Origin of the sequence: Confluentibacter sediminis (assembly GCF_003258355.1) — a bacterium.
In the GTDB taxonomy this organism is placed as follows: Bacteria; Bacteroidota; Bacteroidia; order Flavobacteriales; family Flavobacteriaceae; genus Confluentibacter; species Confluentibacter sediminis.
Map to the genome: position 1 here is coordinate 1 of NZ_QKPO01000007.1, position 115,343 is coordinate 115,343.

Sequence of the window (115,343 nt, forward strand, 5' to 3'; positions counted from 1 at the left end):
AACATTGGTGGTATAAAGATTATGGAAATGTACGTATTATTGGCTTAGATTCTAACGATCACTATCGAGATGTCCCAGAGCAGTATGCTTGGCTAGAAAGGGTGTTAAATGAAACGGCTAAAAATGACGATATAGACTTTGTGTTTGCACAATTACACCATCCTTATAAATCAGAACTTTGGATTCCAGGAGAAGAAGATACAACAGGGAAAATAGTAAGCATGCTTGAGGCTTTTTCGGATAAAACAGGAAAGCCTAGTATTCACTTTTTTGGACATACACATGGGTATTCCCGCGGACAGTCCAAAGAGCACAGTCATCTTTGGGTCAATGTTGCATCTGCTGGAGGAGCCATTGATGGTTGGGGCGAATATGATGGTACGGACTATGACGAGTTTACGGTTACTCAAGCCGAATATGGTTTTGTCATGGTTTCTGTAGATGCCAATCCTGCTGATCCTAAGATCACTCTAAAACGTATCAGTAGAGGGAATACAAAAGAAACGCGTGACAATGAAGTAACAGATAGTATTACGGTTTATAAAATTTCAGAAAAACCAGAACAACCTAAATGTGTAACCCCTATAAATGAAACGATTGCTATTACAGGAATCGTTTTAAAAGCATCTCCTTTTGTTGGTGGCAGAAAAACAAGCATGCATGGTGCTTCTCAATGGCAAATAGCAACGACTGTTGATTTTGAAAAACCTGTTTTTGATACTTGGAAACAATATGAGAACTGGTATTATAAAGAAAATCGTCAAAAAAATGATGATTTAACAGATGAAGAGGTTAAACGATTAGAACCAAAAACCACCTATTATTGGCATGTACGTTACCGCGATCAAAATTTAAATTGGAGCGATTGGTCTGAAACAGCATCCTTCAAAACAAAATAGCTTGAAAATCTGACAAAGTTTTACAATACTTAATTAAAAGAGGCTGTCTTAAAAGGATGTTATGTTTTATTTGTCAGGTTGAGCTTGTCGAAACCGATGTTGATTATCTGTCCGTAAATTGAAATATTTCGACAAGCTCAATATGTGATAGAACTATACTTTTAAGACAGCTCTTTTCAAAATAAAATTGAGGTTATTAAGGTTTTAATTCATTAATAACATCAATAAGACTTTTGTAAATCATTGGGGCGGTTTCAGGCCCTAAAGAGTTCCCTTCTCCGTAAGTGTGACGGTCATCATTATACAAGTATGGTTTTTCTACATCCCATTCACTTTTAGGAATAATATAACCTATTTCGTCATTTGAAAGTCCTAAGTAAAACGTGTGTTTGTGTTTTATAAAGTTTTGTATTGCAGGTATTTCAATAGGTTGTATGTTGAAATCTTGTCCTTCAGGAGCTTCTATACCACCAAAAACAATCTCAGGATAAATTTCTCCAGGAATGCTTAAAAACAGGGCAGGGCCAATAGTGATGGCGGCTACTTCTGTTCTTGTTTTAAAATATTCTGGCATGCCCATTTTAATGAGACCGATACCACTGGCGATTTTAAAGGTGTTGTTTTGAAGAGGGAGACGTATTGTTTTTGCAGTCAGATTAATACTAGATGTATTAATAGTATCACCATTATTTTGTAATGCTTTCAATGTCATTAAGGCTATTTGATCGCCTAGAGCTTTTGTTTTTTGATACGTAGGTTCGGCGTATAAAGAATCTGTAAATGGATCTGGGATTGCTATGGATGGATGTGGTGCCATTAAACCACCAATAACTCCTGTAAAATAGATGGCTACACCACCTAATCCTTCTTGCATGAGTTTGCCATCGCTATAAACACCGTTTTCAACAGCTTCTCGAATGTAATGTGGAAAATCGGAACTGATTAATAAATTCTGACTCCATAAGGTTTCTGGGTGATTGGACCAATTGATTAATGTTCCTAACGTTTTATTGGTTTCAATATCTAAAACTTGCATCACATGGACACCGGTAGCTTTTACGATTGGTTTTCTGGTATCTTTGATTAAAAGAGAATCTTTACCTGAAAGGTCTTCAGCAAAAACTAATCTTGCAGGCTTTGTTTTTTTAGAAGCTTCAATAATAGCAGCTATTGTTTGCTTTTTTACATAGTCTAACATGTCAGTGTTAACTCCTGAATGTAGCATGTCTTTTCCCCAAATCCCCACAAGATCATTGCTTTCATGGGTATGTGTAGAGGCTATAAGCACGTAATCAATATGTAATTCTTTGGGTATTTGACTTCTAATATCTATCACATTTCCATTCAGAAAACCAATGGCATCTATGGATACCATAGCAATTCTGCTCTTACCATCGTCCACAACCATCGCTCTCGCCCATACATCGTCATGCACGCCTTGTGCTGGTTTGGCATTGCTCATTCCTGCAATCCAAAAGGCATCAAACTTGCCATTGTTGTTATTGTCGTTATAGGTATCACCATCCTCTTCATGGTATTCAAAATCGTTGTTAGTGTCGTTCCATGTATCTACAATGGTTGGTGTTATCTTTCTTTTAGAAAAGCCAACGTTTAAAATGGCAGGTGTTTTGTTTTCTATTTTTATATTGACCGTGTAGTTTGGGTGTCTATCACGCCAGTTGTACATAAATATGCAGATAATTGAAACAAGTATAAGGATTACTAGGATTCCTAATCCTTTAAGAAATTTTTTCATCGTTTTGTTTTTATAATTTTGTGTTGGTAAGTGTATTGGCTATTTTGTAATTTAATTCCATGAGATAATCTCCCATACTTGGGCCATACCATCCCATTAATCGAGCTTCGTAAGTATCGTAATAATAATATTTTGAAGGAACAATATAGCCCAGATATTGCCCGTTAAAACTAGTTAATGCAGAATTATAGCCTTCTAGCTCCAAGGCGTTTTTTAAATCGATACCGTATTCACCACTAAGTTCATAAGGCATTGTTAACCAAACTAAGTTATTGATTTTAACCCCTTGTAAAGGAATTGATTTTACTTCGGGAAATAGCATGTGATCTATGAAAGGGGATAGCCTTCTGTTATCTGAAATATAAAATGCCTGAATTTCAGGAATTTCTATATAGGTTGTTACAGAAGTTAATGTTACTATCGAATCGTATGTCATTTTATGTACAGCCATTATCGCTGAATCTGCCAAAGTTTTACCAATAAATTCAGCTTTATCAAATTTTTCATAATCACCTTGGGGCGATTGACTACCGACTGTTTCTGCATAAAACATGGCCATGTCAATGTCTTTTGATTCCAAACTTCTTTGAAAATATCCAGGATAATCGCCACTAATATTATCGTTCCAACTACCTATAGTAGTGGCGTGTGCAGAATACATACCAATAACGGCCCTTCTTCCTTGGTTTTGAACAAATGAAATGACCGTCAATTTAGAATTTAATCGTCCTGCTTCTCCAATAATCCTATTACGAATAAGGTTCGGTACTTTTATGTAAGTTGATGAAAATTTAGAAGTTTTTTTATCATTTAATGCTTCTATAATAGCTTTTGTAAACCGGTCGCTTAGCCATTTTACGATGTCTGGTTGAAACTTACCTTCAAAAATTTCGCCAATAAAACCAGGCATACAATTGCCAATGCTTGAATGTGTATGTGTTGCACCAAAAAAGAGTTGTTCTCTTGAAAGTTTGCCTTTTAAATTTTCTGTAACTTGTTTTACAACAGATTCTGGTATCGAAATTAAATCGGCACTTATAAAAACAAGGTCTCTTCTGTTAACTTCTACTGCAATAGCTTTAACAAAAATAGAATCGTGTACACCAACAGCTATTTTACCATCTCCAAAGCCAGAGAGTTTTATAGCGTTAAATGAACTCTTTTCAACATCCGTTTTGCCTGTTTTTATTGGTGGGGTGATACTTACTTTGCCAAAACCAGCTAATAAAGATCCTTTGGTACTTTGCATGGTGTCCGTGGCAAGATTCATGTTTTCGATGCTGTTTTTATAATATGCCGTTTTAAAATAAGGCGCTGTATCAATGGTTCTGGTCAGCGAAAAGAATAAAACGATGAGTATTATAATAGTAAAGCCCAATATTCGTAAGGCTCTTCTTTGCCATTTTTTAGTTTTCATTTTCATGAAGGAATTATGTTTTATTTATTGTTTTTAAATCGATGCATAATGTCTTTCCAATTGGAAAAGACAATGCCTTCTCTTTTGAAAAAAACCTTAAGTTCTGGATCGCCAAACATTTTTGCTTCCCATACCCGTTGTTGCCAAGAGTTCGTAATGCTTTTTAGATTTTCGGTTTCTACTGAAGGGTGAAAAATTATTTCGGTGAGACCTGGCTTTAAATTTGTAATTAGCGCTTTAAATTTTTCTATTTTCTCTTCATATGTATCTGCCTTAGGAACACTAGTGAAGTTGTCTAATTTTGGTAACTTATATTTTTTGGTAAGGTCAATAACATAATCATTTATTGGATATCCTAGAGTTTTGAATGCATTAGCAACAGTCTCGTTAGATAAATCGATAACGTTTGCAGGAATATGATACGCTTGGGCTACTTTCAAAAAAACGTCAACATAGGCAGGATCTCCATATAAAGTTCCCATATGCGTATCTATATGGTCTGGAGTATAACCAAGCGAAATAGCGTTGTCTATTTGTTTTCTGATTTCTTTTTCTATTTCTTGAGCAGTGGCGTGTTCCACCACTTCGGGTACACTGGACCACATTTTATAGTCTGTATCTAAAAGGCCTGGTACTTCTGAAGCTTTTGACAGGGTTCCCCAACGGTATTTTTTCCATTCGCTGGTAAGTGTCAGGTGTAAACCTATATCCTTTTTAGGATTGGCAATAGCCCACTTTATAAATTCTTGGGCATTTGGGCAGGGTAGCATAATGGCTGCAGATTGAATCTCGTTATTCGTTAATTGTTCTATTGCAGCTATATTGGCTTCTGGACACATGCCAATATCATCGGCATGTAAAATAATAACTTTTTTGCCGCTAGGCCAACCTAGTTTTTCTGCCCAATTTTTGGCTGTAGGTGTTGTTATTTTTGAATCATTGTTCGTAGTTGATTTACAGCTGTTAACTGTTAATAAAAGACATAGTGCAATAATAAAAAAAAGAGATACATGTGTTTGGTCGTTTGTTTTCATTAATTATTGGAGTTTATTTTAGATAGGTGTCAAACCAATTTAAACCGTCTTGATAGAATGTTTTTAAAGGTATATTTCGATGCTTTGCTTGGTACCAAATAATATTTTTAGTTTTCTTCGCATCGTTATAAAGTAATTTACTCATCATAGGTGGGACGATGTCGTCATTTTTTGCGTTGAGCATTAATAAAGGTCTAGGGGAAATGTCTTTTATGAAATTTAGAGGCTCAATAATACTTACAAAATCTTTGGCATCTTTGGTAAGTGCTTTTTCCTTGAAGAGTAAATTCATTTGTCCGCCAGCAAGTCCTATTACAGGCACTTTTATACGATGCTCTACACCACAAAATATAACGCCGATAATACCGCCTAAACTAATGCCGAAATAGCCTGTTTTTTTAGAATCTAATTCTTTTCTTGTTTCAATAAAATCTACCGCTCTTCTTAAATCAAAAACAGTTTGTGTCATTATAGTACGCGACCAATATTTTTGCGAACCCGTAAGATCAAAATTTAATGAAGATTCTTTCCGGTCTGCATGGTTATAAATATCTAGTCTTAGTACAGCATATCCGTTTTTTAATAACACGGAATGACCATATTCTATATAATCTACAGTTTTATGATCTCCTAAACCATGCATTAAAATAATTACAGGAACAGGTAATAGTTTGTTTTTTGGAATACTTAAAAGCCCTGTCACTTTCTTATCGTTTACACTATTATATGTTATACTATAAAGTTTATATGTAGTGGTGTCTAATATTATATGTAACGAATCCTGTAGAGGAACTGCTTTGCTGTAATTATAGTATTTATATACAGGGAAACTTTTATTTGAAGATAAACCACTCCTATAAAGCATAAATAATAGCATGCTTAGGATACATATAACGGTAACCAGTCTGGTTAAGGTTTTTTTAGAGAATTTCATCATTTTGTTTTATCGAAATAAGAAAGGTAATACATGATAACTATTTCGTTTTTCATTAGTGGTATCTATACAGTTTATATCTCTGAATAGCTATTAAAACATGAAGAATATTAAAATTTAATGCAAACTTAAACTTTAAATGATTATTGCGATTAACACATCTAAAACTTAATGGTTAAGTAACCATTTGGTAATATATTTTTAAGTGTTGGGTTGTTAAAAAAATCAAATTTTGCATCGTAAAATTAACGCAATATTAACTAACCTTTTTTATGAATAAAAAGTTCAAAATTTTGTTTTTAGGAGCTATAGCTTCCTTGCTATTTGGTGTTATGTCCTGTAGTTCTGATGACGATCAATCAAGTAGCATTCCTTTAACTGCTGATATTTTTTATAGTATAGATGGAAAGCAAGTTGCTTTTCAGGCTATAACAAATAATGCGTCCGGTTGGGTATGGGACTTTGGAGATGGTAAAACCAGTAGAGATAAAAATCCTGTTTATAAATATGCGGAAGGGGGTTTTTATAAAGCAATTTTAGTTACTACAGATCGTAATGGAGTATCTATTACTAAAGAAGTGGATGTAGCTGTTGATGTAACCCCTTATGTTTTGTTAACAGGTGGCGCTACAGCAACAAACGGTAAAACATGGAAACTTGCTAGTGGACATTCTGCAAACGATTATTTTGCAAATGCCGATTTAGGCCTTTCTTCACTTGCAGGAACACCAAATCCGTTGCCCTCTGGAGTTTTTGGACAATTAGGTATGGGAGAAATTTATGATGATGAATTCACATTTTATTTTGATGGTAATTATAGTCATAATGTAAAATCAGATAACGCAACTTTTAGTGGGTATGTTTATCAATATGTTACAACAGGTGGTGCAGGTATTGTAAATGATGGAGGTAAAGATTATGGACTCTGTACAGGGCTATATACCCCCGAAACCTCAGCAACATTTTCTTATGCAGCTAACGAAGATTTCGAAATAGCTTCTATTTATGGTACAGGCGGAAAATTAACTTATGAAAATGTAAGCACTCTTGATTTTTCTGGGACGGAGTTTATTGGAATTAAAGATTTTGAAAACAAGGTCATCATTCAAAGTATTACCAGTAAGTCTATGCGTTTGGTTATGTTTTTAGGGGCTTCAGAAAAATACATTGGTGTTGCTACCAATGCTCTTGTGCTAACATTTGAAGTTGTTGAATAATACTTGCCAAAAATTAATACTATAACATTATAAAAAACATATCTCATACTATTATGAAAATGAATTACAATATTAAAAAAAATATAAGGGGACTTTACGCTTATTTAATTTTTACCATGCTATTACTGGTAAGTTTAAATGCCATGGCTCAAGATTCAAACTTCACGGTTACGGGAGTTGTTACGTCGTTGCAAGATAATATGCCTCTCCCAGGAGTAAGTGTGGTTTTAAAAGGAACAAATAAAGGAGTGATAACAGATTTTGATGGCCGTTACTCCATAGATGTTTCAAATAAAAACAGTGTTTTGGCATTCTATTCCTTAGGTTTCGAAGTTCGAGAAATAATAGTGGAAAACCAAAGGACTTTAAATGTTGCATTAGCAGAAAGTACAGAAAGCCTGGATGAGGTGGTTGTAACGGCTTTAGGTATAAAACGAGAGGATAAATCTTTAGGCTATTCTGTTGAGAAAGTTAAGGCTGAAGAAGTCACACGAGTGGCGCAAGAAAATGTGCTTAATTCACTGTCAGGAAAAGTTTCGGGTGTAACCATTAATGCTACTGGGGGTACGGGGTCATCAGTGAGTATGGTTATTAGAGGAGCCACATCATTAAGTACAGATAATCAGCCGCTTTTTGTTGTAGATGGAGTGCCAATAGGTAATTCCGTAAATAATGTTGGCGGTTTTGGAGATAGCAATACGGTTGACTATGGTAATGCCATTTCAGATTTAGATCCACAAAGCATTGAAAGCGTAAGTATTTTAAAAGGACCAAGTGCCGCAGCATTATATGGTACAAGAGCGGGGAATGGTGTCGTTTTAATTACAACGAAAAAAGCGAAAGATAAGGAAAAAATGAAAGTGTCATTTAGTTCTGATATTGTATATGAAGTGCCTTATAACTTTTTGAATGTACAATCTCAATTTGCTTCCGGGGTCATTTCATATTCTCCAAGATCACAAGGTGGTAGTTATATTATGCCGGATGTGATTCCTAATGGTGGTAACTCAGGTCCCGAGCTCGATAAAGGCTATTATGCTGTTCAATGGAATTCGCCATTAGATGCAAATGGGGTGCCTATTCCTACCGAGTTGGTATCGTACTCTAAAAATCCGGAAAATTTCTTTCAAACAGGTATTACAAAAACAAACAGTGTATCGGTAACAAATAGTTCTGAATTTATTAATTACAGACTAGGGCTTTCTGCCATGGATAATACCGGAATCATTCCTAATTCTGATTTAAAAAGAAACAACTTCTCTTTATCGGCTTCATCAAGTTTAAGTAACACGTTAACATTTAGTTCCAATGCAAACCTTGTTCATAGTTATTCAGATAACAGGCCATCAACTGGCCGTAATGCCAACCCTTTAGATGCGTTGTATTCAATACCAGCAAATATCAATGTTCTAGATTTGAAAAACTATAAATTGCCAGGAAATGAGGTGTTTAATTTTTCAGATGATTATTCGAATCCATACTTCTTAGCTCATGAAATAAACAATAGTTTTTCCAGATATCGCATTTTTGGTAACGTTGCTTTAGATTGGCAAGTTTCTCCTTCATTTAGTATGACAACAAGTTATAACCTTAATAAAACTAATGAAACTAGAGAAACAAAAATGGCTCCAGGCTATCAAAATGAGTCTCATAATGGTACTTATGGTATTGCAAAGACAGATGGTTTGGAAACTAATATCGACTTTTTAGCAACTTATATTAAAGATTTTGGAGATTATTTTGATATGACAATATCTGCTGGTGGTAATTTAATGTATCAAAAATCCAACAGCCTTTCTAACTCAGCAAAAAATGGTGTAGGTCTTATAGTACCAAATTTGTTTAGAGTAAATAATATTGCACCAACAGCTTTAAATTATTCAAGTTCAACTAGCGAGCGTGCTGTTAATAGTGTTTATGCCCTTGCTAACTTTGGTTTTAAAGACATGTTGTTTTTAGACCTTACCGCTAGAAATGATTGGTCTAGTACATTACCAGTAGAAAATAGATCGTATTTTTATCCATCAGCTTCCTTAAGCTTTTTAGTAAATGAAGTGATTGATATTCCTTCTGTTAACTTATTAAAATTAAGAGGGGGTTGGGCACAAGTAGGAAATGATACAGGAGCCTACCAGTTAGAAACATACTATAGTTCTGCTGGACAATGGGGAGATGCTTCCATGTACTCTGCTCCCAGTGGATTAAATACGCCTAGCTTAAAGCCAGAAGAAGCTGTATCAAAAGAGTTTGGTCTGGATTTAATGATGTTTAATAGAAAACTACGTTTTGAAGGCACCTACTATACAGTAGAAAACAAAAATCAAATTATAAATAATATTCCTATTGCAGGTTCTTCTGGATACACTAGCGTAAGTATTAATGCAGGTATATTAGAAAGTAAAGGTTTAGAGTTTTCCCTAGGTTTAACACCTGTTAAAACAAAGAATTGGAATTTAGATCTAGATTTTAATTACACAACCAATGAGTCTAAAATTAAAAAGTTATCAGACGGTGTAGATTATATAGAGTTTTGGAGTGAAGGAAAAGCGAAATCCAGAGGTTATGTAGCTAATGCTGAAATGGGACAAGATGGTTTGGTAGGAAATATTTATGGCAGAAAAATGCAACGTGTAACAGATGTCAACTCTCCATATTATATGTATCCTATAATTGAAGAAGGTGAAGATGCTGAATGGATTGTACAGGAAAATTATTCTAAAATAGGAAATTATAATCCAGATTTTATTATGGGCTTACAAACACGCTTGTCTTATAAAAATTTAACCTTAAATCTAACGTTCGATTGGCGTTCGGGAGGTCAATACGTATCAGATACATCTAGACGTTTAGCAGACGAAGGGATCAGTCAAGATCTTTTAAATAATTTAGTTAATCCAGGTATTTCAGGAGCTGGGCCTGAACTTAGACAATGGGTGCTAGATCATGCCGATCAATTTATTTATGGGGAAAATTTTCAATATATAGGAGGAACTCCAGGAAACGGCGGTTTTGAAGAAAACCTTTTTGGACCTACAGCTTATGATGGTGTTTTTGCCGCAGGTGTAGTGGGATCTTATGATAACGATGGTAATTTTATTCTTAAACAAGAAAATTTAGGAAATGCAGGAACACAATTTATGCCATTTGCAGGCGCTAACCCATGGCAATTTGCAAGCCCTCATTTACATGATGCAGATTACATCAAATTAAGAGAAGTCTCACTTAGTTACGATTTACCAAAAAAATATTTAGACCAAACTAAATTGGAAAAATTAACCTTTTCAATTTATACAAGAAACATCATGTTATGGGCTAAAGATGCTTCCTTCGGAATCGATCCAGAAAGAGCATTCCAAGCAAGTGGGGGGACTTTTAAACAAGGCACAGAAACTTATAACGTTACTCCTTGGACGCTTCCCATTGGTTTTAAAGTAGGTATTACATTCTAAACATTAAATGAAAAATATTATGTATCAAATAGTAAATAAAGTTATAGTAATTCTTTTAAGCGTTATCTTATTGATATCATGCCATGGACTTGAAGACTTAAATGAAAGTCCTAATAGCATAAGTAAAGATAATGTAGATATGAATCTTTTATTGCCAACAGTAATAAGTAGTACAGCGGTAGCGATTACAAATTTGGGTTTTGGAGATATATCGGGTGTTATGCAACATACACAACAAGACGGTTGGTCGGATAGTTATAATGCGTACGATTGGGGAACAAATACCAAATGGAATTCGTATTACGCTATTTTAACAAATAATAAAACGTTAATAGAAAAGGCTGAAATTGAAAAATCTGACTATCATTTAGGCATTGGTTTGGTTATGAAATCGTATTTGTTTGGATTAATCACAGACTTATGGGGAGATATTCCTTATAGTGATGCTTTAAAAGGCGAGCAAGGGACTGCTTTTTTTGATGCACCTTATGATGCACAACAAACTGTATATGAAAATATTTTAGAAGATTTAAAAAAGGCCAATATGCTTTTGTCAAAAAATCAAAGTGACTATAAAGGAATTGATGAAGCTCAAGACGTTCTTTTTAATGGCGATGTAACTAAATGGCGAAAATTCGCAAACTCTTTAGCTTTAAGGTATTATATGAGATTGTCTGCTAAAGAACCTGCTTTTGCTGAGGGAGGCATAAAAACAATTTTAAATAACCCTGGCCAGTATCCTTTAATTTTAAATGCGTCTGACGATGCTAGTGTTGCCTATATAGGTACTTCATCCAGCGATTCTTGGCCTACAAATACCGTTTTTGATAACAGTTCAACAGGAACTTATTTTAGAACAAAAATGGCAAAAACGTTTGTTGATGTTTTAAAGGATTTGGAAGATCCTAGATTAGCGGTTTGGGCCAATAAGATAGATGTGCCCTTAGTTTTAGAAACCGGTGCTCCAGATGATTATGATGAGGTAATTAATGGTGAAAGACATGTGTCTCAAAAAATTGTTGATGATTATGAAAATACTTATGGTTTTCCTGTAGATTATGATAAAGAATACGTGGGGCTTCCTACAGCAATTTCAACTGGATCTGGTTATAATTTAAGTGAAACACTAGCTCAAGGAACTTTAAATTTTCATGTCTCTCAATTAAATAATATGTATAAACAAGCAAGTGGCGAATTTTTAAAAGCACGTTTACTGTCAGCTGCTGAAATTAACTTTATTATTGCTGAAGCGGTAACAAAAGGCTGGGTTTTTGGAGTTGCCGAAACATATTATGATGAAGGTATAAAACAATCCTTCAAAGCTTGGGGTGTAGAAAGTGCATATAGCCAGTATATTTCTGGAAATGCAGCTTATAATAACCCTGAAGATATTATTGAGCAAAAATGGATTGCTAGTTGGACAGCCACTACAGAGGCTTGGTTTGATTATAGAAGAACAGGGCTTCCAAACTTAACAGCAGGGCCTTCGGCTAAAAGACAAGCATTACCATTGCGTTTGTATTATGATTTATCTGAAATAAGTAATAATGCAGACCATGTAAATTCTGCTATCGAAAAATTAGAAAAAACAACCTTTAATGGTAGCGATAGTAAGAATAGTGCATGGTCTAAAATGTGGTTGTTATCAGGTACAAATAAACCTTACTAAAACAATTTTTATTAGAGTAATAAACACTACAAAAGAGGAGCGAAAGTCTCTTCTTTTGTACTTTATTTTGTTTAATAGTATATTTTTTTAATGTGAAGCATCTTAAATTTCAAAACATCTTTTTCTTAATGCCTATGTTATTTGTTGCGATATTGGCATCCGTTTTTCATTTTAAAATCTATTTTGAAGATGTTTTAGCACTTAAACCAGCAACTGATTTTGGTTTAAAGATACAACCACTTCGAATTGTTTTTGAACCGTTTTTAGGACCATTATTATTCTTTAATAGAAGTATTTATCCTTTGCGGGAAATATTTATAGCACTACTCTGGTTGTTGCTATTTTTAGTGAGCATTTCTATTTTTAAAAGTTTTAAAAATAAAGATTTTAAAAGAAAACGTTTATTACAAATAATCGTAAACATTCCTTTGCTATGTGCTATTTGTTTTGGAATTTTTGTAATCATCTTATTTGTGCCTTTACCTAATAATACCATTGTAAATAATTCTAAAAATGATATTTTGGTTACAACCCATGCCCATACAGAGTTTAGCCATGATGGGCTAATCTCTCAAGAAAATATGTGGAAGTGGCACGAAAGAAATGGGTTTGATGCTTTTTTTATAACAGATCATGCCAATAATAAAAAAACGTTAGAGTTTGCTAAAAAACAGCAAAAAGAAGCGTTTCCTAAAGATCCTTTGGTTTTGGTAGGTCAGGAATATTCTGCGAGTAATCATATGAGTCTTCTTGGGTTAAATGGAGCATTTGAAACCAAAGGACTAGAAGACAAAGCAGTTATTGATTCTGTTCATAAATATGGAGGAGCTGTCATTATAAACCACTGGTTTGATGGCAAGGGAAAGGATAAAGAACATTATAAAAAATTAGGCGCCGATGGTTTTGAAATTGAAAATGTAGGTTCAGACTTGTATTATAACCGAGATACCTTTAAAACCTTGCGTGAGTTTTGTGAGCATTACAATCTTATAATGGTTGGTGGATTGGATTTTCATGGTTATGGACGTGCTTGCTCTATATATAATGCTTTTAATATTCCTAACTGGCATTCCTTAGACTTCGATAGTAAAGAGTTGGAAATACTTAAAATTTTAAAGAGTAGGTCTCAAGATAAACTAAAGGTTATAATTTATAAAGACCGCACGTTTTATTCTGATACTAATTTGATTTTACAACCTTTCGTGACACTTGTTAACTATTTTAGAACATTAAATGGGGTTCAAGTTTTATCTTGGTTATTTTGGTTGGTTATCCTCCAGATGCTATATAATAATAGAAAAAAAATACCTTTACAAAAGGATTTAATCCTGCCGGTTTTAGCATTTTCAAGCACATTACTTTTTATAGTATTAGCACTCATTTACCATTTTAAAGGTATTGAAGTAAAAGGCTATAGTAAAGTTTACGCCGAATACGCATCACTTCTTGGTAGTATTGGTACTGTTGTTTTAATATATATTCTTATTGTAATATATTTTCGATTTTATAAACATAACGATCATTCAGTCATAAAACATTAAAGCTGATTTTTTTAAACACATATTAACCAGAACTTATTAAAAAAATGATACATACTAAAATGAGAATTGCATTTATCTTTTTTGTGTTTGTTTTAAACGCTTTTTATAATTTTTCTTATTCACAGGATACTGGAGACTCGCTTCCTCCTCCAAAAAACGGAAATACATATGTGATAGCGCATCGCGGGGCACATCAAGATGCTCCAGAGAACACACTTTCTGCTTATCAAAAAGCGATTGAAATGGGCTGTGATTTTGTAGAAATAGATATAAGGAAAACAAAGGATGGTAAATTTGTAAGTATCCACAATGAAGACATAGATGCTTATTTTAAAGAAAAAACAGGAAAAGTAAATTCCTTTTTGCTTTCAGAACTAAAGCAAATGCCATTAGCAAAAAAAAATGGAAATATGACGGATGATTTTATTCCAACTTTAGAAGACATCTTAAAGCTTTGCAAGGGTAAAATCGGGATTTATCTTGATTTAAAGGAAGCTGATATTAAAGGACAAGTTCAAATCATAAAAGAATTTAAAATGGAAAGGCATGTTGTGTGGTATATTTATCCTGGAGAGAATGAGGCGATAAAGGAACTAAATAAATACTGCCCAGAATGTTTGGTCATGCCGGATCCAGGGAATGAAAAGCGATTAAAAAAAGTCTTAAATCGTTTTGACCCTATATTTGTAGCTAGCGATATGGGGGTTTTAACGGCTAGTTTTGTAAATACATCACATTCGCAAAAAGCAAAAGTATTTGTTGATGATGATATTTCTACCGTAAACGAATGGCAAAAAATTATGGACTGGGGCGTAGATGGTATCCAAACCAATCATCCTCAAAAATTGATTGATTTTTTAAAAGGAAAAAAATAATCAAAAGGGTTTAATTGTTTCATACAATTCATTGAAATATAAAATTAATTGCTAAGTTGTTCATATTTAACGGCTATATAAAAAGGAATAACACTGATTGCAATTCCATTATAATCAAGTGGTTACTAGTTTGAATCCAGTCGAGGTCACAATAACAACAAAAGCCTTCAAAGTCATTGATTTTGAAGGCTTTTTTGATTCGATCTAATCAGATAAATAATTTTTTAATTTTAAAAAAATTGATTTTCAATACCTTAAAGCTAAGTCGTCATTAGGTTGCATTAGGAAGCTATTGATTCTCAAATTTTTCTTACCAAACGATGCCCAAAATACATACTTGGAAAAATCCCAAGAATGGAAAGAATCCAAAATAACATTGGATTCTTTGTGCTATACCACAACCAAATAATAATAATGGTTATAAAAACACTTGCCCAAATTATATTCTGGATATTCTTACTTGTAAAAGCGATAACCAATCCGCCTAAAAAACAACTAAAAAGGTTGGCGCTTAATTTTAAAAAAAAGCAAATACCACTCGTGAATGTTCAGACTTATGTTTCCAAATAATTCAGTGGATTCTGGATATATTTGACTTTCTAGCAATGCAAAGGCAATGGAGAGAAAAACAATTGTAAAAAATCCAATTGCTATTGCCAAACTATTTTTCCATTTCATGTTTTTCATTATTACCTAGTTCATTTACGTTATAAATATTAATCTTTTCATTTTTCCCTATAAGCGATATATTATTGAAACACTTAAATTTATATATCTTTTCCTCCTTAATATTTTGATAGAAATTTTCAGAAATTAAAAGTTCAGAGTTGTAAGTTTTACAAAGTGACTGTATTCTAGCTGCGGTATTTAGAACGTCCCCGTGATAAACAATTTCTGTTTTTATTTCACCCACGGTAGACATTACGATTCTACCTTCATTAATAGACGATCTAAAAAATGGAGCTGTATTATATTTTTGCAGGAAGTAATCTTTCTTTTGCTGTAATCTTTCTTGAAAGGAAAAAAATAAGTCCATACATTGACCCCTATTCGTATTCTTATTAATTTTCCAAGTAATCACAGCTTCATCACCTACATACTGGTATATGCTTGCATTGTTTTTGAGTAGTAAGGGCGTAAGTTCTCTAAAGCAGTCCTGTAACAAAGAACTATAAGCAATATGACCTATTCTTTCCGCTATTGTAGTGGAAGAAGCCAAATCTAAAAACATAAAGATTCTGTTTTCTTCCCGTGGCCTATAGTATTTCCCCCTTATAAGGTTGAAGAAGTATTCCGGACCTAAATTTTTTATCATTAAAAGGAAAAAATCAATCAAAAAATTTATCAATACAGAATAGATAAACAAGGTTTGTAAACTTTTTCTCTGATTTTCATTATCTATAATCAAACTTTCAAATCCAAAATAAGATGACGTTAATATGTTCACTGCTATTTTAAAGCAAATCAAAAAACATATAGTCCGAGCAATTATATTTTTAGCAAATGATGGGTTTTTTATGATTTTGGGATATACATAGATATGCAGTAGGCTAAAGAGCAATCCCACAATTAGTCCATATTTCAGGGCAAAAATATAGATAGCTTTTTTAGAAACCATTTCTGTGCCGTAAAGTTCAAATAAGAATGTATCATTAAAATCTCCAAATTTTAAATAGGCAAAAAGAAGTAGAGCCAGTATCCAACTGCATACTATGATAGCTATTTCCGTTAATTTATATTTGTTGATATACATCTTTGTACTAGGTTATCATATTCGTTTAGTTTTTTTTTAGCCGTGTGGACATCCCCTTAATTTTTCGAGGTTACTAAATTGTTGATGGCTTCCACATTGCGGTTTTTACCTTTAAACCTTATTACTAGTTTATCAAACGCGGCATACACTACTGGAACGACAATAAGAGTGAGCAATAAAGAACTGATGAGTCCACCTATAATTACCCAGGCCAATCCGTTGTTGAGCTCAGCTCCGGCTCCATTGGCCAGGGCAATAGGAACCATTCCAATAACCATGGCTATGGTTGTCATTAATATAGGACGTAAACGTGCGTGATTGGCATTGACCAAAGCATTAAACGTATCTAAGCCCTCCGCTTTTTGATGATTGGTATAATCGACCAGAAGAATGGCATTTTTCGCCACCAAGCCAATAAGCATAATGATTCCCAAAATGGTAAATATGTTCAGGGCATTATTGGTAAGCGCCAAGGCCCAAAGTGCCCCAATAAAGGAAAGCGGAATGGAGAACAATACCACTAACGGGTAGAGGTAACTGTCATATAAAACCACCAAAATCAAATAAACCAGTATAATCGCTGCCAATAAGGCAATGAGTAAAGTTCCGAAGCTATCGGACTGGTTTTCCATATCGCCACCCCAGATGTAACTTACCCCATTGTTTCGGGGAATCTTGGTAAAAGCTTCTTCCCAATCGGCCGCAATATCCCCCGAAGGCCTACCAGCTGCCTGTGCAGAAATAGTCACTGCAGCACTTTTATCCCTGCGTTCAAGAAAACTGGGACCTGTTCCTTCACTAATAGTTGCGAACTGGGATAGTTTTATCCTATTGCCTTCAGTATTTACAAAAGAAATATCACTAACATTTTGAATCGATGACCGATGCGCCGCATTGTATTTAATGTTAATGTCATACTCATAAGCTCCTGCTCGAAATTTACCATCGGTGTTTCCGTTGAAGGCCGTTTGCATAGCCATTCCTACATCCTGCAATCCAATCCCTAAAGCCGCCATTTTATCCCGGTCTATGGATACCTGTATTTCAGGATTTCCTTTTTCTGCACTGGTTTTTATTTGGGTAGCTCCAGGAAGTTTTGCCAAAGAATCCAAGGCTTTTCTAGAAAATTCCAAAGCATCTGCATAATTGGGAGCAGTAATGGTCAAGGAGATGGGAGCGTCATCAGCGCCTCCTACAATACTTACCGTAGCGGTTTTAATTTTCACTCCAACTAAGGCTTGTTGTAATTCCCTTTTCACTTTTGCGGCAAATACGGTGGTTTTATCTTTCCGCTTAGTTTTATCGACTAAGGCTACCGTAATTTCAGATTTAAAAGGAGTTTCCTGGATTCCGGCAGTTCCGTCACTACTTTGCCCCACAGTAGTGACCAAGCGGGTAACTTCAGGATGTTGACTTAGTATTTTTTCGGCTTTTTGAGTGGCCAGATTCGTGGTTTCCAAAGAAGCATCTTTGTTGAGTTCCAATTGTACCACAAACTGTCCGCGATCTACCGGAGGAAGGAATTCCCCACCAATAAAGCCCGTTACCAAAAGCGAACACGAACCTATAAATAATAACATAACAAAGAGGCTGGTTTTTCCTTTGTGAATCAGCGACCATTTTAATAAACCACTTACAAAATGTGTGAATTTATCCAGTCCTTTTTCAAAGCCTAAAATGATTCTTCCAAAGAAATTTTTACCCGATATCTTTCCTAATTTTCCGAACCGGGAAGAAAGCCAGGGAACAATGGTAAAGGAGGAAAGCAAGGAAAATAAGGTCGCTAGGATAACGGTAACGCAAAATTGGGAAATGAGATTGGAAACCAAACCGGTACTCATTGCAATGGGAAGGAATACCACCACAATAACCAGCGTAATTGCCGAAACCGTAAAGCCTATTTCTACCGTACCATCATAAGCAGCTTGTACCCTGTTTTTCCCCATTTCCATATGGCGGTATATATTTTCCAATACTACAATGGCATCATCTACCAAAATACCTACCACAAGTGAAAGTCCCAGTAAACTCATCAGGTTTAGCGTATATCCCAAGAGGTACATTCCTATAAACGTAGCTATAAGCGATGCGGGAATGGAAACCATTACAATAAAAGCGTTACGTATGGTATGCAGGAAAAACAGCATGACCACAGCGACCAGTACTACCGCTAATATTAAATCGTGCATGACGGCATCGGAGGCTTGTAAGGTAAATTCACTGCTGTCATCTACAACGGACAAGTTCACCTCATTGCCGGCATATTGCGCCTCCATTTCTTGTAAACTGCGGTGAATGGCTTCACTCACTTCTACAGCATTGGCGTCCGACTGTTTCATTACCTGCATGATAATAGCATCTTTGCCATTTACCCGAGCTATTTTATTTACCTCTTTTTGGGTATCCCTTACTTCAGCGATATCGCGTACCCGAACCTGAATTCCATCTGTTGAGCTCACCACTAAATTGCGTAGCTCCTCCACATTTTCATATTTACCTGATAAACGGATCAGCACTCGATTGTGTCGCGTCTTTAAATCTCCGGTAGGATAATCAATATTGGAGCTCAAAATAATGCTGACCACCTGGGGCAATGTTAAGTTGAAACCTTTTACTTTTTCGGGATCTATGTTGACCTGTATTTCTCTTTCAGAACCTCCGATCATGTTTACCTGTCCTACCCCTTTTATACTGGAAAGAACCGGTTGTATCTTTTTATCCAGTAAATCATAAAATTCGGTCTCTTCCATATTGGCAGTGGCACCTATGGTAATGATTGGCAGGTCACTTAAGGAAAATTTACTTAATGACGGCGGATCTGCATCATCGGGTAAATCTTTTTCAATCGCATTAACCTTACGCTGAGCATCGTTTAAGGACTCATTTTCATCAGCATCAGAATCCAGCGTAAGCATTACCGTTGAAAGTCCTTCAAAAGATTTCGATTCTATTTTTTTAACATTTTCCACCGAAGAAATGGCATCTTCAATCTTCTTGGTCACGGAATTTTCTACTTCACTGGAAGAGGCACCCGGATAGCTCGTAGAAATGGTAATTAAATTCAGGCTAAATTTGGGTAACAATTCATACCCTAATCTATTGTAACTGTAGAGTCCACCCAAAATGAGGATGGTAAAAATTACCACCACAATTGTGGGACGCTTGATAGGTATTTCTGCTATTTTCATTGTATATCTTTTATTGAATAATTTGTATTGGAGATTGATCCTCCAGATTGATTTGTCCACTGGTTACCACGACATCACCAACTTCCAATCCGTTTAAGATTTCAACGTTATGGTTAAAGCTTCTTCCGGTTTGTACTTTTTGTAGGTGAACCTTATTACTGTTTACGACGAAAACTTCACTTTCCCCCAGTCCTTCGGTAAAGGCATTTCGAGAAATGACTTTTACCGGTTTAATTTCTGAAGATGGCGTTTCAAATAATGCTGTAGCATACATTCCCGCTTTGATAGGGGAGGTCATTTTGTTTTTCAATATGATTTCTACGGGAAAATTAAGAGCATTATCAGCTTTTGCGGCTATAAAAGAAACGTTGCCCGTAAAGGTTGTATCTGGATATACACTCAATTGTATCTGTGCCTGCTGACCGACCTGAATATTGGAAACTTGTAGTTCCGGTACGGTTACCTGAAGTTTTAGGGTGCTGATATCTACAATTTCAAAAAGTGATGTAGCCGTATTTACGACTGTCCCTGGTTCTATGTATTTTTTATTTACAATACCATTTATAGTGGCCTTAATACGGGTGTCTTCCACATCTAAATTGGCATTTTCTAAGGTTGATTTGGCGTTGTCCAACTGCAATTTCATCTGTTCCAATTGCTCCTTTGTTATCCCACCCGTTTTGAAGGCACTTTGATAACGGTTGTAATTTTCTAAGGCATTTTGGTAATGGGCATTGGCATTCTGATGAGAAATATTTGCTTGGTCTTTTTTAAGATATGCCAAGGTTTGTCCTATTGTTACCATATCGCCTTCCTTTACCATTATTTTTTGAATAGTACCCGTAGTTTCTGGGGTCACAATCAATTGTTGTACTGGCTCAAAGATACCATTGCTACTATAGGTGAGTTGTGGAACCATACGTTTTACCGTGTCCACCTTAACACTAATAGCTTCATTTTTTTCGGTGATAACCCTTGTTTCCTCTTGATTTTGCTTTTTATTGGAAAGGAGTATGTATATCGCTCCACCAAGGACTATTGTACCTAGGATTATACTGTATATTATTTTTTTCATTTTCTGCTTATTTTAATAGGGTTTGTAATTCGCCTTTTGATTTTAAATAGTTTAGTTGTGCTAGGCGATAATCGAGTACCGCTTTGTTATAATTATTCTGTGCTTCAGTCAGGGAAGTTTCGGCATCAAGGACATCGGTTAACGGAGCGAGTCCGTTAGTGTAGTTGTTCTGAATATCTTCTACCACTTCTTTGGCCAGCACTACATTTTGCTGCTGATTTTCTATAGTAATCTCACTATTTCTGATTTGATTTTTTGCATTTTCGAAATCTGACCGAAGCGATAGTTTTTTATCTTCTATATCTAGTTGAATGGCTTCCACATCTAATTGCGCTTGCCGTACTTTAGCCCGTGTTTTAAATCCTGAAAAAATGGGGATGTGCAGATTGAGGGTAATATTGGAATAATCTGTCCAGTACACCTGTTGAGTTTCATCCTTACCAATGGGAAACGTATCGCCTAAACCCTGATAATGATATTGAGCACTAAGACTAAGTGTAGGATAATTGTCCGCCCTACTTTCCTGCAACGCATAGTGGCGTAACTCTTTCTCTTTCGCCAACGATTGATAAGCATTGAGTGAGCTTACGTCAAAAGTTTCTTTTTCAATTTGAGGTAGAAGTGGAGTAGGCTCTTCTGTTAATGTTATCTTCATCTCTATTGGTAAACCTATTAAAAACTTAAGTGTATTTTTACTGATTTGAATGGAATTCTGAAGTTCTTGTTGCTGCGCCTGAATGTTAGCTACTTTTACCTGAATGCGCTTTACATCTATTCCCTTAGCCAGTCCATTTTCAAATTGACTTTTAATAATTTGCTGAATCTTTACAGTATTTTGATACGTGGTATCTACTGCATTTAGATTGGCTTGTAAAATGAGGGTGCTGTAATATTGCGAAGCTACTTTTTCGATTACATTTTCTTGCGTAAGTTGCTGATTGATCTGGTAAAACTCCCGTGTAGATTTTGCCGCTTTCAATCCGATAAACACCGATTGATCAAATAATTTTTGCGTTAAATTGATTCCTCCATCGGCATTCCATTTTTGTCCCAAAGGTGCCATTATTACGGTACCGGGCTTTCCCATAATTTCCCCAGGTAAAGCTGTTTTCTGAAGAATAGGATTATTAATCAGGTTGCCATCTAGTGCGATGGTGGGCAATATCTCAGCCCTTTTTTCCTGAATTTGATATTCGCTTTTGGAGATATCCAATGCTGTCTTTTTAGCGTCCGCTTTGTGTTCAAGTGCATATTTCAATGCCTCTTTTAAAGATAGATCCTTGGTTTTCTGGGCATTTACTTGCAGAAAAGTAGTGAGAAGTACTCCGAAGAGGAGTAAAAGTTTTCCGTGTTTTATCATATTAATTATTGTTTAATCCGACTGTTCGGTATGTTTGTGGTTAAAAAAATTGTTATATTAATAGTTATTTATTCATAAGAGTGGTTAGTCCGACCATTCGGTATGTGGATACGTAAATTTTTTTAAGGTTTTACACTTTCGTAAAGACTGTCCCAGATTTCCTTTACCTCATTAAAAAGTTTATCAGAACTGCTTATCATTATCATATGCATTGCAATTCCATCACTACTATATACAAATTGCTTGGCTAAATTTTTAGGTGAAAACCTAGTCTTGATTTCTCCGGTAGTCATTGCATTGGTAATGACTTTTTCCCAAGCCTTCAATTCTTCCTGAATCCTGTTGGTCTGTTGTTCTTTAATTTCTGGTAACAAGCGAAGGGCATCAAATAGAATATAATACATATTATTGGGGAAATCTCCCTCGAAAGTTTCCTTATACCAACTGTTCAATATCATATCACGGTTTTGAAGAATCTCAAGATTGGCCTTATAAAATGATTGTAAAGAATTGGAGGGTAAAGTATTGTAGTCAAAATGAAGCATTTGACTGAAATAAACATCTATCACTTCTTTAAACACCTCTTCTTTACTACTGAAATAATGATAAAAAGCTCCTTTTGAAAACCCTGAACTTTTTACAATTTCTTTCATCGTTACTTCTTTAAAACCTTTTTGTAAAAAAAGAAGTAATGAGGTTTTTAATATTTGTCCTTTAGAGTCTTTCATAAAACCGAACGTTTGGTATGCAAATATACTAAGAATTGTTTTACTCACAACTAAAAGGTAATTTTTTTTTATAAATAGAACTTGTCGCTATATAATTGTATGGAAGCTCCAGAAAATGTATGTATACAATAAATCCTCTTTTAGCTTCAATGATAATTTTAGGTTAAAAAAGGATTTTATGACGAGATAGATATACTGGAAAAATATATTTTCAAAGAGGCAATAAAGAGGTGAAAATGCTTCTAAAGGGGAAATAAATATACAATTATCTGAAAAGTAAGTGATTAAAATTTTTTTAAGCGGTCAGTATATCAGCTAGAAATTTTAAATCTTATATTAATTGGTTCGAATTCTGTACCATATCGTTCACCAAAACTAAAATTGGTTAGTAACAAAACCATGTTATTTTATTAATTACGTGATTTTTAGGTTTCAATAAATATTAGGTTTTACAGTATTATATAAAACAAAACGAGTGTAGAAAATAGAAATATTTACGCCCGAACTTAAACGAGATTAAATAATACCCGTATTCAAAAATATTAAAGAGGAATTTAAAAAAAAAGGGCATTAAATAAAGCCCCTTTTCTTTTATGATGCGTTCTTGAAGTTTTTATTTAGCCCAAGCTTTGCCTTCTGGTGTTCGTCGCCATTCAAAATAATCATCTAATACCTCAAGCGAAGCTGCGCTTGGTACAGGACCTATATGAGGTGTAGGACCTAAATACATAACTTTTGGATTGGCATCACTAAATGCCGGCCATTCTGGAACATTTTTTCCATTTGGATGACCATATTTGGCAAAATTTGTCCAATAAGTTCCCATGGCTTCAGAGATTTCAAGATCAGATTTCGTTGTTTGGGGATTTGAAGGATCCAAATTCATAAAAACATAGGCAACATCTTGACCGTGAGGAGAGCCTTTGCCGTAATTGGGTGAATCTTCTGGATAATCTGGGTGTTGGTCGAAATAATATAAATATGCTTTATGTTGTCCTTTTTTTGACTGTAACCTTGCCCAACTCCATGTTTGCCATCCAAAGGCTGTATCGCGAGATAAATCGCGTGCTGTTTTAGGAACGGTACTGTCGCCTACAGGATAAGCTTTTATTAAGTCATCAGCGAATTTGCCATAACGTTCTTTGACACTAGTGATAAACTCTTCGGGGTTATTGGTACGAGTAAAGCTAGCACCTTCATCAGAATTATAACCAACTAATATGGGGGTATCGTTAAATTTACCTGCTTCATATAAAGTATATTGATCGTCTGGGATTACATACCCGTCTACAATAGGCCATCCGCCACCCATTCCCATTCCTAATGGAAGTTTATCTGCTTCAACGTTACGTAACTCAGCAATCGACGATACGCCTACTTTTTGAAGATAAGATTCGCCATCAGCTTCGGCATCTTTAAGTGTTTTCATGTTTTCACCTGGATAGGTCGTTGGACGAGATGGTCCAAAAGAACCACCGCTTTGTGAAATAGCACCGTGGAATAATCCTTTGGCTAATGGTGAAGCAGATAACATACTAACAGCAATCCCACCAGCAGATTCTCCGAAAATAGTCACTTTGTTGGGATCTCCTCCAAATGCTGAAATATTCTTCTGAATCCATTCAAGACCTGAAATCATATCCAAAAGGCCATAGTTTCCTGAAACATTATTAGCGTTTTCTGCACTTAATTCAGGATGCGCCAAGAACCCTAATTGACCAACTCTGTAAGGAATACTAACTAAAATAACCCCTTTATTGGCTAAGTTTTTACCGTTATAGGTTGGTTCAGAAGTGGCTCCAAAACTAAATCCACCACCATAGATCCAGACCAATACCGGAATTTTTTCATCTGCTGATTTAGCCGGAGACCAGATGTTTAGATATAAACAATCTTCACTTTTTCCTGAAGGTGGATTTCCGCCTTGCATGGGACCTGGTGCGAATTCGGTAGTTTGTTTTACACCTTCCCATTTGTTAACAGGCTGCGGAGCTTTCCAGCGTAAATCACCAACTGGCGGTGCAGCAAAAGGAATGCCTTTAAAAATAGTTAAACTGTCTTCAATAACACCTTGAATCACTCCATCTTCTAATTTTACTTGGCCTGGAGGCAGAGGTTGAGAACAAGAAATAGCAAAAAGAGCCATAAATAATACAGCAAAATAAATTAGGTTTTTTTTCATAATTAGTAATATATTTAGTTTAAGTGGTTTTTTTATTATACCTATTGTATTTTCATGGTTAGTAAAAAGAACATATGTTGTTGTTATGATGAAACTTCAATAACTTGGACCTAGTATATATATGCAAGTCGTATTTTATATGATATAAATTTAATAATATATGCTGATTATTTGCTTTAAAGACATATTTTTAAAATAAAAATCTTATTGTTTTGCATTCAGGTAAATGACTTTATATAAACTGATTATTGAATTTTTATTTTAATCTTTAACATTAAAAGAATGTTATAAAGTTGTCTTTTGTAATTTTAGTTTAATTAGTGCGTTACTCGAATAGAGCTAAATAAATGGTTTGAGTGCAGAATATATTTTATGGGGAATACGATAATTATAGGGGTTTTTGTAGCTGTATTAGTTTATATAATTTTCCATTTTGCCGTAAAAATGATGGAAGTCGCGTATGTATTAAGGTATAGAAAACCGTTTTACATTCATTTTTATCCATTTTTAAAGAAACTTAACCAGCAACAAAAGCATATTCTAGTTAACAATTTTCATTTTTATAAGAAACTGTCTAATAAACAAAAATCTTATTTTGAACATCGGTTAGCGTTATTTATTAAAGATAAATACTTTATTGGTAGAGAGGGGGTTATAATTACCGATGAAATAAAGGTTTTAATATCTGCCACGGCTGTGATGCTTACTTTTGGATTTAGGGATTTTTATATTGCTCTTATTTCAAAAATAGTGGTATACCCAAACAAATTTTATTCAAATACAAACAAGACCTATCATAAAGGGGAATTTAATCCGAAATTTGAAACTCTGGTATTATCTTGGGAAGATTTTAAACAGGGTTTTTGTGTAGAAAATGATAATAGGAATCTTGGTATTCATGAATTTACCCACGCTATACATTTAAATAGTATTAAAGAACGGGATATTAGTTCCGTAATTTTTAGCGATACCTTTAAGGAACTTTCAGAATTATTAGCCGAAAAAAATGATTTAAGAACGAGGTTGATGGCGTCCAAATATTTCAGAAAATATGCCTTTACCAATCAGTTTGAGTTTTTAGCGGTAGCTATTGAAAACTTTATTGAAACACCGCAGGATTTTAGGTCCGAATTTCCGGAAATTTATGGGAAGGTAAAGCAAATGCTCAATTTTGATGTCTCAGGGTATTAAAGTGTGTTCTGAAAATTTCAGATATCTTATCAGACAACATGATTTATGTCATGTTTTGTTTTCATGGTTGGTCTTAATTTTAAGCATCTTATTAAAATTCAGTCTTATGGTAACAAGAACACCAGTTTCAGAAATAATGACGAAGAATATTATAGCAATATCCAGATCTGAAGATTTGAATAGAGCAGAAGTTCTTTTTAAAAAATATAATATCAGTCACCTTCCTGTTATTAGTGGGGAATCTATTGTTGGAATGTTAAGCTATGCAGATTTACTTAAAATAGGATATTCCAGTACAACCAAGGATGAACATGATATTGAAACCGTTATTTATAATTTATTTACTATTGAACAAGTTATGACTAAAGACGTGGTATGTATTGATAGTAATACAGCCATAAGAGATGCTGCAGAAATTATCACTAAAAATAATTTTCACTCTTTACCAGTTGTAGATGAATCTATTTTAGTTGGTATTGTAACTACTACAGATTTGTTAAATTATTTTTTAAAGAAATTTTAAAAATTAAAACTACTTTTTGTGTTCAGGAAGTATGATTTTTATCATACTTCCTGAAGGTTTATATTCTTAAATTTATAGTCAGCAATAAACCAAAAAGCATTATGATACGCAAGATTCCAGTTTCTGCAATAATGACACAAAGTGTTATTTGCTTGGAAAAAGAGGATAATCTTGAAGATGCAGAATACCTATTCAAGATTCATCATATAAGACATATTCCTATTGTAAATAGTAAGTCAATTATTGGCATGCTTAGTAAAACAGATTTACAACGGATTGGATTATGGAATGATAGTGAAGATGAGAAAGATTCTTCAATGAACGCATTGGTTAGATCTAATAAAACTATTGAAGAAGTAATGACTAAAAAATTAACCTGTGTGTCATCATCTACATCCGTTAAAAAAGTAGCTGAAATTTTTGCTAAAGAAGAATTTCATGCCTTGCCTATTGTTGATAATAATATTTTAATAGGTATAGTAACGACAACAGATTTAATAAATTTTTTGTTGAAACAATTTTAAGAATTTGCAAGAGTTTTTAATTCAGAAATAGTTTGAATCTGATTAGTGCTTTTAAAAACAAAACTACCCGCAACCAATACATCTGCTCCAGCATCAATAAGCGTTTTAGCATTATCTGCACTTACGCCACCATCAACTTCTATGAGAGTTTTAGCCCCCTTTTTAACAATAAGTTCTTTTAGGTTTTTTATTTTGGTGTAAGTGTTCTCAATAAAGCTTTGCCCGCCAAAACCTGGGTTAACACTCATTATTAGTACAATATCAATATCATTAATAATGTCTTCTAAAAGATTGACATTTGTATGTGGGTTTAACGCAACCCCAGCTTTCATACCTTCGGACTTAATAGCTTGAAGGGTTCTATGCAAATGTGTGCAAGCTTCGTAATGAACGGTTAAATTATTGGTGCCTAATTTTTTAAAAGTGCTTATATATTTATCAGGATCGACAATCATTAAATGAACATCAACAGTCTTTTTTGTATGTTTGGTAATAGCTTCAAGAACAGGCATGCCATAAGATATATTCGGTACAAAAACACCATCCATAATATCAATGTGGAACCAATCTGCATCGCTTTGGTTTACCATTTCAATATCTCTTTGTAGGTTAGCAAAATCTGCTGCTAAAAGTGAAGGTGCTATTAGTTTAGTGTTCATTTGTATTTGCGGTGTTTTTATTTTCTGATACAAATATAGAAAAGTCTTTTTGAAGTCTCTTTCTTTGAAAAAGGATTTAGAGATAGGAATAAAAAATGAACCCACGGTAATCAGCCGTGGGTTCTTTCATCAATCAAAAAACGAACAGTTATGTTGTAACTGTTTGTTACTGTTATTTAGTCGTAACTTATTGCAATTACTAACCTAAATATGTTTTTAATATTTTACTTCTAGATGTATGTTTTAATCTACGAATCGCTTTCTCTTTAATTTGACGTACGCGTTCACGGGTTAAGTCAAATGTTTCACCAATTTCTTCTAAAGTCATTGGGTGTTGATTGCCTAAACCGAAATATAAACGAATCACGTCTGCTTCACGAGGTGTTAAAGTTTCCAACGCACGCTCAATTTCGGTACGTAAAGATTCATGTAACAATTCTCTATCTGGATTTGGTGATTCACCGCTATTTAATACGTCATATAAATTGGAGTCTTCACCTTCAACTAAAGGTGCATCCATACTTACATGACGACCAGAGTTTTTCATGGACTCTTTAACATCGTTAATAGTCATATCCAACTCTTTTGCAATCTCTTCAGCACTTGGTGGACGCTCATGACTTTGCTCTAAAAATGCAAATGTTTTATTAATTTTATTAATAGAACCAATTTTGTTTAAAGGTAAACGTACAATACGAGATTGTTCAGCCAAAGCTTGAAGAATCGATTGACGAATCCACCAAACAGCATACGATATAAATTTAAAACCACGAGTTTCATCAAAACGTTGAGCGGCTTTAATTAAACCTAAATTACCCTCGTTTATTAAATCGGGCAATGTTAAACCTTGGTTTTGATATTGCTTAGCCACCGAAACAACGAAACGTAAATTAGCTTTTGTCAATTTTTCTAAAGCAGCCTGATCGCCAGCTTTAATCCGTTGTGCTAATTCTACTTCTTCGTCTGCGGTAATTAAGTCAACTTTCCCAATTTCTTGAAGGTATTTGTCTAACGAAGCGGTTTCTCTATTAGTAACCTGCTTGGTAATTTTAAGTTGTCTCATCTAAAGTTCTTCTGTATTTTTAATATGAATACTGTTATTCAGTAGTTATACGTACAAAAGAAAGATAATGTTACAGGAAATTAAATTTTTATTAATTTTTTGTTGCTGAGGTTTATGTCTTCTAGCATGTCTTCTGTAAATTTATAATGACCACGAGTGGTAATTAATCTAAATCTATAAGATTTTAGTTTGCTTAAAGTGTTAAGAAATAACCATTTTGATTTTAGTAATCTTGGTTTTTCAGATTTTAAGCTAATATCAAAAAAATATTTTCTACCTTCTTTGCTGGCAACGATATCTGGTGTTATACTAATATCGCTTCCCTTTTTTAAATAAGATTTTGGAATGTCAAATCCATCGTGATCAGCTTTTATATTTTCGTAACCACGATTTTCCAGATAAGTTATTGAAGTGTTTAATATTTCCGAATATTTTTCTTTGTCTGCAGAAATCATATTTATAGTTTTTAAATTAAGTCTATTTCATAATATAATGAAAATGAGGACAAAAGCAAATTTTTAACAACTTTTAACTCAACGGACGTTGTTTTTTCAGACAAGCCCCTTGTTAACCGATCTCTTATTCCGGAAGTTGCAATGGCATAAGGTGTAATCCAAAATAAAGCAAAGGAGTATGAAATACGCGATATGAATAAGCACAAAATGCTTCTTTTTATTTCATATTTATGAACATAATATACTATAGAGAAAGTACAATTAAAATATTTGATAAGTATATTCTAAGAAAAGTAATGGGTGAATTAAAGCGAATAGTAGAATGAATATGATGAAATAACAGCTCATTATCAGTCTTATAGCATGGTTTGTGAATGATAGTCGGCTCCCGAATTTATTACTTTTTCCAAAGTCGATAAAAACATATTTGGACATTATAATATTCTCTTTAACATTACTTCTTCCCATTTAATAAACGTTTTATAAAACCCAATATAATTTTCGGCCACATTTACATAAGCGATAGCATTTTTTGAAATAAAACATGTATTCCTTGTTTTAATATCATGTTGGTTATCTCGCGATCCTCTCCAAATATCTGATGGTTTCCCATTAGGTAAGCTTTTGATAACAGCATCACTTCTGTAAGCCGTTAAAGCTCCAGATTGACCATAGGACTGAATTCAAACTGATTTCTGCGAAACGTACAAAGTCGAAGCTTAATGCAAAGCTTATATCCAACATTCTTGAATGAATTTATTATAAGCGGCCACTATAATGGTACGTGTTGGTAATTCATTGTACGATACGGACGCAACTGGTTTGTACTGGAACTATTACATATAGTTTACAAACAATTTTTATAAGACGTATAGTAATAAATTTGAATGGGGTTTTTTAATATTTTTTATCAATGGCTCTGTTAATTTTGATTATTGAATTCGAATTAAATACTGCTATAATTATCTGTTTTAAGGAAATGAAAATGAGAAAATTAAAAAAATATTATTATGACCGTAAGGCATTAATGATTTGTAAACTTGATGTTAAAAATGAGTTATAAATAATTTTTAGTGTAACAGAACAAAAAAACAGTCGTCTCTTAAGTATATCAAAAAACAATAAATTAAAATCTTTCATCATGAAAAAAACAATCATTATTTCCGCTATCGCTTTATGTTTCTCTGTAGCAACAATACAAGCTAATTCAAGTATTAACACTTTAAACAACCAAAGCGTTAAAATTTCAACAAGTTTTAAAGTAAGCCCATTTTGCATTTCTATTGCTAAAGGTGATTTTGAAACAGTAAAAAAACTGGTAGAATTAGGCGCGGATGTCAATCAAAAATCTGATGGTATGACGCCAGCTATGTATGCTGCCAAGTACAATAGAATTGATATTTTAAATCTTTTAATAGCAAATGGAGCTAATTTAAAAGCAAAATCAGACAAAGGTATGACGGCTTTAAAATATGCAGAATTGCACAAAGCAGATGATGCTAAAGCAATAATAGAAGAAGCCATGAAAAAATAATAATTATAGATAATATTTAATTATTTGAGTTAGTCACTCTTTAAACCCTGAAATTCAGGGTTTTTTTTATTTAAAATGTTTAGATGTCCAATGTTATATTCCTAAAGTTTTACCCATAACATAATGAATTCCAATTTCAGGGATAATAAAGGAGTCTCCTTTTATGGTGTAATTGTTTTTTTGATAAAAAGGAACTGCAATTTTTCTAGCATTACACCAAATCATTTTCACACCTTGTTTTGCAAGAATTGATTCTCCAAATTTTAAAATATGGTGACCATAACCATTTCCTTGAAACACTTTTAATACAGCCATGCCACGTAATTGAAACTGATTGTTTTCTAAAAATAATTTATTAGAATTCTTCATAAATGTAGCCACAGCAATTAACCTATCGGCCATAAATAACCCCACATGAAACGTGGTTTCAAAATCATCTCCATCAAAAATGCAAGCTTCAATTGACTTTCCTTCACGTAAAACAGGCTGTCTTATAGACCAAGCTTCTTCTGAGGTTATTAGCTCAATTCTATAATTTGAATTTTTTAGCATAAAAATAGATTTTAATGATTTTCCAAACTTAAACAAAATAATTACTTAGAGGCGTTTTTTATTTTCATCTAAAAATATTCCATAATTTTTTTAATAAGTTGCTTTTTTTCTTGGAAATGAAAGTTTAGTTTGTATATATTTGCGCCATAATTGCGGGAGTAGCTCAGTTGGTAGAGCGTCAGCCTTCCAAGCTGAATGTCGCCGGTTCGAACCCGGTCTCCCGCTCGAAAGTTTCATCTAAAAGATGAAACTTTTTTATTTTAAGGTATTTAATTCAGTATCAGGAGTAACTTCATAGGGTGCTTTGTTTTGTTCAAATATTCTAGCCGTTAAATCGCCTTTTAATAGTATCGAATTATCTGTTACTTGCAACCAACTTCCTTCACGTAAACCAATAACGGGTGGTGTGTTAAAATGATGGAATTCTTGTATTCTAGTTTCGCGGGTTTCACCCATATGTTTGCTGTCAGGATTTGGGTCTAAATAATGTGGATTTATATTAAAGGGAACGAAACCAATAGCATTAAAACTCGGTGGATATATAATGGGCATATCGTTAGTTGTTTTGATTGTTAGCCCACAAATGTTACTCCCTGCACTGGTACCTAAATACGGTGTTCCTTTTTTTACGGTGTCGTTCAAAATGGTTATTAAATTATTTTTATATAATTGGTATAATAAAACAAACGTGTTTCCTCCACCCACAAAAATGGCTTGGGCATTTTTTATTGCTTCCGCTGGGTTTTCAAAGCTATGAATCCCTTTTACTTGCTTATTTATGTTTAAAAAAGCCTCAGACACTTTTTTTGTGTAATCGTCATGAGATATCCCACTTGGTCTGGCATATGGAATAAATAGGATTTCAGAAGCATCTTTAAAAAAAATGATTAAATCATCTAAAAGATATTCTAAATAACCGCTGCCATGAAGGGTTGACGTACTTGCTATAATGATATGTTTCATATAAGTTAATTTTTATGTAAAGCTAAGTATATGTTAGTTTTAACAAAAATTTATACGCAATTTACATTTTATTTAAGATTTGAAGAACGTTCTTTATATTTAAGTATTTTAAATAAAAATGGGTGAAGCAAAAACTACTTTTAATTTCATTTATCACCATATCATCCTCTTTGCTGGCACAAACCATTAAAAGGGTAGGTTTAAATGGTTTGATTTTTGCCGATAGTGATGATGTTGAAGCTATTACGGTTTACAATAAATCATCCAATAAAGGTACTATAACAAATAATAAAGGGGAATTTGTTTTAGCTGTTGCAGAAAACGATATTATTGAAATTTCTGCCTTACAATTTGGAACCCAAATCGTCAATATAACAAAAGAAGTGATAGAATTAAAATCAATTAAGATTCACTTGGTAGAACAAGTTAATCAACTTAATGCGGTTTTATTAACGCATGGTTTATCGGGTAATTTATTGGTTGATATTGATAATGTTCAATTGCCGCCTAAAATAGAGATGAATATAGGTAGCATCAATGCTTTAGAGTTATACGATGATAGGTCTTTTCAGGATTTTAAAGTTACAAAAGACTTAAATGCTATGACCAACAAGGGTGGACTTTACAATGGTGCGGATTTTGTTAAAATAGCGAGCTTGTTATTTAAACCAAAGAAGCGTACTTATCCGGACGATAAACCCAAATATGAAAGACCTAAATTATTAATAGATATTTATTCCCAAAAGCATATAGGTGAAACATTTAATATTCCGCAAACACAAGTAGAAGGATTTATTGCTTTTGTTGAAAATAATGGTATGTCCCAAGAATTATTAGATGGTAAACATGAATTTGAATTGATTGATTTTTTAGTAAAGCAAAGTGAATTATTTTTAAAGCAATCCCATGTTAAAAAATAAGCATCTTGTACTTTTAATAATGTTATTATGGTTTCATTTAGGAATGTCTCAATCTGCTGAAATTGTAGGAATTGTAAAAAGCTATGTAAGTGTAGAAAATGTTAATATTATAAACAAAACCACCTATAATTATGCTATAACAAATGCTAAGGGTGAATTTAAAATTTTGGTTAAATTAAATGATACTCTACAGTTTTCTTCTATGTTGCACAAAACAAAATATGTGGTTATAGATAAAAATATCCTATTGCTAAAAGTAATTAAGGTAAATTTAGAAGGACACATTAATGAACTCAAAGAAGTTACTGTTGGTAATTTGTTAAGTGGAGATTTGCTTAAAGACATTCAAAATATTGAAGGGAAGCCACCTATTAATTTTTATGACGTTGGCATACCAGGTTATACGGGTAAAATAGCAACACAAAGCGAGCGAAGGTTAAGTGAAGCATCAAGCCTTGATCCTAAATTGGGAGGTTCTTTAGGAGGGGTTGGAGTTTCAATATCTGCAACGGCTCTTATAAATGCCATTTCGGGTAGAACAAAACGGCTGAAAAGCATGGTTAAACTTGAAGAAAATGAAGTATTAATACAAAGTATAAAAGGACGCCTAGGCAAAGATTTCTTTGCTTCAAACCCACTGGAGGACGATTTAAGAATGGAGTTTTTCTATTTCTGTGGAGATGATGAGAATTTCATTAAATATTGTAAAAATCAAACTGATTTTGAAATATTTGAATTTTTGAGAATGAAATACAAACAATATTTAGAAAACAGAAATGAAACTGAAGATTAACAACTTTAGAATGCTTTTGAAACATTAAAATATAATTATCTTAGCCCTAAAATATTGACATGAAGTTTTTTAAAATCACTTTCTTGGTATTTGCATTGTCTTTTTTTGCATTTACAACGATGCATAAATATTATATAAGCGTCACACAAATTGAATATGTACAAGAAAAACAATCGGTTCAAATAATTTCTAGAATTTTCATAGATGATTTAGAAGAATTATTGAGAGTAGAATATGATAAAACCATCACATTGGCAGAAAAAAATGAACCTAAATCTATAAATGATTATATAGAGACATATTTAAAAGAAAAAATAAAAATAAAGATTAATGATAAAGAAGTAAATATCTCTTTTATAGGTAAAGAATATGATACCGACATTGTCAAATGTTATATGGAAATACAAGGTGTAAAAAACATTCAATCTTTTGAAATAAGTAATCAAGTTTTATTCGATTTTTTTAATAACCAGCAAAACATTATTAAAACAAAAATAAACTCAAAAGAAAAAAGTGTCATTCAAACAATAGATAAAAACGACACCGTGTTAAAGTTTAACTAAATAAATGTTTGTTTGTTTCGTTATTTATTGTAAAATAGCTTTTTTTGTAAAAAAATAATAATGAATTTAGCGTGATGCTAATTATAATTTAAAAACAAAGCTCAAAATGATTAAACTGAAGTGTTATTTTTTATCCGTCTTTTTCATTTCTTTAAGTGTGTTTTCACAAGAACAAGAGAAGCCTAGGCCACAAGGGCATACAGATCAAAACAAGTTTAGGCAAATGAAAGATATTTTGCCTACCCCAAACGAAACAAGAACAGCTTCGGGAGCGCCTGGCCATCAGTATACGCAACAACAAGTTGATTATACTATAAATGTTCGTTTAGATGAATCAAAAAATCAAATTTTTGGTGATGAAATTATAACCTATCATAACAATTCTAAAGATTATCTACAATACTTATGGGTTCAGTTAGATCAAAACATGAGAGCCAGAAACTCTAAAACACCAGATATTAATTCAGAAAGTTTTAATTCACCATTTAGCGGGCCTCAAACATTTACAAAATCTAACTTAAAAAAACCATTCGATGGAGGTTTTAATATTGATTATGTTAAAAATGAAGATGGTTCAGATCTATCACATATCATTAATCAAACCATGATGCGAATTAATTTGCCTAAGCCTTTGGCTCCAGGTGAAGTTTTTAAGTTTAGTGTTAAATGGAACTATAACATAAACGATATAAATGTTGATGGCGGGCGTTCTGGGTTAGAAACTTTTCCTGACGGGAATAATAATTATACCATTGCACAATTTTATCCAAGACTTTGTGTGTATGATAATGTTGAAGGCTGGCAAAATATGCAGTTTTGGGGCCGTAGCGAATTTGCTCTAGAGTTTGGGGATTTTGATGTTAAGTTAACAGTGCCAGCGGATCATATTTTAGAAGCTACAGGAGAGTTGCAAAATGAAAAAGAAGTTTTGACAAAAGAGCAACTTAAACGTTTTGAACAAGCGAAAAAATCATTTAAAGATCCTGTATTTATTGTTACCCAAGAAGAGGCCAAAAAAGCTGAAAAAGAGAGAAGTACTAAAACAAAAACATGGCATTTTAAAGCTAATAAAGTTAGGGATTTCGCCTTTGCATCATCCAGAAAATATATTTGGGATGCCATGGCTGTGAATATTAACGGACGTCCCGTAATGGCCATATCGCTTTATCCGAAAGAAGGTAATCCTTTATGGGAAGAACATTCAACAAGAGTTGTTGCTAATACACTAGAAGAATATTCTAAACTTACTTTCGACTATCCTTATAACAAAGCTGTATCTGTACATTCAGAAAGACAAGGTATGGAATATCCTATGATTTGTTTTAATTACGGAAGGCCGAATCCAGATGGCACCTATTCAGAACGTACAAAAAGAGGAATGATTGGAGTCATTACTCATGAAGTTGGTCATAATTTTTTTCCTATGATTGTCAATAGCGATGAGCGTCAATGGACTTGGATGGACGAAGGCTTAAACTCATTTGTTGAGACTCTAGCAGAGCTAGATTACGATCCAAACTATATCACAGGAAATCTACCTAAAGATATTGTGAGATACATGGGAGGCGATCAAAGTTATTTATCTCCCATCATGTCACAAGGAGATTATGTATACCAATTTGGCCCAAATGCTTATACAAAACCAGCTGCTGGTTTGTATATGTTAAGACAAACCATTATGGGGACAGAATTGTTTGATTATGCATTTAGAACATACTCTCAACGTTGGATGTTCAAACACCCAACACCTGCTGACTTTTTTAGATCTATGGAAGATGCGTCTGCTATGGATTTAGATTGGTTTTGGAGAGGATGGTTTTATACGACTGACTATAATGATATAGGCGTTAAAGATGTTAAAAGATATTACTTAACAGATAAACCTACTGAATTAGCCATCGAGACCGCGAAGAGAAATAACATGAATCTTGATGAATATAAAGATAAATTAGTTTATTACGCAGAAGCTAAAGACGGTGTTGCGGCAAAAGACGAAAAGAAAATATCTGATTTTAAATTTTTAAAGGATTATTTAGATGGTTTATCAGATGCTGAAAAGAAAGACTTGAATAACGCTCCAAACTATTTTTATGAAGTTACTTTTGAAAAGCCAGGAGGATTGGTAATGCCTATAATTGTAGAAATAACTTATGAAGATGGTACTAAAGATAGAAAAACATACCCTGCTCAAATTTGGAGATACGACGAAAATGAAGTTAAGAAGGTTTATAAAACAGAAAAATTAATAACGTCTATTGTTGTAGACCCAGATTTAGAAACAGCGGATGTTGATACCTCAAACAACACTTGGCCAAAACAAGTTGAAGAAAGTGATTTTGATAAGTTTAAGGATAAGGTAAAGAGTTAATTAATAACTATGTATTGATTTTATAAATCTTGTTTGTTAATGTTTTTATTAATAAACAAGATTTTTTTTATAGTATAGATTCAACTCCATATATTTGTATTGTGATACTACAACCAACATTATTATTTATTAGCGGCGGCGAAATAGCATTTATTTTATTTATTGCTGTTATGGTTTTTGGTGCAGATAAGTTACCGGAAATAGCTAGAGGTTTAGGCAAAGGTATGCGGGTTCTTAAAGATGCTACTAACGACATTAAACATGAAATAACCAAAACCGCAGAGAAAAACGGTATCGATACTAATATTACTAAAGAAATCACTAAAGAACTTAATGAGGCTAAAGAAAATCTGGATGATTTTACGGGTTCTGTAAAACGTAAACTCTAAATAAAACAGTTTTCTTTCATAAGGTGTAGTTCTCTGTTAAAGGTATTTTACGACTTATTGTTAGGCCATCTCTTATAGGGAGTATTACAGTTTCAATACGTGTATCTTCTTTTAACATGTTGTTGTATTCTAGTAATGCTTTAGTCGAAATGTCATTGTCTCGTAATGGTTCAATGACTTTTCCGTTCCATAATACATTATCAGACAATATAATACCGTTAGCATTCAGTTTATCCATAATAACATTAAAATAGTTTGGATAATTGTCTTTATCGGCATCAATAAAAATCAAATCAAATGTTATGTCTAGTTTGGGAATAATATCTAAAGCATTACCTAAATGCTGAAATATCTTATCACCATATTCGGATTTGTCAAAATACTTTCTTTGAAAATCCACCAATTCTTCATTAATATCAATAGTATGTAATTCGCCTGAAGCTTGCATGCCTTCCGCTAAACATAAAGCAGAATAACCTGTGTAGGTTCCAATCTCTAAAATGTTTTTAGGGTTTACCAATTTAGAAATCATACTCAATAACCTGCCTTGATAATGTCCACTTAACATGCGTGGTTGCAACATTTTTTGATGGGTTTCTCTAGTAAGTTGCTGTAACAATTTGGGTTCATCTTCAGAATGTTTTACAACATAATCATCTAGTTCTTCTGGTATAAAATGCATATTTAAAGACTTTTTGTTCTGCCTCCATCAACAGGAAGATTAATGCCATTTATATAACTAGCGGCTTCACTTGCTAAAAAAACAACCGCATTTGCAATTTCATTAGGTGTTGCAAACCGTTTTGCAGGAGCATAATTTTTCATTATTTCACTCATTTCTTCAAATGAAATCCCTTCGCTTTTGGCTTTCGTTTTTGTTATTTCAGCGATGCGTTCGGTATCCGTAAAACCAGGAAGCACATTATTTACAGTGATTCCTAAAGCACCGACTTCGGTCGCTAATGTTTTACTCCAATTACCAACAGCCGCCCTAATCGTATTGCTTACGCCAAGACCAGCAATGGGTTCTTTAACCGAGGTTGAAATAATATTTATAATTCTGCCAAAACCTTCAGTTTTCATAAAAGGAATTACGGCTTGAGCTAACAAATGATTGCATTTTATATGTTGGGTAAAAGCCATTTCAAATTCTGAAATAGCAGCCTCTAAAATAGTTCCGCTTTTTGGACCACCTGTATTATTTACTAGAATATGAAATCCATGATTATTTTTAATGAACGAAACTACTTTAGAATTTAAATCTTCAGGACTTGAAAAATCGGCTACAATATAGCTGTGGTTTTCAGTGTGGGGTAATTCAGATAAAACGGCTTTTAATTTATCTTCATTTCTAGCCACTAAAGTAACCTGAACGCCTTCCAGTGCTAATGCTATTGCTGTGGCTTTTCCTATGCCTTGGGTACTGCCGCAGACTAAAGCATGCTTATTTTCTAAATTTAAATTCATAATCTTGTTTACAGCAAAAATAAGAAATGGCGAATAGAATTTTGGGGAACTTTAATATTCATTTTTTGTAAATTTATTAAAACTTTTGAACGAGATGAAAACTAAAGAATATTCAAATGGTGAAGTCACCATAGTTTGGGAACCAGAAAAATGTATTCATTCTGCTATTTGTGCTAGAGGATTATCAAGTGTCTTTAAGCCTAAAGAACGCCCTTGGATCACTATTGATGCGGCAACAACTGATGTGTTGGTGAATCAAATAAAACAATGCCCTTCTGGCGCTTTAAGTTATTATATGAATGGCGATGGAAACAAAGAAGCAGAGCATTTAGAAACCAAAGTAGAGGTTCTTGAAAACGGACCTTTATTGGTCTATGGTACTTTAAATGTAACCTATAAAGATGGCACGAAAGAAACTAAAAATAAAACGACGGCTTTTTGCAGATGTGGTGGTTCAAATAACAAGCCCTATTGTGACGGTACACATATAAAAGAATCTTTTATGGGGTAGAAAAGAAAAGCTCTTTAACCAATGATTAAAGAGCTTTTAAATATATATAGACGCTTAATGCGGGATATTTATATTATATACGGTTGAAGTTTAAAGTTGGATGACTTATTATAAAAAATTATTCTAAAGTTACTTTAATATTAGTAAAGTGTATATTCATGCCATTGGCCATTTTATGTTCTGTTGCTAATTTCAACCCATTATAGATTTTATAGTTTTCAAAGGTATTTACTATGGATGGTTTTTCATTATTTCCTCTTCTAAATACCCATTCTTTAATTAAAAAATCATCTCCATAATATAAATCGTAAGCATCACCAGGGGTATATCCACCACCGTCACTTGGGTAAGTTAATGTAACTTTATTCATTTTTGTTTTGCTTATAGGAGCCTCACTTATAATAGGTTCTGAAAAAGAGGTGCCATTATCCCAAACTAATTGGAAAGGTACAAGCAACCAAAATTTATCATTAATGAAGCTTTTGTCAATATTTATTTTAGCTGAATCAATTTGGCCTCTATTGTAGTATATTATGGAATCTTTTTTTGACCAAAAAGATACGTCATTACTTTTTGGTTTCCATATCCATGAACGTTCTGTATGGCTGCTATCTCTATCTACATTAAAAGTAAACTCGATTTTTGAAACGTTTTTCCAATGTTCGTAGCCATGAGCATTTGCGATTTTTTCAGCAACGCTCAATTCCTTAACTTCTGTTATATTTTTTGAAGCTTGTTTGCAAGAGACAAATAAAGCTATGGCAATAATCAGAAAGACGTTTTTCATAAGATATTAATGATTACTTTTTAATAATTCTTTAGGGAAATTAGCTTTAAATCTGTTTAATCTAGGGATAGATACACTTCTTATATAACTTTGATTTGGATGTAATCTTTCATAATTCTGATGATAATCTTCAGCCACCCAAAATTTTTGAAATGGATATACTTCTGCGGCGATTTTGGCATTTAATTTTTTTGCTAAAGCTTCTTTCTTTTTTAGAATGATTTGTTTCTGTTCATCATTTTGATAAAAAATAATGGAGCGATATTGAGACCCCATATCAGGACCTTGTCCATTAACCTGTGTTGGATTTTGCGATGCAAAGTAGGCATCCACTAAGGTTTCAAAACTTACCACTTTGGGATCATAAATAACTTCAACACTTTCTGCATGTCCAGTTCTTCCAGTATTACTGTCTTCGTAAGTTGGATTTTTAGTATGACCACCTGAATAACCACTAATAGCTTCATCTACACCTTTAATGCTTTCATATACCGCTTCTACACACCAAAAGCAGCCACTTGAAAAATAGGCTCGAGCTTTGCCGTTTTTTAAAGGAACTTCTACAGGTTTAGCATCTTTAATTTCTTGATTTTGATTGTTTTGGGCTTTGTTTTGACAGCTAAATAAAATAGTAAGCACTATGGCGAATAGGGTGTTTTTCATGATAATGATTTTCTTTATCTAGTCGTATAAAGTTAGAAAAACTTATATATCTGTTTGTGAAAGTTTTCTTAAAATAAAAAAGCCTTCATAATTTATGAAGGCTTTAAGTATATTATTTTTAATGGATTATAGTTTAGAAAACAATTTAGCCATTTTTTCTTTTTGTTCTTCAGCTAATACAGCGTCCACTAAAATCCTACCACTGTGTTCATCTGTAATGACTTTTTTACGAGAAGCAATTTCTACTTGTATTTGTGGTGGAATCGTGAAGAATGAACCTCCAGATGCACCTCTTTCAATAGCTACAACTGCTAAACCATTTTTTACATTTTTACGAATTCTGTCGTAAGCTGCCACTAAACGCTCCTCTATTTGTTCTTTATAATCTTGAGACTTCTCTATTAAAGCTTGTTCTTCTTTTTCTGTTTCGGCTAAAATAGCATCAAGCTCGCCTTTTTTGTGTTTAAGGTGAGTTTCTCGCTCTTTTAAACGCTCTTTAGTCTCAGCAATAACTTCTTTTTTTTGTTCAATTTGAGCTTTGTATTCTTTAATATGTTTTTCAGCCAATTGAATCTCTAATTCCTGAAACTCGATTTCTTTAGTAAGCGAATTGAATTCTCTGTTATTTCTAACATTTTTCTGTTGCTCAGCATACTTTTTCATTAAAGATTTAGATTCTTCAATAAGGTTCTTTTTAGAAACGATATCATTATCAGTTACTTGTAAGCTAGATACAAGTTTTTCTAATCTTATATTTAAACCAGCAACTTCATCTTCTAAATCACGAACTTCTAAAGGAAGTTCTCCACGAACATTTCTTATTTCATCTATACGAGAATCGATGAGTTGTAAATCGTATAAAGCTCTTAGGCGCTCTTCAACAGTTTGTTCTTTTTTAGCCATACTTTAAAAATACTTAACAGGATTGGTAATTGTCTTTGATAAAACGACTGCAAAATTAGTGATTTTTTTTGTAAGATATGCAACTAAAAGATTTTTTGTGTGTTGCTCACTTTCATAATGACCAATATCTACTAAAAGTATGCTGTTTTCAGCCATAAAAAAGTCATGATATTTTAAATCGGCGGTTATAAAAGCATCAGCTCCAGTATTTTTAGCAGCTTCAATAGCAAAACTTCCAGAACCACCTAAAACAGCCACTTTGTGTATGTTTTTGTTTAAAAATGACGAATGTCTAATATGTTTGGTATTCATTTTGTTTTTTACATAGGACAAGAAGTCTTTTTCGGTCATGGGTGCTTTCAAATTACCAATCATGCCTATGCCTATGTGCTGATTTTTATTCTCAAGTGTTGTAATTTCATAAGCAACTTCTTCATATGAATGTGTTTTAAACAGTGTTTGTAGAATTTGGGATTCTAAATGTTTGGCATATGTAATGTTGATTTGAGTTTCTTTTTCTAAATGAGTACGTCCTTTTTCTCCTATTGTTGGGTTTGAATGTTCATTTCCATTAAAAGTCCCAATACCATCTACATTAAAACTGCAATCATTATAATTTCCAATACTACCAGCACCGGCATTAAATAAAGATTGGCGTAATTTTTCAGCTTCATTTATGGGGACAAATGTGGTCAACTTTTTTATAGTTTGAGCTTGAGGAATTAAAATTTGTTTGTTTAATAATTCCAACTGATTGACAATCATGTCATTTACGCCTTTTAAAGCATTGTCTAAGGCAGTATGCATACTATAAATGGCAATGTCATGTTTAATAGCCTTCATGACTACGCGTTCTACATAGGTTTTGCCAGTTAATTTTTTTAGACCTTTAAAAATAATAGGATGGAAGCTAACAATAAGGTTGCATTTTGATTCAATGGCTTCATCTATAACAGCTTCAAGCGTATCAAGGGTTACAAGTATTCCTGTAATGGGCATGTTTTTATTACCTACCAAAAGACCAACATTATCAAAATCTTCCGCATAAGCTAAAGGAGACAATGCTTCTAAATGATTCATGACATCTTGAACAATCATAAAAATGCTATTTTTTATTATTAAACAAAGATAAAATATTTACTTTGTTGTGATGAAATTGATTAGAAAGATAACATTTCCTTTTGTGCCTATTTATTATGCGGTAACGAGTTTGCGTAATAAATTATATGATTTGGGCATTAAAAAATCTATGTCATATGATTTTCCTATAATATGTGTTGGAAATTTGAGTGTTGGAGGTACAGGTAAAACACCAATGGTGGAATATTTAATCCGCTTACTTAAGAATAATTACAGAGTAGCAACTTTGAGCCGAGGTTATAAACGAAAAACTAAAGGATTTTATTTGGCTGATGAAACATCAACCGTTAATACTTTAGGAGACGAACCTTTTCAGTTTTTTGATAAATTTAAAAATGACATTATAGTTGCTGTGGATGCTAATAGAAATAATGGTATTGATAATTTAAGAAAACTTGCTAATCCTCCAGAAGTTATATTGTTAGACGATGCCTTCCAACATAGAAAAGTAAAAGCTGGATTTAATATTTTGCTTACTACTTATAGCAATCTGTATACGGATGATGTTGTGTTGCCAACCGGCAATTTAAGAGAGCCAAAAAATGGTGCTAAACGAGCAGATATTATTGTAGTTACTAAATGTCCAAAAAGCATAAGGGAAAGTGAAAAAACCAAAATTATTAAAAAATTAAATATTGAAAATGATCAGCATGTTTTTTTTAGTTTTATTGAATACGTAGAAGAGGTTATCTCTTTTGAAAGACATATAAATCTGATTGATTTAAAAGATTTTACTTTGGTAACAGGAATTGCAAATGCAAATACTTTGGTTGAATTTTTGAAGGATAAAAAGTTGAATTTTAATCATTTAAACTTTGGGGATCATCATGATTTTACAGAAACACAGATTAAAGACCTAGAAACAAACTCATTGATTGTAACTACCGAAAAAGATTTTATGAGATTAAAACATTTTAAATCATTAGAGTCCAAGTTGTATTACTTACCTATCGTTATTGGTTTGGATGATGAACCAAAATTTAATAAATTAATTAAGGATTTTGTGACATCTTAAGCAGTTGTAGATTTGTCTTTATTTGCAGCTAATGCGTTATAAAGTTTTTTCTCAAACTCTTCTTGCTTGAATGGTTTAGGAATAATATCTGTAAAACCAGCCTCTTCAAATTCATGCATTTTATCTTCAATAGTAACAGCAGTAAGGGCAAAGATGGTTAATTCTTTATCAAAAGTTCTAACGATTTTAGTAGCTTCAATACCACTAATTCCTGGCATATGAATATCCATTAAAACAATATCAAATTTATTGGCTTTAATCATGTCTACAGCATCTTCTCCATTGTCAACAATATCACATTTGAGATTCATTTTAGTTAGAATCTTTTTAGTAATCATTTGATTGATCTTATTGTCTTCAACGACCAGTATTCTAACGTTCGTTAAGTCTAGATTGTCGATATTTTCGAATAAATTTGTTTTATTGTCACTAATATCTTTTTCTTTTTCAGCGGTATATTCTAGTGGTATTTCAAAGTAAAACGTCGTGCCTTTTCCAAGTTCACTTTTTAAATATATTTTTCCTTTTAAAATATCAATTAAACCTTTTACTATAGAAAGACCAAGACCGGTACCACCATATTTTCTATTTATTTGAATAGATCCTTGAGAGAAGCTTTCAAACATGTTTTCCTGTTTTTCTTCGCTTATGCCAATACCATTATCTTCAACCTCAAAGCGAAGGGTATATGTATTGTCTTTTTGCTCAATTTTATATACTCTAATCCAAATATCCCCATCTTTAGTGAACTTGATTGAGTTTCCAATTAAATTGATAAGTATTTGTGAAATTTTTAATTGGTCTGCAATGAAATTTTCGGGTAAATGTTTGTCGTATTCAAAATGGATTTTAACATTATTGTCTAAAGCCGAATTATTTAAAGCTAAAACGATGTTGTTTATTTTTTTTCTTAGATTAAAGGATTCGGGTTCTATATCGACTTTATTGGCTTCAATTTTATTTATTTGAAGAATGTCATTAATGAATGTTAATAGGTAATCCCCAGAAAATTTCAATGATTTTAAATGCTGAACTTGTTCTGGTCTAGGGTTTTCGTCTAAAAGCATATTACTCAATCCTGTAACAGCATAAAGAGGTGTTCTTAGTTCATGGGTTACCGTTGAAAGGAAATTAGCTTTCGTTTTTGAGGCTAATTCAGCTTTTTCTTTGGCTATAATAAGTTCTGCATTTTTTTTATGCAACATATTATTGGTCTTTAATCTTATATTATTGTTTTTATAAAGAGAAAGCGTTAATAGCGATAATATGGTTATTAAAGCGACACTTAAAATGGATATTAAGGTGTTTATGCCATTTTTACTAGTGGCTTCTACTAATTCTTCTTCTGTTTTTTTATTTTTTTCAATTTGATCGTTCATTAACGATTTAATTTTCTTCTCTGGAGATAAATTGGCTTTCTTAACTGCTCTAAGGGAATCAGATAATTTTATGTAAGCACGTAAATAATCATTTGAAGCTTTATAATTTTCAATATTTTTATAAATATCACTTACAACAGCATAGCCATCATTAATAATATCGGGATAATTATAGCTTTTAGCTATTTTTAGTCCTTCATTGGCAAATGTTAGCGCTTTTTCATTGTCACCTAAAATGGCATACACTTTTCCATGGTTTATTAAAGCAGCACTTTCAATTTTTACCAAGCCTTCTTTTTTTGCTAATGCAATAGATTGTTCTAACGTAATTCTAGCTTGTTTGTAATTTTTTAGATTAACATAGGTTTTGCCTTCTAAAAAAAGTGTTTCTGCCACATTTTTATTTAACCCTTCTTGTCCAAAAAGTGTTTTTGCTGAAATAAAATAGTCTAAGGCTTGTTGATTATCTTTTTTGCTTAAATACACCTCTCCCAAGGTTTTATAAGAATCAGCAAGGTTGGCGTTGTCTTTTGAATCAAGTTGTACTTTAATAGCATTGTTAAGTGATAATAAAGCCTGATCTTGTTCTTCTATAATAAGTTGTAACTTACCTTTTTTAGAATAAATGATACCTATGCTTTTTTTATTGTTTAATTTAACAGCCAATTCTAAGGCATCGTCAAGTTTTTTTTGAGCTTCAAAATAGTTGTAGTTTTCAATATCTATTTCAGATTGAGAAATACGATAATCTATATTGTTTTGTAATATCTCAGGGTCGTCGTCAATTGTTTTTTGCGACCACATACTCATGCTTACTAGCATGATTACAACATATAAATGTCTTTTAATTTGAGGCATATTAATCAACTATAGTTAACAAATATAATTATTTTATCGATAAAACAACATTTTTTTCCGACAAATTGCATAATAAATCAATGATTCTTTTGGAATATCCTGTTTCATTGTCATACCAACCAATTATCTTTACCATATTACCTATTACAGAAGTCATTTGTGAATCGAAAATGCAGGAATGAGGATTCCCAACAATATCTATAGAAACAATAGGGTCTTCAGTATATTCTAATATGTTTTTATATTTATTTAGGGAAGCTTCCTTAAAAGCATTGTTTATATCTTGAATAGAAACTGTTTTTCTGACGTTAAAAGTAATATCGGTTAAGGAACCATTAGCGACAGGAACTCGAATACCACAACCACCTATAACATTTGATAGTTCTGGAAATATTTTAGTAAGGGCTTTTGCAGCACCTGTTGTAGTGGGAACTATAGATTGTCCTGCGGCTCTAGCTCTTCGTAAATCACTATGAGGTTGATCGTGTAAACTTTGGTCTGTTGTATAAGAATGGACCGTTGTTATGTATGCCTGATTAATGCCGCAAAGTTTATTAATAATATCAATCATAGGCGCCGCATTATTAGTGGTGCAAGATGCATTTGAAATGATGATTTCTGAACCATCTATACTATCATCATTAACACCCATGACGATAGTTTTAATATATTCATCTATTGGAGGGACACTTAAAATTACTTGTTTGGCTCCATTTATAATATGATATTGTAGGTCTTTCATCGTTTTAAACTTTCCTGTAGATTCAATAACAAAGTCTAAATCAAATGACTTCCAACTAATATCTTTTGGATGATGGCCATTTAATAAAATAATTTTTTTATTATTTACAATAATATGATTGTCTTCATGTGAAATGGTTCCATTAAAAATACCATGAATGCTATCATATTTTAGCAAGTGACTGAGTGTTTTTACATCAGACAAGTCGTTTATGGCAACAACCTCTATGTCATTGTAATCTTGTAGTAATCTAAAAACACGCCTTCCGATGCGTCCGAAGCCATTAATTCCAACACGAATCATAGTTATTCAATATGTTTTTGAGCTCTGTAAGAAGAGCGGACAAGCGCACTGCTTTCTACATGACGAAAGCCTAAGCTTAAACCAATGTCTTCATATTCCTTGAATTGGTCAGGATTTATAAATTGTTTTACGGGCAAGTGTTTTTTGCTTGGTTGTAAATATTGTCCAATAGTAACCACATCTACGTCATTGGCTTTTAAATCATGAAGGGTTTCAATCACTTCTTCTCTGGTTTCACCTAAACCAAGCATGATACCGGATTTTGTTCTACGTTGTCCTTGTTGTTTTAAATATTTTAAAACGCCCAAGCTTCTTTCGTATTTTGCCTGAATGCGGACTTCTCGAGTTAACCGTTTGACAGTTTCAATATTATGGGAAACCACTTCGGGAGCTACATCAATAATTCTATCTAAATGTTGTTCCATACCTTGAAAATCTGGAATAAGCGTTTCCAGGGTTGTTTCAGGATTCATGCGTCTAACGGCTTTTACGGTTTCAGCCCACATAATACTTCCCATATCTTTTAAATCATCTCTATCAACACTAGTTAAAACGGCATGTTTAATTTTCATGATTTTAATGGAACGAGCTACTTTTTCGGGCTCATCCCAATCTACGGTTTCTGGTCGCCCGGTTTTTACGCCACAAAATCCACATGAACGGGTGCAAATGTTGCCAAGTATCATAAAGGTAGCTGTGCCTTCTCCCCAACATTCTCCCATGTTTGGACAACTTCCGGAGGTACAAATAGTATTTAGTTTGTATTTATCAACTAAACCTCTAAGGTCTGTATATTTTTTTCCTGTTGGAAGTTTTACACGAAGCCACTTTGGTTTTGGAAGTCTTTCTTCTGGTAATATGCTAGAAATTGTTTCTGTATTCATGCTCTAAAATAAAGCACAAAGATACAAAGTATTCTTTTAAAAAAAGGTTTATAAAGTAGTGAGATACCAAATACTGAAACCTATTAAAAAGACAATTCCTAACCAGCTTAAGACATGCATTTTTTTTGAAAGATGCCACTCATAAGGAGTGTGTTTACTTGAGATTAATATATAATTTATGATCGCAAAAAAAGGAGCGGTTATAAAAGAAAGAATAGTGGCGATTTTAATTAAAATAGCCATGCCAGATGATAGAAAAATAAAAATAACAATGGTTCCGATGGATAATAAAACAATCCAAAAAGTATAATTGTAAAATGAGGATTTTTTAAAGAGTAATTCTGTGGTTCTTGCCATGGCTCTTGGTGAAGCATCAAGTGTTGTTAAAGTGGTGCTAAACATGGTTGTGAAAGCGGCAATACCGATAATGACATAGGTCCAACTGCCTAAGTTAATGGTGTACATATTTATAAGCTGACTAGCAAATTGTCCTGCTGAATCACTAAAGGTTTGTCCGCTATGAAACATCACAAAAGCACCTAAAAGAACAAACCCAATTCCAACAAATATGGTGCTTATATAGCCTATATTGAAATCAAATAGAGCGGACTTTGGGGTATAAACTTTGGTGTCATTATTTTTTTCAATAGACCAAAGAGACTGCCATACAGAAACATCTAAAGGCGCGGGCATCCAACCCATAAAGGCTATTAAAAAAGCAATGTCTATGGTGTTTTTGGGAAGTACTTGTATTAGAGATACATGTTCGGTACTGTTTAAATAGGCTATAATAACAGCTATTATGGTACTGATAGTTAAAGTGATGACAATAATTTTCATCAGTCTATCAAGTAGTTTGTACTTTCCAAAAATCAATAAACAAAAACAGATAAATATGATAACAATGGTCCAGATTTCAACACTTATAAAATCACCAAATAGGCTAGAAGCTAAACCTGCTGTAACTATGGTTACTGCTGTTTGAATAGTAAACATAGTAGCAAATGTGATAATGTAATAGGTAATCAAAACCCATGCACCTAATTTTTTATAACCATCCAATAAGCTTTCACCAGTAGCTGTTGCGTACCTTGGGCCATATTGAAAAAATGGATATTTGCACAAGTTTACAAGAAGCAATGACCAAATTAAACCCAAACCAAAATCTGCTCCAGCTCTGGTAGATTGTACTAAATGCGATACGCCAATTGCTGCACCAGCAAATAATAAGCCAGGGCCAAGATTTTTAAGCTTCGTAATCATTGATTGGTTTGAATAACGTCTGCCAATAATTTTTTGGCTCTCAACAATTTTACTTTTACATTATTTATAGGTTCTTTAAGCTCTTTTGAAATTTCTTTATAGCTTAATTCCTGAAAGTAACGCAAATTAATAATTTCTTGATAATGAGGTTTTAGCTTTTTAATATCACGAAGTAATTTTGCTAAATGTTGTTCTGTAATAAGTTCGTCTTCAGGAGAAGGTGATTCATCTAAAATTTGATAAATCGATTTGTCGTCATTAGAAATAATTTGTGAAATAGAATTTTTTTCCTTCCGAAGTAAATCAATATGTATGTTTTTGGAGATGGTGATGAGCCATGTTTTAAACTTATAAGAATCATCAAAAGTATCAATTTTGTCAAAAGCTCGTGAGAATGTTTGAATGGTGATATCCTCAGCATCATTCTCGTTTTCAATACGTTTTAGCTGAAATCCATAAACGTCATCCCAAAAAGCATCTAGCAGAAAATTAAATGCTTTCTGGTCATTTTTTTTGGCGCGACTAATAGCTTCTTCTATTTCCAATGGTTTGGTTTTGAAACAAGATTATTTATAAAGATAGTTAATTGAAAAATAATTAAAAAAACTTCTAGAACAGGAATTAGTAACAAAAGATCTTTTTCGTTTAGTTTTTTACAGGAAGCTCCAATGATGATATACTGAAAGATGAGTTTTATTAAAAATAAGATAGTAACAATTAGCCAATAGTGTAAACTGATTAAAAGTATAAAAGGGAAGAGCCAAAATAATAAGTTGGTCGTATAAATAGTAGCCAATAAAATTTTATGTTTCAGCTTGTAGTAATTTATTGTTGAAACATGTCGTCTTTTTTGATTGAACCAATTTTTAAAAGTTGTTTCTGGAATCGACTCTGTAAAGCTTTCGCTCGAAACACAAATAGCAGTATTGGTTTTTGAGGCTATTTGATTAATAAATAAATCGTCGTCTCCAGAGCGTATTTTTATATGTGAAATATATCCATTGGCTTTAAAAAATTCATCTTTAGTATAAGCAAAATTTCTACCAACGCCCATATATGGAATTCCTTGATTTGCAAAAGAAAAATAATGAATGGCAGTAGTCAGCGTTTCAAAACGAACCAGTTTATTTAAAAATGATTTTTTGGTTTTAGAGTAAGCGCCGTAACCTAAAATAATACTTTTTTCGTTGCTGAAATGAGAACTCATCTCTTTAATCCAATGTTTTGATAGCGGTTTACAATCGGCATCGGTAAATAGCAAATGATTGTATTTTGAGGCTTTTATCCCTAGAGTCAATGCGTATTTTTTATTGCCCCAAAACGCCTCAGTATTCTTAACATCTACAATTTTAATATTGGAATGTTTTTCTGAAAAAGCTTCTATAACTTCCAGAGTGTCATCTGAAGAAGCATCATTAATAAGAACAATTTCGAAACTAGGATACTCTTGGGAAATAATAGAAGGTAAAAAATTCTTTAAGTTTTCAGCTTCATTTTTTGCGCAAACAATAACCGATATATCAATATTTTTCCGTCTTTTTTTTATTGGTTTAAGAAAAGCAAACTTTCCGAAGAAGAAAATATAAAAAATAACTTGAATAAAAACTACCACAGTAAATGCGTAGAATACAACATCAAGAAAGGTCATATATTACTTGGAATGTTGAGATTCGTTGCAATCTGCAAATTGGTCAGGCGTTTTCCCGCAAAATCCACAAGCTTCACCATTTTTGTTAAGCATTGGATTTTGACTTGCACAAGTGCCAGCGAATTTACCGTCTTTTTTGCTCCATATTTTTATGGCAATTCCGGCAACACCCAATCCCAATAATAGAATTGTTATTAAAAGAAGTTTCATTATTTAATTTTTTTACAAAGATAATGCTTTTAACTATAAATCGATAATGTGTTTCATTATGATTTAACTGTTTTGATTTTTCTATTTATAAAACATAATTATTTGTACATTTATTTTTCTAACCGTTAAAGTATTTATTTTATGAAAAAATTATTTGCCGAATTTTTCGGAACATTTTGGCTTGTTTTTGGAGGCTGTGGGAGTGCTGTTTTTGCAGCGGGTTTTCCAGGCCTTGGTATTGGTTTTGTAGGCGTAGCTTTAGCATTTGGGCTTACCGTGTTAACTATGGCTTATGCCGTTGGACATATTTCTGGTGGGCATTTTAATCCAGCGGTTTCTTTGGGTTTATGGGCGGGAGGAAAATTTCCGGCTAAAGATTTATTGGGCTACATCATTGCTCAATTAATTGGAGCTATTGCTGCAGCTGGCGTATTGTATTTAATTTTATCTGGTAAATCTGGTTTTATAGATATTGGTGGATTTGCTGCTAATGGTTACGGGGAATTATCACCAGATGGATACTCCATGACTTCGGCATTAATAGCCGAGTTTGTACTAACGGCTTTTTTCTTATTGGTTATTTTAGGTAGTACAAATGAAAGAGTGCCTAAAGGATTTGCTCCTATTGCTATTGGTTTAGCTTTAACATTAATACATTTAATTAGTATTCCAATCACAAATACTTCTGTGAATCCTGCGCGTTCTACCAGCCAGGCATTATTTGCTGGAGGCGAATTTACTGCACAGCTTTGGTTGTTCTGGTTAGCGCCTATTGCGGGAGCTATTGTTGCGGGTTTTATCCATAAAACCTTATTTGATAAAGAATAATTAAATAAATTATATAGCCTCATAAAAAAGCCTCATTTACTTACGTAAATGAGGCTTTTTTATGAGGGATTTTGCTATTGTCATTGTAATGTAATCTCAGCTACCGAATTTTCTAAAGAAGCAATAGTGTTGCCTCCTTTAGGTTCAATAGTGATATTTAAACCAAGGGCATTTTCAGTATAGGGAATGGTTTTTAATTGTCTGTCTGTTTCACTTAAAATACCTAAGCTTACCATTTTGCCTTGTAACTCTGCCCAAATTTGATAGCATTGTTCTTCTGGTAATTTAGGAAGTGATACCACATCAATCATAGACGTTTTATCTTTAGCATTGATGTATGCAACGGTTTTTAGGTTTTTTGCTCGGCTGTTTCCTTCTATAATATATTTATAGGTTTCAGGGTCGTTGAGTTGTTTAAATTGGCGCATAATATCGTCCAATTTTTTATTATTCATTTGAATGTCACTTCTTAAATCAAAAATTTCATCCACAACCACTTGGTTCTCTTTAGATAATTTTTCTTTTTGATTGTAAAGTGAAAAAGACCAAGTAGCAAAAGCCAAGGCCGCAATACTTGCTGCCACACCAAGCTTATGCCAAGTTTTATACTTTTTGTAAGCGTTTATACTTATAACAGGTGTTTCATCAATCTCATCTAAAATATGATTTAAGATGTGTTTAGGAGCTTCAATAGCATTACTTTTTGCAACCACTTCTAGGTTAAATTGTAATGTGTTGTAGGCATTCTGTACCTCAGGATATTTTGAAAGATAGGTTTCAACCATTTCTGTTTCGGCAGAAGTAGTCTCTCCCAATAGATATTTTTCTAGTAGGCCAGAATTTAAAAAAGTAGTTGTTTTTGCATTCATGACATTTTTAGTTAAGGGCTGTAAATTTTTTTCAATTCACGCAACCCGATTTTTAATCTCGATTTTATGGTACCAAGAGGAATGTCTAATTCTTCACTGGCTTCCTGCTGTGTCATACCTTCAAAAAAGAGGGCATGAAGCACAATTTGATATTTTTCATCAAGCGTATTTAAATGTTTTTTTATGTCTAAAACATCTTGATTTAATTCGTTCGATGTTATCTTATATACGGATGAAGTTTCAATTTGGATTTCGTTATCACTTTTGGTTTTTAAAGATCTTACTTTATCAATAGCAGTGTTGTATGCGATTCTGTAAATCCAAGTAAACAGTTTAGCTTTTGTAGCATCATACTTTTTTGAATACCGCCAAATTTTCACAAAACTTTCTTGAAGAACATCTTGGGCTGTATCATCATCAGATATAATCTTTTTAATAACCCCATATAAAGCATCTGAGTAGTTTTCATACAACAAATTGATGGCTTTTTTGTCTCCGCTTTTTAGTAAACTAACTATTTCTTTTTCAATGGTTGATATCAAGATAATTGTGTTTTATAAGAAATTCAAAATAACGCAAATTAAGTAAATTTAGAATTTTTTTTGAATTATAGAATATTTACTTCAGCTTCAATTGAAATATTAAATAGTCTTTTTATGGTTTTTTGTATTAATTCAGCAAGTTTTAATATGTCTGAGCCTTTAGCATCTCCATAGTTAACTAGTACTAAAGCCTGATTTTTATGAACACCATAATCTCCAAAACGTTTGCCTTTAAAACCAGCTTTTTCAATAAGCCATCCTGCTGGAACTTTAACTTCGGTATCAGATACAGCATAACTAGGCATGTCTTCAAAATTTTCTAATAATGATTGATACTGTGTTTTTGTTATAACAGGATTTTTAAAAAAACTTCCACTATTACCAATGTCTTTGGGATTGGGAAGTTTTTGTGTTCTTATAGAGATAACAGCTTTTGAAATATCTTGAATGGTAGGATTGTTAATTTTCATCCCTTCAAGTTCAGAAGCTATAGTGCCATAATGTATGTGCAATTTGTGATTTTGCTTAGTGAGTTTAAACGTCACATTAATTATAATATATTTATCTTTTGCTTGTTGCTTGAAAATAGAGTTCCTATAATCAAAATAACACGCTTCTTTTGTAAAGGTTTCTATTTTCTTTGATTCTAAAGCTATTGCCTCGCAAGAAAAAAAAGCATCTTTTAATTCCACACCATAAGCACCAATATTTTGAATAGGAGCAGAGCCTACATTGCCGGGGATTAATGATAGATTTTCAATACCTCCAAAATCTTTGTTTATACACCATAAAACAAATTCGTGCCAATTTTCACCTGCATTTGCTTTAACTAAAACGGTGTCAGTATCTTCTGAAACGATAGAAATGCCTTTTATATTAATATGAATTACTAGTAAATCTTGGTCTTTGGTAAGTAACATATTACTACCGCCACCTAAAATTAATTTATTAGGATATTCGGTGAGTTCTAAAACCTTTTTTAATTCTTCTATACTAGATACAGAAACAAAATGTTTTGCTTTGGCATCAATACCAAACGTATTGTAAGGTTTTAAAGATATGTTATGGCTGATTTGCATTAATCTTTATATACTTTTAAAGCTTCTTTTATAATATTTACAGCTTTTATTAGGCTTTCTTTATTCAATACGTAGGCAATTCTAATTTGATTTAAACCTAAGCCTGGAGTCGAATAAAATCCGCCTGCAGGAGCTACCATAACAGTTTCTCCATTCACATCGAAATGTTCTAAGAGCCATTGTGCAAAATGATCGGAGTTTTTTATTGGTAATTCTGCAACACAATAAAAAGCTCCTTTAGGCTTGGTAACTTTAACGCCATCTATTTTTTGCAATTCAGTAATTAAAGTGTTTCTACGCTCTATATATTCAGCAATAACTTCATCAAAATAACTTTGAGGAGTGTCTAATGCTGCTTCACTAGCAATTTGAGCATAGGTTGGAGGACTCAAGCGTGCTTGCGCAAATTTTATAACGGTTTGTATGACACTCTTATTTTTAGAAACTAAACAACCCACACGAGCTCCACACATACTGTAGCGTTTAGAAACAGAATCAATCATTATGGCATGTTCTTCTAATCCTTCTTCGTGTAAAATAGAATAATGTTGTTCCCCATCGTAAACAAATTCTCGATACACTTCATCAGCAATTAAAAATAAATCATGTTTTTTAACAAGTGCTGTTAATTTTTGAATTTCTTCTTTGGAATACAAATAACCAGTTGGGTTGCCGGGATTACAAATTAAAATAGCTTTTGTTCTTGGCGTAATAAGTTTTTCAAAGGCTTCAATAGAAGGTAGAGCAAAGTTATCTTCAATTTTTGAAACTATCGGAACCACATGAACGCCAGATGCTACAGAAAATGCTATATAATTGGCATAAAACGGTTCGCAAACAATCACTTCATCATCAGGATCCATAATACTTCCAAATACAAAAAGTATTGCTTCACTGGCGCCAGTTGTAACGACAATATCTTTAGCGGACACGTGTATATTATGTTTGCTATAATAAGCGGCGATTTTTTGTCTGTAAGTTTCAGAACCTTCAGATTTTGAGTATGATAATATTTCAACCGTATTTTCCCTTACGGCTTTTAAAGCAACTTCAGGTGTTTTAATATCTGGTTGTCCTATATTTAAATAGTATATAGATTTCCCCTCCTTAACTGCTTGTTCTGCATAAGGTACCAATTTTCGGATGGGTGATTGAGGCATAAGTTCCCCTTTTCTGGATATAGTTGGCATCAAAAAAAATTTAGGGTGCAAAGTTGAGAAAATTATCTTAAAGTTTTTTTAAAAATTAATTCTAAATAGTTAACTCACAGTAAAGATTTGTAAATTGATAGATGAAAATCTTTAATCTTGTTTTATGAAGAAATGGGCATGCATCATTCTAAGTTTTTTATGCTGTGCTGTGGGCAGTCATTCTCAAGATACCTTTAGGATTCAAAATAAGCATAAGTCAGATAAAATAAGATTTAATTTAATAAACAATGTTATTATACTACCCGTAGAAATTAATGGAGTGACCCTTTCCTTTTTATTGGATACAGGCGTTAGTAAACCTATAATTTTTAATTTTTTAAACGTTTCTGATACTTTGAGAATAAAAAATACCGAAACTATTTTTTTAAAAGGATTAGGTGGAGGGGAATCTGTTGAGGCTTTAAAATCAAGTAATAACGTTTTAAGAATAGGTGATGCCATAAAATGGCATCAAGATTTGTACGCCGTATTTAGTGCTAACTTGAATTTTGCACCAAAGCTAGGAGTTCCAGTTCATGGCATTATTGGTTATGATATTTTTAAAGACTTTATAGTAGAAATAAATTATTCTAAAAAATATTTAAAGATTACAGAACCAAGTGCTTACAATTATAGAAAGTGTAAAAAGTGTGAGGCATTTGATCTGGAATTTTATAACAATAAACCATACTTAAATGCGAATGTCACTATAAACGATAAAGACATGCCTGTAAAACTTCTTATAGATTCAGGAGGAAGTGATGCCTTGTGGTTGTTCGAAAACGATTCGTTGGGAATTGTTTCTACGGGTAAATATTTTGATGATTTTTTAGGACATGGTCTTAGCGGAAGTGTTTATGGAAAGCGATCAAAAATAGAAGCATTTTCTTTAAAACATTTTGAGTTTAAACTTGCTAACGTGGCATTTCCAGATTCTGCATCTGTTTCTATTGCCACAAAATTTAAAGATAGAAACGGCAGTATTTCAGGAAATATTTTAAAACGATTTAATATTATTATGGACTACAATAACAACAAAATAACTCTTAAAAAGAATGCTAATTTCAATACTAAATTTATTTATAATAGAAGTGGTATAGAGTTAGTGCATGATGGTGTTAGGTTGGTTAAAGAAGCTGATAACAGCAGTTCAAGAGATCGTAGAATGGGGAATCATATTTCCGACGAAAATCTCAATAGATTGATATTTGACAGCAGTTATAAAATATCATTAAAGCCTTCTTATGCTATTGCTGAATTAAGAAAAGGATCTCCAGCAGAACGAGCTGGCTTAATGGTTGGTGATGTTATCTTAAGTATTAATGGTAAGCAAACCTATAATTTCTCATTACAAGATTTAACCCATATGTTTTATGATGACATTGGTAAACGAATAAAGTTGAAGATAGATAGAGGCGGAATAGAAAAAATGTATGAATTTAATTTGGAAGATGTATTCAAATAAAAACGCCTAAACACAGACATGTTTAGGCGTTTGCTATTTTATAAAAGTAAAAGTTTATTGTTGTACAACACTTTTATCTTTTTTCTCTAAAACACTACTGTCTTTAGTGTCAACGACCTCACCTTTAATTTTAAGGGCAACCGTAGGCGTGCTTGCGTTAGATATTACTGTTATTGTTTTTCTAATAGGATTTACTCTATTGGTGTCATATTTAACTTCAATTTTCCCTGTTGCTTTAGGCATAACAGGTTCTTTAGTCCAACTTGGCACCGTACAACCACAGCTAGATGTTACATTCGATATAATTAAGGGCGCATCACCAGTATTTGTAAATTCAAAAACGCGAACACCGTTGGCACCTTTTTCAATAGTACCATAATCAATAGTGTCTGTTTTAAAATCAATTTTCGCTACTTTATCTTGAGCGTTTACGGATAAACTGATTAATCCGATAAATAAAATGGTAATTAAATGTTTCATGGTTTTGTTTTTATAATTTTTATTAAATGTCTATTAATATGTGTAAATATTACTTTTAATCAATATTTATAGACGTGTTTATCTTTTGATTTTGCTTTAATATAGTGTAAACATACTTTCTTTTTCTGCAAAATGCAAAAAAAATAGACGAAATACGTTTTAATTTTTCCTTTGTAATAGTTAAAATTATCATTTTTTTGTCAATGCTTAGCATCTACTTTCACAAGAAAGTAAATATAAGTATTTTTGCAAATCAATATTCAAAAACTGTTCCAAAGTATGCAAATTCCATCAAAATATGATGCTAGTCAGGTAGAAAGTAAGTGGTATGATTACTGGATGAAACACAATTATTTTCATTCAGAGCCAGATGAAAGAGAGCCCTATACCATTGTTATTCCGCCTCCAAATGTTACCGGGGTTTTACACATGGGGCACATGCTTAATAATACCATTCAAGATGTATTGATTCGTCGTGCACGTTTGCAAGGTAAAAATGCTTGCTGGGTGCCTGGAACAGACCATGCATCTATTGCTACCGAAGCTAAAGTAGTTGCTAAACTTAAAGAACAAGGTATTGACAAAAATGACTTATCTCGTGAAGCATTTTTAAAACACGCTTGGGATTGGACCCATGAATATGGTGGGGTTATTCTAGAACAACTTAAAAAATTAGGCTGTTCTTGTGATTGGGATCGAACCAAATTCACGATGGATGACGATATGAGTGAAGCAGTCATCAAAGTGTTTGTTGATTTATACAACAAAGGACTTATTTATCGTGGTTATCGTATGGTTAATTGGGATCCGGAAGCAAAAACCACCTTGTCTGATGAAGAAGTGATTTATGAAGAACGCCAAGGGAATTTATATTATTTAAGTTATAAAATTGAAGGTAGTAACGATGCATTAACCATTGCAACTACAAGACCAGAAACCATTTTTGGAGATACCGCCATTTGCATCAACCCAAATGATGAGCGTTTTAAACACTTAAAAGGCAAAAAAGCCATAGTTCCTATTTGTAATCGTGTGATTCCTATTATTGAAGACGAGTATGTGGATATGGAATTCGGAACAGGTTGTTTAAAAGTAACGCCTGCACATGATGAAAACGATAAAAATTTAGGAGATAAACACAATCTTGAAGTGATTGATATTTTTAATGCAGATGCGTCTCTTAACAGTTTCGGAATGCATTATGAAGGAAAAGATCGCTTTGTTGTTAGAAAAGAAATTACGAAAGAATTAGAAGATAAAGGCTTTTTAGTTAAAACCGAATCGCACATAAATAAAGTAGGAACTTCCGAAAGAACGAAAGCCGTCATCGAACCAAGATTGTCAGATCAGTGGTTTTTAAAGATGGAAGATTTGGCTAAACCTGCCATAAAAGCAGTGTTAGAGGATGATGACATTAAATTGTTTCCAAAGAAATTTGAAAACACATATCGTCATTGGATGGAAAATATCCGCGATTGGAATATTTCCCGCCAGTTATTGTGGGGACAACAAATTCCCGCTTACTATTATGGCGATGGAAAAGAAGACTTTGTAGTAGCAGAGACTATCGAAGAAGCTTTAGCTTTAGCAATACAAAAAACCAAAAACCAACAACTAACAACCAACAACCTGAAACAAGATACCGATGCACTAGACACCTGGTTTTCGTCATGGTTATGGCCCATAAGTGTATTTGATGGTATTCGTAATCCTGAAAACAAAGACATCAAATATTATTACCCAACCAACGATTTGGTAACTGGCCCGGATATTTTATTCTTTTGGGTGGCACGTATGATTATGGCAGGCTATGAATATAAAGGCGAAAAACCTTTTGAAAACGTGTATTTAACAGGATTGGTTCGCGATAAGCAACGTCGAAAAATGAGCAAATCGCTTGGTAATTCACCTGATGCTTTAAAATTAATTGAAGACTATAGTGCTGATGGAGTTCGTGTGGGCTTATTGTTAAGTAGCGCTGCAGGAAACGATTTAATGTTTGATGAAGCCTTATGTCAACAAGGTAAAGGTTTTGGGAATAAAATTTGGAACGCCTACCGTTTGGTTGACGGTTGGGATATTGACGACACCATTCCGCAGCCAAACTCAAGTAGCATTGCCATTGCTTGGTATGAATCTAAATTCCAAAAAGCATTGCTAGACATTGAAGACCATTTTAGTAAATACCGATTGAGTGATGCCTTAATGGCTATTTATAAATTGATTTATGATGATTTTTGTGGTTGGTTTTTAGAAATGATAAAACCAGAATATCAAAAACCTATTGATGCCAAAACATTTAAAAGTGCCATTGCTATTTTTGAAGAGAATTTAAAAATAGTACACCCGTTCATGCCATTTTTAACCGAAGATATTTGGCATTACATTGCTGAAAGAACGTCAGAAGAGGCGTTAATTATTTCAAAATGGCCAGAAGCTAAACCTATAAATGAAAGTATAATTACTGAATTTGAGTTCGCTTCAGAAGTGATTTCAGGGATTAGAAATATTAGAAAGCAGAAAAACATCGCTTTTAAAGATGCTATTGCGTTTTCAACCATAAATAATGAAAAAGTGCTAACAACGTTTGATGACGTTATAATGAAACTAGGGAATTTAGAAGCTATAAACTACGTTTCTGAAACAGTGGAAGGTGCTTTGACGTTTAGGGTGAAATCGAATGAGTATTTTATACCTATGGAAGGCTCAATTAATGTGGAAGATGAAATTAAAAAACTAACCGAAGAATTAAATTATACGGAAGGCTTTTTAAAATCGGTGCAAAAGAAACTGTCTAATGAGCGTTTTGTAGCTGGTGCACCAGAGCAAGTTATCGCTATGGAGCGTAAAAAAGAAGCGGATGCATTGGCTAAAATTGAAACGTTGAAAACAAGTTTGGCAAGTTTAGATTGATTATTGTTAACTTAAATAAGTTCACTTAGCATAAAATAATAAAAAACTGCTCAAATCAAAATGAGCAGTTTTTTTATAAAGCTAAAAACAATTAATTAAGCTACAATAAATAAACTAGCAATGGCTACAGCATCATCACCTGATAGGGTTTCATCATAGGCTTCCGTTGATGCGTTGATACTAAAAGCAGGGCCCGTTCCTAAAGTAGTAACATCTAGCCCGCCTTGCATCACATTTTCTTCACCATCATAAACGGCTTGAGTTTGTGATGGCATACCAGCACCTCTTTCTTTTCCTGTAATCCATCCTTTCAATCCACGGATTCTTCTAATTTCAGAAGCATGTCTAGCTTCAACAGAATGAATTTGAAGTCCAGCTGTTAAAAATGGAGATCCTTGTAAATTTCCTGCTTGACCTTTGTAAGCTCTAACTCCAGTATCTTCAAAAGCTTGTGCCAATGCTAATAACTGCGCATAAGCATCTGGATTTGATGTGTTGAATGGATCAAATAATCCACCTGCAGTAAAATCAAATTCTGGTTTTGAAACGGGTGTTACACCTGCTTGTGTTAACCCGGCAAATAAGAAATCAACATGCGCTTGTTCGTGTTTAGAAATTTGCATATAAACCTTTTCAACATTCGCATCTGTAATAACACCGGATTGAAGTGCTAAATCGTAAAATTCATCTTCAAGGTATTCTAATGTAAGTGCTAATTGTAAGGCTCCAACAGGATCGGCAGCAACGGCAGTTGTTGAAGCGAAAGTTTTTGTTGAACCTAATCCAAAAGGAATAGCAGCTAAAGCAGCTTTTTTACTTAATGAACCAAATGTTCCAAATATATCGCGTCTTGATGATTTTTTTTCAACCATACTTTCGTTAGTGAACTCATCTAAAAATTTTATAATATTCATAATGTTTTTTTTAAGGTTATTAATTAGATTAAGGTAAATTCATTGCTGTGAATTTCGTGGTAATAAAACCAGTATCTCCAACGGCAGCAAGAATGTCTGAAGGATCTAATGCTCTATCCAATCCTGTAATAGAATCAACAACGTCATCTCCAGCAAAATCTGCAGAGCCTGGATTAATCAATGTTCTAATAGCAGATGCATGTCTTGCTTCAACAGACACGATTTTACCAGCAATGACTAAATATCCTGGGTCGGTAATTAATTTACCAGCACCATTGTAAGCAGCAACACCAGTGTCTTCTAATACTTTAGCGGTTGCTAACACTTGGTCTCTACTTCCAAAGTTTAAAGAACCATAATTAAATTCTAATGTAGGTAATTTGGCTGCTGTATTAGAGCCGACAGCAGCAGAAATAGCTGCGCTGAAGAAATCTCTATGATTTACTTCATGGTAATATAAGTCTTGTAATACTTGTTTTTCAATACTTGAAGCACTTGCCCAATACGAACCATTTACAACTTTAGTATAAAAATCTGCCTCCAGCTGTTCAAGGGCATAGGCATAATTAAGAACACCTAGATCGCCTTTTCCTAAATCAAACACACCAGGCATTGTAGGATTGTTGTCATCATCATTGTCGCATGCAAAAAGCAAACCAGTACCAACCATAGCCAAACCGCTCAATTTTAAAAATTGACGTCTATCGTTAGAAATTTTTTGATTTGGTTGGTGCACTTTTAAAATCTTATTTTTCATAATTTAATAGTTAAGTTAAACAATCGATTTATAAGCCATTTTGACCATCTTAACTAGACCTACGAAAAAGAGGAAGTAGTGGTTTTAAAAAAAGTAATAAATTATTTAATTATGTAAATTAATTGCTAACCAGTGTGTTATGGAGTATTTTTTGAAAATATCTTTAAGAGAAACTCTCAAACGAGCGTTTGGTAGCTGGCGCATCAGAGCAAGAGATTGCCATGGGACGTAAATAAGCGTATACTTTTGCTGAAATTGAAACTTTGAAAACTGGTTTTGCGAGTGTAGATTAAAAGTATTTTAAGGGCTCGTTTAACTTTTAAGATATATAGTTTAAATTATCTATATCAATAGTTAAACCAAGTTAGGTGAAAATTTCTATAAAATAAAACAATAATGGTTGAGAATATTTTAAGAAACCAACGTTTCATCAATCTTACTTTCAAGCGCATCAAAGTCGTAAATGTTGTGGTCCAATAGGTGAGATGGGTACACGTTTTGCAACGCATGCATCATAATCGTGTTTCGGTCAGGGAATTCAGTTTCCCAATCGGCGATCATTTGTTTTACTTTTTTACGTTGTAAATTTTCTTGAGAGCCACATAAATTACAAGGTATGATGGGGAATTGCATCATGGTAGCATAGGTCTCAATATCACTTTCGTTACAAAATGCTAAGGGTCTAAGCACAATTAAATCACCGGCATCGTTTTTAAATTTAGGCGGCATGGTTTCCATTTTTCCAGCAAAAAAGAAGTTGAGGAAAAAGGTTTCTAAAATATCGTTTCGATGATGTCCAAGTGCCAACTTATTGCATTTTAAATCTCTGGCGGCTTCATAAAGCGTACCACGCCGTAATCGGGAACATAAACTGCAAGTAGTTTTGCCTTCTGGCGTTTTCTCCATCACAATTTTATAGGTATTTTTCTCTATAATTTTATAGTTTACACCTAGGTTGTTCAGGTAATTTGGTAAGACTTCAACAGGGAATCCAGGTTGTTTTTGATCCAAGTTAACAGCGATGATTTCAAAAGAAATAGGTGCCACTTTTTGGAAATGCAGCATCATATCTAGCAATGTATAGCTGTCTTTGCCACCAGAAAGACATACCATAATGCGGTCGCCAGCTTCTATCATGGAAAACTGTTCAATAGCTTCTGCTGTAGCACGCTGCAATTTTTTTGTAACCTGTTTTATAGTGTCCATGGCTGCAAAAATACTATTTAGATGGTTAGAACTAAAATAACGTGTTATAGATTTTGTTAATTTTATAAGATTGAGTGTCAGTTCTAGTGATTTTCGATAGAAAAATGTATCGAGAACCATAGCAATTCAATTAATAATGATTCTCGATACATTTTTTATTCCGTTACACTTCACAAAAAACACTCGAATTGACAAATTTTAAACTAGTTCTCGATACAATTCGCTTTTGGCGAATCACTCGAACTGACATTAGATAATGTTAACGGTTACCAAACGTCGTTTTAAACATATTAGTAAGCCGTTTCAATAACGATATTTCAGAATCATTGTAAGTATCTGCCAACGTGATTACTTTTAATTTTTCGGTAAACGATTCCAACGTTTCTGATTCTGTTTTTTTAATGCTGACCGTTTTTTCGGTATTGGGTAGCATGTCAAAATAATTATCAGAGAAATTATTACTAGAACCCGATGCTAAAAATACATTTTTCGCTAGTTTTTTGGTTTTTAATATGACTTCAAAATAGTCATTGGTTTCGGTTATGGTGTATATTAGCTCTGGTGTTGGGAGATTTAGGTTTTTAAAAGCAGTTAGATACCACGTGTTTTTAGTAATGATTTTGCCGTCTGTGGCATTTATCAATGCTGCATGTAATAAAACATTTGTAGAATCAACGATCCTTAAAAAGTCCTTTTTTGATAAACTTATGTATTTTTTTGATTGATTTTCTTCAACGACTATATCTTGCTCATGATGATTTAAAACGTTTCCCTCAAAATCAATGGCACTAACTTTTAATTGGGCATTTATTGGTTTTAGTGAATCTGAAACTACAAATACATCCATATTTCCGCCTTTATCTTCAAAACTGATTAAAAAATTTTCAAAAGATTTTTTTGCGGTATAATGCAAGGCTTTCCATTTTCCATAATAATCGATGCTAGACCAGGAAGCCACAGGCCAACAGTCGTTAATTTGCCAATACAAACTGCCCATGCAGCGGTCTCTGTTTAGTCTGTGTGCTTCTATGCCCACTTGTATGCCATGCGCTTGCAGCAACTGACTGACATATAAGAAATTTTCAAAATTTTTCGGGCGTTTGTAATAGCGAAGCATATAATCTTCAATGGTTTCGTTGCCGATGCTAGAGCGTTGGTGCGATTTCATAACATCGGAATATATGTTATGATCTTCAGGAAGCGTATATTTTTCTACCGTTGATAATTCTGGAAATGACTGAAAACCATATTCCGACATAAAACGAGGAATGGCTGTGTTGTATTTTTCAAAAGGTTCTTTCCCCCACCAAACCATCCAATAATGGGCATCGCCTTTTTCATGGGATTCTTTTTCGCCAAAATCACTTGCAGGTGAAGAGGGCCAATAAGGTCGTGTTGGGTCGTATTTAACAATAACTTCGGGTAGTATTTTATGGAAAATGTCTGCGTAGGCTTTCCAAATAGTATTTGCAACTTCTTTAGATTGTTCTGCAGTAACGTTTTGTTTCCAGCCCCAACTTTCCCATGCGGACAGAATTTCGTTATTTCCGCACCATAGTGCAATAGACGCATGATTTCTTAATCTTTTTACATTATCTATAGCTTCCTGTTTGACATTTTTTAGAAAAGCATCATCACCCGGAAACATGGCACAAGCAAACATAAAATCTTGCCAGACCAAGAGACCCATTTCATCACACATTTCGTAGAATTCATCATTCTCATAAATGCCGCCGCCCCAAACACGCAACATATTCATATTAGCGGTTTTAGCTGAAGACAAAATATGCTCGTAATTTGAGTTTTTTGTTCTAGGCAAAAAGATATCTTGTGGAATGTAGTTAGCACCTTTCATAAATACAGGAAAACCGTTGACTTTAAAATAAAAAGACGTTCCATATTTGTCAGGATCTCGAACTAATTCTATGGTTCGTAAGCCTATTTTATGTGATTTGGTATCTATATAGCCGTCAGAAGTCAGTCTAACTTCAACATGGTATAAAACTTGTTCGCCCATACCGTTTGGCCACCATAACTGCGGATTTTCAATTTCAAAAGGGATATTCAGATTGTTTTTTCCTCTTGTTAACTGTAAGTTAAGGGTTTTTATAGGCTCATTATTTACAACAATTTCAACAGTAGCTTTTTTGTCTTGAGAAGCAGTAACTTCAATGAAGGCAGACATATTAGCTTTGTCAGTAATATTATTTTGTTGAATAAAAACATCATCAATTTTATAATCATTCCAGCTTTTAAGAGTGATGGGTTTCCAGATGCCAGAAGTGACCAATCTTGGTCCCCAATCCCAACCAAAGTGATAACCTGCTTTTCTTGTAAAAATACTGACTTGTTTTTCGTTTTCTACTTGACCTATCTTAGCCAAATCATTATCCGATACTGATAGTTTATAACTCAGAGCATCATATTTTTTAATGCCTTTGTTTATGGAAGATTCAAATCTAATTCGCAAACTATTATCTCCAACGTTTAAAAATTCTTTAGCATCTAACTTATAGTTACGAAACATATTATCTGTTTCAAGTACTAATGAATCGTTTATATATATGTTGCTATAGGTATCGAGTCCCGAAAATTCTAATTGAATATGTTTTTTTGAAAGGTCTTTTTTTGAAAGTTTAAAAGATGTTTCATAATCCCAATCTTCTTTATCAATCCATTGTAAATCGTGTTCATTTAATCTGTAATAAGGGTCTTGAATTTTTCTACTATATAATAAATCGGTGTGAACAGTACCTGGAACGGTGGCGTGATTCCATAAAGTGTCTTTAGAATTTTTGAAATTCCAATGATCATTTAATTTAATTTCTGAAACAGAAGACACTTTACAGCTCAATATACAAGTAGTGATTAAAAAAGATAATAGTCCGTAATTTATTAATTTATGCCTGCATAATTTTTCAATACGTTGGTGGTTTAGGTTGGTTATTTAATTTAAGTGGTTAAACGAAAGTAATTCAAATTTATTCAAATAAACAAAAAAGACTGTTCTTTAAAAACAGTCTTTTTGAAAATTTATGTTGTATGTATTTTACAAGCTACAAACCAAAGGCTTCTTTTACTTTATCTAAATAATCTAGTTTTTCCCAGGTAAATAATTCAACATCTAGCGTTGTGGATTCGCCTGTAGGTTGTGTAAATGTTTTGGTAATGATTTCGTTTTTGCGTCCCATGTGTCCGTAAGCAGCCGTTTCACTATATATAGGGGAACGTAATTTTAATCGTTCTTCAATAGCAAATGGTCGCATATCAAAAATTTGAGATACTTTCTCAGCAATTTCGCCATCAGTCATATTAAAAGGGCAAGTGCCATACGTATTGATAAATATCCCCATAGGTTCTACTACACCAATGGCGTAGCTTACTTGTACTAAAATTTCATCAGCAACACCAGCAGCAACCAGATTTTTAGCAATATGGCGCGTTGCATAGGCTGCGCTTCTATCCACTTTACTTGGGTCTTTTCCAGAAAAAGCACCACCTCCATGTGCTCCTTTACCGCCATATGTGTCTACAATAATTTTACGACCGGTCAGCCCCGTATCACCATGTGGCCCGCCAATAACAAACTTACCCGTTGGGTTAATATGATACGTAATATCATCATTAAATAATGCTTGAATATCTTGAGGTAATTTAGCTTTTACTCTTGGTATTAAAATCTCAACAATGTCTTTTCTGATTTTTGTGAGCATGGTGTCATCATCTGCAAAATCATCATGTTGGGTTGATAGTACAATGGCATCAATACGTTGCGGCACATTGTCATCGCTATATTCAATAGTTACCTGACTTTTTGAATCGGGTCGTAAATACGTAATGTCTTTATGTTCTCTGCGTAATAAAGCAAGTTCTATCAGCAATCTATGAGATAAATCTAATGCTAAAGGCATGTAATTTTCGGTTTCGTTGGTGGCATAGCCAAACATCATGCCTTGATCGCCAGCGCCTTGTTGTTCTTTGGAAGCCCTGTCAACACCACGATTAATATCATCTGATTGTTCATGAATGGCCGATAATACACCACAAGAATTACCATCAAACATGTATTCACCTTTGGTGTAGCCAATTTTGTTTATGGTGTCTCTTGCTATTTTTTGAACATCTAAATAGGTATGTGACTTCACTTCGCCAGCTAAAAAAACTTGACCTGTAGTGACAAGAGTTTCACAAGCAACCTTTGAATCTTTATCAAATGCCAAAAAGTTATCAATTAAAGCATCACTAATTTGATCTGCTACTTTATCTGGATGTCCTTCAGAAACACTTTCTGAAGTAAATAAATAAGCCATAATATGTCTATATTTTATAGGTAGATTTGACGATAACGTCGCTAGGAGTTTTCACTGCCTTTAGCATTTTTATTTATATGCGATAAAATCACATATAAGAGGTTGCAATCAGTCAAATCTTTCCTCTAATTATTTATGTTTGCAAAAGTAAAAAAATAAAAGTAAAAGCAAATCGATTTTAATTTTTTATAAAAACATTAGGTTATTTATTTTTAATTCGAAATATTTGCAATGAAATGAGAAAACAAATTTTAAATATAGTTTCTATTATTGTCATTGTGATTATTTCACAACGATAGGGGGAGCGTATTTAATTATCATATAGATTTAAAGCCTTCCCTAAACGGAAGGTTTTTTTATGAAGAATTTTTTGATATTGGACATCATAAAATAAGTGAATTAAATATTTGATTTTAAGTAATTTAAATGTTTTTCGTTGACTGTGGATTTAACCAGGCATGGCTATGAGGTGTCATGTTAAAGCGGTAAAAATTTAATTTTGGAACTCATTTTAAATGATTGTTGAATTTTTAATGAAATTCTTAAAAATTTAAAATATTAGTAATTAACGAGTTATAGGGCTAAAATTTCTATAGATAATATGAAGGAACTTAATAAACATAGTAAAAGATTAACACAAGATGAATCTCAACCAGCATCTCAAGCCATGTTATATGCAGTAGGTTTGTCTGATGAGGATATGAATAAAGCACAAGTGGGTATTGCCAGTACGGGATATGATGGAAATCCGTGCAATATGCACTTAAATGGTTTAGCTGCTGAGGTGAAAATTGAGTGTAAAATAGCTGGTTTAGTTGGGTTAGGATTTAATACTATTGGCGTAAGTGATGGTATTTCTATGGGAACCTCGGGCATGAATTATTCATTGGCATCCCGCGATATTATCGCAGATTCTATAGAAACAGTTATGAATGCTCAAAGTTATGATGCACTTATCTCTGTGGTAGGCTGTGATAAAAATATGCCAGGAGCCGTTATGGCTATGTTGCGCTTAAACCGCCCATCAATTATGATGTATGGTGGAAGCATAGCTTCAGGAAAATATAAAGGAAGAAAATTGAATATTGTTTCAGCTTTTGAAGCTTTAGGGCAAAAAGTAGCTGGCGAAATAGATGAAGAAGAATATAAAGAAATTATAAAAAGTGCTATTCCAGGCGCAGGCGCTTGTGGTGGTATGTATACGGCAAATACTATGGCTTCCGCTATAGAATGTATGGGTTTTACATTGCCTTATAATTCTTCTATTCCAGCTGAAAACCCGAATAAATTATCGGAAGCTGAAAGAACCGCAATAGCCATCAAAAATCTTTTGGAATTAGACTTAAAACCTTTGGATATTATTTCTAAAAAATCTATTGAAAATGCGATGGCACTTGTAAATGCTCTTGGAGGTTCTACAAATGCGGTATTGCATTTCTTAGCCATTGCACATGCTGCGGATATTGAGTTTACATTAGAAGATTTCCAACGTGTAAGTGATAGAACGCCATTGATAGCAGATTTGAAACCTAGTGGAAAATATTTAATGGAAGATGTTCATGGTATCGGTGGTACACCTGCCGTTATGAAATATTTATTGGATAATGGTTATTTACACGGTGATTGTATGACCGTGACTGGAAAAACCTTGGCCGAAAATTTAAAAGATGTTGAGGCGCTTAAGTTTGAAGATGAGCAAGATGTTATTCATCCAAAAGAGAATCCTTTAAAATCTTCAGGAAACTTGCAAATTATTTATGGAAACTTGGCGACCGAGGGAGCTGTTGCAAAAATATCAGGAAACGAAGGGTTAGTATTTGAAGGTAAAGCAGTGGTTTATGATGGTGAGCAAGCTGCAAATACAGGGATTTCAAATGGTGAAGTGCAAAAAGGAGATGTTGTCGTCATTCGTTATGTGGGGCCTAAAGGTGGACCAGGAATGCCAGAAATGTTAAAGCCAACCTCTTTGATTATGGGTGCTGGGTTAGGAAAATCAGTAGCATTAATAACAGATGGTCGTTTTTCTGGAGGGACCCATGGTTTTGTTGTGGGACATATTACTCCAGAGGCACAATCTGGTGGTACCATAGCATTATTAAAAACGGGTGATAGAATTAAAATTAGCGCAGAAGATAATTCCATTAACGTATTAATTTCTGATGAAGAATTGGCGGAAAGAAAATCGAAATGGGTTGAACCACCGTTAAAACATAGTAAAGGTATATTATATAAATATGCAAAATCTGTATCATCAGCTTCAAAGGGTTGTGTTACTGATGCATTTTAAAAAAAAGCTTTGTCATTCCTGTCATCACAGGAATCTCATTAATTAAATATGAGACATATGAAAACACAAACAGAAAATAAAACACAAGAAGTGACAAGTAAAACGATAAGAATTGCTGGAAGCGAAGCTGTTGTAAGAAGTTTAATAGCCGAAGGCGTTGATATCCTTTATGGGTATCCGGGAGGAGCTATCATGCCAGTTTATGATGAATTATTTAAATTTAGAAATGAAATTCATCATGTTTTAACGAGGCACGAACAAGGTGCAGCGCATGCAGCACAAGGATTTGCACGTATTTCTGGTAGGGTTGGGGTTGCTATAGCGACATCGGGTCCAGGTGCCACAAATTTAATTACAGGCATTGCAGATGCTCAAATAGACTCTACACCCTTAGTTTGTATTACAGGTCAAGTCGCTTCACATCTGTTAGGTAGTGATGCCTTTCAAGAAACTGATATTGTCGGTATTTCAACTCCTGTTACTAAATGGAGTTGCCAAGTGACAAAAGCATCAGAAATCCCTGAAGTTTTAGCGAAAGCTTTTTATATCGCTAAAAGTGGTCGACCAGGTCCCGTACTTGTTGATATAACAAAAGATGCACAGTTTGGAGAATTAGATTTTGAATATAAAAAATGCACAGGTGTAAGAAGTTATATTCCTATACCGAAAACAAATCCAGAGGCTGTTAAAGCTGCAGCAGATTTAATAAACAGTGCTAAAAAACCGATGATTATTTGGGGTCAAGGTGTTATTCTTGGGAAAGCAGAAAATGAACTTAAAGCCGTTATTGAGAAAACGGGAATTCCTGCGGCATGGACCATTTTAGGGGCTTCTGCCATACCGACATCACACCCTTTAAATATTGGTATGGTGGGTATGCATGGTAATTATGCACCAAACAAGTTAACAAACGAATGTGATGTGCTTATTGCTATCGGTATGCGTTTTGATGACCGTGTAACAGGTAATTTAAGTACCTATGCTAAACAAGCTAAAATAGTTCATTTTGATATTGATCCTGCTGAAATTGATAAAAATGTAAAAACGGATGTTGCTGTTATTGGAGATTCCAAAGATAGTTTAGCACAATTGCTGCCATTATTAGATGTAAAATCTCATGAAGGTTGGTTGCAAGAGTTTAAAGATTTATATGATATTGAATTCGATAAAGTTATAAAAGACGATATCTATCCGACCAAAGAAGGTTTAACGATGGGTGAGGTGTTAAAACAAATAAATATTGAAAGCAAAGGAAATGCAGCCATCGTTTCAGATGTTGGTCAGCATCAAATGATTGCTTGTCGCTATTCAGAATTTAACCTTACCAAAAGCAATATTACGTCGGGTGGATTAGGGACTATGGGATTTGCGTTACCAGCAGCCATTGGTGCTAAAATGGCGGCTCCAGACAGAGAAGTGGTTGCCATTATTGGTGATGGTGGTTTTCAAATGAATATTCAAGAATTAGGGACCGTTTTTCAGCAAAAAGTACCGGTTAAAATTGTAGTTTTAAACAATGAATTTTTGGGTATGGTTCGCCAATGGCAACAGTTGTTTTTTGATAAACGTTATGCGTCTACAGAAATGACAAACCCAGATTTTGTAACCATTGCAAAAGGCTATTATATAGAAGCGAAACGTATTAGTAAGAGGGAAGAATTAGAAGGGGCCATTAAAGACATGATAGCGTCTAAAAACTCATATTTCTTAGAAGTTTGTGTAGAAAAAGAAGATAATGTATTCCCAATGATACCAACAGGAGCTTCTGTTTCAGATATCAGATTAAGTTAATTAAAGAAACAAGAATAGAGATAAAAGTCTTTTTTCCTTTCATCATATTCTCTAATATCTTTTTAAAAAATGAACGAAGAAATTAAATCATTCACCATATCGGTTTATACCGAAAATAATATTGGATTGCTCAATCGTATATCTGCGATTTTTCAGCGTAGACATATAAATATCGAAAGTTTAACAACATCGCAATCTGAAATTGAAAACGTAAACAGGTTTGTTATTGTTGTTAACATAACTGAAAGTCAGGCAAGCAAAGTTGTAAAACAAATTGAAAAGCAAGTAGAGGCATTACGGGCTTATTATCATACAGATGATGAGACCATATATACTGAATCTTGTATGTTTAAAATAAAATCTGATTTATTGTTTGAAGAGCCCCAAATTCAGAACATCATAAAAGATAGTAATGCAAGAATCGTCACTGTAAATAAAAAGTTTTTTGTGCTAGAAAAATCGGGTAGGCGTAATGAAATAGAATTATTAAGAAGAGAGCTCAATGTTTTCGGTATTATGCAATTTGTACGTTCTGGTCGAATTGCAGTTACTAAAGAAGAAATGAAAATAACAGAGATGCTAGCAGCATTTAATAACCAATAATAACACTATATAAACAACATAATTAAAAATGGGAAATTATTTTAACACACTATCGCTAAGAGATAAATTAGATCAATTGTCGAAGTGTCGATTTATGGAAACTGCAGAATTTGCAGATGGCGTAGAAGCATTAAAAGGTAAAAAAATTGTTATCGTAGGTTGTGGAGCACAAGGACTTAATCAAGGGTTGAATATGAGAGATTCTGGTTTAGATATTTCTTATGCACTGCGTGCTGAGGCAATTGCAGAGAAACGTAAGTCATTTTTAAACGCAACAGAAAATGGTTTTAATGTTGGAACTTATGAAGCATTAATTCCGACGGCCGATTTAGTTTTAAATTTAACTCCAGATAAACAACATACAAGTGTTATTAAAGCAATAATGCCTTTAATGAAAAAAGGAGCAACATTATCGTATTCTCACGGATTTAATATTGTTGAAGAAGGTACTCAAATACGTAAAGACTTAACCGTTATTATGGTGGCGCCTAAATGTCCTGGAACTGAAGTTAGGGAAGAATATAAAAGAGGTTTTGGTGTGCCAACGCTTATTGCTGTTCACGAAGAAAATGATCCGGAAGGAAAAGGTTGGGCGCAAGCGAAAGCTTATGCGGCTGCAACAGGTGGCGATAGAGCAGGTGTATTAGCATCTTCTTTTGTAGCAGAGGTGAAGTCTGATTTAATGGGAGAACAAACCATTCTTTGTGGATTGTTACAAACAGGTTCTATTCTTTGTTTCAATAAAATGATTGAAAAAGGAATCGATGCAGGATATGCTTCAAAATTAATTCAGTATGGTTGGGAAACTATTACAGAAGGTCTTAAGTATGGTGGTATTACCAATATGATGGATAGACTTTCTAACCCAGCAAAAATAAAAGCTTTTGAATTATCAGAAGAATTAAAAGATATCATGCGTCCATTATTCCAAAAACATATGGATGATATTATGGAAGGAACATTTTCTTCTGGTATGATGGCGGATTGGGCAAATAATGATAAAGATTTATTAGGTTGGAGAGCGGAAACAGCAGAGACAGCTTTTGAAAAAACACCTGCTGGAGATGTTGCAATTTCTGAACAAGAATATTATGATAATGGAGTGTTAATGGTTGCTATGGTAAGAGCAGGTGTAGAATTAGCGTTTGAAGCTATGACGGATTCTGGAATTATTGATGCTTCTGCATATTATGAATCTTTACATGAAACGCCTCTTATTGCAAATACTATTGCAAGAAGGAAATTATACGAAATGAATAGCGTTATCTCTGATACTGCGGAGTACGGATGTTATTTGTTCGATCACGCATGCAAACCTTTATTAGCAGATTTCATGAAGAAAATTGATACCGATGTTATTGGTAAAGCCTATGCTAAAGACAATGGGAAAGGGGTTGATAATGCTAAATTAATAGAGGTCAATGCAGCTTTAAGAAATCATCCTGTTGAAAAAATAGGAACCTTCTTAAGAGCTTCGATGAAAGCTATGAAACCAATAGTTTAATATAGAAGACTCGTTATATGAATAAGGAAAAGATCATATATTTTCCTAGTATTGAAAACATTAAAGTAGCTACCGATACCATCAAAAAGGTATCGGCAGTTACACCTTTAAGTCTTAGTGAAAGATATTCAAAACGGTACGAAGCAAATATTTTTTTAAAACGTGAAGATCTTCAACAAGTACGTTCTTATAAAATCAGAGGGGCCTATAATAAAATAAGTTCCTTAACAGAAGCAGAATCTAAAAATGGTGTGGTTTGTGCCAGTGCAGGCAATCATGCTCAAGGTTTTGCCCTTTCTTGTAAATTATTGAAAATAAAGGGGACTGTTTATATGCCAACGCCAACACCAAATCAAAAAATTGAACAGGTTAAAATGTTTGGTGAAGATTTTATAGAGATTAAATTGATTGGAGACACCTATGATGATGCCTATCATGCCTCTATGATAGAATGTGATGAGCTTCATAAAACATTCATCCACCCGTTTGATGATGAAAAAGTTATTGAAGGACAAGCAACTATTGGCTTGGAAATTCTAGAACAAGCAAAGGAGCCCATTGATTATGTGTTCATAGCAGTTGGAGGAGGTGGATTAGCGGCGGGTTTATCAACCGTTTTTAAAGCATTATCACCCAATACAAAAATAATAGGTGTAGAGCCAGAAGGAGCGCCTTCTATGTCGGTTTCAATAAAAAACAACAAAAATACAGAGCTTCAGCAGATTGAGAAATTTATTGATGGAGCTGCCGTAAAACGTGTTGGCGATCTTACATTTCCTATATGTAAGCAGAATTTGTATTCTATGACTACTGTCCCAGAAGGTAAAGTGTGCCAAACCATTTTAGAATTGTATAATAAAGATGCTATTGTTGTTGAGCCAGCAGGTGCATTGAGTATTTCTGCATTAGATTTTTATGCTGAAGACATAAAAGGTAAACATGTGGTCTGTGTAGTTAGTGGAAGTAACAATGATATCACCAGAACAGCTGAAATAAAAGAACGGGCTTTATTGTACGCCAATTTAAAACACTATTTTATTGTAAAGTTTCCGCAACGCGCCGGGGCGTTAAAAGAGTTTGTGGTTGATATTCTAGGGCCAACAGACGATATCACCCATTTTGAATATACCAAGAAAACAAATAGGGAAAATGGTGCTGCCTTGGTGGGTATTGAGCTCAAGTCTGCTAAGGATTTAGAACCATTAATAACTAAAATGAAACAAAGAAACTTTTTTGGAGACTATTTAAATAACAAACCAGACTTATTTCAGTTTTTAGTTTGATTTTATGCCTTTAAAATAATTTCCCGAAATCGATTTCGGTTTAACTAATATTCATTCAAATAATCCATGTGTTAAGAATGCAATATTTTTTATATATCATATCTTTTGTCAAAGTCTCATAAGTAAAAATATAGGTATCTTAGCAATACATTTTAATATACATTTTTATTATGAGCACAACATTTTCAGAAATACCGGAAGCATATAAAATCAAGTCTCTTCTACATCAAAAATCATATTTAGTTTCGGGAGAACTTAAACAGTGGCATGGAGCTACTTCAGAAGTATATTCTACCATTTCTTCAACAAAAGAATATAAACCAACGTTATTAGGAACTGTTCCGGAACTTGGTGCAGATGAAGGTATAGAGGCTTTAAATTCAGCAGTAGAAGCATATGACAAAGGGCAGGGGCTTTGGCCAACCATGAAAGTTGTAGATCGTATAGCTTGCATGGAAACATTTGTAAAACAAATGAAAACCAAAAGAGAAGAGATTGTTAAACTTTTAATGTGGGAAATTGGTAAAAACCTACCAGATTCAGAAAAAGAATTTGACAGAACGGTTGATTATATTAATGACACCATAGAAGCATATAAACAAATAGATAGGGATTCTGCTAAATTTGAGAAAAGTGATGGAGTGTATGCGCATATTCGCAGAGGACCTCTTGGTGTTGTTTTGTGTTTGGGGCCTTATAATTATCCGCTTAATGAAACCTTTACGTTACTTATTCCGGCATTAATTATGGGTAATACCATTATTTTTAAGCCTGCAAAATTAGGTGTGTTATTAATTTCTCCATTATTAGAGGCATTTCAAAATAGTTTCCCTAAAGGTGTTGTAAGTATTATTTATGGAAGAGGACGTGTATTGGCAACTCCTATAATGCAATCTGGAAAAGTAGATGTATTAGCATTGATAGGAAATAGTAAATCTGCCAATGCATTGCAAGAAAATCACCCAAAAAAGAATAGGCTACGTTTAGTGCTAGGATTAGAGGCCAAAAACCCTGCTATAGTATTGCCTGATGCCGATTTAGATTTAGCAGTAGATGAATGTATTGCTGGAACTTTGTCTTTTAATGGTCAACGTTGTACAGCGCTAAAAGTGTTGTATGTTCATGAATCTGTTATTGAAGAATTTAACAGGCGTTTTTCATATAAAGTAGATTCATTAAAATTTGGGAACCCATGGGAAGCTGGAGCAAAATTAACACCATTACCAGAAGTTGATAAGCCAGCATATATTAAAGAATTAATTGATGATGCATTATCAAAAGGAGCCAAAATTCTTAACAAAAAAGGAGGGGAGATTTCGGATAATTTTATTTATCCTGCGGTTTTATACCCAGTTAATAAAAACATGAGAGTATTTCAAGAAGAGCAATTTGGGCCTGTAGTTCCCGTAGTTTCTTTTTCAAATATTGAAGAACCTCTCGATGATATGGCAGAATCTAATTATGGTCAGCAAGTTAGTTTGTTTGGAAAAAATGTTAATACCTTATCACCATTAATAGATACTTTAGTAAATTTGGTGTGTCGAGTGAATTTGAATAGTTCTTGTCAACGTGGACCAGATGTATATCCTTTTACAGGAAGAAAAGATTCAGCCGTTAGTACATTAAGTGTACACGATGCGTTGAGGTCATTTTCTATTAGAACATTTGTAGCGTCGAAAGATAATGAGTATAATAATGCCATTTTAAATGAGTTATTAGAAAAGAAAACATCAAATTTTATAAGTACAGATTATATTTTATAAAACAAAAACTAAATTTTAAGCATGAACAAGAGACACATTAACTATGTATTGGTAACTATTTTTTCGCTAGTGGTTTTAACAAGTTGCGGTGGTGAAAAGAAAAAAGAAGAGGTAAAAGAAACCATCAAATTAGGCACTCCAAAAGAAGAAGAGCCACAAGCAGAAATGAATAGTGACGTTGCTGAAATTGTAATTTCAGCCGATGATATGATGAAATTTGATTTGTCTGAAATTAAAGTGAAAGCGGGTCAAAAAATAAAGATAACGTTAAGACACAAAGGTAAGCTAGACATAAATGTAATGGGGCATAATTTTGTGATTCTAAAACAAGGTGTTGATTTGACAGATTTCGCTACTAAAGCAGCAGTTTCTAAAGATACCAAATACATCCCTAAAGGTTCAGAAAATGATATTGTAGCGCATACCGATTTAATTGGTGGTGGACAAACATCCTCTGTGGAATTTGATGCGCCTGAAGCTGGAACATACAATTTTTTATGTAGCTTCCCTGGGCATTATGCACTAATGAAAGGTAAATTTATAGTGGAATAAAATTTTATAAATGATATTCAGTAAGTGATTATTCACTTAAAAAAAAGCCCTTAATTAAGGGCTTTTTTTATTATAGTGTACGTGAAAATGAAAAATTCAATTTTTTACTTCATAGCAGTAAAGTGTTAAAAACACATTTAAAAATGATAAAAGCTTAGGAGTTCAATAATTAAAATTTATTTTTATTGAAAAATATTGCTATTTTCATGGCATTATATAAACCAACATTAACCAACTAAACTAAATAATTATGAAAGAAGTAAATAAAAATAAAATATTTTTAGCGGCTTGTATTTCTCTTATAGTAACTTCTATGACGTTTGCTATTAGAGCTGGGATTTTAACACAATTAGGAACTGATTTTGGGATTTCAAATGAAAAACTAGGGTGGATTAACAGTATGGCATTTTTAGGCTTTCCAATTGCCATGATTGTTGGAGGTTTATTGTATAATTCAATAGGTGCCAAAAAATTGATGACGGTTGCTTTTGTAAGTCACATTTTAGGGTTAATCTTAACTATTTATGCTGGTGGATTTTGGACATTAATCATCTCGACTTTCTTCATTGGTTTTGCTAATGGTTCTGTTGAAGCAGCTTGTAATCCTATGATTGCCGATATGTACACAAACAATAGAACAGCCATGTTAAATAAATTTCATGTTTGGTTTCCTGGAGGACTTGTCATTGGGGCCTTGATTTCAGAATTTATGTCAAGCAATGGCATGGGATGGCAAATGCAAATTGCAGTCATGCTAATTCCTACGTTGATTTATGGATACTTGGTGTTTTCCCAGAAATTTCCAGAAGGTGAAAATATAGAGTCTAATACGTCTCTAAATATAAAAGCATTGGCAAACCCTTTATACATATTTATGTTTTTATGTATGTCATTAACGGCTGTCTCAGAGTTTATACCTCAACAATGGGTAGAAAAAATATTAGGTAGTTCTGGTGCTAGCCCCATGTTGGTGTTGGCATTAGTTACAGGAATTATGGCTTTGGGACGTTTCTTTGCGGGGCCAATAGTACACAAATTAAATCCGATAGGTGTTCTTTGGATGTCTGCAATTACTACTACGGTAGCCATTTATTTAATGAGTATTGCAGATGGCGGTTTAATTTATGCAGCCGCAGCGTTATTCGCACTTGGTGTTTGTTATTTCTGGCCAACCATGATAGGCTTTATATCTGAATATACTTCAAAAACAGGGGCTTTGGGAATGTCGCTTGTAGGAGGTATGGGCATGTTTGCTACCTCCATTTGGAATCCAATAATTGGTTCTATGCTTGATAGCGAAAGGGAAAATGCGATGGCTTCAGGATTAGTAGGAGCCGCTGCCGATATTGTAGCAGGTAAATCCATATTGGGATTCATGGTTTACTTCCCTTTAACTTTAGTAGTGTTATTTGGGATATTATTTTTTATGCGTAAAAAAATAGAAGAAAGAAGAATACCACAAACAGGGCATTAAAATATTTAAAATTTAAAAATGAGTAGAAAATTAAGAATGGGAATGATTGGAGGAGGAACCGGGTCATTCATTGGAGATGTACACAGAAAAGCTTCCTCAATTGATGGATTGATAGAATTAGTATGTGGAGCTTTTAGTAGCAATTCAGAAAAATCAATTCAATCTGGTAAAAATTTATTTCTTCCAGAAAACAGATGCTATGGGAGTTATGAAGAAATGATTTTAAAAGAAAAAGAATTGCCAGAAGATGTTAGAATGGATTTTGTTGCCATTGTAACACCAAATCATATGCATTTTCCACCAGCTAAATTAGCATTGGAACATGGGTTTCATGTGGTTTGTGATAAACCCGTTACTTTGACTTTAGATGAGGCGTTAGAACTTCAAAAAGTCATAGATAAAAGCGGTAAATTATTTGCATTGACCCACAATTATACAGGTAATGCGATGGTAAAGCAAGCCAAAGCTATGGTTGATAATGGCGATTTAGGTAACATTAGAAAAATACAAGTACAATATTTACAGGGTTGGTTATCTACTGCTGTTGAAAAAACAGATAATAAACAAGCATCTTGGCGTACAGATCCCAAACGTTCCGGTATAGGGGGTGCGTTGGGGGATATTGGAACCCATGCTGAAAATTTAGTAGAGTATATAACTGGATTGAAAATTGACGAATTGGCTGCCGATCTTGGTCGTTTTGGAGAAGGAAGAACTTTAGACGATGATGGTAATTTGTTGCTCCGAATGGAAAATGGTGCCAAAGGAACCATGTCTTTTTCTCAAATTGCTTTAGGGGAGGAAAACAACTTGGCTATTAAGGTATATGGTGAAAAAGGAAGTTTGGAGTGGTATCAAGAAAATCCGAATGAATTAATAACGCGTTGGTTAGACAAACCCAAACAAATTTTCACTCCTAATGGTAATGGTTTATATCCTGAGTCGTCTTCTGTAACAAGAATTCCAGCAGGACATCCTGAAGGTTATTTAGAGGCTTTTGCAACTATTTATAAAAATTTTGCAACGCATGTCATGGCTGTTAAGGACGGAAAAAACATTAAAAAACCAGATTATCCGACCGTTGAAGATGGTATACGAGGCATGAAATTCATTTATGCTTCTGTAGAAAGTGATAAAAATAACGCCGCTTGGGTAAAACTAAATTAAAATAATAGATATGAAAACATTAAAAGGACCTGCAGTTTTCTTAGCTCAATTTGCAGGAAGTGATGCACCGTTCAATAGTTTGGATGGCATGTGTAAATGGGCTGCAGATTTAGGATATAAAGGTATTCAAATCCCTACTTGGGAATCAAGTTTAATAGATGTTGAAAAGGCAGCAGAAAGCCAAACATATTGTGACGAATTAAAAGGTAAAGTTAATTCTTATGGATTAGAGATTACCGAATTATCCACACATTTGCAAGGGCAATTAGTCGCTGTTCATCCAGCGTACGATACCATGTTTGATGGTTTTGCACCAAAAGAGGTACACAATAACCCTAAGGCAAGAACTGAATGGGCCATTGATTTTGTAAAAAAATCTGGAACTGCCAGTGGAAGATTAGGTTTAAAAGCACATGCAACGTTTTCAGGTGGATTTTTATGGCATACGGTTTATCCTTGGCCACAGCGTCCAAAAGGGCTTGTAGATATGGGATTTGAAGAATTAGCCAAACGTTGGCTGCCTATTTTAAATCACTTTGATGACCATGGAGTGGATGTTTGTTATGAAATCCACCCAGGTGAAGATATTCATGACGGCGTTACTTTTGAGCGTTTTTTAAAAGCAACAGGAAACCACAAACGCGCTAATATACTTTATGATCCGAGTCATTACATCCTTCAGCAATTGGATTATTTAACCTTTATAGATTATTATCATGAACGCATTAAGGCTTTCCATGTAAAGGATGCTGAGTTTAATCCAACAGGAAAGCAAGGTGTTTATGGAGGGTATTCTGATTGGGCTGATCGGGCAGGACGATTCCGTTCTTTGGGGGATGGTCAAGTGGATTTCAAAAGTATTTTCTCAAAATTAACCAAATATGGTGTTGATGTTTGGGCCGTAATGGAATGGGAGTGTTGTATAAAGTCTTCTGAACAAGGAGCTATAGAAGGAGCACCTTTTATTCAAAGTCATATTATAGAAGCTGCGGAAAGAAGTTTTGACGATTTTGCGGGTGGAGAGGTAGATAAAGATTATCTGAAAAAAGTATTAGGTCTATAAAACATGATGAAAAATGTCTGTATTGTTTGCTCAGTTTTATGTTTTGCTTTGAGTTGGTCACAAAATAAAAGAACTACAGAAAATTATACAGAACCTACTAAACCAGAAGCTACAGAAGTTTGGACTCCTAAACCTAAAACAGTTACACCAGGGAAAAATAATGCAGCTCCTAGTGATGCGATTATCTTATTTGATGGAAGTAACTTTGATGAATGGGTTAGTGCCAGAGATTCTTCAGAGGTTAAATGGATTCTTAATAAAGATCGTAGTATGACGGTTAAATTAGGAATAGGTATTGGTGATATCCAAACCAAACGCAATTTTGGAGATGTCCAACTTCATATAGAATGGAAGTCCCCTGAAAAAATAGTCGGAGATGGACAAAATAGAGGTAATAGCGGTGTATTTCTTCAAAAATTATATGAATTACAAGTGCTAGATAATAATAACAATGAGACTTATGTGAATGGACAAGTTGGATCCATTTATAAACAATCTGTTCCGTTGGCTAAAGCATCCGTTCCAACGGGAGAGTGGAATGCATATGATATTATTTATCATGCTCCCGTATTTGGCCAATATGGAGATGTTTTAAAAAAGGCGACCATGACTGTTTTGCATAATGGCGTGTTAATTCAAGATCATTTTGAGTTAATTGGACCTATTGCATTTATTGGTTGGCCAAGATATAAACCGCATGGAAAACTCCCGATACTTTTACAAAACCATAATTGCGAAGTGAGTTATCGAAATATTTGGATTAGAGAACTTTAAAGGGTGGTTGTGTAAATAATCAATAATCAAAAAGCGCATATTACTTATGTGCTTTTTGATTTTACATACACAATAAAATTGGTTTAATCTTGAATAATTAAAAACAAAACTCTAAAAAAGTAGCGATATTAATAATTTTTTTAAAAAAGTAAATAATTTTAACTATCATAATAAATAAAATCATAATTTTACAATATGAATACATTAAAAAATAAAATACGTCCTTCATCACCCGGTTTCCGCGCGAGTATATCTCGTCGCAGTATCTAGTCTTTCACCGACCCAAAACCGAAACGTAATTTTAATTTTTTTTTATAGTGTATAAAATTTCATCCAGGACATTTCAAAATTTATTTAATATAGTAATTAATGCATATTTTATGTGTTTTATTTACCCACGTCGCCCCTAGAGGGAACTTATTGATTTTAAAGAACTAACACATCTAATTTATCAATAAAATAACTCTAATTTTAAATATTATATAATTTAATGGAAGTTATCATTGCCGATCAATCACATTCAAAATACGCAGAAATTATTTGCGAAACTATAGCAGAATCTGCTGCCGTTAGGGGTACGGGTATTGCCAGACGTACACCTGAATATATTACCAAAAAAATGGTAAATGGAAATGCCGTTATAGCGTTAGACGGGGACAAATTTGCAGGGTTTTGTTATATTGAACTTTGGGGACATGGTAAGTTTGTCGCCAATTCAGGATTGATTGTGCATCCAGATTATCGAGGTGTAGGATTAGCGAAAAAAATAAAACATAAGGTGTTTAAGCATTCTAGAACTAAGTTTCCGGAAGCTAAGGTGTTTAGTATAACTACTGGTTTAGCTGTTATGAAAATGAATACCGAATTAGGTTATAAACCAGTGCCGTTTTCAGAGTTAACCGATGATCCAACATTTTGGGATGGTTGTCAAACGTGTAAAAACTATGACGTTTTAACGCGTACCAATAGAAAAATGTGTTTGTGTACAGGTATGTTGTATGATCCAAAAGCTAAAAAGTCTGAACCAATAAAAATAAAAGAAAAGGTTTTTAATAGACTTAAAAGTATCAAACAAAACATGTTTTTGAAAAAGGATAAGAAGTAATGTTTATGAGGAAATTTTTAATGATACCAAAGGTTGATTTAGTTATTGGAATATGGGTGGGTTTTACCAAAAATAAAAAGGCATATTAAATTAAATGAATGCAATAATAGACATAGAAATTGATAGTGTGATAAAAGATGCGGAATCATTTTGTGCAGAATCAGGAATTGAAATAAAATTGGTATACAAACTTTCTAACAGATCATTAGAAATTATTTCTGAACGGTCTAAAGAGCTACCTACTCTGTATTATGTGAGTGTTGAGATGCTAAAAAAACGTGTGGAAAACGGATGTTTTATATTGAAAAAAGAAGATCAAATTATAGGACATATTTTCGTTCATGAACATGAAGTTAAAGGTCATTTTGTATACGAGCGTTCATCTTTGTGGGTAGATAATGCTTATAGGAATTATAACCTTGGGTTGCTTTTAATGGCTAGAATAACCGAATTTTATAGCGATACATTTCTTATTTCCATTGCGCAAACACCTAAAGTTCATTATTATAATGAAATTCTTGGAATGACGCATGTGACACTATCTAAAATGTCTGTCGTATTGGTTCAGGAACTTGAAAAGTTAGGAAAATTACGGGATGAACTTAATTTTAAGTATTATGTTAATGCCTGTTTCGAGGCTCAAATTAGAGAATTAAAATAAAGAATAAGTTATATAAAAAATAATAACATGAAATGAGCTTGTTCAAAATTTTTGTTCCCTTGGAGAATGATTAATAGCGAACAGCATGTGACCATTGAAAAACAATTAATATAAACATATGAAAAAATTAGTGATAGCATACAGTGGTGGTTTAGATACCTCATATTGTGCAGTAAGTTTATCGAAAGAATTTGATGTACATGCGGTAAGCGTCAATACAGGTGGATTTACAAAGGCAGAAATTGATCATATTGAAAGTAATGCTTATAAAATGGGGGTTACTACTTATAAAAATATTGATGCCGTAGCCACATTTTATCAAAAAGTAGTAAAGTATTTGATTTTTGGGAATGTCTTAAAAAATAATACCTATCCATTATCTGTAAGCGCTGAACGAATCATTCAAGCTATCGAAATTGTAGAATATGCTAAAAGTATTGGTGCGGAATACATTGCCCATGGCAGTACAGGTGCCGGAAATGATCAAGTGCGTTTTGATATGATTTTTCAAACATTAGCACCAGATATTCAAATTGTGACGCCTATTAGAGATAAGAAGTTAAGTAGGCAAGAGGAAATAGATTATTTAAAAGCCAACGGCATTGATATGTCTTGGGAAAAGGCAAAGTATTCAGTTAACAAAGGACTTTGGGGAACTAGTGTAGGGGGATCTGAAACGTTAACTTCAGATAAGCCATTGCCAGAAGAAGCCTATCCATCTCAATTAAAACATGCGGAACCTGAAAAAGTGAAACTAACTTTTGAAAAAGGTGAATTAGTAGCTGTAAATGGCGTTGAGAATGACCCAGAAATCAATATTGAAGTATTAAATAACCTAGCAAAAGCCTACGCTATAGGTAGAGATATTCATGTGGGAGATACCATTGTGGGTATCAAAGGACGTGTTGGATTTGAGGCTGCGGCGGCATTAATTACTATTAAAGCACATCATTTGTTAGAAAAGCACACACTTACAAAATGGCAATTACAGCATAAAGAATATTTGGCTAGTTTTTATGGCATGCATTTACACGAAGGTCAATATTTAGATCCTGTCATGAGAAACATCGAAGCATTTTTACAAAGTAGCCAAGATAAAGTGAGTGGCGATGTAGTTGTCACTTTAAAACCGTATCATTTTACTTTAGATGGTATAACATCTAAACACGATTTAATGAATGCGAAGTTTGGAAGTTATGGTGAGGAAAATAAAGGCTGGACTCCAGAAGAAGCTAAAGGCTTCATTAAGATTTTTGGTAATCAAAATAAAATATATCAACAGGTAAATTCGGAATTATGATTCAAGTAGGCATTATAGGTGGCGCAGGTTACACAGCAGGTGAATTGATACGATTACTCATCAATCATCCTGAAGCCGAGATTAATTTTGTGTATAGCACTTCTAATGCTGATAATAAAATCAGTAGTGTTCATCAAGATTTATTAGGTGACTTAGAACTTAAGTTTACAGATACTATCAATCCGAATGTAGACGTGTTGTTTTTATGTTTGGGGCATGGCAATTCGGTTAAGTTTTTATCAAGTAATACATTTTCAGAAAACACTAAAATCATTGATTTAGGAAACGATTTCAGACTAGAAAAAGATAAAATTTTTAATGGAAAAACTTTTGTATATGGTTTGCCGGAATTACAAAAGGAATCCATTAAAGACGCAAAATACATAGCAAATCCAGGTTGTTTTGCGACAGCGATTCAATTGGCATTATTGCCATTGGCTCAGAAAAATTTATTGAGTGATGATGTACATGTAAATGCCGTTACAGGAGCTACGGGAGCTGGAACCTTATTATCTGAAACATCCCATTTCCCATGGAGAGATAATAATTTCTCGTATTACAAGCCGTTTACGCATCAGCATTTAGGAGAGATTAATCAGTCGGTTAAACAATTACAACAAGGTTTTTCATCCGACATTCTTTTTATGCCCAACAGAGGTAATTTTTCAAGAGGTATTTTTGCAACGGTTTACACCCATTTTGAAGGCAGTTTAGAAGATGCTCAAGAAATGTACAAAGCATTTTATAAAGATGCTAAATTTACGTTGGTGTCAGATGAAGTGTTGCATTTAAAACAAGTAGTAAATACTAATAAATGTCTGATTCATTTACATAAACACAATAACAAATTATTGGTGACTAGTATTATTGATAATTTATTGAAAGGCGCATCTGGACAAGCGATTCAGAATATGAATTTAATGTTTGGTTTAGAAGAGACAACAGGATTGCAATTAAAAGCAACGTATTTTTAGAGTTTGATTAAAACACCAAGAACCAACAACCAATAACTAAAGTATGAAAATAGCTATCATAGGAACTGGAAATTTAGGAAGTTCTATTGCCAAAGGGCTTATTAAAAACAAAACATTTACCTCTTTGTATTTAAGTGATAAGAATACAACGGCTGTGAATAGTTTTAGTACTGTTGAGAATGTGACCATTACCAATGATAATCTTCTAGCAGTAGAGCAATCTGATATGGTTATTTTTGCGTTGCAACCTAAACATATCAATGCGGTCTTAGAAAGTGTAGCTTCTAAAATTACAGTTAATCATGTGGTTATTTCGGTGGCTGCAGGTGTTGATATTGCAAGAATAGAAGGTATTATTGGGAACGATAAAAATATCATTCGCGTCATGCCAAATACGGCGATTTCTATTGGAAAGTCCATGACATGTATTGCGGCTAACGAAAAAGCACAAGATAAAGTGGCTTTAGCGCAAAATATATTTAACCAATTAGGAACAACCATGGTCATTCCAGAAGATTTGGTTCAAGCAGCAACGGTTATTTGTGCTAGCGGTATTGCATTTTGGATGCGCCTTGTGCGTGCTACAACTCAAGGTGCCATACAATTAGGTTTTGAAGCAGAACAGGCACATGAATTGGCGACGCAAACTTGTTTTGGAGCCGCAAGTTTGTTACTGGAATCTGGAAGACATCCAGAGCAAGAAATAGACCGCGTAACAACCCCTAGTGGTTGTACCATTGAAGGTTTAAATGCTATGGAACACCAAGGGTTAAGTTCGGCCTTAATACAAGGTATTGTGGCTTCGTTTGAAAAAATTAATCAAATTAAAAAGAATTAAAAATGCCAATATTTGACGTTTATCCATTATACAATGTAACTCCAGTATCTGGAAAAGATATGCACGTTTACGACGATGCGGGAGTTGAATATTTAGACCTTTATGGAGGTCATGCCGTAATTTCGATTGGACATTCACATCCTAATTATGTAGAAGCTATTACCAATCAAGTTTCTAAACTAGGATTTTATTCCAATGCCATTCAAAATCCATTACAAGTTGCCTTAGCCGATAAGATTGAAGCACTTTCGGGTTGTAAAGGGTACGAATTGTTTTTATGTAATTCTGGTGCAGAAGCTAACGAAAATGCTTTAAAATTAGCTTCGTTCAAAACAGCAAAAGCACGAGTTGTTGCTTTTAATAACGGATTTCATGGGCGTACATCGGCAGCCGTAGCAGCAACTGATAATAAAAATATTGTAGCACCAATAAATGCACAGCAACAAGTTACTTTTTTAGCATTGAATGATATTGAAGGTGTTAAAAGAGAACTGGAAAAAGGTGATGTGTGTGCCGTTATTGTTGAATTTATCCAAGGTGTAGGCGGATTAGATCAAGGAACTGCTGAGTTTTTCGAACAAGTCGACGCACTTTGTAAAGCAAACAATACGTATTTTATAGCTGATGAGGTGCAATGCGGTTACGGACGTTCAGGTAAATTTTTTGCATTTCAGCATTATAATGTAAGGCCAGACGTCATATCCATAGCAAAAGGTATGGGGAACGGATTTCCTATCGGAGGTATTTTAATTCATCCAAGTATTGAGGCAAAGCATGGTATGTTGGGAACTACGTTTGGTGGCAATCATTTAGCATGTGCGGCAGGTTTAGCTGTTTTAAGTACGATAGAAGAAGAGCAATTGATGGAAAACGTTAATGCGGTTTCAGAGTATTTTATTTCAATTGCCAAAACCATTCCACAGATAAAAAATATTAAAGGGAGGGGTTTAATGATTGGCTTGGAATTCGATTTTGAAGTTGGAGAATTGAGAAAAAAGCTCATTTATGAGCATCATATTTTTACAGGTGGGGCTTCAAATAAAAAGTTAATTAGAATTTTACCACCATTAACCATTCAGACAAACCATGTTGATGATTTTTTTGATGCCCTAAAAAAGGCATTGGTCAACGTTGAAAATAAAGAATTAGAAGTTCAAGGTTAGTATAAAGTTTGTTGAAATTCAGAAGCCTAAAACTTCAAAAATTAAAAACAAAAAAAATGAATACATTATTAAACATAGAAACAAGAAACACCGTATTACTTAACATGGCAACTCTTTTAGAAAAAGAAAGAGCAGCCATTATTAAGATTAATAAGGGAGATTTAGAAGCTTATGATGGAGATGACCTTTCTATGTACGACCGATTAAAAGTAGACGATTCTAAAGTTGATGACATGATTGCTTCGGTAACTAATTTGGCGTCTCAAGAAGATCCAGTGGGAGTAGAGCGTTTTGCTTTCAAACACGATAATGGGATGCAAGTTTATAATAAAACAGCGTCGTTTGGAACGGTCATGATTATTTATGAATCGCGTCCAGATGTGACGGTGGAAGCTGCCGGAATCGCTTTTAAGTCGGGAAATAAAATATTATTGAAAGGTGGAAAAGAATCTTTGAAATCCAATTTGAAAATTGTTGATTTGTGGCATCAAGCTTTAGAAAACAATGGAATTTCAAAAGAATGGGTGGAATATTTACAATTCAATAGAACAGAAACACAGGCGTTCTTAGAAAAACCAACTCAAAAATTAGATTTAATTGTGCCTCGTGGTGGAGAACGATTGATTGCCTTTGTAAAAGAACATGCCACATGCCCGGTGATTATTAGTGGTCGTGGGAATAATTTTGTATATGTTCACAAGGAAGCCGATTTGAAAATTGCTATGGATGTCATTATAAACGCTAAAACCACAAAGATTTCAGCTTGTAATGCGTTGGATAAAGTGTTGATTGATAAAAATCTACCAAACAAAGAAAGCTTTGTAAAAGAATTGATTGCAAAATTACAAGAGTTTAAAGTAGAGGTTTTAGGAGATGACATCATTTCGAAGAACTATCATGTTGAAGCTATTCAATCCAACGATATCTGGAGTAAAGAATTTTTAGATTATAAAATCGTGATTGGTGAAATTGAGTCTACTCAAGATGCTGTTGCTATGATAAATGAATATTCTGGTGGACATTCGTCATCCATAATTACTAAGAATGATATGGAAGCCAAAACATTCATGGCAAATGTTGATAATGCCGCCGTATATCATAACGCTTCTACAAGATTTACCGATGGTTTTCAATTAGGGTTAGGTGGAGAATTGGCCATTAGCACCGATAAATTACACCAAAGAGGGCCTATAGGTTTGCAGCATTTAGTAACCAATAAATGGTATGTTCACGGAAATGGACAAATAAGATAATGCAGAAAAAGAAAAGAATTTTGCTTAAAGTGGGCTCCAATACGCTTACTAAAGAAACCGATAATATTTCAAGAGGTAAGATTGAGGATATGGCGAATCAAATCGCATATTTACAAGATGATTACGAGTTTATTATTGTGAGTTCTGGTGCCATTGCTGCTGCAAAGCAGTTTGTGAAATTGGAGAGTAAAGGGAAAGAGATTACTGTAAAACAGGCTTTGGCATCTATTGGTCAGCCCCATTTAATCCGTATTTATCAAGAAATTTTTAGAGAAGCTGGCTTGTTAACCTCGCAATGCTTATTGTCATATTCAGATTTTGAAAAAGAACAAAGCAGAACCAATATTATGAATACCATTAATGTGTTGGTAGATAATAATTACATCCCCATCATTAATGAAAACGATACGGTAGCAACCGATGAGATTAAGTTTGGGGATAATGACAAATTAGGGGCTTTAACAGCCTCACTTTTAAGTGCCGATTTATTTATAATCGCCACAAACACCAATGGGATCTATACTAAAGAGTCTATGGAAAATGGTGTGCCAAAAACCATTGAGTTAGTGGAGGATTTTGAAGACTTATTAAAACAAGTAGTAAGTTCGAAATCAAAACACGGTAGTGGTGGGATGCTTTCTAAAATAGAGGCAGCATCTGTTACCAAAAAAGCAAATATAGAAACGTGGATAGTCAATGGGTTGGAAGACAATTTCATGGTAAATGCCATGAATAACAAAGTGCCTTTTACCAAAATAAAATAATATTAATATGAAGAATTACACCTCCATACACGATATAGACAATATACATTCTTGGATTGAAGAAGCTAAAATACTAAAAGCAAATCCTCTTAAATATGTCACTTTAGGCAAACATAAAACCATTGGGTTACTGTTTTTTAATTCTAGTTTGCGTACACGTTTGAGTACTCAAAAAGCCGCCTTGAATTTAGGTATGGATCCTATTGTGATGAATGTGTCTGGAGATGCATGGGGTATTGAATTTGGAGATGGAACGATTATGAATGGCAACACAGCAGAGCACATTAAAGAAGCAGCTGCAGTGGTGTCTCAATATTGTGATATTATTGCGGTAAGAGCATTTCCAACATTGACAGATAAAGACAAAGACGAAAGTGAGCAAGTCATGAATGCTTTTGTAAAATATGCTTCTGTGCCTATTGTTAATATGGAAAGTGCTACTGGTCATCCATTACAAGGATTAACGGATGCGATTACTATTTCAGAATTTGCTAAAAAAGCAAGACCTAAAGTAGTTTTGAGTTGGGCGCCTCATGTAAAGGCTTTGCCGCATGCTGTCGCCAATAGTTTTGTTCAAGCCATGCAAAAAATGGATGTTGAGTTTGTGATTACAAATCCAGAAGGTTATAATTTAAATCCAGAAATAACGGCAAATACCCCTATAATTCACAATCAAGAGGAGGCTTTTAAAGATGCCGATTTTGTCTATGTTAAAAATTGGAGTAGTTACAGTGATTATGGGAAAGTTTTGAATACAGATCCTAATTGGATGATTACCAAAGCAAAATTGGGTGATGCTAAATTCATGCATTGTTTGCCAGTTAGACGAAACGTAATTGTGGAAGATGCCGTTTTAGATAGCGATAGCTCTATTGTGATTCAACAAGCCAATAATAGAACGTATGCAGCTCAATTGGTATTGAAAAAAATATTGGAAAATGGCTAAAGAAAAACTGTCCATTGTAAAAATAGGAGGAAACATTATTGAAGATGAACAGTCTTTAAATGATTTTTTAAAACTATTTGTTAACTTAAAAGGAAAGAAAATCTTAATCCATGGTGGAGGAAAACGTGCTACAAGTATTGCATCAAAATTAGGGATTGCATCTAAAATGGTGAATGGTAGACGTATTACCGATGCAGAAACATTGGAAGTGATTACCATGGTTTATGGTGGATTGGTAAACAAAAACATCGTAGCCAAATTACAAGCGTTACAAATTGATGCTATTGGATTAACCGGAGCCGATATTAATAGCATCACTTCAGAAAAAAGACCTATTAAAGACGTTGATTTTGGTTTTGTCGGTGATGTTAAAAAAGTAGCTCATCATTCCATAGATAGATTAATTCATGCGAATTTCACACCTGTTTTTTGTGCTATTACACATGATGGTAAAGGACAATTATTGAACACAAACGCAGATACCATTACCTCACAAGTGGCCATTGGTATGAGTGCACTATACGAAACATCTATTTATTATTGTTTTGAATTAAATGGCGTTTTGAAAAATATAAATGATAAAAATTCAGTTATAAAACACATCGATTCAAATTTATATAAGGAATTATTGGAACAGGGTATTATTGCTGATGGTATGCTGCCGAAGTTGGAAAATTGTTTCGATGCTTTAAAAAACGGTGTCAAAACCATAAATATGGGCAACACATCCATGTTGACCCAAGAAAATAATAATTTTACAAGAATAACTTTATAATATGTCTATTCAAGAATTAACAAATGATGCTATATCGCTATTAAAACAATTAATAGAAACACCATCTTTTTCATCGGAAGAAGATGTTACGGCATCGCATATTGAAGCTTGGATGCAACGATATGATATTGATTATAAACGAACCCAAAACAATGTTTGGGCAGTCAATAAATATTTTGATGAAAGTAAGCCAAATATGTTGCTTAACTCACATCATGATACCGTAAAACCTAATACAGCCTACACCAAAGACCCTTTTAAAGCTATTGTTGAAGATGGCAAATTATACGGTTTGGGAAGTAATGATGCAGGTGGTTGTTTGGTGTCTTTAATAGCCACATTTACCTATTTTTATAATCATAAAGACTTAAAATATAATTTAATTTTAGTCGCTTCCGCGGAAGAAGAAAGTAGCGGGCCAAACGGATTGAACAGTATGTTGAAAATCATTCCGAAGATTGATGTCGCCATAGTGGGCGAACCAACTTTGATGAATTTAGCAGTAGCCGAAAAAGGCTTGGTTGTTTTTGATGCCAAAGTAAAAGGAACGGCTAGCCATGCCGCACATCCAAATGATGATAATCCTATTTACAAACTGATTGACACCTTGCAATGGTTTAAAGATGTGAAGTTTGAAAAAAGTTCGGAAGCTTTGGGTGATGTAAAATTAACCGTGACTCAAATTAATGCCGGAAAACAGCATAATGTGGTGCCAGCCGATGTGGAATTGGTCATTGATGTACGGGTAAATGATAAATATACCAATGCTGAGATTGCCGAATTTTTACAAAAAGAGGCACCGTGTTCTAGTATTGTGCCACGTAGTTTAAATTTAAACTCCTCATCCATTCCTGTGGAGCATCCATTAGTGCAAGCAGGTATCGCGTTGGGTAGAACAACTTATGGCTCACCCACATTATCAGATCAAGCATGGTTGTCATGTAAATCATTAAAATTAGGGCCAGGTGATAGTCCGCGCTCACATTCAGCAGATGAATACATTCATTTGCATGAAATAGAAGAAGGTATTAAAATATATACCGAATTGTTGAATCGGGTAATCGTTTAGCAGTTCTGTCATTCCTGAGAAAGCAGGAATCCATTTTTAAATACAAAAAATATAATTAGATTCCTGCCTACGCAGGAATGAGAAAAAGATCAAAAAAATGAAACTCTGGGATAAAGGCATATCAATCGATAAAAAAATAGAACAATTCACTGTCGGAAACGATAGGGAAATTGACATTCATTTAGCAAAATATGATGTTATTGCATCTAAAGCGCATGCTAAAATGCTTCAAAAAATCGGCATTTTAACAGCTAATGAATTAATTGATTTATTGGGAGGTTTAAAAAAAATACAAAATCAAATTGAAGAAGGACGTTTTATTATTGAAGCTCAATTTGAAGATGTACATTCTAAAATCGAATTTGAATTGACAAAAACACTTGGAGAAGTCGGAAAAAAAATCCATACAGCACGTTCACGAAACGATCAAGTTTTAGTCGCGCTTCACTTATACTATAAAGAGAATTTAGGTATTGTAAAACAAAAAACAAAAACACTTTTTGAAACGCTTTTAGGCTTAGCAGATACTTATAAAAATAAAGTGCTTCCAGGATATACACATTTGCAGGTTGCTATGCCATCATCATTCGGATTATGGTTTTCAGCCTATGCTGAGCTTATGATTGATGATGTGTATTTGTTAAACGCGGCTATAAAAACAGTAGACCAAAATCCATTAGGGTCTGCTGCTGGTTATGGCAGCTCATTCCCAATCGATAGAGAGTTCACTACAAAAGAAATGGATTTTTCTACCATGAAATATAATGTGGTGGCAGCACAAATGGGGCGAGGGAAAAATGAACGTACTATTGCAGCTGCTTTGGGTGGTTTAAGTAATACAATGGCACGTTTCGCCATGGATGTGTGTTTGTATATGAGTCAGAATTTCGGATTTATTTCTTTTCCCGATGAATTGACTACGGGGAGTAGCATCATGCCACATAAGAAGAATCCAGATGTTTTTGAATTAATCAGAGGAAAATGCAATAAAATACAAGCACTTCAAACCGAAATGATTTTAATAACCAACAATTTACCAAGTGGTTATCACAGAGATTTTCAGTTATTAAAGGAAAACATGATTGCCGCTTTTGAAGAAATAAAAGATATTCTAGACATCTTTAATTACTCTATTCAACAAGTAATTGTAAAAGATATTAATGTAAATAGCGATTTATATAAATATCTATTTACTGTAGATAATATTAATACCTTGGTGGTTGAGGGACAGAGTTTTAGAGAAGCTTATCAAAAAATTGGTGGACAAGTGCAAAATGGTACCTACAAACCAGATATGTCTAAGAAACATACCCATGTTGGCAGTATTCATAATTTGTGTTTAGATAAAATTAAAAATAAATTTCCTGAGTAAATAGTCTTTATTACACTATATGTACAATTCCGTAGAAGTAAAACAATCACCATTACATGGTAAAGGCGTTTTTGCCACTCGGAACATTGCAAAAGGAGAATTGTTAGCCACATGCGACATGGCACTTATTCATGTGAATGATAACTTACCTGAAAATTTAGCCACACTTCAATTTCCTTGGTCAGAGGACTATGATGCTATTTGCTTGAGTCATGTAGGTAGCTTTTTTAATCATAACAGTGAACCAACTGCAGAAGTTAAAGATCGTGATTTTGTTAATCTCATTAAGACATTTGTAGCTAAAACAGATATTGAAAAAGGGAAAGAAATCACCATTTATTATAATGATGCTTTTGAGGATTTTGTCGGTAAATAATATGTTTTAATTTTTGAACGGAATGAAAATAAAAATTGACAAATTTGTCTTATTCATTATAGGTGTCATTGTTATTGCTTACTTTTTTCCACAATGGGGAACAAAAGATAGTCCTATTCCTTTGGATACTATAAGCACTGTTGGGATTTCATTAATTTTCTTTTTTTACGGACTTAAATTAAGTCCAGACAAATTAAAAGCGGGACTCAAAAACTGGAAATTACACATTTTGGTACAGGCGTCTACTTTTTTAATTTTTCCGCTAATTGTTTTATTGTTTAGGCCTGTTTTGCAAACAGAAGAGCAAGAAACCATGTGGCTGGCGTTCTTCTTTTTAGCCGCTTTGCCATCAACGGTATCCTCATCGGTGGTTATGGTGTCTATGGCTAAAGGCAATGTGCCGGCGGCCATATTTAATGCCAGTATTTCCGGTATCATTGGTATTGCTATTACACCGTTATGGATGGGATTGTTTGTGCATGATGTGCAAACAGATTTCGATTTTACAGAAATCTATACAAAACTCATTCTGCAAATTATTTTTCCGGTTATTTTAGGAATCCTGTTACAGCGGTTTTTAGGGGCTTTTGCACATAAACACAGTAATAAGCTGACCGTATTTGATAAATCCATTATATTACTTATTATTTATAAGAGTTTTGCCGAATCGTTTGATGAACATATATTTAGTTCGGTATCCATTTTAGATTTGCTAGGCCTTTTTATTGGCGTTATTATATTGTTCTTTATAGCATTCTTCTTAACAGATTTTATAGCTAAAAAATTAGGGTTTAATAAGGAAGACGAAATTACTGCACAATTTTGCGGTACCAAAAAATCCTTAGTGCATGGTACTGTTTTTTCTAAAATACTTTTTGGAAATTCAGCAACTATAGGCATTATTTTGTTGCCACTGATGTTATTTCATGCCATTCAAATTTTAATTATTAGTGTGATTGCTTCAAAATTGGCAAAGCGAAACATAGAGATTTAATATCATGTCACTTCGAGTGAATGTATGGCCATACGCCATACATTTGTATCGAGAAGCTTCATGGATTAAAACGGTATCAATCTAATTTGTATCGAAAATTATAGAACTACTAATAAAGAACTTGAGATAGGATTTCAATTTACTTTCCTTTATATTTAGTGTTTTAAAATCAACGGTCATGTCTTTAAAAGAAACCTTTCTAACCATTTGTTTATCTTTTGTTATGCTACATAGTTTTGCTCAATACGAAATGATTCCCTTGTGGGATGGCAACGTTCCTAATTCTGTAATCTCTGATGAAGTAGAAATGATTAGAAGAGGTGATGTGCTTTACGTTTCATTGGTGCAAACTCCAACATTGGAAGTCCATTTACCAACAAAACGACACGCTACAGGGCGGTCTGTTATTATTTGTCCAGGTGGAGGCTATGTGAATTTGGTGTACGATTGGGAGGGTACCGATATTGCCAAATGGTTCAACTCAAAAGGCATTGCGGCATTTGTTTTAAAATCAAGGTTGCCCAATTCAAAATCAATAAAAGTGTCTTACGAAGCACCTTTGCAAGATGCCCAACGTGCCATGCGTATTGTGAGGTCGCAAGCGGACAAATGGGGCATAGACCCCAATAAAATAGGTATTATGGGTTTTTCGGCAGGTGGGCATTTAGCCTCTACTTTGGGAACGCAATTTAGCAAACCAAATAACTTTAAAGAATCGGCTATCGATACGGTGTCTGCGCGTCCAGATTTTATGGTATTAATATATCCTGTGATTACTATGAAGTCCGATTATACACATGGAGGTTCCAGAAATAGTTTGTTAGGAAATAATCCGAGCAACGATTTGGTCAATCAATATTCCAATGAATTACAAGTTACTGAAAATACACCGCCAACGTTTTTAGTGCATTCTGAAGATGATGGTGCTGTGCCTGTTGAAAACAGTTTGCAACTATATAAAGCCTTAAAAGATAAAGGCATTAAAACAGAGATGCATTTGTACCCTTATGGTGGCCATGGCTATAGTTTGGCTTTAGGAAAAGGCCATTTAGAAACCTGGACAGATAGATTGTACGATTGGTTGAAGAGTTTGTAGGTTTTATAAGATTCTAATTTTCAGTTTTATATCATATATTTTTAATTGAATTCATGAGGAAAATTGACTACTTTAGTTAGCTATATGTCCTTTTTTGTAATGATATAGCTAAATATTTATACTCATGAAACCAACTAACCAATTTATTTACCTTCTTTTATTTTTAATATCATCAACTACTTTTGGGCAACAATTGGAAGCCCCTATTGTATTATGGCCCAATGGTGCGCCTGGAGCTACTGGTACTAGTGATGAAGATAAACCAGCAATTATTCCATTTATTCCGGATTCAAATAAGCGCAATGGAGCAGCTGTATTAGTAGTGCCAGGTGGTGGATTTACCATTCGAGCAGTAGATCATGAAGGTGTTTTGGTAGCACAGTGGTTAAAAGAACACGGCATTACAGCATTTTTGTTACGTTACAGATTGCGCCCTATTTACACACGAGAGCATTGGGTACATGATGGTAAACGTGCTATGCAATACATTCGGGCGCATGCCGACGATTACCATATTTCTACAAATCGTGTTGGAACTGTTGCTTTCTCGGCAGGAGCCGATTTAATAGCAGATATGTCTTTAAATCCTTTGGAGTCCCAGCCTAATTCGACAGATTTATTAGACCATATGCCATCCAAACCCAATTTTATGATTTTGGGTTATGGTTCTTCACGGCTTCCAGATTCTTTAGATAATACTACTATTGCTAAATTACCACCAACCTTTATGTATGGTACGGTAGAAGATAGGGGCAGTCAAAATGGGATGTTAAATATGTACACTAGATTATATCAGGCAGGAGCTTCTGTAGAAGCTCATTTTTTCAGATATGGTATACACGGAACTGGTTTTGCGGTAGGCGATCCTGTTTTAGGAGAATGGAAGCATTTGCTTTATAACTGGATGTGGGCTGGTGGTTTCTTAACTGAAAAACCACAAATTGAGTTAAACGGTGTAGTGAAATTGAACGGCGAGCCACTTAAAAAAGGCATGATTATTTTGATGCCGATTGAAAATAAAAACAATCCGCCAGTTGTGGTTTATATCAATAATACGGGAACAGGTGAATTGGGACGATTTTCTGTACCAAAAGACCAAGGACCCGTTCAAGGAAAGTATAAAGTGGAAGTAAGGCAAGATGCCACGCGTTGGACTAGCAACTCTCGAGACCCTTTTATGATAAACATGATGCAAAAACAACGTAAACACGAACTTACCGAAACCGATATTAAAGCGTGGAGTGATTACATACGCAAGCGCGATTTATCGCCAAGTATTTATAACCAAGTAGTTTATTCTCATACATATCCTAATGATACAGAAGATTATGTGTTAACTATTGAAGAAGGTAAAGAGATTTTGGTTGAGGTTTTTAGTGAATAGAAAACAGATCGAATAAAGAACTTTCCAAATAACCAAAATTAAAAAAGCGCAACTTGGTTAGAGTGCGCTTTTAAGGATCCCGAATTATACTTTTGGTGACTAACTCAAATAATTAAATAATTGTGGACTGTCCTAAATGAATGTTGGTAAAGTTAAGATTAGTTTCGTCTGGATTATTAATAAAATCCTCTATAAAGTCCCCAACCTTGATTGTGGTGATATGTTCATATTTTGTATTTAAATCTGGTGTTGTAATATGAAGTTTCAACGATTTGTCAACGCCTTCTTTTACTAAAGAAGCTTCATCAAACAACTCAAAATGATCCAATAACATAGCTGCCGATAATATAGCTGCAATAGGGTTCGCAATCCCATGGTTGGCGGCTTTGTTGTATGCCCCATGAATGGGTTGGAACATGGCTTTTTTGTCGCTAAAAGAAGCCGAAGCTAACAAGCCTATCGATCCGACAATAACACCAGCCAGTTCGGATAAAATATCTCCAAACATGTTTTCGGTCAAAATAACATCAAATTGTCTTGGATTAATGGCCAACTCCATAGCTGCTTTGTCAATGTACATGTAGTTAACGACTACATCCGGATATTGAGGTGCCATGTCTTGTATGACTTTGCGCCATAATTTAGAACTTGCCAAAACATTGGCTTTATCAACCAAGGTTAATTTGCGTTTTCTTTTTTGTGCCGCTTGAAACGCTAAATGTGCAATGCGTTCAATTTGAAAACGGGTATATTGGCATGTGTCGGTAGCCGTATTGCCATCGTCACTAAATATTTTGTCTCCAAAATAAATGCCGCTAGTAAGCTCTCTGTAAATAAGGATATTGGTGTCTTTAATTTGTTTCTTTTTTAAAGACGATTTATCTAAAATATCCTCATAAGCAATTACGGGTCTTACATCGGCATATAAATCGAATGTTTTACGCAACCCCAACAGACCTTGTTCGGGTCTTATTTTCGCCATAGGATCCATATCGTATATGGCATTCCCAATAGCGCCAAACAGAATGGCATCTGCTTTTTCGCAAAGATCAATAGTTTCTTGTGGCAAAGCAACACCTGTTTTTTCTATGGCACTGGCTCCTACCAATCCGTAATCAAAAGTAAATACATGGTTAAATTCCATAGCTATAGCTTTCAAGACCTTAATGGCTTGTGCTGTAACATCTGGACCAATACCATCTCCTGGTAACACGGCTATATTTAACTTCATATATTATTTTTTTTCATTCTCGCTTTTGCGAGAATCTACTTTTGATTTTCGGTTATGGATTCCTCCTGCCTGCACAGGAAATGACAAATATTTACGAAGAAATCCCGTTGTAAATTTTACTGTTTTCTATGATTTGATGAACATCGTCATCGTTTACTTGTTTCTTAGTATCTGCAAAGTCTAAAAAGCTAATATATATTTCATCTAACTGAAGCTTTGTTAACTCATAGCCTAAATTTTTTGCTCTATAGGCTAAGGCTGCTCTACCACTTCTGGCAGTAAGTACAATAGCAGATTCTGTAACGCCTACATCTTTAGGGTCTATAATTTCGTAAGTTTCACGTTGTTTAATCACCCCATCTTGATGGATACCAGAACTGTGTGCGAAGGCATTAGCGCCTACAATCGCTTTGTTTGGTTGGGTGTAAATACCCATACTATCAGACACTAATTGGCTGAGACCATATAACATTTCTGTTTTAATTCTGGTATCTAAGTTGAGGTAAGGATGCTGTTTTAAAATCATCACCACTTCTTCTAAAGCTGTATTTCCGGCGCGCTCTCCAATACCATTAATGGTACATTCAATTTGTCTGGCACCATTAATAACCCCTTCAATGGAATTTGCTGTAGCCAATCCTAAATCATTATGGCAATGGCAAGATATAATAGCTTTATCGATGCCTTTTACATTTTCTTTTAGGTATTTAATTTTGGCACCGTATTCACTAGGTAAACAATATCCTGTAGTATCAGGAATGTTTAAAACGGTAGCACCTGCTTTTATTACAGCTTCACACACACGAGCTAAATAATCGTTATCGGTTCTACCAGCATCCTCAGCATAAAACTCGACATCTTCCACAAAGGATTTGGCATAGCTAACGGCTTTTACGGCGCGTTCTATAATGTCTTCTCTATTGGAATTGAATTTGAATTTTATATGAGAGTCCGATGTACCAATTCCTGTATGGATTCTGGGGCGTTTAGCATATTTTAATGCTTCGGCAGCTACTTTTATATCATTTTCAACGGCACGTGTTAATCCGCAAACCGTGGCGTTTTTTACTATTTTTGAAATGGCTTCAACCGATTTAAAATCACCTGGACTAGACACGGGGAAACCAGCTTCAATAACGTCTACTCCTAAATAATCAAGTTGTTCAGCAATAATAAGTTTCTGTTCTGTGTTTAATTTGCAACCAGGAACCTGCTCACCATCACGTAGGGTAGTATCAAAAATTTGAACGTTGTTATTCGACATTTATTAAAATATATTTTCGTATTCTTATACGAATTTATATTTTGGTTTATAAAACTAAGCATTCGCCTATTAATTTTTACGATGTTTAACACTTCTAAAATTTATTTAACCATTTGTATATCATTTATTTAACATTGTTTTTATAACTATGACAAAGGAGCAAAAAGATAATTTGTTTGTACTAATAAAATCGTTATCAAAATCAGAAAAAAGGCAGTTCAAGCTATATGTGGGTCGCTTAGGCGTCAATGAAGATTCAAAATTTTTAACCCTTTTTAATATTCTTGAAAAACTTTCGGTGTATGATGAATCTGTCATCCTTAAAAAAGGCATTGTAAAAAAGCAGCAATTATCAAATCTTAAAGCGCATTTATACAAGCAAATATTAATTAGTTTACGTTTAAATCCATCGCATCAAGATGTTAGGATTCAAATTCGGGAACAATTAGATTTTGCTACTATATTGTATCACAAGGGGTTGTATAAGCAAAGTTTAAAAATATTAGAAAAAGCAAAAGCTGTTGCCATTGCACATGAAGAGAAAAATGTGGCTTATGAAATTGTTGATTTAGAGAAAGTTATAGAATCACAATACATTACCAGGAGTTTAAGTTCAAGAGCCGATGAGCTTTCCATACAAGCAAAAGAACTGAGCCAGCAAAATGTATTGGCAAGTAAACTGTCAAATTTATCCCTGCAATTATATGGCCTCTTCTTAAAAACCGGCTATGTTAAAAATGATAAAGAGACCAAGCGTATTGTAAAGTATTTTGATGCTAGAATGCCAAAATATGATATTAACGAACTTGGTTTTAGAGAAAAGCTATGGCTTTACAAAGCTTATTTATGGTATAGTTTTTTAACGCACGATTTTTTATCGTGTTATAAATATGCCACCAAATGGGTGAATCTGTTTTATGAAAATAAAGATATGATTACTTTAAACCCTGTGTTCTTTTTAAGAGGAAATCATTATTTATTGGAAGCCTTATTCTATTTAAGACATTATGATAAATTTAAAGAATCTCTAGAAAGATTAGAATCTATCACTAAGGAATCTTGGTTTCCTGTTGATGATAATTTAGAAGGTTTGGCCTTTTTATTTATCTATAATAATAAGTTTAACCTTCATTTTATGGAAGGTAGTTTTGAAGAAGGTTTGCCTTTGGTCGATGAAGTCTTATCTAAACTGAAAGATTTTGATGACCGTATTGATGAACATCATATTATGGTGTTTTATTATAAAATAGCGAGCATGTATTTTGGTGCGGGCGAAAACAAAAAATGTATCTTTTATTTAGATAAAATAATTAGTAATAAGTCTTTACAAATGCGTGAGGATTTATTGTGTTTTGCAAGAATATTGAATTTGGTGGCGCATTATGAATCTGGTTTGGATTATCATTTGGACGTACTTATAAAAAGCACATACAAATTCTTGATTAAAATGGAAGATTTATATGAAGTGCAAAAAGAGTTTATAAAATTCTTGAGAGGTTTGGGAGATATTTATCCAAATGAAGTTAGAAACGAATTCATTAAGCTTCATAAAAAACTTAAAGAGTTTGAAGATGACCCTTACCAAAGCAGAGCGTTCCTTTATTTAGATATTATTTCTTGGTTGGAATCTAAAATTCAAAGCAGACCCATAGGGCTTGTTATTAGAAATAAATTTCATGAAAATTTGATGAAACATAAAGCGCATTAGAAAAAAATATTAAAAAAATTAGGATTTTAAATTTTTCTGACTGAATATTTGCATTCACAAAGTTCAAAAACTTATTGAAATGTTATCAAGAAAGGTGGAGGGATTAGACCCATTGAAGCCTTAGCAACCCTTTACTTGTAAAGAAGGTGCTACATTCTACCCGAAAGGATAGATAACGAAACAAAATTACTTGTCCGTAATTTAAATTTCTTTTTAACATTTTTCTATTAAGTACATCAATTTTTGATGCATTTGGCTTTTGGTTTAATCATTTATTAACTCAAAAAAACTAGAAAAATGAGTACATTAAAATTAGCAACAAACGCATTACATGCTGGGCATGATGTAACCACAAACGCAGGAACAAGAGCGGTGCCTATTTATCAAACAACATCGTATGTGTTTAATAATTCAGACCATGCGGCAAACCTGTTTTCACTAAAGGAATTAGGATTTATTTACACACGACTTAACAATCCTACCAATCAAATTTTACAAGAGCGTTTAGCAGCTGTAGAAGGTGGTGTAGGTGCTGTGGTTTTTGCGTCTGGAACAGCAGCCATTTCAACAGGATTATTAACCTTATTAAAAGCTGGCGACCATATTGTAGCATCTAGCAGTTTGTATGGTGGGACTTATAATTTACTTAAAGTAACTTTACCTAGATTGGGTATTACGACCACGTTTGTAGATGCCGATAATCCAGATAATTTTGCAGCAGCTGTTCAAGATAATACCAGAGCCTTTTTTGTGGAATCTTTAGGGAATCCAAAATTAGATGTATTGGATTTGGAAGCGATTGCAAAACATTCCAAAGCAGCAGGCGTGCCATTTATTGTTGATAATACGGTGGCAACCCCAGCGTTGTTAAATCCTATAAAACATGGAGCCAATATCGTTATTCATTCCTTAACTAAATATATTGGCGGCCAAGGAACGTCGTTAGGCGGAGCTATTATTGACGCTGGTACTTTTGATTGGGCGAATGGAAAATTCCCTGAATTTACTGAGCCTTCAGCAGGTTATCATGGTTTAGTGTATCATGAAGCTTTAGGAGCAGCAGCCTATACTTTCAAATTAATATTAGAAGGATTGAGGGATTTTGGTGGTGCTTTAAGTCCGTTCAATGCGTTTCAAATCATTCAAGGTTTAGAAACCTTGCCTGTTAGAATCAAACAACACAGCGAAAATGCATTAGAACTAGCCAAATGGTTAGAGCAACAAGAAGAAGTTGCTTGGGTAAATTATCCAGGGTTGGCATCAAGTAAATACAAAGCATTATCAGGTAAATATTTGCCAAAAGGGCAAAGCGGCATTGTTACTTTTGGAGCAAAAGGTGGTTTTGAGGCTGCTAAAGCCATAGCCGATAATTCAAAATTATTTTCATTATTAGCAAATATTGGTGACACAAAATCATTAATCATTCACCCAGCTAGTACCACGCATCAACAATTAACAGATGCTGAACAAGACGCTGCGGGAGCTCCAAAAGATTTAATCCGATTGTCGGTGGGTATTGAAGATATAGACGATTTAAAAGCCGATTTAAAAGAAGCATTTAAAAGTATTAAATAATTATTTCCGTTGAAAAAAGCATTGCAACATATCATTGTCAAAGATTACGTTACAGAAAGCAACGTGCCTGTGTCTGAAATCAAATTAAGCTATCAGCTATTTGGTAAAGCGTTGGGTACTGCTCCTGTCGTATTGGTCAACCATGCGTTAACTGGTAATAGTAACGTCGCGGGGGAGAACGGTTGGTGGACCGATTTGGTTGGTGAGGATAAAGTGATAGATACCAAACTTTACACTGTTTTGGCTTTTAATATTCCGGGTAATGGTTTTGATGGTTTTGTTATTGATAACTACAAAGATTTTGTAGCTCGTGATATTGCTAAATTATTTTTAATTGGCTTAAAAGAATTAAAAATAGATAAACTTTTTGCCCTAATTGGTGGTTCGTTAGGTGGTGGGATTGCTTGGGAAATGGCGGTTTTAAATCCGAATATTACGGAGCATTTAATCCCTGTGGCAACCGATTGGAAATCGACCGATTGGTTGATTGCCAATTGCCAAATTCAAGAACAGTTTTTATTGAATTCCAGAAACCCCGTACACGATGCCAGAATGCACGCCATGTTGTGTTACAGAACGCCTGAATCTTTCAACGAGCGTTTCCATCGTTCTAAAAATGAAGAACTGGAAATTTTCAATGTAGAAAGTTGGTTGTTGCATCATGGTAAAAAATTGCAGGAACGTTTTCAGTTGTCGGCCTATAAATTAATGAATCAGTTGTTGAAAACCATTGATGTCACTAAAAACAGGCCAAACGATTTTAATGTTTTGGAAAGTATTCATGGTAACATACATATCATTGGCGTGGATTCCGATTTATTTTTTACTGCCGAAGAAAATAGGCAAACGCATAAGCAATTGGCATTGACAAATCCCAATGTAACTTATAACGAAATCAATTCGGTGCATGGGCATGATGCATTTTTAATGGAATACGAACAATTAGAAAAAATAATAGAAGGCATTTTTGTGCCAAATTCTAAAAAAAGACGCATGAAAGTATTAAAGTTTGGAGGCAAATCTTTGGCAAATGGCGAAGGGATAGATACCGTAATTTCAATTATTGAAAATAAGGTAAAAGAAGGCGAAAAGATAACTGTTGTAGTTTCAGCAAGGAGTTCTGCAACAGACGATTTGGAGACTATATTAAATAAAGCTTCAAAAGGACATCCCTATAAAGAAGTGTTGCAGGTTTTTAAAGATTATCAAACAGAACCATTAAGAGATATTGACTTTTCTAAAGAATTCTCCATTTTAGATAAATTGTTTGAAGGTGTTAGTTTATTGGGGGATTACAGTAGTAAAACGAAAGATGAAATTTTAGCACAAGGGGAATTGCTTTCTGTGAAACTTATTTCAGCGTTATTGAATAAAAAAGGGATCAAAGCCTCTGCTGTTGATTCAAGGGAACTTATAAAAACGGATGGCTCTTTTGGTAATGCGCAGCCAATTTTACAATTATCAAAAGACAACGTCAAGAATTTTTATAAAAATACCGAAAAAGATGTGGTGAATGTAGTGACTGGTTTTATTGCTTCAAACGCAAAAAATGAAACTACGACGTTGGGTAGAAATGGCAGTAATTATACAGCAGCTTTAATTGCAAATTATTTGGATGCTGAAGAGTTACAAAATTATACACACGTTAACGGTATTTACACAGCCAACCCGGATTTGGTGGAAGATGCCAAAAAAATACGAGAATTGTCATTTAGTGAAGCTAACGAATTAGCGAATTTTGGAACTAATGTTTTACATGCGAAAACGATTATTCCATTGGTTGAAAAAAATATCAACCTTCGTATTTTAAATACCTTTAATGCGAATGATGAAGGAACGCTGATTACCGCAAAACCAAATTCTAAAGAAGTCACCTCCTTATCAGTTTTAGATCATGTAGCGTTGTTGAATTTAGAAGGACGTGGACTATTAGGGAAAAGTGGTGTAGATGCTCGAATTTTTGGTGCCTTGGCTAATTACAATATCAGCGTGAGCATTATTTCGCAAGGGTCTTCAGAACGAGGCATTGGTTTGGTAATTAATGCAGAAGAAGCAACACAAGCAGTGATTGCTTTAGAGCGTGAATTTGAAAACGATTTTTATTCCCAAGATGTCAATAAAATTGGTGTGGTAGATGATGTATCGGTCATTTCAATTATCGGAATTGAGTTGAGTTCATTCCATAAGCCATTCAATGCGTTGATTAAAAACCAAATAACACCGTTGTTATTTAACAATACGGTGACAGGTAAAAACGTGAGTTTGGTTGTTAAAAAGGACCAACTTCATAAAGCGATGAATGTGATTCATGGTGAGATTTTTGGAATTTCTAAGAAAATAAATATCGCCATTTTTGGTCACGGAGGTGTTGGAGGAGCGCTCATCAATCAGATTTTAAAGTCGAAAGATGAGATTGAAAAACGTAAAGGCATCCACTTAAATGTGTTTGCGATAGCAAATTCCAAAAAACTACTGTTAAACAAAAAAGGGGCTGATATTAATTGGAAAAATGCTATCAAGTCGACGTCATTAGAAAGTTCCATTCAAGAGATAATTACTTTCTCTAAAACACATCATTTAGAAAATTTAATAGCGGTTGATAATACGGCAAGCCCCAATTTTTATAAAAATTATGTGCCGTTGGTAGAAGCTGGTTTTGATTTGGTATCATCCAACAAAATAGCTAATACTATTTCTCATAAATTTTATACAGATTTGCGTCTTAAATTAAAAGAGAACAACAAGCAATATTTATATGAAACCACTGTTGGTGCAGGGTTGCCATTGATTGATACCATTAAATTATTGCATGAATCTGGTGAAAATATTACTAGAATCCGTGGTGTTTTCTCAGGAACGTTGAGTTATTTATTCAATAATTTTTCGGTGCAAGACAAACCATTTAGTGTGATTGTTCAAGAAACGATTGATAAAGGGTTTACAGAACCCGATCCAAGAGAAGATTTTTCAGGAAATGATGTAGCAAGGAAGCTTTTAATTTTAGCAAGAGAATTAGATTTGTATAATGAATTTGAAGATGTTGAGGTTCAAAATTTAATTCCAGAAGCATACAGAGATATTTCAGTGCCTGAATTTTTAAAACAGTTGCATGTGTTGGATGAAGAATTTCAGAAAATAAAAGACAACCAAAAGCCAGGACATGTGTTAAGATATGTGGGTGATTTATCAGGCGATTTATCAAAAGATAAAGGGCATTTAGAAGTGAAATTAGTATCCATTCCAGGTGATAGCACCTTAGGGCAAATTAAAGGAAGTGATGCTATTTTTGAGATATTTACAGAATCATATGGAGAGCAACCAATTGTGATTCAAGGTGCAGGTGCAGGTGCAGAAGTAACCGCACGCGGCGTTTTTGGAGATATTTTAAGGTTGTCTAAACATATTAATTAAAAAATGTCAGTTCGAGTGATTCTGAATTTTTTTTTCAGAATTGTATCGAGAACCTATTTTTTTAATATTTCTCGATACTAATTTGTTCAGTTTGCTTCACAAATTCACTAGAAGCAACAACGAATTATAGTCATTATTTGATAAAAATAAAAAATGAGTAACAAAAAGTTTGAAACAGAAGCCATTCGTACGCAATTAGAACGTACCGAATTTTTAGAACATACCAGTCCTATTTATTTAACTTCCAGTTTTATATTTGAAGATGCCGAAGATATGCGTGCTTCTTTCACCGAAGAAAAAGACCGTAATATTTACAGCCGTTTTACAAATCCCAATACGACTGAGTTTGTAGGTAAAGTTTGTAAAATGGAAGGTGCGGAAAGTGGATATGCTTTCGCAACAGGTATGGCTGCGGTGTTTTCAACATTTGCTGCGTTGTTAAAAAGTGGTGACCATATTGTGTCGGCACGTTCGGTATTTGGTTCTACACATGCGTTGTTTGTAAATTATCTTCCAAAATGGAATATTACCACCAGTTATTTTGATATTAATAAACCAGAAACCATAGAAAGTTTCATTACTCCAAACACCAAGATTTTGTATGCCGAATCGCCCACAAATCCAGCGATTGACATTATCAATTTGAAGTTGTTAGGAGATATAGCCAAAAAGCATAATTTAATTTTAATCATCGACAATTGTTTTGCAACACCTTATTTGCAGCAGCCTATAAAATACGGCGCGCATTTGGTGATTCATTCAGCTACCAAATTAATTGACGGACAAGGACGTGTTTTGGGTGGTGTCACGGTTGGAAACGCCGATTTAATAAGGGACATCTATTTGTTCTCCAGAAATACGGGGCCAGCATTATCGCCATTTAGTGCATGGACCTTATCAAAAAGTTTAGAAACCTTGGCTGTTAGAGTTGATAAACATTGTGAAAATGCTCTGAAAGTGGCTGAATATTTAGAAAGTCATCCCAATGTGAATTGGGTAAAATATCCATTTTTGAAATCACATCCGCAATATGAAGTAGCTAAAAAGCAAATGAAATTAGGAGGAAACATTGTCGCCTTTGAAGTGAAAGGAGGTATAGAAGCGGGGCGCAAATTTCTAAATGCCATTAGAATGTGTTCACTTTCTGCCAACTTAGGTGATACCAGGACGATTGTAACACATCCAGCATCAACTACACATAGTAAATTAGCCGAAGCTGATAGGTTAGAGGTTAGTATTACTGATGGTTTGGTACGTGTTTCTGTTGGATTGGAGCATGTGGATGATATTATTGCGGATTTGAAGCAAGCTTTAGAACAATAATTATGAGACTATTTACTGTAGATGCTTTTACAAATATTCCTTTTAAGGGAAATCCTGCTGGCGTATGCATACTTGATAAAGCACTAAATGAAACGGATTATCATGCAATTGCCCAAGAGATGAATCTCCCCGCAACTGCTTTTGTTTATGAAGAAAATGGCAAGTATAGGTTGAGGTGGTTTACGCCAACAAGCGAAATAGGTTTATGTGGTCATGGCACTTTGGCTACTGCTAAAATTCTGTTTGAAAAGCTGAATGTCTCTACAGATGTTCTTGAGTTCAATACCAAAGGTGGACTGTTAACAGTAAAAAGAAAGGGTAGCCAAATTGAAATGGATTTTCCTATTGGGAAAACACAACCTGAAGACACAAACGATACACAACTGGAAACATTTTTAGGTGAAAAGCCAATAGCCATTCATGGTGATGGCGATTTGTGCTTGGTTGAGGTTAAAAGCAGTGAGACTATTAAAAATTTAAACCCGAAATTTGACCTTTTGCTAAAACATGCTAAGAAGAAGTTTATCATTACAGCCATGTCTTCTGATGATGCGTATGATTTTATTTCAAGGGTTTTTGTCCCAGATTTTGGTGTAGACGAAGACCCTGTTACAGGCTCGGCGCATTGCTATTTGGCTAATTATTGGAGTGAAAAACTATCTAAAAACACACTTATTGGTTATCAAGCCTCTAAACGTGGTGGTATAGTTGAGTGTGAAATTTTAGGTAATAACCGCGTGCTTTTACGAGGTGATTGTGTGATTATGGCGGAGTTGTTGGTGGAGTGGGAGTAATTTGATTTTTATAATTTACAATCTCCATCTAAAAAGTCTTGTTTGGTTGGATTGTATGCATTTCCACCAATTGAAAACCCTTTTTCTCTATTGCTAATTAAGGCTGTCAAGGCGCATAAATCTGTTAAAGCTATATTGCCTGTAATTGATAATCCATTACTTAAAGAGGATATGTTTTCTAAACCTGTTAAAGAAGTTAATTTATCATTGTATTCAATTTTTATGTTTCCGAAAAAATTGCCATCTGTTAAATTCGGATTCCCAATTATTGAAGTTAATTTAGTTAAGCCGCTAATGTTCTCAAGGCTTATATTACCAAAGATATCTATTTCTCCTTTTAGCTCTGATAGATTATTCAAGGCATCTATATTTTTTAGAGCATCATTGCCCCGTAGGCTTAATTTGCTTTCAATGGAATGAATACTTTGAAAACCATCCAAACTTGATAAATTGTCATTATTAATAATTTCTAATGAACCACTTATCGATTGCACGTTTGAGAATTGAGTAAGGTTTTGAATTTTGGTTTGAGAAATTCTGATTGATTTAGTGTTTGAACCAACATTCGGTAAACCGTTTAAACTTTCAAGATTTTGCATTTCTAAAAAAATAAACCCCCTTAAAGTTGAAGTTACATTTTGAAAAGCACTAAGATTATTGATTAAAGGCTGAATAATAAACAAATCACCTCCAATAGATTTTAAGCTCATAAGGCCATCAATGTTCTCAAGGGCGTTATGTCTAATCCAAAGGTCAGCTCCAATACTTTTCAGATTAGCAAAACCATCAAGGTTTTTTATGCCATTATTGGAAATAATTAAACTACCGCCAACTTCTTCAACCTTTGAAAAAACTTCTGTTTCTTTTACGTCAGAATTACTTTCTAAAATAAAATCACCTCCAATTATTTTCAAATTACTAAAAACAGACAAATTAACAATGTCAGTTGAACTAAGAGCAGTTTCAATTCTTAAGTCACCAGTAATTTCTGTGTATTTATTATTTCCAAGTTGGTCAACTTCTGCCTGAGATTTAACTACAATATCACCGTTAAAAATATTCTCAGTAGGTTTTGAATTATTGTTGTCAGTCGAACAATTTAATAGCGCAAAGCAAAGAAGTAGGTTTAGCAGGTTTTTAGATTTCATGAGGGCTGTTTTATAAATTTATTTTTATTACTGATTTTTGCTAAAATACAGATTATCTGTAAAACTTTTCCGTGTCGCAAAACTTTTGTTAAAATACGTATCTTCGCAGCATGCTATCTAAAAAAACAAAATACGGTTTAAAAGCACTGACTTATATTGCCAGAAAAGGTGATAACGAGCCAGTACAAATAGGTGAGATTGCCAAAAATGAGCATATTTCACAAAAATTTTTAGAAAGCATATTGTTAACGTTAAGAAAATCTGGTTTTCTAGGATCTAAAAAAGGTAAACATGGCGGTTATTATTTAATTAAAAAACCGTCTGAGATTTTAATGACCGATGTCATGCGGGTTTTAGAAGGTCCCATTGCGTTAGTGTCTTGTGTCAGCTTAAACTTTTATGAAAAGTGTGATGATTGCCCAGATGAAGCTAGTTGTAGTGTTCATAAATTGATGATTCAAGTACGGGATAGTACGCTTAATGTGTTTAGACATAATACATTAGAAGATATATCAAAGTAAAGATTAAAAAATTGTAAATATATTTTGTGATATAGTAAAAAGTATTATTTTTGTAATTCCTATTAAATCGATAGGAATAATATAATACTAAGTAAAATGATTGAGCAAGTGTTAATAGATTCAAATCAAACAGAGAAAACTACTTATAAAACTGATGTAGCCAAGGAAAAGCCACTTAGAAGTGTTGTGAAATCTATTAGTTGGAGAATTATAGGAACATTGGATACCATTATAATTTCTTGGTTAATAACAGGACACTTAACTTTGGCATTTCAAATAGGTTCTGTTGAGTTAGTTACAAAAATGGTACTGTACTTTTTCCATGAACGTATTTGGAATTCAATTAAATGGGGTAAATAAAAGATTATAATGATAAAGGAAAATCAAATAAAAGAATTAAACGAGACTTATAAAAGTGCGAAGCCCTCTGAGATTATTCAGAAGGCTTTTGAGCTTAGTAAAGAGGCGGTGGTAACTACTAATTTTAGACCTTACGAAGCAGCTATTTTGCATGCTGTAAATTCGGTTGAAGCTAATATTCCTGTGGTTTGGTGCGATACAGGTTATAATACGCCACAAACCTACAGGCACGCCGAAAAAGTCATTAAAGAATTAAGCTTGAATATATTTTTATACGTGCCTAAACAAACCTCGGCGCATAGAGATGTAGTTATGGGGATTCCAAGTATTGATGCGCCAGAACACGCATTGTTTACAGAACAAGTGAAGTTAGAGCCTTTTAGACGTGCCATGGACGAACACAAACCAAAAGTATGGTTCACGAATTTGCGTCAGGGTCAAACAGCATTCAGAGATAGCATTGGAATTTTTAGTGTGAGTAAAGGTGGGGTTTTAAAAGTAAGTCCGTTTTACTATTGGTCTGATACTGATTTAGACAAGTACTTAGAAGAAAACAAGTTGCCAAACGAATTTAAATATTTCGATCCCACAAAAGCTTTAGAAAATAGAGAATGTGGATTACACGCCTAAAAAGTTAGAAAGTTAAAAGGTTAAAAAGGTTAGAAAGTTGTTAGTCCTAAATATTATAGAAAACCAACAACCAGCAACCAGCGACCAACAACCATAAAATATTATGAGTACAATAAAAAAAGATACATCAAACATTAATTCACTAGAAAACGAGGCGATTTATATTCTTAGGGAAGTAGCCGCTCAGTTTGAAAAACCTGTATTGTTATTTTCTGGTGGAAAAGATTCTATAACCTTGGTAAGATTAGCGGTTAAAGCATTTTATCCAGCAAAAATTCCGTTTCCATTAATGCATATTGATACGGGGCACAATTTCCCTGAAACGATTGAATTTAGAGACCGTTTGGTGAAAGAATTAGGATTGGAATTGATAGTTAGAAACGTTCAGGATTCTATTGATGAAGGGAAGGTGAAAGAAGAATCTGGAAGATATGCCAGTAGAAATCAATTGCAAACAACCACGCTTTTAGATGCTATTGAAGAATTTAAATTTGATGCGTGTATTGGTGGGGCGCGTCGTGATGAGGAAAAAGCGAGAGCTAAAGAACGTATTTTTTCGGTTCGTGATGATTTTGGTCAATGGGATGAAAAAAACCAACGTCCCGAATTGTTCGATATGCTTAACGGACAAATTAATTTGGGACAAAATGTACGTGTATTCCCGATTTCAAACTGGACAGAATTAGATGTTTGGTCTTATATAGAAAGAGAAAATATTGAGATTCCGTCTATCTATTTTGCGCATACTCGTAAAGTGTTTTTAAGAGATGGTTTGATTTGGTCTGCGGATGATGAAGTAGTTTACAGAGATGCCCATGAAGAAGTTATTGAAGAATTAGTGCGTTTTAGAACTGTAGGTGATATGAGTTGTACCGCAGCGGTATTATCTGATGCGACAACCATTTCGAAAGTCGTTGAGGAAATTAGAGAGTCAACGATTTCTGAACGTGGTGCGCGTATTGACGATAAACGTTCTGAAGCAGCGATGGAAAAACGTAAACAACAGGGGTATTTTTAAATAGTTGATGGTTGTTAGTTACTGGTTAATAGTAACTAATAAACTTTTAAAAATTCAAACAAAAAGTTAATAAAATTATGTTGTTGAGATTTTTTTTGGGATTTAGTAAAGTCTAATAACCTAAAACCAACAACCAAAAACCAATATAATGGAAGTAATAAAAATTGCAACAGCAGGAAGTGTAGATGATGGAAAAAGTACCTTAATAGGGCGCATACTTTATGATACAAAATCACTAACTACCGATAAGTTAGAAGCTATAGAAAAAACCAGTAAACAAAGAGGTTACGATTATTTAGATTTTTCTTTGGCAACAGATGGTTTGGTGGCTGAAAGAGAGCAGGGTATTACCATTGATGTGGCTCATATCTATTTTTCAACAGCTAAAAAAAGTTACATCATTGCCGATACACCTGGTCATGTGGAATACACCAGAAATATGGTGACTGGAGCTTCAACATCGCAAGCATCTATTATTTTAATTGATGCTAGAAAAGGTGTGATTGAACAAACCAATCGTCATTTCTTCATCAACAATTTATTAAGAATTAAAGATGTTGTGGTTGCTATTAACAAAATGGATTTGGTGGATTATTCTGAAGAGATTTATAATAAAATCAAAGCAGATTTTTCTGAATTAATGAGCAAGAGGGATTACCAAGATCAAAAAATAACTTTTATTCCTGTTAGTGCTTTAAAAGGGGATAATGTGGTTAATAAATCTAACAATATGCCTTGGTATAAAGGTCAGGCTTTGTTAGAGCATTTTGAGCAATTGGATAAAGCAGATATTTTTAATATGGGTACGCCTCGTTTTCCGGTACAATATGTGATTCGTCCTAAAACGGAAGAATTCCATGATTTTAGAGGCTATGCGGGTAAAGTATACGGTGGCGAGTTAAGTGTTGGTGATGATATTTTGGTGTTGCCTTCAAAAACCAGATCAAAAATTAAAGAGATTTATTTTTATGATCAAAAGTACCAAACGGCGTCCAGACGTTCTTCAGTAACGATTACTTTGGAAAATGATATTAATGTAAGTCGTGGCGACATGATTGTTAAAGAAGGCGATTTACCAACCATTGATAAAGAATTTACGGCCAATGTATGTTGGATGGATTCCACGCAGTTGGTTCCTGGTGCGAAATATGTCGTGCAACACGGTGTTAATAAAGTATTGGCGAAAGTTGATAGAATCAATCATAAAATACATCCCGATTATTCTGGAATAGAAAAAGATGTTACAGGATTGGGAGTGAACGATATTGCTTCAGTAACATTCAAATTAAATAAGCCGATTTTTTACGACCAGTTTAAAAACCACAGAACCAATGGTTCTTTTATCTTAATAGATACGCAATCCAATAATACGGTTGGAGCAGGCTTTATCCAGTAAAAAGTTTTAAAGTTAAAAAGCACATTACTTTCAACATTTAAACTTAAAGAAATGCAAAGTTTTAGAACAGAAATAGAAAATCCAGTAGTAGAAAAAGATATTATCGATTTAGCGAATAAAATCGAGCTATTTCACAATGGAAAAATAGACGAAGAAAAGTTTAGAAGCCTTCGTTTGGCACGTGGTGTTTACGGTCAGCGTCAAGAAGGTGTTCAAATGATTCGTATAAAATTACCTTTCGGAAAAGTAAAGAGTAATCAATTACGTAGAATTTCTGATGTGTCTGATGAATATTCTCGAGGCCGATTGCATATTACAACACGTCAGGATATTCAAATTCATTATGTGGATTTAAACAGAACCCCTGAACTTTGGGCAGAATTGGAGAAAGATGATGTGACGTTGAGAGAAGCTTGTGGCAACACGGTTAGAAATATTACGGCTTCTGAAACAGCTGGTATTGATATCAATGAGCCTTTTGATGTATCACCGTATGCAGATGCGATGTTTCGTTTCTTTTTGAGAAATCCTATTTGTCAAGAAATGGGACGAAAATTCAAAGTGTCTTTTTCGTCTTCAGATGAAGATACAGGATTGTCGTACATGCATGATTTAGGTTTTATAGCTAAAATAGATAGTGGGGTTCGTGGATTTAAAGTCATGATTGGTGGTGGGTTAGGCTCCCAGCCTCGTGAAGCTGATGTGCTTTATGAGTTTTTACCATCTGATAAAA

At 33.8% G+C, this 115,343-nt stretch carries 99 protein-coding genes, 1 tRNA gene and 1 riboswitch (1 of these 101 running past the window's edge); of the genes, 59 read left to right on the top strand and 41 right to left on the bottom strand.

Translation table 11 applies throughout. The annotated features are described in order from the left end of the window. The coding region (locus DKT72_RS07095; protein ID WP_369074220.1) for a metallophosphoesterase family protein at positions 1-899 on the top strand (899 nt) is incomplete at its 5' end. Between the two features lie 196 nt (positions 900-1,095). Here DKT72_RS07095 and DKT72_RS07100 read toward each other — a convergent pair. From DKT72_RS07100 to DKT72_RS07115, 4 genes are read right to left on the bottom strand one after another with little or no spacing between them, the layout of a single operon-like run. Beyond that, on the bottom strand, positions 1,096-2,655 hold the full coding sequence (locus DKT72_RS07100; RefSeq protein ID WP_111308047.1) for a hypothetical protein: 1,560 nt from the start codon (positions 2,653-2,655) through the stop codon (positions 1,096-1,098). Between the two features lie 10 nt (positions 2,656-2,665). Continuing rightward, positions 2,666-4,072: a neutral/alkaline non-lysosomal ceramidase N-terminal domain-containing protein gene (locus tag DKT72_RS07105; RefSeq protein WP_162623261.1), complete on the bottom strand. Its 1,407-nt coding sequence runs from the start codon at positions 4,070-4,072 to the stop codon at positions 2,666-2,668. Positions 4,073-4,092: 20 nt separating this feature from the next. Next, entirely contained in the window at positions 4,093-5,106 is a 1,014-nt protein-coding gene (locus tag DKT72_RS07110) for a polysaccharide deacetylase family protein (RefSeq protein WP_111308049.1), read from the bottom strand. Between the two features lie 13 nt (positions 5,107-5,119). Then, positions 5,120-6,043 (bottom strand): alpha/beta hydrolase family protein, encoded by a 924-nt coding sequence (locus DKT72_RS07115; RefSeq protein ID WP_111308050.1) that lies wholly within the window; start codon positions 6,041-6,043, stop codon positions 5,120-5,122. 269 nt (positions 6,044-6,312) lie between these two features. Between DKT72_RS07115 and DKT72_RS07120 the strand changes: the two genes are divergently transcribed. The 5 genes from DKT72_RS07120 (at position 6,313) to DKT72_RS07140 (ending at position 14,791) form a co-directional block, all read left to right on the top strand. Further along, positions 6,313-7,257: a PKD domain-containing protein gene (locus DKT72_RS07120; RefSeq protein ID WP_111308051.1), complete on the top strand. Its 945-nt coding sequence runs from the start codon at positions 6,313-6,315 to the stop codon at positions 7,255-7,257. A 116-nt stretch (positions 7,258-7,373) separates the two neighbouring features. Next, entirely contained in the window at positions 7,374-10,706 is a 3,333-nt protein-coding gene (locus DKT72_RS07125; protein ID WP_220628095.1) for a SusC/RagA family TonB-linked outer membrane protein, read from the top strand. Between the two features lie 19 nt (positions 10,707-10,725). Continuing rightward, positions 10,726-12,375, top strand: coding sequence for a SusD/RagB family nutrient-binding outer membrane lipoprotein (locus DKT72_RS07130; RefSeq protein WP_111308234.1), 1,650 nt, complete (start codon positions 10,726-10,728; stop codon positions 12,373-12,375). 92 nt (positions 12,376-12,467) lie between these two features. Next, positions 12,468-13,916, top strand: a complete 1,449-nt coding sequence (locus tag DKT72_RS07135; RefSeq protein WP_162623262.1) for a PHP domain-containing protein — start codon at positions 12,468-12,470, stop codon at positions 13,914-13,916. A 44-nt stretch (positions 13,917-13,960) separates the two neighbouring features. Beyond that, complete coding sequence (locus DKT72_RS07140) at positions 13,961-14,791, top strand: glycerophosphodiester phosphodiesterase (protein ID WP_111308053.1); 831 nt, start codon at positions 13,961-13,963, stop codon at positions 14,789-14,791. A 661-nt stretch (positions 14,792-15,452) separates the two neighbouring features. Here the strand turns inward: DKT72_RS07140 and DKT72_RS07150 are convergent. The 6 genes from DKT72_RS07150 to DKT72_RS07175 form a co-directional block, all read right to left on the bottom strand. Next, positions 15,453-16,544, bottom strand: a complete 1,092-nt coding sequence (locus tag DKT72_RS07150) for an adenylate/guanylate cyclase domain-containing protein (RefSeq protein WP_111308055.1) — start codon at positions 16,542-16,544, stop codon at positions 15,453-15,455. 56 nt (positions 16,545-16,600) lie between these two features. Then, positions 16,601-19,732 (bottom strand): efflux RND transporter permease subunit, encoded by a 3,132-nt coding sequence (locus DKT72_RS07155; protein WP_111308056.1) that lies wholly within the window; start codon positions 19,730-19,732, stop codon positions 16,601-16,603. Positions 19,733-19,742: 10 nt separating this feature from the next. Then, a complete protein-coding gene (locus tag DKT72_RS07160) occupies positions 19,743-20,807 on the bottom strand; it encodes an efflux RND transporter periplasmic adaptor subunit (protein ID WP_111308057.1) in 1,065 nt (354 codons plus the stop codon). Between the two features lie 7 nt (positions 20,808-20,814). Next, positions 20,815-22,167 carry a TolC family protein gene (locus tag DKT72_RS07165; RefSeq protein WP_111308058.1) on the bottom strand — a complete coding sequence of 451 codons (1,353 nt, stop codon included), beginning with the start codon at positions 22,165-22,167 and terminating at the stop codon, positions 20,815-20,817. Between the two features lie 122 nt (positions 22,168-22,289). Next, positions 22,290-22,895, bottom strand: coding sequence for a TetR/AcrR family transcriptional regulator (locus DKT72_RS07170; protein ID WP_111308059.1), 606 nt, complete (start codon positions 22,893-22,895; stop codon positions 22,290-22,292). A 613-nt stretch (positions 22,896-23,508) separates the two neighbouring features. Next, a complete protein-coding gene (locus DKT72_RS07175) occupies positions 23,509-25,077 on the bottom strand; it encodes a carboxylesterase/lipase family protein (protein ID WP_111308060.1) in 1,569 nt (522 codons plus the stop codon). Positions 25,078-25,449: 372 nt separating this feature from the next. On the opposite strand from DKT72_RS07175, the gene DKT72_RS07180 reads away from it, so the two are divergent. The 3 genes from DKT72_RS07180 (at position 25,450) to DKT72_RS07190 (ending at position 27,315) form a co-directional block, all read left to right on the top strand. Continuing rightward, the gene (locus tag DKT72_RS07180) at positions 25,450-26,268 is read left to right on the top strand and encodes a zinc-dependent peptidase (RefSeq protein WP_235841635.1); all 819 of its coding nucleotides are present in this window, start codon (positions 25,450-25,452) and stop codon (positions 26,266-26,268) included. Positions 26,269-26,374: 106 nt separating this feature from the next. Next, entirely contained in the window at positions 26,375-26,791 is a 417-nt protein-coding gene (locus DKT72_RS07185; RefSeq protein WP_111308061.1) for a CBS domain-containing protein, read from the top strand. 101 nt (positions 26,792-26,892) lie between these two features. Next, positions 26,893-27,315: a CBS domain-containing protein gene (locus DKT72_RS07190; protein ID WP_111308062.1), complete on the top strand. Its 423-nt coding sequence runs from the start codon at positions 26,893-26,895 to the stop codon at positions 27,313-27,315. Here DKT72_RS07190 and rpe read toward each other — a convergent pair. The 3 genes from rpe to DKT72_RS07205 all read right to left on the bottom strand — a co-directional run bounded on the left by rpe (position 27,312) and on the right by DKT72_RS07205 (position 29,492). Continuing rightward, positions 27,312-27,974 (bottom strand): ribulose-phosphate 3-epimerase, encoded by a 663-nt coding sequence (gene rpe, locus DKT72_RS07195; RefSeq protein WP_111308063.1) that lies wholly within the window; start codon positions 27,972-27,974, stop codon positions 27,312-27,314. The genes DKT72_RS07190 and rpe overlap by 4 nt on opposite strands. A gap of 199 nt (positions 27,975-28,173) precedes the next feature. Beyond that, positions 28,174-29,037 (bottom strand): sigma-70 family RNA polymerase sigma factor, encoded by an 864-nt coding sequence (locus DKT72_RS07200; RefSeq protein WP_100610046.1) that lies wholly within the window; start codon positions 29,035-29,037, stop codon positions 28,174-28,176. An 80-nt stretch (positions 29,038-29,117) separates the two neighbouring features. Continuing rightward, positions 29,118-29,492: a hypothetical protein gene (locus DKT72_RS07205; RefSeq protein WP_111308064.1), complete on the bottom strand. Its 375-nt coding sequence runs from the start codon at positions 29,490-29,492 to the stop codon at positions 29,118-29,120. A gap of 1,141 nt (positions 29,493-30,633) precedes the next feature. On the opposite strand from DKT72_RS07205, the gene DKT72_RS07210 reads away from it, so the two are divergent. Then, complete coding sequence (locus DKT72_RS07210) at positions 30,634-31,026, top strand: ankyrin repeat domain-containing protein (protein ID WP_111308065.1); 393 nt, start codon at positions 30,634-30,636, stop codon at positions 31,024-31,026. A gap of 93 nt (positions 31,027-31,119) precedes the next feature. Here the strand turns inward: DKT72_RS07210 and DKT72_RS07215 are convergent, their stop codons facing one another. Further along, the gene (locus DKT72_RS07215) at positions 31,120-31,578 is read right to left on the bottom strand and encodes a GNAT family N-acetyltransferase (protein WP_111308066.1); all 459 of its coding nucleotides are present in this window, start codon (positions 31,576-31,578) and stop codon (positions 31,120-31,122) included. A 152-nt stretch (positions 31,579-31,730) separates the two neighbouring features. Here DKT72_RS07215 and DKT72_RS07220 point away from each other — a divergent pair. Beyond that, a tRNA-Gly gene (locus DKT72_RS07220) sits at positions 31,731-31,803 on the top strand. Positions 31,804-31,833: 30 nt separating this feature from the next. Here the strand turns inward: DKT72_RS07220 and pepE are convergent. Beyond that, entirely contained in the window at positions 31,834-32,541 is a 708-nt protein-coding gene (gene pepE / locus DKT72_RS07225) for a dipeptidase PepE (protein WP_111308067.1), read from the bottom strand. 122 nt (positions 32,542-32,663) lie between these two features. On the opposite strand from pepE, the gene DKT72_RS07230 reads away from it, so the two are divergent. From DKT72_RS07230 to DKT72_RS07250, 5 genes are all read left to right on the top strand, one after another. Beyond that, positions 32,664-33,461 carry a BamP family beta-assembly machinery protein gene (locus tag DKT72_RS07230; RefSeq protein WP_111308068.1) on the top strand — a complete coding sequence of 266 codons (798 nt, stop codon included), beginning with the start codon at positions 32,664-32,666 and terminating at the stop codon, positions 33,459-33,461. Between the two features lie 19 nt (positions 33,462-33,480). Next, the gene (locus DKT72_RS07235; protein WP_162623263.1) at positions 33,481-34,254 is read left to right on the top strand and encodes a peptidase associated/transthyretin-like domain-containing protein; all 774 of its coding nucleotides are present in this window, start codon (positions 33,481-33,483) and stop codon (positions 34,252-34,254) included. Positions 34,255-34,313: 59 nt separating this feature from the next. Continuing rightward, positions 34,314-34,817 carry a DUF6702 family protein gene (locus tag DKT72_RS07240; RefSeq protein WP_111308070.1) on the top strand — a complete coding sequence of 168 codons (504 nt, stop codon included), beginning with the start codon at positions 34,314-34,316 and terminating at the stop codon, positions 34,815-34,817. A gap of 106 nt (positions 34,818-34,923) precedes the next feature. Further along, on the top strand, positions 34,924-37,185 hold the full coding sequence (locus tag DKT72_RS07245; protein ID WP_111308071.1) for a M1 family metallopeptidase: 2,262 nt from the start codon (positions 34,924-34,926) through the stop codon (positions 37,183-37,185). A 101-nt stretch (positions 37,186-37,286) separates the two neighbouring features. Continuing rightward, positions 37,287-37,574, top strand: a complete 288-nt coding sequence (locus DKT72_RS07250) for a Sec-independent protein translocase subunit TatA/TatB (protein WP_111308236.1) — start codon at positions 37,287-37,289, stop codon at positions 37,572-37,574. 16 nt (positions 37,575-37,590) lie between these two features. Here DKT72_RS07250 and DKT72_RS07255 read toward each other — a convergent pair whose 3' ends face one another. Both DKT72_RS07255 and DKT72_RS07260 read right to left on the bottom strand, forming a co-directional pair. Beyond that, entirely contained in the window at positions 37,591-38,256 is a 666-nt protein-coding gene (locus tag DKT72_RS07255; RefSeq protein WP_111308072.1) for an O-methyltransferase, read from the bottom strand. A 2-nt stretch (positions 38,257-38,258) separates the two neighbouring features. Next, positions 38,259-39,041 (bottom strand): SDR family oxidoreductase, encoded by a 783-nt coding sequence (locus DKT72_RS07260; RefSeq protein WP_111308073.1) that lies wholly within the window; start codon positions 39,039-39,041, stop codon positions 38,259-38,261. Positions 39,042-39,135: 94 nt separating this feature from the next. Here DKT72_RS07260 and DKT72_RS07265 point away from each other — a divergent pair, with 94 nt between their 5' ends. Then, on the top strand, positions 39,136-39,552 hold the full coding sequence (locus tag DKT72_RS07265; RefSeq protein WP_111308074.1) for a (4Fe-4S)-binding protein: 417 nt from the start codon (positions 39,136-39,138) through the stop codon (positions 39,550-39,552). Positions 39,553-39,670: 118 nt separating this feature from the next. Here the strand turns inward: DKT72_RS07265 and DKT72_RS07270 are convergent, their stop codons facing one another. From DKT72_RS07270 to DKT72_RS07285, 4 genes are all read right to left on the bottom strand, one after another. Next, complete coding sequence (locus DKT72_RS07270; protein WP_111308075.1) at positions 39,671-40,339, bottom strand: hypothetical protein; 669 nt, start codon at positions 40,337-40,339, stop codon at positions 39,671-39,673. Between the two features lie 6 nt (positions 40,340-40,345). Further along, positions 40,346-41,002 (bottom strand): peptide-methionine (S)-S-oxide reductase MsrA, encoded by a 657-nt coding sequence (msrA, locus tag DKT72_RS07275; RefSeq protein ID WP_111308076.1) that lies wholly within the window; start codon positions 41,000-41,002, stop codon positions 40,346-40,348. A 126-nt stretch (positions 41,003-41,128) separates the two neighbouring features. Next, positions 41,129-41,905, bottom strand: a complete 777-nt coding sequence (locus DKT72_RS07280; RefSeq protein WP_111308077.1) for a zinc ribbon domain-containing protein — start codon at positions 41,903-41,905, stop codon at positions 41,129-41,131. A gap of 3 nt (positions 41,906-41,908) precedes the next feature. Further along, the gene (locus DKT72_RS07285) at positions 41,909-43,003 is read right to left on the bottom strand and encodes a Nif3-like dinuclear metal center hexameric protein (RefSeq protein ID WP_111308078.1); all 1,095 of its coding nucleotides are present in this window, start codon (positions 43,001-43,003) and stop codon (positions 41,909-41,911) included. 52 nt (positions 43,004-43,055) lie between these two features. Here DKT72_RS07285 and lpxK point away from each other — a divergent pair, with 52 nt between their 5' ends. Beyond that, positions 43,056-44,060 carry a tetraacyldisaccharide 4'-kinase gene (gene lpxK / locus DKT72_RS07290; protein WP_111308079.1) on the top strand — a complete coding sequence of 335 codons (1,005 nt, stop codon included), beginning with the start codon at positions 43,056-43,058 and terminating at the stop codon, positions 44,058-44,060. Here the strand turns inward: lpxK and DKT72_RS07295 are convergent. The 7 genes from DKT72_RS07295 to DKT72_RS07325 are packed head-to-tail and all read right to left on the bottom strand — an operon-like array spanning position 44,057 to position 51,347. Further along, positions 44,057-46,297: an ATP-binding protein gene (locus tag DKT72_RS07295; RefSeq protein ID WP_111308080.1), complete on the bottom strand. Its 2,241-nt coding sequence runs from the start codon at positions 46,295-46,297 to the stop codon at positions 44,057-44,059. The genes lpxK and DKT72_RS07295 overlap by 4 nt on opposite strands. A gap of 28 nt (positions 46,298-46,325) precedes the next feature. Then, positions 46,326-47,342, bottom strand: a complete 1,017-nt coding sequence (gap, locus tag DKT72_RS07300; RefSeq protein WP_111308081.1) for a type I glyceraldehyde-3-phosphate dehydrogenase — start codon at positions 47,340-47,342, stop codon at positions 46,326-46,328. A 2-nt stretch (positions 47,343-47,344) separates the two neighbouring features. Then, the gene (gene lipA / locus DKT72_RS07305) at positions 47,345-48,226 is read right to left on the bottom strand and encodes a lipoyl synthase (protein WP_111308082.1); all 882 of its coding nucleotides are present in this window, start codon (positions 48,224-48,226) and stop codon (positions 47,345-47,347) included. 48 nt (positions 48,227-48,274) lie between these two features. Further along, a complete protein-coding gene (locus tag DKT72_RS07310; RefSeq protein WP_111308083.1) occupies positions 48,275-49,489 on the bottom strand; it encodes an Nramp family divalent metal transporter in 1,215 nt (404 codons plus the stop codon). Next, positions 49,486-50,034 carry an RNA polymerase sigma factor gene (locus DKT72_RS07315; RefSeq protein ID WP_111308084.1) on the bottom strand — a complete coding sequence of 183 codons (549 nt, stop codon included), beginning with the start codon at positions 50,032-50,034 and terminating at the stop codon, positions 49,486-49,488. Before DKT72_RS07315 ends, DKT72_RS07310 begins: the two co-directional genes overlap by 4 nt. After that, the gene (locus DKT72_RS07320; RefSeq protein ID WP_111308085.1) at positions 50,025-51,137 is read right to left on the bottom strand and encodes a glycosyltransferase; all 1,113 of its coding nucleotides are present in this window, start codon (positions 51,135-51,137) and stop codon (positions 50,025-50,027) included. Before DKT72_RS07320 ends, DKT72_RS07315 begins: the two co-directional genes overlap by 10 nt. A gap of 3 nt (positions 51,138-51,140) precedes the next feature. After that, complete coding sequence (locus DKT72_RS07325; protein WP_111308086.1) at positions 51,141-51,347, bottom strand: membrane or secreted protein; 207 nt, start codon at positions 51,345-51,347, stop codon at positions 51,141-51,143. 141 nt (positions 51,348-51,488) lie between these two features. Here DKT72_RS07325 and aqpZ point away from each other — a divergent pair, with 141 nt between their 5' ends. Continuing rightward, positions 51,489-52,175 carry an aquaporin Z gene (gene aqpZ, locus DKT72_RS07330; RefSeq protein WP_111308087.1) on the top strand — a complete coding sequence of 229 codons (687 nt, stop codon included), beginning with the start codon at positions 51,489-51,491 and terminating at the stop codon, positions 52,173-52,175. A gap of 80 nt (positions 52,176-52,255) precedes the next feature. Here aqpZ and DKT72_RS07335 read toward each other — a convergent pair whose 3' ends face one another. The 4 genes from DKT72_RS07335 to DKT72_RS07350 all read right to left on the bottom strand — a co-directional run bounded on the left by DKT72_RS07335 (position 52,256) and on the right by DKT72_RS07350 (position 55,855). Continuing rightward, positions 52,256-53,044, bottom strand: a complete 789-nt coding sequence (locus DKT72_RS07335; RefSeq protein WP_111308088.1) for an anti-sigma factor — start codon at positions 53,042-53,044, stop codon at positions 52,256-52,258. An 11-nt stretch (positions 53,045-53,055) separates the two neighbouring features. Then, positions 53,056-53,586: an RNA polymerase sigma factor gene (locus tag DKT72_RS07340; RefSeq protein ID WP_111308089.1), complete on the bottom strand. Its 531-nt coding sequence runs from the start codon at positions 53,584-53,586 to the stop codon at positions 53,056-53,058. A gap of 65 nt (positions 53,587-53,651) precedes the next feature. Then, entirely contained in the window at positions 53,652-54,665 is a 1,014-nt protein-coding gene (gene murB, locus DKT72_RS07345) for a UDP-N-acetylmuramate dehydrogenase (protein ID WP_111308090.1), read from the bottom strand. Continuing rightward, a complete protein-coding gene (locus DKT72_RS07350) occupies positions 54,665-55,855 on the bottom strand; it encodes a pyridoxal phosphate-dependent aminotransferase (protein WP_111308091.1) in 1,191 nt (396 codons plus the stop codon). Before DKT72_RS07350 ends, murB begins: the two co-directional genes overlap by 1 nt. 124 nt (positions 55,856-55,979) lie before the next feature. On the opposite strand from DKT72_RS07350, the gene DKT72_RS07355 reads away from it, so the two are divergent. Beyond that, complete coding sequence (locus DKT72_RS07355) at positions 55,980-57,320, top strand: aspartyl protease family protein (RefSeq protein ID WP_111308092.1); 1,341 nt, start codon at positions 55,980-55,982, stop codon at positions 57,318-57,320. 54 nt (positions 57,321-57,374) lie between these two features. On the opposite strand, the gene DKT72_RS07360 is transcribed toward DKT72_RS07355, so the two are convergent. After that, complete coding sequence (locus tag DKT72_RS07360) at positions 57,375-57,800, bottom strand: DUF1573 domain-containing protein (protein WP_111308093.1); 426 nt, start codon at positions 57,798-57,800, stop codon at positions 57,375-57,377. A 279-nt stretch (positions 57,801-58,079) separates the two neighbouring features. On the opposite strand from DKT72_RS07360, the gene DKT72_RS07365 reads away from it, so the two are divergent. Beyond that, positions 58,080-60,713, top strand: a complete 2,634-nt coding sequence (locus DKT72_RS07365) for a valine--tRNA ligase (protein ID WP_111308094.1) — start codon at positions 58,080-58,082, stop codon at positions 60,711-60,713. 95 nt (positions 60,714-60,808) lie between these two features. On the opposite strand, the gene DKT72_RS07370 is transcribed toward DKT72_RS07365, so the two are convergent. The 5 genes from DKT72_RS07370 to metK form a co-directional block, all read right to left on the bottom strand. After that, the gene (locus DKT72_RS07370; RefSeq protein WP_111308095.1) at positions 60,809-61,627 is read right to left on the bottom strand and encodes a ferritin-like domain-containing protein; all 819 of its coding nucleotides are present in this window, start codon (positions 61,625-61,627) and stop codon (positions 60,809-60,811) included. Positions 61,628-61,655: 28 nt separating this feature from the next. Further along, the gene (locus DKT72_RS07375; protein WP_111308096.1) at positions 61,656-62,384 is read right to left on the bottom strand and encodes a ferritin-like domain-containing protein; all 729 of its coding nucleotides are present in this window, start codon (positions 62,382-62,384) and stop codon (positions 61,656-61,658) included. Positions 62,385-62,795: 411 nt separating this feature from the next. Further along, positions 62,796-63,590, bottom strand: coding sequence for a tRNA 2-thiocytidine(32) synthetase TtcA (gene ttcA / locus DKT72_RS07380; protein WP_111308097.1), 795 nt, complete (start codon positions 63,588-63,590; stop codon positions 62,796-62,798). 259 nt (positions 63,591-63,849) lie between these two features. Continuing rightward, positions 63,850-66,444, bottom strand: a complete 2,595-nt coding sequence (locus DKT72_RS07385) for a beta-mannosidase (RefSeq protein WP_235841637.1) — start codon at positions 66,442-66,444, stop codon at positions 63,850-63,852. A 202-nt stretch (positions 66,445-66,646) separates the two neighbouring features. Beyond that, positions 66,647-67,900 carry a methionine adenosyltransferase gene (metK, locus tag DKT72_RS07390; RefSeq protein ID WP_111308099.1) on the bottom strand — a complete coding sequence of 418 codons (1,254 nt, stop codon included), beginning with the start codon at positions 67,898-67,900 and terminating at the stop codon, positions 66,647-66,649. A gap of 601 nt (positions 67,901-68,501) precedes the next feature. Here metK and ilvD point away from each other — a divergent pair. The 27 genes from ilvD (at position 68,502) to DKT72_RS07525 (ending at position 98,231) form a co-directional block, all read left to right on the top strand. Beyond that, a complete protein-coding gene (gene ilvD / locus DKT72_RS07395; protein ID WP_111308100.1) occupies positions 68,502-70,187 on the top strand; it encodes a dihydroxy-acid dehydratase in 1,686 nt (561 codons plus the stop codon). 57 nt (positions 70,188-70,244) lie between these two features. Further along, a complete protein-coding gene (gene ilvB / locus DKT72_RS07400; protein ID WP_111308237.1) occupies positions 70,245-71,978 on the top strand; it encodes a biosynthetic-type acetolactate synthase large subunit in 1,734 nt (577 codons plus the stop codon). Between the two features lie 69 nt (positions 71,979-72,047). Further along, on the top strand, positions 72,048-72,581 hold the full coding sequence (ilvN, locus tag DKT72_RS07405; RefSeq protein WP_111308101.1) for an acetolactate synthase small subunit: 534 nt from the start codon (positions 72,048-72,050) through the stop codon (positions 72,579-72,581). Positions 72,582-72,609: 28 nt separating this feature from the next. Beyond that, entirely contained in the window at positions 72,610-74,085 is a 1,476-nt protein-coding gene (ilvC, locus tag DKT72_RS07410) for a ketol-acid reductoisomerase (protein ID WP_111308102.1), read from the top strand. A gap of 17 nt (positions 74,086-74,102) precedes the next feature. Next, positions 74,103-75,368 carry a threonine ammonia-lyase IlvA gene (gene ilvA / locus DKT72_RS07415; RefSeq protein ID WP_111308103.1) on the top strand — a complete coding sequence of 422 codons (1,266 nt, stop codon included), beginning with the start codon at positions 74,103-74,105 and terminating at the stop codon, positions 75,366-75,368. A gap of 170 nt (positions 75,369-75,538) precedes the next feature. Beyond that, positions 75,539-77,131, top strand: a complete 1,593-nt coding sequence (locus DKT72_RS07420; protein WP_111308104.1) for an NADP-dependent glyceraldehyde-3-phosphate dehydrogenase — start codon at positions 75,539-75,541, stop codon at positions 77,129-77,131. Between the two features lie 21 nt (positions 77,132-77,152). Next, a complete protein-coding gene (azu, locus tag DKT72_RS07425; protein ID WP_111308105.1) occupies positions 77,153-77,683 on the top strand; it encodes an azurin in 531 nt (176 codons plus the stop codon). A gap of 250 nt (positions 77,684-77,933) precedes the next feature. Next, entirely contained in the window at positions 77,934-79,157 is a 1,224-nt protein-coding gene (locus DKT72_RS07430; RefSeq protein ID WP_111308106.1) for an MFS transporter, read from the top strand. Positions 79,158-79,175: 18 nt separating this feature from the next. After that, the gene (locus DKT72_RS07435; protein ID WP_235841638.1) at positions 79,176-80,324 is read left to right on the top strand and encodes a Gfo/Idh/MocA family protein; all 1,149 of its coding nucleotides are present in this window, start codon (positions 79,176-79,178) and stop codon (positions 80,322-80,324) included. Between the two features lie 10 nt (positions 80,325-80,334). Further along, complete coding sequence (locus DKT72_RS07440) at positions 80,335-81,387, top strand: sugar phosphate isomerase/epimerase family protein (RefSeq protein ID WP_111308108.1); 1,053 nt, start codon at positions 80,335-80,337, stop codon at positions 81,385-81,387. Between the two features lie 6 nt (positions 81,388-81,393). Next, positions 81,394-82,161 carry a 3-keto-disaccharide hydrolase gene (locus DKT72_RS07445; protein WP_111308109.1) on the top strand — a complete coding sequence of 256 codons (768 nt, stop codon included), beginning with the start codon at positions 81,394-81,396 and terminating at the stop codon, positions 82,159-82,161. Between the two features lie 490 nt (positions 82,162-82,651). Then, complete coding sequence (locus DKT72_RS07450; protein WP_111308110.1) at positions 82,652-83,266, top strand: GNAT family N-acetyltransferase; 615 nt, start codon at positions 82,652-82,654, stop codon at positions 83,264-83,266. Between the two features lie 94 nt (positions 83,267-83,360). Further along, entirely contained in the window at positions 83,361-83,927 is a 567-nt protein-coding gene (locus DKT72_RS07455) for a GNAT family N-acetyltransferase (protein WP_111308111.1), read from the top strand. 118 nt (positions 83,928-84,045) lie between these two features. After that, positions 84,046-85,227, top strand: coding sequence for an argininosuccinate synthase (locus DKT72_RS07460; protein ID WP_111308112.1), 1,182 nt, complete (start codon positions 84,046-84,048; stop codon positions 85,225-85,227). Further along, positions 85,224-86,201 (top strand): N-acetyl-gamma-glutamyl-phosphate reductase, encoded by a 978-nt coding sequence (argC, locus tag DKT72_RS07465; RefSeq protein WP_111308113.1) that lies wholly within the window; start codon positions 85,224-85,226, stop codon positions 86,199-86,201. Before DKT72_RS07460 ends, argC begins: the two co-directional genes overlap by 4 nt. 43 nt (positions 86,202-86,244) lie before the next feature. Beyond that, positions 86,245-87,039 (top strand): pyrroline-5-carboxylate reductase, encoded by a 795-nt coding sequence (proC, locus tag DKT72_RS07470; RefSeq protein WP_111308114.1) that lies wholly within the window; start codon positions 86,245-86,247, stop codon positions 87,037-87,039. A gap of 2 nt (positions 87,040-87,041) precedes the next feature. Continuing rightward, the gene (locus DKT72_RS07475) at positions 87,042-88,202 is read left to right on the top strand and encodes an aspartate aminotransferase family protein (RefSeq protein ID WP_111308115.1); all 1,161 of its coding nucleotides are present in this window, start codon (positions 87,042-87,044) and stop codon (positions 88,200-88,202) included. A gap of 56 nt (positions 88,203-88,258) precedes the next feature. Further along, a complete protein-coding gene (locus DKT72_RS07480) occupies positions 88,259-89,455 on the top strand; it encodes a glutamate-5-semialdehyde dehydrogenase (protein ID WP_111308238.1) in 1,197 nt (398 codons plus the stop codon). Next, positions 89,455-90,219, top strand: a complete 765-nt coding sequence (proB, locus tag DKT72_RS07485; protein WP_111308239.1) for a glutamate 5-kinase — start codon at positions 89,455-89,457, stop codon at positions 90,217-90,219. Before DKT72_RS07480 ends, proB begins: the two co-directional genes overlap by 1 nt. Before the next feature lie 7 nt (positions 90,220-90,226). Continuing rightward, positions 90,227-91,165, top strand: a complete 939-nt coding sequence (locus DKT72_RS07490; RefSeq protein ID WP_111308116.1) for a Rossmann-fold NAD(P)-binding domain-containing protein — start codon at positions 90,227-90,229, stop codon at positions 91,163-91,165. Further along, positions 91,158-91,940, top strand: coding sequence for an acetylglutamate kinase (gene argB / locus DKT72_RS07495; protein WP_111308117.1), 783 nt, complete (start codon positions 91,158-91,160; stop codon positions 91,938-91,940). The genes DKT72_RS07490 and argB overlap by 8 nt, the downstream gene beginning before the upstream one ends. Position 91,941: 1 nt before the next feature. Then, positions 91,942-93,009 (top strand): M20 family metallo-hydrolase, encoded by a 1,068-nt coding sequence (locus tag DKT72_RS07500; RefSeq protein ID WP_111308118.1) that lies wholly within the window; start codon positions 91,942-91,944, stop codon positions 93,007-93,009. Positions 93,010-93,106: 97 nt separating this feature from the next. Further along, a complete protein-coding gene (gene argH, locus DKT72_RS07505; protein WP_111308119.1) occupies positions 93,107-94,381 on the top strand; it encodes an argininosuccinate lyase in 1,275 nt (424 codons plus the stop codon). A 19-nt stretch (positions 94,382-94,400) separates the two neighbouring features. Next, on the top strand, positions 94,401-94,757 hold the full coding sequence (locus DKT72_RS07510) for an SET domain-containing protein-lysine N-methyltransferase (protein ID WP_111308120.1): 357 nt from the start codon (positions 94,401-94,403) through the stop codon (positions 94,755-94,757). A gap of 22 nt (positions 94,758-94,779) precedes the next feature. Beyond that, entirely contained in the window at positions 94,780-95,751 is a 972-nt protein-coding gene (locus DKT72_RS07515; RefSeq protein ID WP_111308121.1) for a bile acid:sodium symporter family protein, read from the top strand. A 178-nt stretch (positions 95,752-95,929) separates the two neighbouring features. Continuing rightward, positions 95,930-96,847 (top strand): alpha/beta hydrolase, encoded by a 918-nt coding sequence (locus DKT72_RS07520; protein WP_111308122.1) that lies wholly within the window; start codon positions 95,930-95,932, stop codon positions 96,845-96,847. A gap of 124 nt (positions 96,848-96,971) precedes the next feature. After that, the gene (locus DKT72_RS07525; RefSeq protein ID WP_111308123.1) at positions 96,972-98,231 is read left to right on the top strand and encodes an alpha/beta hydrolase; all 1,260 of its coding nucleotides are present in this window, start codon (positions 96,972-96,974) and stop codon (positions 98,229-98,231) included. Between the two features lie 112 nt (positions 98,232-98,343). On the opposite strand, the gene leuB is transcribed toward DKT72_RS07525, so the two are convergent. Both leuB and DKT72_RS07535 read right to left on the bottom strand, forming a co-directional pair. Further along, the gene (leuB, locus tag DKT72_RS07530; protein ID WP_111308124.1) at positions 98,344-99,462 is read right to left on the bottom strand and encodes a 3-isopropylmalate dehydrogenase; all 1,119 of its coding nucleotides are present in this window, start codon (positions 99,460-99,462) and stop codon (positions 98,344-98,346) included. A 91-nt stretch (positions 99,463-99,553) separates the two neighbouring features. Then, on the bottom strand, positions 99,554-100,726 hold the full coding sequence (locus DKT72_RS07535; RefSeq protein ID WP_111308125.1) for a 2-isopropylmalate synthase: 1,173 nt from the start codon (positions 100,724-100,726) through the stop codon (positions 99,554-99,556). Between the two features lie 148 nt (positions 100,727-100,874). Here DKT72_RS07535 and DKT72_RS07540 point away from each other — a divergent pair, with 148 nt between their 5' ends. From DKT72_RS07540 to DKT72_RS07560, 5 genes are all read left to right on the top strand, one after another. Next, positions 100,875-102,434 carry a hypothetical protein gene (locus DKT72_RS07540; protein WP_111308126.1) on the top strand — a complete coding sequence of 520 codons (1,560 nt, stop codon included), beginning with the start codon at positions 100,875-100,877 and terminating at the stop codon, positions 102,432-102,434. A gap of 79 nt (positions 102,435-102,513) precedes the next feature. After that, a riboswitch (SAM riboswitch) is annotated at positions 102,514-102,613 on the top strand. A gap of 118 nt (positions 102,614-102,731) precedes the next feature. After that, positions 102,732-104,009, top strand: coding sequence for an O-acetylhomoserine aminocarboxypropyltransferase/cysteine synthase family protein (locus DKT72_RS07545; protein WP_111308127.1), 1,278 nt, complete (start codon positions 102,732-102,734; stop codon positions 104,007-104,009). Between the two features lie 9 nt (positions 104,010-104,018). After that, on the top strand, positions 104,019-107,420 hold the full coding sequence (gene thrA / locus DKT72_RS07550) for a bifunctional aspartate kinase/homoserine dehydrogenase I (protein WP_111308128.1): 3,402 nt from the start codon (positions 104,019-104,021) through the stop codon (positions 107,418-107,420). 153 nt (positions 107,421-107,573) lie between these two features. Further along, the gene (locus DKT72_RS07555) at positions 107,574-108,743 is read left to right on the top strand and encodes a trans-sulfuration enzyme family protein (RefSeq protein WP_111308129.1); all 1,170 of its coding nucleotides are present in this window, start codon (positions 107,574-107,576) and stop codon (positions 108,741-108,743) included. Between the two features lie 2 nt (positions 108,744-108,745). Beyond that, positions 108,746-109,537, top strand: a complete 792-nt coding sequence (locus DKT72_RS07560; RefSeq protein ID WP_111308130.1) for a PhzF family phenazine biosynthesis protein — start codon at positions 108,746-108,748, stop codon at positions 109,535-109,537. A gap of 8 nt (positions 109,538-109,545) precedes the next feature. Here DKT72_RS07560 and DKT72_RS07565 read toward each other — a convergent pair whose 3' ends face one another. After that, positions 109,546-110,685 (bottom strand): receptor L domain-containing protein, encoded by a 1,140-nt coding sequence (locus tag DKT72_RS07565; protein WP_111308131.1) that lies wholly within the window; start codon positions 110,683-110,685, stop codon positions 109,546-109,548. 110 nt (positions 110,686-110,795) lie between these two features. Here DKT72_RS07565 and DKT72_RS07570 point away from each other — a divergent pair, with 110 nt between their 5' ends. From DKT72_RS07570 to DKT72_RS07595, 6 genes are all read left to right on the top strand, one after another. Then, positions 110,796-111,206, top strand: coding sequence for an RrF2 family transcriptional regulator (locus DKT72_RS07570; protein WP_111308132.1), 411 nt, complete (start codon positions 110,796-110,798; stop codon positions 111,204-111,206). A 96-nt stretch (positions 111,207-111,302) separates the two neighbouring features. Beyond that, entirely contained in the window at positions 111,303-111,566 is a 264-nt protein-coding gene (locus tag DKT72_RS07575) for a DUF2061 domain-containing protein (protein WP_111308133.1), read from the top strand. Positions 111,567-111,575: 9 nt separating this feature from the next. Next, positions 111,576-112,196, top strand: a complete 621-nt coding sequence (locus DKT72_RS07580) for a phosphoadenosine phosphosulfate reductase domain-containing protein (protein WP_111308134.1) — start codon at positions 111,576-111,578, stop codon at positions 112,194-112,196. A gap of 103 nt (positions 112,197-112,299) precedes the next feature. Further along, a complete protein-coding gene (cysD, locus tag DKT72_RS07585) occupies positions 112,300-113,214 on the top strand; it encodes a sulfate adenylyltransferase subunit CysD (RefSeq protein ID WP_111308135.1) in 915 nt (304 codons plus the stop codon). Between the two features lie 148 nt (positions 113,215-113,362). Next, positions 113,363-114,610 (top strand): sulfate adenylyltransferase subunit 1, encoded by a 1,248-nt coding sequence (locus DKT72_RS07590; RefSeq protein ID WP_111308136.1) that lies wholly within the window; start codon positions 113,363-113,365, stop codon positions 114,608-114,610. Between the two features lie 51 nt (positions 114,611-114,661). After that, positions 114,662-115,343: the 5' portion of a ferredoxin-like domain-containing protein gene (locus tag DKT72_RS07595; protein ID WP_111308137.1), read on the top strand. It continues 1,421 nt past the right edge of the window; 682 of the gene's 2,103 nt are visible here — the first part of the coding sequence; the start codon lies at positions 114,662-114,664; its stop codon lies beyond the right edge, outside the window.

What these genes read in the sequence shown, in the direction of transcription:
- DKT72_RS07100 (WP_111308047.1), bottom strand. Translation starts at nt 2,655, where the DNA reads ATGAAAAAATTTCTTAAAGGATTAGGAATCCTAGTAATCCTTATACTT.
- DKT72_RS07105 (WP_162623261.1), bottom strand. Translation starts at nt 4,072, where the DNA reads ATGAAAACTAAAAAATGGCAAAGAAGAGCCTTACGAATATTGGGCTTT.
- DKT72_RS07110 (WP_111308049.1), bottom strand. Translation starts at nt 5,106, where the DNA reads ATGAAAACAAACGACCAAACACATGTATCTCTTTTTTTTATTATTGCA.
- DKT72_RS07115 (WP_111308050.1), bottom strand. Translation starts at nt 6,043, where the DNA reads ATGATGAAATTCTCTAAAAAAACCTTAACCAGACTGGTTACCGTTATA.
- DKT72_RS07120 (WP_111308051.1), top strand. Translation starts at nt 6,313, where the DNA reads ATGAATAAAAAGTTCAAAATTTTGTTTTTAGGAGCTATAGCTTCCTTG.
- DKT72_RS07125 (WP_220628095.1), top strand. Translation starts at nt 7,374, where the DNA reads ATGCTATTACTGGTAAGTTTAAATGCCATGGCTCAAGATTCAAACTTC.
- DKT72_RS07130 (WP_111308234.1), top strand. Translation starts at nt 10,726, where the DNA reads ATGTATCAAATAGTAAATAAAGTTATAGTAATTCTTTTAAGCGTTATC.
- DKT72_RS07140 (WP_111308053.1), top strand. Translation starts at nt 13,961, where the DNA reads ATGATACATACTAAAATGAGAATTGCATTTATCTTTTTTGTGTTTGTT.
- DKT72_RS07150 (WP_111308055.1), bottom strand. Translation starts at nt 16,544, where the DNA reads ATGTATATCAACAAATATAAATTAACGGAAATAGCTATCATAGTATGC.
- DKT72_RS07155 (WP_111308056.1), bottom strand. Translation starts at nt 19,732, where the DNA reads ATGAAAATAGCAGAAATACCTATCAAGCGTCCCACAATTGTGGTGGTA.
- DKT72_RS07160 (WP_111308057.1), bottom strand. Translation starts at nt 20,807, where the DNA reads ATGAAAAAAATAATATACAGTATAATCCTAGGTACAATAGTCCTTGGT.
- DKT72_RS07165 (WP_111308058.1), bottom strand. Translation starts at nt 22,167, where the DNA reads ATGATAAAACACGGAAAACTTTTACTCCTCTTCGGAGTACTTCTCACT.
- DKT72_RS07170 (WP_111308059.1), bottom strand. Translation starts at nt 22,895, where the DNA reads ATGAAAGACTCTAAAGGACAAATATTAAAAACCTCATTACTTCTTTTT.
- DKT72_RS07175 (WP_111308060.1), bottom strand. Translation starts at nt 25,077, where the DNA reads ATGAAAAAAAACCTAATTTATTTTGCTGTATTATTTATGGCTCTTTTT.
- DKT72_RS07180 (WP_235841635.1), top strand. Translation starts at nt 25,450, where the DNA reads ATGGGGAATACGATAATTATAGGGGTTTTTGTAGCTGTATTAGTTTAT.
- DKT72_RS07185 (WP_111308061.1), top strand. Translation starts at nt 26,375, where the DNA reads ATGGTAACAAGAACACCAGTTTCAGAAATAATGACGAAGAATATTATA.
- DKT72_RS07190 (WP_111308062.1), top strand. Translation starts at nt 26,893, where the DNA reads ATGATACGCAAGATTCCAGTTTCTGCAATAATGACACAAAGTGTTATT.
- rpe (WP_111308063.1), bottom strand. Translation starts at nt 27,974, where the DNA reads ATGAACACTAAACTAATAGCACCTTCACTTTTAGCAGCAGATTTTGCT.
- DKT72_RS07200 (WP_100610046.1), bottom strand. Translation starts at nt 29,037, where the DNA reads ATGAGACAACTTAAAATTACCAAGCAGGTTACTAATAGAGAAACCGCT.
- DKT72_RS07205 (WP_111308064.1), bottom strand. Translation starts at nt 29,492, where the DNA reads ATGATTTCTGCAGACAAAGAAAAATATTCGGAAATATTAAACACTTCA.
- DKT72_RS07210 (WP_111308065.1), top strand. Translation starts at nt 30,634, where the DNA reads ATGAAAAAAACAATCATTATTTCCGCTATCGCTTTATGTTTCTCTGTA.
- DKT72_RS07215 (WP_111308066.1), bottom strand. Translation starts at nt 31,578, where the DNA reads ATGCTAAAAAATTCAAATTATAGAATTGAGCTAATAACCTCAGAAGAA.
- pepE (WP_111308067.1), bottom strand. Translation starts at nt 32,541, where the DNA reads ATGAAACATATCATTATAGCAAGTACGTCAACCCTTCATGGCAGCGGT.
- DKT72_RS07235 (WP_162623263.1), top strand. Translation starts at nt 33,481, where the DNA reads ATGTTATTATGGTTTCATTTAGGAATGTCTCAATCTGCTGAAATTGTA.
- DKT72_RS07240 (WP_111308070.1), top strand. Translation starts at nt 34,314, where the DNA reads ATGAAGTTTTTTAAAATCACTTTCTTGGTATTTGCATTGTCTTTTTTT.
- DKT72_RS07245 (WP_111308071.1), top strand. Translation starts at nt 34,924, where the DNA reads ATGATTAAACTGAAGTGTTATTTTTTATCCGTCTTTTTCATTTCTTTA.
- DKT72_RS07255 (WP_111308072.1), bottom strand. Translation starts at nt 38,256, where the DNA reads ATGCATTTTATACCAGAAGAACTAGATGATTATGTTGTAAAACATTCT.
- DKT72_RS07260 (WP_111308073.1), bottom strand. Translation starts at nt 39,041, where the DNA reads ATGAATTTAAATTTAGAAAATAAGCATGCTTTAGTCTGCGGCAGTACC.
- DKT72_RS07265 (WP_111308074.1), top strand. Translation starts at nt 39,136, where the DNA reads ATGAAAACTAAAGAATATTCAAATGGTGAAGTCACCATAGTTTGGGAA.
- DKT72_RS07270 (WP_111308075.1), bottom strand. Translation starts at nt 40,339, where the DNA reads ATGAAAAACGTCTTTCTGATTATTGCCATAGCTTTATTTGTCTCTTGC.
- msrA (WP_111308076.1), bottom strand. Translation starts at nt 41,002, where the DNA reads ATGAAAAACACCCTATTCGCCATAGTGCTTACTATTTTATTTAGCTGT.
- DKT72_RS07280 (WP_111308077.1), bottom strand. Translation starts at nt 41,905, where the DNA reads ATGGCTAAAAAAGAACAAACTGTTGAAGAGCGCCTAAGAGCTTTATAC.
- DKT72_RS07285 (WP_111308078.1), bottom strand. Translation starts at nt 43,003, where the DNA reads ATGATTGTTCAAGATGTCATGAATCATTTAGAAGCATTGTCTCCTTTA.
- lpxK (WP_111308079.1), top strand. Translation starts at nt 43,056, where the DNA reads ATGAAATTGATTAGAAAGATAACATTTCCTTTTGTGCCTATTTATTAT.
- DKT72_RS07295 (WP_111308080.1), bottom strand. Translation starts at nt 46,297, where the DNA reads ATGCCTCAAATTAAAAGACATTTATATGTTGTAATCATGCTAGTAAGC.
- gap (WP_111308081.1), bottom strand. Translation starts at nt 47,342, where the DNA reads ATGATTCGTGTTGGAATTAATGGCTTCGGACGCATCGGAAGGCGTGTT.
- lipA (WP_111308082.1), bottom strand. Translation starts at nt 48,226, where the DNA reads ATGAATACAGAAACAATTTCTAGCATATTACCAGAAGAAAGACTTCCA.
- DKT72_RS07310 (WP_111308083.1), bottom strand. Translation starts at nt 49,489, where the DNA reads ATGATTACGAAGCTTAAAAATCTTGGCCCTGGCTTATTATTTGCTGGT.
- DKT72_RS07320 (WP_111308085.1), bottom strand. Translation starts at nt 51,137, where the DNA reads ATGACCTTTCTTGATGTTGTATTCTACGCATTTACTGTGGTAGTTTTT.
- DKT72_RS07325 (WP_111308086.1), bottom strand. Translation starts at nt 51,347, where the DNA reads ATGAAACTTCTTTTAATAACAATTCTATTATTGGGATTGGGTGTTGCC.
- aqpZ (WP_111308087.1), top strand. Translation starts at nt 51,489, where the DNA reads ATGAAAAAATTATTTGCCGAATTTTTCGGAACATTTTGGCTTGTTTTT.
- DKT72_RS07335 (WP_111308088.1), bottom strand. Translation starts at nt 53,044, where the DNA reads ATGAATGCAAAAACAACTACTTTTTTAAATTCTGGCCTACTAGAAAAA.
- murB (WP_111308090.1), bottom strand. Translation starts at nt 54,665, where the DNA reads ATGCAAATCAGCCATAACATATCTTTAAAACCTTACAATACGTTTGGT.
- DKT72_RS07350 (WP_111308091.1), bottom strand. Translation starts at nt 55,855, where the DNA reads ATGCCAACTATATCCAGAAAAGGGGAACTTATGCCTCAATCACCCATC.
- DKT72_RS07355 (WP_111308092.1), top strand. Translation starts at nt 55,980, where the DNA reads ATGAAGAAATGGGCATGCATCATTCTAAGTTTTTTATGCTGTGCTGTG.
- DKT72_RS07360 (WP_111308093.1), bottom strand. Translation starts at nt 57,800, where the DNA reads ATGAAACATTTAATTACCATTTTATTTATCGGATTAATCAGTTTATCC.
- DKT72_RS07365 (WP_111308094.1), top strand. Translation starts at nt 58,080, where the DNA reads ATGCAAATTCCATCAAAATATGATGCTAGTCAGGTAGAAAGTAAGTGG.
- DKT72_RS07370 (WP_111308095.1), bottom strand. Translation starts at nt 61,627, where the DNA reads ATGAATATTATAAAATTTTTAGATGAGTTCACTAACGAAAGTATGGTT.
- DKT72_RS07375 (WP_111308096.1), bottom strand. Translation starts at nt 62,384, where the DNA reads ATGAAAAATAAGATTTTAAAAGTGCACCAACCAAATCAAAAAATTTCT.
- ttcA (WP_111308097.1), bottom strand. Translation starts at nt 63,590, where the DNA reads ATGGACACTATAAAACAGGTTACAAAAAAATTGCAGCGTGCTACAGCA.
- metK (WP_111308099.1), bottom strand. Translation starts at nt 67,900, where the DNA reads ATGGCTTATTTATTTACTTCAGAAAGTGTTTCTGAAGGACATCCAGAT.
- ilvD (WP_111308100.1), top strand. Translation starts at nt 68,502, where the DNA reads ATGAAGGAACTTAATAAACATAGTAAAAGATTAACACAAGATGAATCT.
- ilvB (WP_111308237.1), top strand. Translation starts at nt 70,245, where the DNA reads ATGAAAACACAAACAGAAAATAAAACACAAGAAGTGACAAGTAAAACG.
- ilvN (WP_111308101.1), top strand. Translation starts at nt 72,048, where the DNA reads ATGAACGAAGAAATTAAATCATTCACCATATCGGTTTATACCGAAAAT.
- ilvC (WP_111308102.1), top strand. Translation starts at nt 72,610, where the DNA reads ATGGGAAATTATTTTAACACACTATCGCTAAGAGATAAATTAGATCAA.
- ilvA (WP_111308103.1), top strand. Translation starts at nt 74,103, where the DNA reads ATGAATAAGGAAAAGATCATATATTTTCCTAGTATTGAAAACATTAAA.
- DKT72_RS07420 (WP_111308104.1), top strand. Translation starts at nt 75,539, where the DNA reads ATGAGCACAACATTTTCAGAAATACCGGAAGCATATAAAATCAAGTCT.
- azu (WP_111308105.1), top strand. Translation starts at nt 77,153, where the DNA reads ATGAACAAGAGACACATTAACTATGTATTGGTAACTATTTTTTCGCTA.
- DKT72_RS07430 (WP_111308106.1), top strand. Translation starts at nt 77,934, where the DNA reads ATGAAAGAAGTAAATAAAAATAAAATATTTTTAGCGGCTTGTATTTCT.
- DKT72_RS07435 (WP_235841638.1), top strand. Translation starts at nt 79,176, where the DNA reads ATGAGTAGAAAATTAAGAATGGGAATGATTGGAGGAGGAACCGGGTCA.
- DKT72_RS07440 (WP_111308108.1), top strand. Translation starts at nt 80,335, where the DNA reads ATGAAAACATTAAAAGGACCTGCAGTTTTCTTAGCTCAATTTGCAGGA.
- DKT72_RS07445 (WP_111308109.1), top strand. Translation starts at nt 81,394, where the DNA reads ATGAAAAATGTCTGTATTGTTTGCTCAGTTTTATGTTTTGCTTTGAGT.
- DKT72_RS07450 (WP_111308110.1), top strand. Translation starts at nt 82,652, where the DNA reads ATGGAAGTTATCATTGCCGATCAATCACATTCAAAATACGCAGAAATT.
- DKT72_RS07455 (WP_111308111.1), top strand. Translation starts at nt 83,361, where the DNA reads ATGAATGCAATAATAGACATAGAAATTGATAGTGTGATAAAAGATGCG.
- DKT72_RS07460 (WP_111308112.1), top strand. Translation starts at nt 84,046, where the DNA reads ATGAAAAAATTAGTGATAGCATACAGTGGTGGTTTAGATACCTCATAT.
- argC (WP_111308113.1), top strand. Translation starts at nt 85,224, where the DNA reads ATGATTCAAGTAGGCATTATAGGTGGCGCAGGTTACACAGCAGGTGAA.
- proC (WP_111308114.1), top strand. Translation starts at nt 86,245, where the DNA reads ATGAAAATAGCTATCATAGGAACTGGAAATTTAGGAAGTTCTATTGCC.
- DKT72_RS07475 (WP_111308115.1), top strand. Translation starts at nt 87,042, where the DNA reads ATGCCAATATTTGACGTTTATCCATTATACAATGTAACTCCAGTATCT.
- DKT72_RS07480 (WP_111308238.1), top strand. Translation starts at nt 88,259, where the DNA reads ATGAATACATTATTAAACATAGAAACAAGAAACACCGTATTACTTAAC.
- proB (WP_111308239.1), top strand. Translation starts at nt 89,455, where the DNA reads ATGCAGAAAAAGAAAAGAATTTTGCTTAAAGTGGGCTCCAATACGCTT.
- DKT72_RS07490 (WP_111308116.1), top strand. Translation starts at nt 90,227, where the DNA reads ATGAAGAATTACACCTCCATACACGATATAGACAATATACATTCTTGG.
- argB (WP_111308117.1), top strand. Translation starts at nt 91,158, where the DNA reads ATGGCTAAAGAAAAACTGTCCATTGTAAAAATAGGAGGAAACATTATT.
- DKT72_RS07500 (WP_111308118.1), top strand. Translation starts at nt 91,942, where the DNA reads ATGTCTATTCAAGAATTAACAAATGATGCTATATCGCTATTAAAACAA.
- argH (WP_111308119.1), top strand. Translation starts at nt 93,107, where the DNA reads ATGAAACTCTGGGATAAAGGCATATCAATCGATAAAAAAATAGAACAA.
- DKT72_RS07510 (WP_111308120.1), top strand. Translation starts at nt 94,401, where the DNA reads ATGTACAATTCCGTAGAAGTAAAACAATCACCATTACATGGTAAAGGC.
- DKT72_RS07515 (WP_111308121.1), top strand. Translation starts at nt 94,780, where the DNA reads ATGAAAATAAAAATTGACAAATTTGTCTTATTCATTATAGGTGTCATT.
- DKT72_RS07520 (WP_111308122.1), top strand. Translation starts at nt 95,930, where the DNA reads ATGTCTTTAAAAGAAACCTTTCTAACCATTTGTTTATCTTTTGTTATG.
- DKT72_RS07525 (WP_111308123.1), top strand. Translation starts at nt 96,972, where the DNA reads ATGAAACCAACTAACCAATTTATTTACCTTCTTTTATTTTTAATATCA.
- leuB (WP_111308124.1), bottom strand. Translation starts at nt 99,462, where the DNA reads ATGAAGTTAAATATAGCCGTGTTACCAGGAGATGGTATTGGTCCAGAT.
- DKT72_RS07535 (WP_111308125.1), bottom strand. Translation starts at nt 100,726, where the DNA reads ATGTCGAATAACAACGTTCAAATTTTTGATACTACCCTACGTGATGGT.
- DKT72_RS07540 (WP_111308126.1), top strand. Translation starts at nt 100,875, where the DNA reads ATGACAAAGGAGCAAAAAGATAATTTGTTTGTACTAATAAAATCGTTA.
- DKT72_RS07545 (WP_111308127.1), top strand. Translation starts at nt 102,732, where the DNA reads ATGAGTACATTAAAATTAGCAACAAACGCATTACATGCTGGGCATGAT.
- DKT72_RS07555 (WP_111308129.1), top strand. Translation starts at nt 107,574, where the DNA reads ATGAGTAACAAAAAGTTTGAAACAGAAGCCATTCGTACGCAATTAGAA.
- DKT72_RS07560 (WP_111308130.1), top strand. Translation starts at nt 108,746, where the DNA reads ATGAGACTATTTACTGTAGATGCTTTTACAAATATTCCTTTTAAGGGA.
- DKT72_RS07565 (WP_111308131.1), bottom strand. Translation starts at nt 110,685, where the DNA reads ATGAAATCTAAAAACCTGCTAAACCTACTTCTTTGCTTTGCGCTATTA.
- DKT72_RS07570 (WP_111308132.1), top strand. Translation starts at nt 110,796, where the DNA reads ATGCTATCTAAAAAAACAAAATACGGTTTAAAAGCACTGACTTATATT.
- DKT72_RS07575 (WP_111308133.1), top strand. Translation starts at nt 111,303, where the DNA reads ATGATTGAGCAAGTGTTAATAGATTCAAATCAAACAGAGAAAACTACT.
- DKT72_RS07580 (WP_111308134.1), top strand. Translation starts at nt 111,576, where the DNA reads ATGATAAAGGAAAATCAAATAAAAGAATTAAACGAGACTTATAAAAGT.
- cysD (WP_111308135.1), top strand. Translation starts at nt 112,300, where the DNA reads ATGAGTACAATAAAAAAAGATACATCAAACATTAATTCACTAGAAAAC.
- DKT72_RS07590 (WP_111308136.1), top strand. Translation starts at nt 113,363, where the DNA reads ATGGAAGTAATAAAAATTGCAACAGCAGGAAGTGTAGATGATGGAAAA.